Origin of the sequence: Psychrobacter piscatorii (genome assembly GCF_001444505.1) — a bacterium.
Taxonomy (GTDB): Bacteria; Pseudomonadota; Gammaproteobacteria; order Pseudomonadales; family Moraxellaceae; genus Psychrobacter; species Psychrobacter piscatorii_B.
On sequence record NZ_LNDJ01000063.1, the window covers coordinates 1 to 87,006 of the forward strand.

An 87,006-nucleotide genomic window follows, 5' to 3' on the forward strand; every position below is an offset into this window, starting at 1 on the left:
CAACTTATGGGGTATTTTTATGCGTTACAATCTAGACTTTAAGATCAAAGTCATCGCATACTATCGTCAAGGACATACCGGAATCGCAACAGCAAAGAAGTTTGGACTTGATAAAATGTAAGATACGTCTGACTGCTAAACTTGATTATTACGCCATTCTAGTAGGTCAGTGACATCTTGATGAATACCCGCTTTCAAGGCGTCCAAACCATCGTAGCGACGCTCACCATGCAAAAAGTGCAAGAAGCGCACTTCTAGATTCAATCCGTACAAATCTGCTTTTAGTTTGGGAAAGTGTACTTCCAATCGCCAGTCATCACCTTTATCAACAGAGGGTCTTTTGCCAATGTTAGCGGTACCGAACAAACTATGTGGACGCAAACCTGCAACGCCTATATTGTTATCAGTAGCCAGCTTTATTAAACCATCAGGTATGACCTCTCCATTCTCATCTAAACTGACGACATCAACGGCAAAAATACCGTGCAAAGCGGGTTTTATTCGCTGCAAATCAATATTGGCAGTAGGAAAGTCCATAGTGCGACCAATTTGATCGCCACGGACGACCGACCCCGTAATGGCGTAGTCGCGGTCCAGCAGTATATTGGCAGCATGAATATCACCTGCCAATAGCAAGTCACGGATGCGAGTAGAGCTAATACGTGCAGCCTCATTATTGACATCATTCAAGTGGTCGTTGTCAATATTGCTATCAGTGATGGTATGTAGGTTAGTCACATCCAAACCATAATCGCGCAAAAACTGACTATCGCCAGTACGATCATGACCGAAGCGGAAGTCGTCACCTAGTACCAGCGCTTTTACATTTAAGCGCTTGGCTAATATATCGGCAAAGGCTTGTGCTGATAATGAGCGAAAGTCCTCATCAAAACCTGCCACCACTAAGGTTTTAACCCCATGTTGTGCTAGGAGTGCCTGCTTTTCTGCTAGATTGGTCAAACGCGCAGGGGCTTTAGCTGGCTCAAAAAACTCACGTGGTTGTGGCTCAAATATCATGACCGCAGCGTCCAAGTTTTGGGTATGCGCAATATCACGAACTTGTGCCAGCATTGCCTGATGACCAAGGTGTACGCCATCAAAATTGCCAATAGTGAGCACACAAGGCGCTAACTCTACTGGGTCATTAGTAGTAGACGCGGCATTTGATGATGTAATCAGTTGCTCAAGAAAATAGGTTTTCATAAGTTTTCAGCTATGATGAGACCAGATAAAAAACGAAAAAACACATCTATGGTCAAAATTGATGTGTCGAAAATTAGCCATTATAAAGTAAAATAGCCACACTAACATCCTATAGTCTACGGATAATGCAAGTATGAATGACGCTCTATGAATTTCATGGTTTGTACATACGTCTATTATCAGTATGACGATTTTTTACTATCATCATGAATACCAATAATAATGCCAATCAATATGGAGACTCTATGTCCGATGTTGCCTTAAATGTCATAGCAACTGCCCCGTTGACACATCAACTGACCCAGCAGTTTATGGTACAACGTGCCAGTAAAGAAGACTTGGCAGAAGTCTTGGCGATTTATAACCAAAGTATTCCTGGCAAACAAGCAACGGCAAATTTGGCATTAGTAACGCTCGAAGAACGTACAGCTTGGTTCGATGAGCATTTAGATAGTCCAACGAGGCCTATTTATGTAGTCAAAGCATTACTAGAAGGTGATGCCGATAGACAGAGTACAAAACTACCAATTGTTGCATGGGGCAGTTTCAGTGATTTATATGCGCGTACCGCTTATCATATCAGCACTGAAATCAGCATCTATCTGAACCAAGATTATCAGAGTAAAGGGTTGGGCAGTCTGTTGACACGCTGGATGTTGACGCAAGCGCCCAGTTTAGGAATCAGAAATATCGTTGCCCTTATCTTTGCCCACAATCAGCCAAGTTTGGGACTGTTCCGTAAACTTGGCTTTGAGCAGTGGGGATATATGCCAGAAGTTTGCGATATGGACGGGTTTATCGCTGATGTTGTGATGCTTGGTAAAGCCGTGGCATCGGACAACATTGCAGATAATTAGAGCAAAGTACCTTAACCCAAAATTTTCCACTGACCATCTATTTTCTGTAATTGATAGGTCAATGGTGCAGGGTCGCTTTGTCCTTTGAGCATCAACTCGCCTGTAATAGTAGCGCGCGTTTTGTCATCATTGTACGTTGTGTCAGTAATCGTCACGCCATCGACCGTTTGTTGAAACGCCGATTGAGTGTTGGCAAGCTCTTGCTCAAAGTTTGCCATATCTACTTGATAGTAGCCTGCCGCATCCTTCACATCACCATAATACAAACTATTTAGTGCTTTTTTGACCGTGTCCTCTGGTGTACCCGCTTGGGTCGGATTGGTCACTAGGCTTTTTTGGTTGGTCGGAGCAGTGACTGGATTGATATTGTCATTATCAATGGTCGTTGTATTCTCAGTATCATCTGTGACTTGAGTCGTTTCGCTTGTGCTATCTGCTGTGTCTTTTTGCTCAGCTGTGTCTTCTTCTGAAGTATCAACGACAGCTGCAACCTCTTCATTGTTGGTAGCAGTTTCAGTGTCTGCAGACTCATTGTTGCTGCAACCGCTCAGCAGTAGTCCAGTACCGAGTACACCTGTTGCAAGGAGAAGCGGTAAGCGCTGGAAGAGTGGCTGTTTCGTTGTCATATCAAACCTCAAATGTCAGTTATTCATTAATAGGTCATTATGACAACGATTGGTGGCAAGCATTGTCAATTCTGATGATAGGCTTGTTTTGGTTTCGTAAGCCAAGCTCATGCCTATATCTACGTTGGCTTATCCGTGTTTGAGCTGGCGAGGACGGAAACCTGTCGCTAGCAATACCACGCCATAGACGAGCGCTCCGGCGACACACATAATCACGAGTGCGATGATGCGTTGCCACTGGGCTTCATTAGTAGGGAAGTAGGGTAACATGAGGTAAAGTACGCCAATCATGGAGCCAGTCGAAATGGCAAACTGTGTGAATAGTTTGTTCCAATGGGGGCCAAAACGGAAAATATCGCGCTTGTGTAAGAAGTAATAGAGCAAGCCTGCGTTTACGAACGCTGCGCCCGTCGTTGCCAAGGCTAGGCCACCATGTAATGGCATTTCTAAGAAATAGAATATCCCAATAAAGATGACACTAAATACCATGTTGGCAATAACAGAAATGATGCCGATCTTGACAGGTGTTCTGGTGTCTTGACGCGCAAAAAATGCAGGGGCAAAGATCTTGATCAGCATGAATCCTAAGATACCACCTGCCATACTACGTAATGCCAGTGCACTCATCTGGGCATCGCGTAAGGTAAACTCACCACGTAAGAACAGGGCTTGCATCAGCACATCTGCGAGTACAAAGAGCGCAGCCGAGGCAGGCACACCGACCAAAATGATAAGGCGCGCGGCCCAGTCGATGGTCTTTTTGAAACTAACATCGTCTTTTTGCGCTTCACTTTTTGACAGACTTGGTAATATGACCGTACCAATCGCTACACCAATCAGCCCTAGTGGTAGCTCGCTCATACGCTCAGCCGCGTAGAGCCAAGACACCGAACCACCAATCATCAAGGAGGCAAAAACGGTGTTCAGCAATAAGTTAATCTGAGTGACAGACACACCAAAGATAGCAGGCAGCATTAATTTTAGAATGCGGCGAACGCCCTCGTGCTGAAAGTCAATCTTGGGCGCGACCAGTAGTTTTTGTTGCCATAGCTGAGGCAGTTGTATTAAGAATTGCAATAGTCCTGCGATCGCCACGGAATAGCCAAGCGCCATAATAGGCGTATCAAACATCGGCGCAAAAATCAGCGCACCACCAATCATACATAAATTCAATAGGACTGGGGCAAAGGCGGGCGCAGCAAAACGGCCATAACTTTGCAAAATACCACTGGCAAAAGCCGTCATAGAAATAAACAGCAAATAAGGGAAGGTAAGGCGGAGTAATTCAGCGGTAATGGCAAATTTGTCAGGTTGATCGGCAAAACCGGGGGCAAACAACGTCACTACCCAAGGCGCGATTAAGATAACAACAACTGTCAGCATCGACAACACCAGCAAGAGAGCGCCCGAGGTGCGACTGACTAAAATCTGTACTTGCTGTAAGCTGTACTTTTCCTTGTACTCGGATAGCACAGGAACGAATGCTTGGCTAAACGCCCCTTCAGCAAACAGTCGTCGCAAAAAGTTTGGGATTTTGAAGGCGACCAAAAAGGCGTCCATCAAACCGCCAGCCCCAAAAACCCCTAGTAATACGACATCGCGTACCAAACCTAAAATACGCGATAACATGGTCATACTGCTGACCACCATGGTTGAACGAAATAACCGACTTTTTGCCATGAGAACCTATCTTGCTAAGTTGTGTACAGGGTTGTGTAAGAGGTAGTGTGCTGATTTGCTGTTGCAAAAAAACTGACGAATTATAGCACTTTCACAATCGAGATAAATGGATTGGATGTGGAAATCATTTTTGCAGTGATAAAGAGTTATTTCGTAATAACCCTGCAACTAGCTCCCGCAACCTTGCCCATTCAAAATAATCACCAGGATCCGTCTTACGCCCTGGCGCAATATCACTATGCCCTGTCAAATGTCGCTGCGTTTTCGGGTACGCTTCATAAATAGCCGCAATTACCGCTGCGAGCTTCTCATATTGAGCAGAAGTGAAGGACACAAAATCTGACCCTTCAAGCTCAATGCCAATGCTATAATCATTACATTCAGGTCGGCCTAAGTAGCTAGACCGTCCAGCGTGCCAAGCGCGTTCGTTAAAATTGACAAACTGAGTGATAGCCCCGTCACGCTCAATAAACAGGTGCGCTGACACTTCTGCGCCTTTGATTGTCTGAAAATAAGGGTGCGCATCCCAATCTAATTGATTAGTGAATAATGCTTTTACATAATGCGTGCCGCTAGAGTCGCACGCACCAAACTCATTGGGTGGTAGGCTAATATTATGAATAATGATGGCATCAATACTTAGACCTTTTGGCCTGATATTGTAGTTTGGTGAGGCCAGCCAAGTAGCGGCTGACAGCAAACCATCTGTGATTGTCATTGGCAATGTAGATAATGATGAATCGGGCATAAAGCTCTCTTTTTATAATAGTATTGGTGATGTTGTGATAGAAAGTTTATCAAAGTAGTTAGATGGTCGCAGCTTGCTTATATCATTTGAGTCTCTAGCAGAATGAACCTTCACAGCGCGAATAGCGTATAAATAATAACGTGTGAGAGCCTGCCTCATGTCTATAAAACCGATGTCTACGTCTGGAACTTATACTCTAATAACCATTGGTCAGCGAGCGCGACTGCCATTGGCGATAGCGGCGCTATTGTTTTCTGCAAACACGCAGGCATTTTTACCGACGCCTTTATTAGTCACCGAAGGAGCGCTCTCATCTGAATTATCAGATAGCATACCACCTAGTGACGCTGAAGATGCTGTTCGCATTGAGACATCTAGTCTCAGTAATACCGGAAACAATACTCAAAATAATACTGCGTCTGGGTCAGATATGGCGACAGAGCAGTTACTGGCAACATGGCGTCGACAGGCAAAAACTGACAATCTAGCACAGCATACAACATGGCGACGCTTATTGTATTTTTACGATGATCAAAGCAGTATGTTTTCTAAAAAGAAAACGGAGAGTCTGGTCGACGACCCAAGCTTTTTTTTGAGTGATAACGGTCAGCAGGATTCAGCCGCAGAATTAGACGCGACACTAGTCGCACTGGCAAAAGAATTCACATCGCAGACAACTGGTAATAACCAAGCAAACATTCATATAAAAACTCAAGCCAATAATAATTCCGTTCTGTGCCGTTTCCCAGCACGAGTGGCATGGCTAAAAGAAAAGTTAGCTATCGATGATGCGAGTCTGACAAATGAGTGTCCAGAGCTGGATGACTGGATGTCGACATTGGCGCCTGAGCAACTGTCTATTGTGTTTGCTGAGGAGTATTTGGACAACCCACTCTCTGCCTTTGGTCATACGTTATTGCGCATTGATTCAAAATCGAGCGTAGCAGATCCCAATCAAATCAGTCAGGCGTATGCGCTCAATTATACGGTGGACGGTGATCCAAACGATAGCTTTCCAATCTATGCGACCAAATCCATGATTGGCAGTTATGACAGCGCCATCGAGATTGATCCTTATCCCCAAAAGCTCGCAAAATATCTACAAGACGATGAGCGTGATACGTGGACGTATCAGTTGAATCTGACATCTAGTGAAGTACAGCAGGTTATGCGCCATGTTTGGGAGACCAAGTCGCTAAAAATGCCATATTACTTCACCACGGATAATTGTGCTTCTGAGATTCTGCGCCTGATCGACGTTATTCGTCCTCAGCAGAATTTATTGAAGCAACTGGCTTATGTGGTCGTGCCCTCTGATGTTATTCAGTTATTAAACAGTCAAAATCTTTTGGCAAATGCCACTTATACACCGGCCGACAATACGTTGCGTCAAGCTCAGCTTAATGACGTTAAGCAACAACGCGCGCAGTTGGGTTATCATAACAGCGCCAAACAAACCTTAAATGAGATAAAATCGGCACAGATCAATCCTGTATCAAGCCTATCAGATGATGGACAACGGTTACGCAAACGTCAAATCGAGGTATCGGATAATAACCCAATAGATAGGCATCCACTACAGTTGGGAGTGATAGCTATCGGTCAGCGCGGTGACAATGACTATATCGATATTGGGTTTAGAGCAGGGTTTCATGATACGCTTGACCACGCGTCAGGGTATTCACAGTTTTTTAATTTAGAAGGGTTGGCTGCGACCTTACGTCTATATGACACAGATGATGATAAGCCCAATCAACCGGACAGCGTGGTCTTACAAAATGCGACTTTGATTCAGGGGCGCTCTTTTAATCCTATCAATGCTGGCAAAAAAGGCAAAACGTGGGGTGCAAGCATTGAGGCGACGCGAGTGAATGATGGCTCACAAGAGGGCGGGCGTGATCATTTGGTGGGTAGTGTGGGTTATGAGACGGGCTGGTCGTGGGCATTTGGTACGCCAAGCAGTGGTACGGGTGAGATGCCACCGCAGCTATGCTATACGTTTTTGGCCGGGACCGCGCAAGCAGGGCGCGGTATTAATAAAGGCTTTCGCGTAGGTGCAGGTGTTAATGCCGGCTGTCGTTATCAGATTAACAATCAGTTACGTGCGCAAGCTGAATTGCAATTGCCATATTGGTATCATGGCAGCAGCGATGAGTCCAACGTTCGTGGTCATTATTGGCAACCCATCTCAAGCCTCGGTTTACAATACGATATTGATAAAAAACAAGCACTACGTATCAATGCCAGCTATGACTGGCAAAAGCGCGTCGATGCGAATGAGGATATACAGCTGTCATACAGACGGTATTTTTAAGTATAGTCGAACCACTATTAAAGTGTTACAGCGTTAGACTCGTTTAGCCTACTATTGTAGTACTTGCACTCGTCTGCCTTGTACCACTTTTAATATTGATTGACTATAGGATTATCTCTTAGCGCTGCATAAGTTGTATAAAAGGAAAGATGCTTTATGAATGCGCCAAATGTACTCATTATCGGTCAAGGTGATATTGGTTCGCCAGTCACCAATAAGCTGGCACAAGACGGCTTTTCGGTGACAGGGCTGGCTCGTAGTGAGCGTCATCATTATGCTTTAGTGAATAACGCCAATTTTTTGCAGGCTGATGCGCTGACTCTGACGACCGAGCAGCTGCAAACATTTACGCATATTGCGATTATCGTCACACCTGATGAGTATTCGACCAGCGGTTATCATGACAGCTACTTGGCGATTACAGAGCATTTGGCAACGCTTGCTCCGAATCTGGCGAATTTGCAGCGCGTCGTGTTTATTTCTTCTACTGGTGTTTATGGTCAAGATAATGGCGAATGGATCGATGAGCATACTGAACCTATGACGCCTGAGCGTGATGCATCAAAGGTCATATTGCAAGCCGAACAGGTGCTGCAACAAAGCTTTGGTGACAAAGCCATTATAATCCGTCCTAGCGGCATTTATGGACGTGAGCGCCTTATGCGCCTGCGAAAAGCTCGCGAGCCACAAAAAGAGCCAGTAGCCGCCGAGCATTGGAGCAATCGTATTATGGATCGCGATTTGGTCACTATCATCGCTAATGTATTGACGACAGAAGCACCAAAGCCACTCTACCTTGCGACAGACTACAGGCCTGTGACTACCTTTGAGCTTGGCGTTTGGTTGAGTGAACAAATCGGTGAAGCCGCGCCTACTATCGATGAAAAGAAGCCGTCAGTGACAGGAAAGCGCTTGCATAGCAATATTCCGTTAGCTTGGCTTGAGTACGCTGATTGGCAAACAGGATACCGTGATATTTTGGCCCATCAAGGGTAAGCTTTTCAGCGTAAGTATTTAAGTATAAACTCTTGAGCTTAAGATCGTCTTTTAGTTCGATCGTTTTTGTTGGTTTTATATTTTATTTTGTATGGAGATTTCATGACCCAGCCTTCTACTTCTGATGACCGTTTGTCTCATGCTAATCTGGCAGCAGAAGGCAGTAAGCTTACAGAAGGCAATGCTGGGCAGTCCTCTATGCTAGCTGATTCACAGCAACCTGCAATCGTACACCCTAATTTTGATCCCAAACGATCACCCATTGATCCTGCCAGACCATTAAGTGATATTCCTGAGCCTGCCCGTCGCTTAAACGGCCAGTTGCGCCGGCTTTATGGTAATTCGACGCGGTTTTATCAGCCTAATACAGATAGCTTGTCAAAATGGTCGCTGATTGCTTCAGAAGCCTTGGCAGAGCATTTATCATTACTCAAGGCGGCGCAGCTTGTCGAGTTGCCTGATAGCTTTTATCAGAACCACAGTGATCAGCCCTTATTATCGCCATTATCAGAGATGACATTATTAGACATGTCAGATATCCAGCAGGCGATTCGTACCTCTCCAAAACTCAACCGATATGGGTTTGGCTCTGCTGATAGCGACGAGATGGCTGAGCCAAATAACAATGACAAAGTTAACGAGTCTTTAGCCTCTCTGCGCGCATTGATCAAACGCTATAATCCTGATGAGCTACTGAGTAGCCTGTATGCCGATGATTGGCAAGTGATTTTGCAACCGCAGCAATTTGAGACAGGTGAGGGCAGTTTGGCAACAGACATTATGGCATGTAGCGCTGCTGTCCATGCGCTAAAGCAATGTAGTACTCGTAAAAGTATCAATCATAGCTATAGTGCCGCGCAAATTTGCCAGCACGTACGTAGTTATTTGCTCAGTCAGATTGTCTGTGAGCCTACGCAGCGCCACGCATATCGTCAGATCCGAGTTTTTGCCGGTCACATCATTGTTGCTGCGTATCATTTAGGCTGGGAGATACAAGTGCGGGCAAATGGACAGAGTTATTTTAATATCTCGTCGCGTAGTGGTTTGTTGACTCGCTATGCCAATATGCAGGATTACGAGATCAACGGTTGGTCAAGCTGATCAATAATGCGTACAATAATGCAAATTTTTTCGCCCCTCTTTTTGCCCATAGGAATGTCATCATGTCTCACGTATCGCGCCCGCAAGACCCAACGTTTTCATCTCATCAATTTATTCAACTGGCTTTAGATAACCAAGTACTTAAATTCGGCGAGTTTGTCCTCAAGTCTGGTCGTATCAGTCCATATTTTTTTAATGCAGGTCTGCTTGCAACGGGTGAGATGTTATCACTGCTAGCACGTGGTTATGCAGATGCATTAGCTGAACAGATAATTGCGGCAAATAATGACGGTAATGAGCAAGAGCTAGTCATCTTTGGTGCGGCTTATAAAGGTATTCCTTTTGTCGCAGCGACCGCACAAGCGTTATGGCTACATCATGGCATCAATGCAAATTGGGGTTACAATCGTAAAGAAGCCAAAACCCACGGTGAAGGGGGCAATTTGGTCGGTGCTGACGTAAGTGGAAAGGCTGTTTGGGTGCTTGACGATGTCATCACAGCAGGCACAGCGATGCGTGAAGTGGTCGAGATTTTAGAGCAAGCAGGAGCAAGCGTTGCGGGTATTATCGTCGCGCTTGATCGCAAAGAAAAAGGCCAAGCTGAGCACTCTGCTATTCAAGAGCTTGCTGCCACATTAGCAGTGCCAGTGCGTGCATTGGTTGATATTGACGATTTAATCAGTTATCTGGCAGATGACCATGGTGCACAAAACGGCCAACATAAAGACGCGACCCAGTTAGCCAAAATGCAACATTACCGTGAGCAGTACGGCGTATAGTTAGGCACTGAGCCTGTTTTATACTAATAATATAACGTAAGTGAGCCCTACCATGAGTCAAACAATGAGCCAACAAAACCAAGAAAAATCGCTAAAAATACTCGTCATTATGGATCCTATCGAGCGGGTCAATTATAAAAAAGACACCAGTCTCGCTATGATGTGGGCCGCTCAAGACCGTGGTCATCAGCTTGGTTACTGTCAGATTCATGACTTGTGGTTGGACCGTGGACAATTAATGGTCGATACTCAGCCGCTTACGGTGAAGCGTGATCCTGCAGATTTTTATACACTGGGTGATAAAACGACAGGCTCAATTGCTGACTATGACGTGATTTTGATGCGCAAAGACCCACCGTTTGATATGCGCTTTATTTATGCCACTTATATGCTTGATCATGCCAAAGCAGCAGGCGTGCTCGTGGTCAATGATCCGCAAGCCATTCGTGATTGTAATGAGAAATTATTTGCGACGTGGTTTAGTGAGTATATGAGCCCAACGATTGTGACCAGCAAACAGGCTCACATTCGCAAGTTTATCGCTGAGCATCAAGATGTCATCGTTAAGCCGCTAGATGGTATGGGCGGTACGGGTATCTTCCGTCTGACTGCTGATAGTCCAAATATTGGCGTGACGATTGAGGTGCTGACTGAGCTTGAGACTTTGCCAATCATGGCGCAGCGTTATTTGCCAGAGATTAAAGCAGGTGATAAACGCGTACTTATTGTAGATGGCGTTGTGGTCGACTATAGCTTGGCGCGTATCCCAAGCAAAGGCGAGACCCGTGGCAATCTTGCCGCAGGTGGTAGCGGTGTGGCGATGCCATTAACCGATATTGAGCGTCAAGTGGCAGAAGTTGTGGCGCCGATTGTCAAAGAAAAAGGTCTGATGTTCGTGGGTTTGGACTTGATCGGTGGACGTATTACTGAGATTAATGTCACCAGCCCAACGTGCGTACGTGAGATTGATGATCAGTGCGGTACCGATATCGCGACCGACTTTATCATGGCAATCGAAAATAAATTTACGGTATAGTTTTAGACAGTCTAAGACAGATGTCCATTAAAGAAAGTACGTCTTAATACCTCGTTTATCATTGCCTTGTATGGTCGTGTGTCAGTAGTACATGACGCCAAGTCATGCCAGCTCATGGCTTGGTTTTTTTGTTATTTCTACTGCATAAAGTACTGTATATAAGACAATGATTTCCTCTATACTATGCGGGCTTTTACCGTGTCATTTTTTTAGTAAATGGCATCATAGTAGTAGGACAAATCCTTCATATAAGTAAAGTAAAGATAGGCAGATCTCCATGAAAACACCGCATATATTGATGATGGCAGCTGGGACGGGCGGACATGTTTTTCCCGCGCTTGCAGTGAGCGATGAGCTGACCGGTCGCGGTGCGGTTATTCATTGGCTTGGAACGCCAAATGGTATGGAAAATGGTTTGGTTGAACCGACGGGTTATCCTTTTCATGCCATCAATATGCAGGGGCTGCGCGGTAAGGGCGTGGGTCGTTTAGTTAAGCTGCCAGTAACGTTATTGTCAGCGACGATGGCTGCGGTGAAAGTGATTCGCAGTAACCAGATCGATGTGGTCGTTGGGTTCGGTGGCTACGTGAGTGCGCCTGGTGGACTTGCTGCACGTCTGACCAATACACCGCTGATTATCCATGAACAAAATGCCATCGCTGGTATGAGTAATCGTTATCTGTCTAAGCTGTCTACCAAAGTATTACAAGCATTCGAGAACACTTTTGCCAATAGTGAACAAGATGCCAAGCTTGAAACAGTTGGCAATCCTGTGCGTAACGCCATCACTGGTGTCGCAGAGCCAAAGGTGCGTTATGATATCAATGATAGCTCACCGCTTAAACTGCTGGTCGTGGGTGGCTCGCTTGGTGCTCAGGTATTGAATGAGACCGTGCCAAAAGCACTGGCTTTGCTAGACCAACCGTTTGAAGTCCTCCATCAATGCGGACGCAATAACGAAGCAGCCACTCAGGCGGCTTATAGTGAGCAAGATTTAAGCAAGCATCAGTTCACAGTGCAACCCTTTATCGATGATATGGCGGCGGCCTACAACTGGGCAGATATTATCGTTTGCCGCGCCGGTGCATTGACAGTGACTGAAATCCAAAATGTCGGTATTGCTGCTATTTTTGTACCGCTACCACATGCGGTTGATGATCATCAAACCGCCAATGCGCGCACATTGACCTCGCATGCTGCTGCGGTTTTATTGCCACAGTCAGAGCTAACGGCCAAACGTTTAAGTGATGAGCTTAGCGTACTCAATCGAGAGAAGTGCCTTGAGATGGCCCAAAAAGGTCATGCGCTTGCCAATCGTAGTGCGAGTAAGCAAGTCGCTGATATTATTTGGCAAGCCTTATAGTCTAAATTTTTGCTACTTGTCGTTTTTTATTAATCATATTTACTGTCCTTTAATTTTTATTATCCCTTAATAAAGAGAAAATTTTATGTCTACCTCTGCCAAAGCCCTTCCTAAGCGTTTGATTGAAATACCAGAAATGCGCCGTATTCAGCATTTGCATTTTATTGGTATTGGTGGCTCAGGCATGTGCGGCATCGCTGAGGTAATGAACAATCAAGGCTATCAAGTCAGTGGTTCGGACATTGCAGAAAGCTTGGTGACGAAGCGTCTACAGCAGATTGGCATCAAAATATCGATTGGTCATGATTCCAAGAATATTGCCAACGCTGACGTGATCGTCGTGTCATCAGCGATTGATCGTAGCAATCCTGAAGTAAAAGCTGCGCTTGAAGCTCGCCTGCCAGTCGTACGCCGCGCCGATATGCTCGGCGAGTTGATGCGCTATCGTCATGGTATTGCCGTTGCTGGTGCGCATGGTAAAACGACGACGACCAGTTTGCTCACCACCATGATGGCAGAAGGACAGCTAGATCCTACCTATGTGATTGGTGGTAAGCTAAATGCCTCAGGTAAAAATGCAGCACTAGGCAACAGCCGTTTCTTGGTAGCAGAAGCGGATGAGTCCGATGCGTCTTTTTTATCACTGCGCCCAATGGCAGCAATTGTGACCAATATCGATCAAGATCATATGGAAACCTATGGCAACAGCTTTGATAAATTAAAAGCCGCATACATTCAGTTTCTACACAATATGCCGTTTTACGGCTTGGCCGTGGTATGCGGTGATGACCCTGAGCTGTATGCAATGATTGATGATATTGGTCGACCAGTATTGACCTTTGGCCTTGAGCCATTTAATGACGTACAAGCTGTCGATCTGGTGGCAGAAGGTACCAAGACTCACTTTACTGTATTGCGCCGTGACCGTGAGCCATTGCGTCTGACATTAAACATTCCTGGTACACATAATGTCTATAATGCACTGGCTGCTATCACCATGGCAACGGATGAAGGTGTCGATGATACCGCGATTGAGCGTGCCTTGCAGAAATTTGAAGGGGTAGGCCGCCGTTTTGAGCAGCATGCCTCAGTCGATATCGATGATGGCAATGTCCTACTGATTGATGATTACGGTCATCATCCAAAAGAAGTTGACGCAACCATCAAAGCCGCTCGCCAAAGCTTTCCTGATCGCCGTTTAGTGATGTTATTTCAACCGCATCGTTATAGCCGTACCCGTGATTGCTATGACGATTTTGTCGAAGTGCTATCAAGTGTTGATGAGCTGCTACTATTGGATGTATATTCAGCAGGTGAAAGCCCGATTATAGGCGCTGATACCAAGTCATTAGCGCGTAGTATCCGTCTGCGCGGTGAAGTTGAACCGACGATTATTGACAAAGACAATCTTGCCCCTGTGATGCAGCGTTTATTAAAAGCCAATGACATGCTTATCACGCAAGGCGCGGGTAATGTGGGGCATATCGCTATTGATTTGGCTGCCAATAATCTTTACATCAAGTAAGCTAAAATTTAGGAACTATCTTCATGACGACTAATAATAAAGAAAACATGAGTACTCAGAACCTCGCTATCGATGATACCGAAGATAGGTCAGCTATCACCAATCCAGAACCAGCATTGGCGGCGGCTGCACAAGCAGGACAAAGCGACGCGAGCATTTCGCCAAATGAGGAAGAGAATAAAAAATCTATCAGTACGATGACTGGTCATGTAAAAGATGCCGCTCAGTTTGGTAAAGTCGCTGTGATCTATGGTGGTAGCAGCAATGAGCGCAGCGTGTCTTTGGATAGTGGGGCGGCTGTATTGCAGGCATTGCAAAACCAAGGTGTCGACGCCACTCATTTTGATCCTAAGCATCAAGACATCACAGAATTACGTGATTACGATCGCGTGTTTAATGTCTTGCACGGTCGTGGCGGCGAAGACGGTCTATTGCAAGGTGTATTACAGTGGTTTGATATACCGCAAACGGGATCTGGCATTTTGGCATCAGCATTAGGTATGGACAAAGTGCGTACCAAACAACTTTGGCAAGGTTGCGGCTTATCCACAGCACCGTTTTCATTATTGACGGCAGACACTGACTGGCAGCAAGTGGTCAATATGCTAGGACTGCCGCTTATCATCAAGCCCGTTCATGAAGGCTCAAGTATTGGTATGACCAAGGTCAATCATCTCGATGAGTTACCTGCTGCCTATGCCACAGCAGTACAGTGTGGTGATGCCGTGATGGCTGAGCGCTGGATCACAGGTCGTGAGTTTACGATTGTGATTATCGATGACGAAGCTTATCCTGTCATTCGACTTGAGCCTGCTGATATCACCAATTTCTATGACTTTGAGGCCAAGTATAATCGTAACGATACCAGCTACTATATTCCTTGCGGATTGAGCGCTGCTGATGAGAAGCATCTGCAAGAGTTAAGTCTGGCGGCATTCCGTGCTGTAGATGCAAAAGGTTGGGGACGTATTGACGCCATGCAGGATGAAGCAGGGAATTTTTGGTTGCTTGAGATCAATACCGTGCCCGGTATGACCAGTCATAGTTTGGTACCAATGGCAGCCAAAGCTAGAGGCATGGATTTTGACACATTGTGCTGGCACATATTATCGCAGACAGTCTAATTTTTTGATGTGGCGCTCATCATATTTATCACGATTTTTTAGCAATGAGTCTGATGACAACCATATTGAGTAAATGAGCTATGTTAAAGCATGGGCAATGATAAATTATATAGAGGTTTATAATTTCTCAGCTTTATCACTTTTGTAGCATGGCGATTTTAGTCAAAAAAGCCGTCAATGTATCACTAGAGCTGCTATAACATAGCTTCATGTAAACTTGTGTAAATTCAAGGCTACTAGCGAGCGTTACGCTATTGTTTGCCTATAAAATACGTTAATATTGTAAGAATAGCTTTGTTTTAGTAATATTTACGTTTTTTGCAGGGATAACCTATAAGTTATTCATAACCTAAGAAAAATGTTACGTTTAAATAAGAATAATCGCTGACTATCAGTCTTTTTATTGACAGTCTTTGATAATATATTGCTTTAATAAGCTTCTGCAAAAACTTGCAGATTTACATCAATAATTAGCATGATCAGTTTTATGCAAATATAGGGACAAAGGTCGTTATGGCTCAAACTGTCAACGAGGTAACTGACTTGATGAGTGATAAAGCCGGTCGCCCAGCATCCAAACTCCAATTACCAACCTCGGCCCGATATCTTTTTATGATATTGGTATTAGGATTATTGGTACTAATATTGATAATGGGTGGTAAAGCGTTACGTGATGCACCGCCTGCTGAGATTCATGTCAGCAATCAAGGGCTCTCTACCGCTCAATACAACTCATTGCAGACAGTGATGGATCAGCAAAAGGTCAGCAGTTTTTTTACTTCTGATTTGCAAGCATTAAGAGATATTACGACAAGCCTTGCATGGGTTGATCAAGTGAGTATCTCTCGAGACTGGCAACGCGGCATTGTAGTTACTGCACTACCTAAGCAAGCAGTCGCTAATTTTGGGACAGAGCGTTTGGTTGATGCAAAAGGATCTGTGTTCGTTCCTGCTGATAGTAGCGACTTGACGCAAGAGCGCTTTGCTACTCTGCAAGGTGAAATCGCTCAAGCGCCAGTCATTATGCAGCAAATGCAGCAAGTCAATGATTGGTATGCGCCACTTGATATGCAGGTTGAAGACATTATTTTGTCACCAAGAATGACTTGGCTCATTCGTTTTGATAATGGCTTGCGCGTCATCGTCGATAATGAGAACACCGCACAAAAATTACTGAATCTAAGCCAGTTACTTGGTAATCAGTTAAGCGGACGCCGAGATGAGATGCAATCTGTAGACTTACGCTACAAGAATGGTTTTACGATTGCCTGGGATATGTCAGCGCCGCCAGTTGATGAGCCCAAATAATTGAAGTAATACTGATGAGTGGTTACTTGAGTCGAAACTGTTTGCTCAAAATGAATAATATATGTACAACATCATAGCGTATTAACAGCGCTTTTTTTAATGATTCAATAGGATGGCGTTATTTGCGCTCCTATTTAGTAATAATTTGTCTGCTACCATGAAATATAACGAAAATTTGGTTGTTGTCCATCTAAGTGCCACGGCAGTGTATGTCGTAATTGGCAATGTTGTCTCTGCAAAAGACATTCGTATCTTAGGCGTAGGGCAAGTTAAAAATAGCGATTTTTATCAAGGCCAAATTAAGCATCGTGAACGCCTACAAGGTGCTATCAAGCAAGCCATCCAAGAAGCAGAGGATACTGCCAATTGCCGCGTGCATAGCGTGTGGTTGACGCTCGCAACACCTGAGCTATCTAGTAAAAACAGTGCTGGAGAGGTGAGGGTTGAGGACGAGTTCGTACGTGCCAAAGATATGGTACAGGCCTTGTCTAATGCCAAGTCGCGCGATCTGCCATCCGATTACTATCTCATGCATTGCTGCCAGCAAGGTATCTATGTTGATGATCAAGACTTCATGGTCGACGATGTGATTGAGATGATGGCACATAATATCACTGTGATGTATCACATGATGATGATGCCTGTCGCTAGCCGCCAAAATATTCAAAAACTACTACAAAGCTGCGATGTCGGTATTGACCATATCGTATTTGATGCAGTGACCAGTGCTGAATATAGTTTAATGACCGAAGAGCGTCAGCAAGGGGTTTGCTTGGTAGATATCGGTGCCAGTACGACCAGTATTTGTGTTTACAAAGAAAATAAATTGATTTTTACGCATTGTATTGCTACTGGCAGCCATGAAGTGACAATGGATATTTCAGCTGATTTTGGTATATCGATGATTGAAGCTGAGAAACTGAAAAAGTCTCATGGTACGGCTGATGCCAATAGTGTTGACCCAAGCTCATTCTTTTTGTTTAAACCGCAAGGATCGAGCGATGAAATCAACATCGGTATCTATAATTTAGCACGTATCATTGAAGCGCGTTATGTGCAGATATTCACTGAAGTCGCTCGTCAACTGCATGAAGCAGGTTTAATAGGCTATATTGACAAAGGCATCGTGCTGACAGGCGGCGGTAGTACGATTAAAGGAATGATACCGTTTGCTAAACGGCTGCTAAAAATGCCAGTGGTATTGACCAATACACACCCTGCTATTAGTGCTTACAATCATTTTGATAACGATGAGTCATTTAAACAGCTTAATAGTCAGGTCAATGACCGGGCTTACCAAACAGCTTTTGGCACACTATTATATAGTCAAAGTGAGCAGTTTCGCCGCAGTGAAAAAAGCGAACCTGATACGATTCAAAAAAATCGAGTCACAGGGGTCTTTCAAAGCGCAGGCAAACGTTTTGCTGATGTGTTGAAAAAAATACTATAGACATACTTACCAAACATGTAGAGCATAAACGATTTTGTAGGATGCTCTTAAATAAAGTATGTAAAAATTGAAGTCATATTGAAAGTAATGCGCTAAGCAGTAACAGTAGTAATACCTTAAGCGATGATGACCTATTATGGTCCGCGCTGAACTATTTGATCCATAGCCCTGTTTTATTTAAATACATTTATATATAGTATGTCGATAGCGCGCCATATGAGTGCGTTACTACGTATCGACCTACACGCTATCTGCAACTGGAGAATCTTTTTTATGTCAAAATACACCATGCCAGATGATAACCAGCTTCAAAATAACGGCCAAGCGAGCTTCACTGTATTCGGTGTTGGCGGCGGCGGCGGTAATGCGGTTGAACATATGGTACAACAAGGGATTAGAGGTGTAACGTTTGTCTGTGCTAATACAGATAAGCAAGCGCTAGATCGTCTGACTGCACCGCACAAACTACAACTTGGTGCAAAAACGAACCGTGGTCTAGGTGCAGGTGCAAATCCAGAAGTTGGTCGTGAAGCAGCAGAAAGCGAAGAAGAAGCTATCCGTGCATTGCTTGAACACTCAGATATGGTATTTATTACTGCTGGTATGGGTGGTGGTACAGGTACAGGCGCAGCACCCGTGGTTGCACGTATTGCCAAAGAAATGGAGGTATTGACGGTTGCGGTTGTGACCACACCATTTAAATTTGAAGGTGGCAAACGTATTAAAGCTGCGAAAGCAGGTATCGAGCAGTTGACCAATTTCGTGGACTCGATTATCACGATTCCAAACGACAAGCTTATGAGCGTATACGGCAACATCTCTATGCAAGACGCTTTCAAAAAAGCGGACGATGTTTTGCTACATGCGGTTCAAGGTATTGCAGAGACTATCGCTAGCGAAGGTATGATCAATATTGACTTTAACGATATCCGTACGGCAATGACGGCTAAAGGTCATGCAATGATGGGTATTGGCCGTGCAAGTGGCGATGATCGTGCGCGTCAAGCCACCGAAAAAGCCATCAGATCACCACTACTTGATGATTTACGTCTAGAAAATGCGAAAGGTCTATTGGTCAACGTGATTTCTTCTGAGTCATTATCACTGGACGAGATGAGCAAAATCAGCATTATCGTTGAAGAAATTACTGATATCGACGATGCTCATATTTTCTACGGCTCTGTAATCGATGAAAAAATGGGTGATGACTTGCATGTAACGGTTATTGCAACAGGTCTGACCTTAGATGAAAACGCGGGGCAAGAGCCAGAAGTGGTTGAGCAACCTGTTCCTTCTGTCAATAGTACACAACCTGTTGATCCTAATGTACATACTAGTGCATTAAATAGTCAGAAGAAATCACAAGCTCAACTGCATCAAGATAACGTTAATACTGCACGTCCAAGCGCGCCTCAAGAGCAGACAAAAACTAAAACCAATAGCATCCAAGACTATCTGAAGCGTCAACAGAACAAATAGTTTTTTAGTATTAAATTAAAAAAAAAGCCAGCGCTCAAACGCTGGCTTTTTTGGGTCTACATACAAAAGACTGGCCTATAAAAGGAGAGTAACAAAATCAGGAGTATCGCAAAATGTTTCTGATCGAAAAAATATATCCAGAATCTAGTGTGTCGAAGCGTTCAATAGGGCATAAAACTGTGAAAATATATGATGAGATAATGACGATAAGTGTTATCAATCAAAGAGATAAGGAAATTAACCCTTTTTATTTGTAGCGGATATGGGGGAGGTAGTGGTACACTATGTCAATTGTAACAAAATATGTGAGAAGACAGCCATGAACCAAAGAACCATAAAGACAGCGATAGCCGTTACAGGTACTGGTCTCCATAGTGGTCAGCCTGTTGACTTGGAGTTTCATCCACAGCCGGTTGATACTGGTATTGTTTTCGAGCGCTCTGATATTGTAGGCAGCGAGCCTATTCCAGCAAGTGCTTTTTTGGTGCAAGACACCATGATGTCATCAAACTTAGTATTTGGTGGTACGCGTGTAGGTACGGTTGAGCATTTGCTAAGTGCGATCGCTGGGCTTGGGGTAGATAATCTATTGATTCGTGTTTCTGCTTCAGAAATACCGATTATGGATGGTAGTGCCGCTCCTTTTGTTGCTTTGCTACTTGATGCAGGATTCTGTGAACAAGATGCTTTAAAGAAATTCATTAAGATTGTACGACCAGTACGCGTCAAAGTAGGTGATAAATGGGCAGAGCTACGCCCTTACGATGGATTTGAATTGAATTTTGAGATTGACTTTGATCACCCTGCCATCGACAGAAATTTTCAACATGCTCAACTGCAATTCTCTACCCAAAACTTTATTGAGCAGCTAAGCGAAGCACGTACTTTTGGCTTTTTGCGTGACATAGAACAATTACGTCAGAATAATCTGGCCTTGGGTGGCAGTATGGAAAATGCCATCGTCATCGATGATGCCAATATTCTTAACGAAGAAGGCCTACGCTTTAATGATGAATTTGTTCGCCATAAAATTTTAGATGCGCTTGGAGATTTATATCTGATTGGTTATCCTATCGTCGGTCGTTTTAATGCCTACAAATCTGGTCATGCATTAAATAATTTGTTAGTGCGTGAAATACTCTCTGATAAAAATAACTTTGAAATTGTAACTTTTGATGACAATGTAACATGTCCGATCGAATATTCACCGCTAAATGGTTTAGCAGTTGAAGGATAAATACAGGAATATACACGAAGTATCGAAACATTTACGCAATATTACATAGCAACGCTATAATTACATTTATATAATATGCAATATTTTAAATATAAAGTTTATAGGTTTTTGTGAATTTTATTCTAAGGCAGAGTGCGTAAAAGCTGCAGGTGATTTCCAAATCATCTATTGGTGCTATTCATAAATTGAATGGCACCAATAGATGATTTTTTTTGTTTAAGACATTACAAAAAAGCAGCGTTACCAATCTCACTTCATGGTTTTATTTACATAACTTTACATTGTAATATCTGTATTTTTAATGATTTGCTAGGCGTAGGAGGGCTTTTTTTAGATTTTCATCAGTGGTGACATGCTCTGCAGCCTGTGATATAGTCCGTTTTGTGTTTTGGCTAAGAGCCTGATTTTCATTGGCTTTACTAGGTTTGGGCAAGGTTGCTAATGACGCTGATGATTGTCTAGATGAATAATTATCAGCAAATGTTTTAGCTACTACAACGCGAATTTGCTTGAGTTGTTTAAATGTAATTGACTGCTCTGTTAATACTTGCAAATACGCATTCTGTAAATAGCGAATATGATTAGCAGCTGTCATCGAACCCACACTGAGTATTAACTGCTCAGAGGTTAAACCTACGACCCAACAAGTATTGAGGATTTCCTCAGGTAGACAGTCTACCAGCAGCTCTTTTACCTCATTGGTCGCTTCTATATATAGCCGCATGTTATTAGCAAGAGTTTGAGGTAGCGCGCTACCAGCAAAGGCTTGATGATCTATAAGCTGGGCAAGCCGATTAGGCTGTTTTTTTGACATCGTGATGACTCATCTATTAGGTGACAAACTCGATATGTAGAATAGACATGCTAAAAGCGATATATAGCAAAATTTTATGAGGTAGTTGACTAAACGGGTGATGATACTGGTGTTAGTCACTATAAAAGAACGAGCTGTTGTGATAAGGATTTTATCATGTTTTTTAATGATTATATCCTCTAAATTAATTGATGTTTCGTCACGGATGACGAGCAGACTTGTATTAACAATAGGTAGTAAATTTATGAAACAAGCTTTATTAATTTTGTCAGTATTGGGAATGGGTATCGCACAGACGAGTGGTGCTGCCGAAACAACCTTTCAACCAAATAATACCTTGAGTCATACCATCACAAATATCTCTACTTCTGCGAACTATGGTTCTAGTCGCAACATCTACAGCACTAACAGTGGTGCTCATGTATATAGCAACGATGAGATCAGTCAAGCAATTGACAATCTAAGCGCTCATGCTAAGCAAAAAGAATATCAGCTTGCGTCACTCACTAGCCGTTTGTCATATGAGCAGCGTCAACAGCAAGCAAGTCGTGTTCCTGATCGCAATTCTGCTCCTGCTATCGCAGCGGCAAATGCCTCACGAGTTGCACTATCTAGAAGTTCTGGCTACTGTGCTCGCTATGTACGTAAAGCGCTACAGTCAGCAGGTTACAAATTTACGCCTAATCCTTCAGCTTATCAATATGCCTCTCGTGGCACACTAGCCCAAGCAGGCTTTACCAAAATTAGTAACGATATGGAACCTCAAGTTGGTGACGTCGTTGTCTATAACCGCACATCAAGCCGTCCACATGGTCATATTCAGATTTTTGATGGCAATGACTGGGTATCTGATTTCCGTCAAAACAGCATCAGCCCATATAGCGGTACTTACAGCTATACCACATGGCGTGACTCGCAGTATGTTGATGATGCATCAGACCGTGGTATCTACCTTGCGATGGCTGACAAATAAGTATCAGTTAAACGAATTAAAAGTTTTCTCCAAACTCAGTAATGCTCTTTATGACATTGCTGGGTTTTTTTTGTGTTTTAAATAATGATATCTAATAATAACTGTATCTAAGTGAGTGCAGATCATAGAAGTAAATCAAAGTGCAAATTTTGGCCAATAGTTGCGATTATGGAAATCAGGCGGGGAGGCGTGGTTTGAGGCAAAATATAAAGCGGTCTTACCGAGCTGTAAAATAACACAAGGATGTATCTGCTCAATAATCGTATTTGCAATGGCGTATTTTTGATTAGAAAGTTCGACTAGAGGAACGTTAAAGCCTCGCTCGTAGCGATGAATGGGATACGCTGCTGGTGATTTGTCAAACAACGATTTCTGTATTATGTCCTGTGTATTTACATTATCCGTCCACTCAATAGAGGCACGTGTGTGTCCATCAGCTTCGTATAAAGGTGTTGGTGGTAATGTGGCAGGATGGCGATAGCTTTTAAACTCATAGAGTGCATAGCGGCCATCAGGGTTGGCATTAATCTCAATGTAAGGTTCAGCGTCTTGAATCTCAGTAGCAGCCTCATCACTTAGAGTGTCACCCGTGATAAAGCATTCAAGGCAAGTCTCTTCCCACAGATAATCAGCAAATCCTACTCGGGCTTGCTGCCAAGTTGGCCAAACCAATTGATTGGCTAATATTTGACTGGGTAAAGTAATTTGATAGGTTAACTGTAATTGTAATGCTGGCTGTCGAACGATCTTAGCGTTCACCTTGACACAAATACGCTGTAACGCTTCTACCGTCACGTCCAGTTGCTGTGCGTCGTTTTCTAGCGTCTCGGCGGCTATAACAAGATTAAAAAATTGGTTCATTATTTATCAAACTCTATAATACTTTTAAAAATTAATGGTAAAAGATTAAACCGAATAACTAGACTAATACGACACATTAAGTAAATCCAAAACCAGCAGACAAGACAAAAGCCGCGAGCAAGATGCATCGCGGCTTTTATAGTTATCGTCATTATTTAAGCCGATGCGGCCTACTGTCATTCAAGCAAAGCTTGTCATGACATATTACTGCGCGTGACGTGCTAGGTTAGACAGTTTAGGGTTGGCATTTGGGTTTTGACGTAGCAATAATGCCATACGTCCAATAGAATGGACCAAAGACGCATTAGCTGCTTTAGCAAGTTCAGCGCCAACGATGTCGCGCTCTTCTTTGGTGCCAGCAGGCAGTTTTACTTTGATAAGCTCATGATCTGTTAGCGCGCGATCAATCTCTTCGGTAATGGTTGGGGTAATACCCTTGTTGCCGATCATAACGATAGGCTTTAGCTCGTGACCGATGCCTTTTAGACGTTTGATGGTAGCGTTATCGAGTTGCATAGAATTCCTAGGTGTTGGTAAAAATAAAAATGGTACTGTCAAAAACAGTTATGGATCATTATAGATAATCTGTGACCATCTTGCATGAGATCAGCAGGATTTTGCACGATTTTACGTGACGAAAATGTTAAACTGAATGTTTGGTACATTATAAACGCTACTGCCTTATAAAACAGTCATTTAACCAATAGAATTTGGTCAGTTTGCGACCAACCATGAATAAAAAATCTGATTAACACCGTATTTAGAATAATCCGCAACGGATTAGTATCAGTTTGTAAGTGATAGCGCAATTAAAGCAGCTAGATTTAGTAAAGCAATAGGAGCAGGTATTTTGGCCACGCGTATCGAAAACAAAAAACTATCAAAGAGCAGCAGTGCTTGGATGAAAGAGCACATTGACGATCATTATGTACAAAAGGCTCAAAAAGATGGCTACCGTGCCCGTGCCGCTTATAAATTATTAGAGATTAACGAAAAAACCAACCTGATTAAAAAAGGCATGACGGTGGTAGATTTGGGTAGTGCGCCTGGCAGTTGGTCTCAAGTAGCGGGACAGTTGGTTGGTGACGACGGTATCTTGATTGCCTCTGATATTCTGGCGATGGATGCTTTGCCTAATGTTACCTTTATTCAAGGTGATTTTCGTGAAGCTGAAGTGTTTGACGCCATTATGGCAGAAGTAGGCGATAGGCAAGTCGACGTGGTATTGTCTGATATGGCACCCAATACGGCGGGGAATAGCGCTATCGATCAGCCGCGTATGATGTACTTATGCGAGCTGGCAGTGGACTTTGCTTTATCAACCTTACCAAAAGGTGGCGCACTTATTATGAAAGTGTTTCAGGGCGAAGGCACACAAGAATTACGCAAGCAGATGCAGCAGGATTTTAGTAAGATTCGTAGTATAAAACCAGGTGCGTCACGTCCGCGCTCAAAAGAGATGTTTTGGGTGGCGATTAAATAGTTTTAACATCAATGAGTTGCTACTATTGTAAGCGAGTTAATCAGTCACCATAAACTATCATTATGGTCGTATAAAAAGCGCTACATTCATTAACTGAATAATCGTGAAACCTGCTTGAATTATGCGGGTTAGCACCATATATCATGGTATATTACCTTTGTTTTTAGCATACGTTTTAGACAAAGTCGTCTGATAATAAGCGTCTTATGGGCTCATCTGCGATAGATTAGTGTTCATCTTATATTGAGTATCTATGAGAACCGTATTTAAGCTGTTCTTTAAGTACCAAAATTTAAGTCAAGGTTTTTGGTATCAGGAATTTTATCAAAAATGAGCAATACGTTTATAGACGTCACGTGTTTAGTAAACACACCAATAAGTAAGGGATGGGAATAACTAGTGAGCGACATGGTAAAAAATACCTTATTGTGGCTGGTGGTAATCGGCGTTTTAGTGCTGGTGTTTAGCGGCTTTGATCAATCATCTGAGCCAGATAACCTTAACTACTCTGAGTTTGTGACCGCTGTGTCAGAAAACCAAGTAGCCAGTGTCGAAATTGACGGCGAACAGATCACCGGCGAAAAGAAAAATGGCTCATCTTTTGAGACCATTAGACCGGCTGTGTCAGATGACCAGTTGATGCCAATGCTACGTGAGAACCAAGTCGAAGTCCAAGGGACCGCACCAAAGCGCCAAAGCGTATTGATGCAACTACTGATAGCCAGTTTCCCAATTTTACTGATTATTGGTCTGTTTTTATTCTTTATGCGTAATATGCAGGGCGGTGCAGGCGGTAAAGGCGGCGGCCCAATGAGCTTTGGTAAGTCAAAAGCCAAAATGCTGACGGAAGACCAAATCAAGGTGAACTTCGAAGATGTGGCTGGTTGTGAAGAAGCCAAAGAAGAAGTCGTTGAAGTGGTTGACTTTTTACGTGATCCGGATAAATTTACCAAACTTGGTGCAACGATTCCTCGTGGTATCTTGATGGTAGGTCCACCGGGTACAGGTAAGACATTGCTAGCAAGAGCTATTGCTGGTGAAGCTAAAGTGCCGTTCTTCTCAATTTCAGGTTCTGATTTTGTTGAGATGTTTGTTGGTGTTGGTGCATCACGTGTACGCGACATGTTTGAGCAGGCGAAAAAGAGCGCCCCTTGCATTATCTTTATTGATGAGATCGATGCAGTCGGTCGTCATCGTGGCTCTGGTATGGGCGGCGGTAACGACGAGCGTGAGCAGACATTGAACCAATTATTGGTTGAGATGGATGGTTTTGAAGGCAATGAAGGCGTTATCGTTATTGCTGCAACCAACCGTGCTGACGTGCTTGATAAAGCATTATTGCGTCCAGGTCGTTTTGACCGTCAGGTTCAAGTGGGCTTGCCAGATATCAAAGGTCGTGAGCAAATCTTAAAAGTACACTTAAGAAAGTTGCCGAACACCATCAGTGTCGATGCAGGTTCTCTTGCTCGTGGTACGCCAGGGTTCAGTGGTGCACAGCTTGCTAACCTTGTAAACGAAGCAGCCTTGTTTGCCGCGCGTCGTAACAAGACCAGTGTCGACATGAATGATTTTGAAGATGCAAAAGATAAGTTATACATGGGTCCTGAGCGCAAATCCATGGTGATACGCGAAGAAGAGCGCCGTGCGACCGCGTATCACGAAGCGGGTCATGCGCTAGTAGCTGAACTACTGCCAGGTACAGATCCGGTGCATAAGGTCACTATCATGCCTCGTGGTTTTGCGCTTGGTGTTACTTGGCAGCTGCCTGAGCACGATCAAACCAGCATGTATAAATCTAAGATGTTAAGCGACATTGCGATTTTGTTCGGTGGTCGTATTGCTGAAGAAGTCTTTATTAATCAGATGTCAACAGGTGCTTCAAATGATTTTGAACGTGCAACCAAAATGGCACGCGCCATGGTAACCAAGTACGGTATGTCTGATGCACTAGGTATCATGGTGTATGAAGATGATGACAGCTCGCAAGGATACTTTGGCGGTGGTGGTCGTACGATTTCAGAAGCCACGCAGCAAAAGGTTGATGAAGAAGTGCGCCGTATGCTAGAAGAGCAGTACGATATCGCTCGCGAATTGATTGAAGCCAATCAAGATAAAATGCATGCAATGGTTGAAGCGCTCATGAATTGGGAAACCATCGACCGTGACCAACTGCAAGATATTCTAGCAGGTGAAGAACCGCGTCCACCAAGAGTCTATCAGCATAACGAAGTCAACTTGTCAAAAAATGACATTAAGACGACTACTTCTACACCGCCACCATTACCGGCGATGTAAGGCAGTTCTGATTGAAGTTTAATAAAAGGCCCTTTATCATAAAGGGCCTTTTTATTGTCATCATTCTTTTAAGAGCTTAGGACGTCATAAGATTTACTGGTATCATAAGCACAGATAACGAACTCTCGAGCTATTTTATACAATTTATTTATGATGGATCGGTCATGTCATTATTTCAGCCTTTACCCAACTACAAAATATCGAGCCGTAATAAAACCTTGAATTTGTCTGAGCCGCATATCATGGGTATCTTGAATGTAACGCCAGATTCATTCTCGGATGGTGGGCGGTTCAATGCGGTAGAGAATGCCGTTGCTCATTGTCAGCAGATGATGGATAACGGTGCTACTATTATTGATATTGGCGGTGAATCTACTCGCCCCAATGCAGATGCTGTATCGACTACTGAAGAGCTACAACGGGTTGTGCCAGTGGTACAAGCTATACGCCAGCATTGTGGAGATGATATTTGGTTATCTATTGATACCAGCAACCCAGAGGTCATGCAGGCAGCGTTTGATGCTGGTGCTGATATTTGGAACGATGTCAGGGCGTTAAAACGTACTGGCGCTGCAGAACTGGCCGCTAGCCTTGATATTCCTGTCATGCTGATGCATATGCGCGGTGAGCCAACGACGATGAACAATCTGGCACAGTATGATAATGTGATTGATGAAGTGAGCACAGAACTGACCACACGTATCAAAGAGGTAACGCGCCTTGGGGTTAAGCAGGAAAATATTATTATTGATCCAGGTTTTGGTTTTGCCAAAAACTATGAGCATCATTGTGCTTTATTAAGTCAGTTAGACAGCCTACAGGCATTGGGCCTACCCATGATGTTTGGTATTTCACGTAAGCGCTTTTTAGCAGAAGTATTGACCAATAGCGGTGCCAAAACAGTGCAGACCACTCAAGCGACAGAACGAGATGCAGTGGGGACTGCTGCTGGGATATTTGCGCTACAACAAGGTGCTAGTATCATTCGCACGCATAATGTAGGCATGATGCAGCAAGTAGTGGCACTATGGAGTCAATTATCAGCGTACCATCATGAGCATTGTATTATTAATACAAATACTCGATAAAGCTACACCGTGATAAATACAATATCTACAATCTAATTTTCCACTATGATTGAATACCACATCAAAAACTATTGAAATGAAAAAGAGTATCTTTATGACCAGTATCACTCAGCCAGAACCGACCAATGAGCAGCGCCGTATTATTTATCAAGCTCGTCGCGGCTTGAAAGAGTTAGATTTTTATATCGATCCTTATGTCAAAGAGCTGTATCTGACAGCAGATTCTGCTGAGCAAGAGACCTTTGCCCAAATGCTCACCCATGAGGACCCGGATCTATTGGATTATTTTACCAATCAAAATCGTCCAGCAGAGGATGATATATGGGCACTCGTTAATAAAATAAAAACATGGCGACACACCAAAGACTTGGTGTAGAGGCTTTGTATTTGATAGGCACAATACTGATGATTTCTCATGGCGCGCCCATATGACCCTAGCAACGGCGCTGCGCATTGATACAGCTATTCATTCTACCAGTCGGCTACGCCGGCTGCTCTATGTGGGTTTAACTGCGATCATGATTGTCTTAGCGTGGCTTGCGGCTTTGGCATGGTGGCAATATTTGCTGATTTTGACTGTCTCGCTAGCCATTGTTGGCTATTTATTTCTGACACGTTTGACACTACGACATCTGAGTCAGCCGCCACTTGATCAACGTATGGATAAACAGTGGCAGTTGTTGATTCAGACAAGTCGAGGCGATGAGCTGTGGCAAGCACAGCTACTCTCTACACATTACTATCAATGGGCGATAAATCTTGAGTTCAACATAGTAGAGCCTTATCAGCGCCCTCTATCTATCACCATATTTCGTGATCAAGTAAGCCCAGAGGAATGGCGAACGCTTAGTGTTTTAGCCAATATAAATACAGGTTAAATTTGCTAATTAGCCTTCATATCTTTATTCAGTTTTTCTCTCTTTTTTGTGAGCTTACGAATGCCTACATGTCATAACAAAATACCTATCTTGGTCTCCAAAGAGTTTTGTTATATTGAAACTCACGAATAAAGTATATGAACCAACTGCATTGTACTTCCAGTTTATGCCATGAAAAACCAGTATGGACAACGGTAGGCAGTCGGCTTGTATCATAAATAATATGACAAAAAGAGGAAGAGATCATGAGTTTATTAGGGAATTTAGTGAGCCAAGTGGCCCGTAGTGCGATGAATCCAGAAGATGCTCAACGCCATCCAGTGAATCAGCGTATCAATCCACGTCGTACAGGTGGCTTAGGGGATATACTAGGCAGTGTGTTAGGCGGCAGCAACCAGACAGGTGGATACAATCCTCAGCAGTATGATCGCAAACCTGACAATGGTTTTGGTTTGGATGATATCATTGGTGGTCTGGCTGGTGGTAATCAGCGTGGTAGCGTCAGCTCAGGTGCTGGTGGACTGGGCGATATTTTAGGCAGTGTATTAGGGGGTCAGCGTAGCAATAGTGGTTTTGGCGGTAAGGGGATGCTTATCGCTGTCCTTATGCCAATGGTATTGAGCTGGATTAAGCGTAATGGCGGTATCGGTGGTGCGCTATCAAAAATCACTGGCATGGGCCATGGCGACCAAGCACGCTCCTGGATGAGTACCAATGAAATCAATGACAATCTAGACCCAAGTGAGATAAATCAGCTGTTTGATGAGCGTGAGATTCAGCAAGTAGCAGCCAGTACAGGTGCGAATGAAACAGAAGTGCGTCAAGGCTTGGCTGAATTACTGCCCGAGGTGATGAACCAGCTAACGCCCAATGGTAATTTAGATAATGAAGCGGAAGCTAATGAAGAGATTGATCAAATTATCGGCCAGTTATCCAACCGTCTAGGCACTTTACGATAATGGCCCCATGTTTGTGTTATAGCTACCTTTAACTGTGTAGTCTGCCGCTACTTCTTACGCAGGCAGCAGATAGCGGCCAAAAGAGCACGTTTGTATAGCGTGCTCTTTTTTATTGTGAGGACTTCAATAATACATACTACATAGATATGTTAAAAATGGTGAACAAATGCGCAACGGTGCTGGTAATCTTATAAGATGAGGGTATCAGCCACTGCATAGGATACTGACGCATGCCCTTTAAGCCGATCCAAGCCGCTATTGCCATCGTCGTAGGTCTTATCATCTGGTTTGTCATTCCTGTACCGACGGGCGTCACCGCTGACGCATGGCACATGCTGGCTTTATTTATCGCCACCATCGTTGCCATTATTGGTAAAGTACTACCCATCGGGGCGATAGCGGTCATCGCCGTGACGCTCGTGGCTTTGACGGGTGTGACCAGTGACAGCCCAAAACAAGCCATCAATGATGCGCTCTCTAGCTATTCAAGCCCGCTGATATGGTTGATTGGTATCGCAGTGATGATATCGCGCGGCCTTATCAAAACCGGTCTTGGTCGCCGCATTGCTTATTATTTTATTTCTATCTTTGGCAAAAAAACCATCGGAGTCGCATACTCATTGACGGCGGCTGAGCTGATGATAGCGCCTATCACGCCGTCGAATACCGCGCGTGGTGGCGGTATTATTCATCCTATTATGAAATCTATCGCCCAAAGCTTTCATTCAACGCCAGAGGAAGGCACGCAAAATAAAATTGGTCGCTATCTGGCAATGGTCAATTACCACGCCAATCCGATTACCTCAGGGATGTTTATCACCGCGACTGCGCCCAACCCTTTAGTGGTAGACCTGGTAAATAAAGCCACAGACGGCAACATTCAGCTGTCGTGGACAACGTGGGCAGTGGCGATGTTCGTGCCGGGCATTCTGTGCTTGGTGGTGATGCCCTTGGTGATTTATCTGATCTATCCACCTGATGTCAAAGTCACGCCCGACGCTAAAGGTTTTGCAAAAGACAACTTGGCAGACATGGGTAGCATCAGCCGCCAAGAAAAAATCATGCTCGGTGTGTTTGGCCTGATGCTACTACTCTGGGCCAATATCCCAGCGCTGCTATTGGGTGAGCAATACAGCGTCGATGCCACTACGACAGCTTTTATCGGTCTGACGACTTTGATATTGACTGGGGTGCTAACGTGGGAGGATATTCTCAAAGAAAAATCTGCTTGGGATACCATCATCTGGTTTGGTGCCTTGATTATGATGGCCGCTTATCTGAATGAGCTTGGCTTGATTCGCTGGTTTTCTGACAATATCGAAGCGATGATTGGTACGACGGGTCTGGGCTGGGTAGGTGCCGTGGCGATTTTGACGCTGGTGTATTTGTACATTCATTACTTCTTTGCAAGTACGACTGCGCATATCACCGCTTTATTTGCCGCCTTTTATGTCGTCGGGCTGAGCTTAGGAGCGCCGCCCATGCTATATGCGCTGATTTTGGCAGCAGCGGGCAACATCATGATGACCCTCACTCATTATGCGACCGGCACCGCCCCCGTCATCTTTAACTCAGGGTATGTGACCTTAAAAGAGTGGTGGGGCATCGGCGCTATCATGAGTGTGGTCAATCTGGTGATTTGGATAGGGGCAGGTATGATATGGTGGAAAGTGCTTGGCTATTATTAATAGGTATCTGAGTGTTAGAATTAGATGAGTCACGGTTAAAAGCGCTCATCTAACGTTTCCACGGTGTAGTTGAGCGCAGCGAAACAGATGTCCGTTTTAAAGCCGCGATACTGCAAAAATCGCAGCTGCTTAGCTTTTTCTTTTTGCTCCACTGGTATAGTGTCACCATACTTCTTAGTGCGAGCCTCTACCGCTAGTTTGAGCCAATCAACCCCTTCAACCAAGCTGTCATTAGGATCAACGAACTCGCGAAACTCTTCAGACTCACTATTTGCCATATCAATCAATTCATCGATGTTACTTGGCATCGCGATTTTTTTGCGATAGAACTCTTGCTTGATACGCCCGCGTCCCCGACCTTTACGGATATTCTCACGTATCAGCATAATGGTGGTGCGGTAGTCACTTTGATAGCCTTTTTCCTCAAACTCATCAAGTAGGGCATCGATTTTTTCTGGGTCTTGTTCTTTATCGATTAGCTTTTGCTTGAGCTCAGCCTTGCCGTATTCGCGCCGTGACAAGTAATAGAAGGCAAGCCAACGTAGTCGGCTTTCAGCTTTAATGGCATCGATTTCTGCTTGTTTTTGTTCAGGGGTGCGCAAATAAGCTTTAAGAGCAGCTGGTATATTATCGTTTTGGTTTTCTACTGCACTATCATCAAATGATGGACGTTCACTTCCGCATTCTGATTGCTCAAACGAGGGGGCATAGTTGTCGTTTTCAGCTATGTCATTCTCTGCATCACCACTATGTACGCTGTTCTTGACCTCGGCCAGCATCTCTTTGATGGTTTGTGCTTCAGGTGGCTGATAAGCAGGTGTATCGCTTGGCTCAGCGGTGAAGTTAGCAGCTGGATGAAAGTGTTTTTTACGTTTTTTGGATTTAGAGTTTTTTTTTATCTTAGCAGAAGATTCTTCAAAATATGATGTGTCAACAGTAGGCTCACTAGTGCTTGAATGATCTTGATCTGGGTCTTTAGAAAGCTTGCTAGATTTACCTGATTTGTTAGATGTGTTTTGATAGGAGTGTTTAGTAGGTTTTTTTCGTTTGCTATCAACAGAACTAGCTGAGCCGGTTTCCGACTCAGCTAGGATGTCAGCCAATGTTTTAATTTTCATAATAAGTCATGATTATTTATAGCGGTCACTGATGATGGTTACTAGTGAACCATTATTGTACAGAGTCAGGTGCCAGTTCTACATCGTCAGTTTCAGGCGCTTTGCTATCTTTTTTCTTACCAAGCTTTTCATCACGAATTTTATCTTCGATCTCTTTGGCAATAGCAGGGTTTTCTTTTAAGAACAGGACAGAATTGGCTTTACCTTGACCGATTTTTTCATCGCCATAGCTGTACCATGAACCTGCCTTACCAACCGCGCCAATCTCGACGCCCAAGTCAATCACTTCAGCCAAATGGTTGGTACCTTCGCCATAAGTAATCTCAAACTCAGCTTGGCGGAAAGGTGGTGCCATTTTGTTTTTGATAACTTTGACACGAGTTTGGTTACCGATGATTTCATCGCCATTTTTGACCGCACCAATGCGGCGAATGTCCATACGTACAGAGGCGTAGAATTTGAGGGCATTACCACCAGTTGTAGTCTCTGGGCTACCAAACATAACACCGATTTTCATACGAATCTGGTTAATAAACACAACCATACAATTAGAGCGTTTAGCATTACCAGTAATCTTACGTAGCGCTTGGCTCATCAGACGCGCTTGCAGACCCATGTGTGAGTCACCCATCTCGCCTTCAATTTCTGCACGCGGAGTCAAGGCAGCAACCGAGTCGATAACGATCATATCAATCGCGCCTGAACGCACGAGCATGTCAGTAATTTCAAGCGCTTGCTCACCGTTATCAGGCTGTGACAGTAATAAGTCATCGGTATTGACGCCTAGCTTGCGTGCATACACAGGGTCAAGCGCATGCTCAGCATCGATAAATGCACAGGTGCCGCCTTGTTTTTGACACTCCGCGATTGCTTGCAAGGTCATTGTGGTTTTACCTGAGCTCTCAGGGCCGTAGATCTCGATGATACGACCCTTCGGCAATCCACCAATACCAAGTGCGATATCTAGACCAAGAGAACCTGTTGAGACCACATCGGCATCAAGAATGGCTGAATCATCACCCAGATGCATGATGGTATTTTTACCAAACTGCTTTTCAATTTGACCTAATGCCGCTTTGAGGGCTTTGGCTTTATTGTCGTCCATACTGGATTCCTTTTTTGATAATTGATTTGGTGCTATAGATAAAAGATTTATACGTCTAAGAGTGATAACTGGTGCATACTGAGCAGCGCTAATAAGATAAATCATATAGCTATTAGCGCTCTGACAACTGGCTTAAATACACAGGTTGTCATATGACTGCTATCAGTAGTAATATCGAGATATCGCTCTACTATACAGTAAAATTAAATAACGAGAGAAGTAAAAATAAGTTCATAATCAATCACAGTTACAATAGCTTTTGAGCCAGATATTAACGACTAATAGCTATCTGAATCTCTGTAGTGCTATTGATTCGATAGAGTAATTATAACAAAATCCAAGCGCTATATTGAGTCTTGGACGATGCTAAACGACACTGAATGTCGTACGATATAAGAGTGAGGATTCGCGAAGATAGCCATCTGTTCAAATGTGTTTTTGAACCTGATAACAGCTATGTTTGTCAATAGACTTATGAGTTGTCCACAGCAAATAATGTACTCATTTTTATTGGTTGTGAAACATTATAAACGGCTAAATTATTTTTGAAAATATTTAAAATAATTTTTTATGGCTTTATATTTAATATAAGTTATTGTTTTTAAATGATTTTTAAATTGTACAAAAAATGAACGATTTTACCTTATCCTTTAAGTTTCCTAGGTATATAGTTGTCAAGTAGTGACTTATACACAGGGTTATCCACAGCTTATGGGGAGAACTCTCGAAGCCCTTATGGTATCTATGCTTGCGTGTATAGGTTATATATTGCAAGCTTCCAATATTGTGCGTTAAAGATGATTTCTCGTCGACAAGCTATGCTCTAAGCGCTATGTTTCACATAATTACAATTTGTGATTCTTCCACGTATTACCATACTATAGGGCTTTGAAGTCAAGAGTATGACGAGATAAAAGCAACAAACGACCCGCCAAGCATATTTATTGCTGTGATAGCAAGCTTATAAACGGGCATAAAAAAGCGGCTAAATAGAATAGCCGCTTTGTCAAAATTATCGATAGCAAGATTGTGTTTGTTAGTCTTTGATATAGATCAAGTCCCAGACCCCGTGACCACGCTCAAGACCGCGGCGCTCAAACTTGGTCATTGGACGAAAGTCAGGACGGTCGGTAAAGTTACCTGCGCCTGCTTTGTTGGTCAATCCAGCAAAACCATCCAATACCTCAACCATCCAAAATGCATAATGCTCCCAGTCAGTGGCTGTATGAAACCAGCCGCCTTGCTTTAGACTGCGCGTCACGATAGCCATACGCTCAGGACTGACGAAACGGCGTTTATAATGACGCTTCTTTTGCCATGGATCAGGGAAGTATAACTGAATACGATCAATGTGATTTTCTGGTAGTTGCTTCAGCAATTGAATAGCATCGCCATTGATGATTTTGACATTGCTCAAGTCTTGCGTTCCTGCCATATAAGCGCATTTACCAATACCTGGCTCGTGCACTTCGACACCGACGAAATTGCGCGCGGGCTCTGCGGCTGCCATCTCGATAAATGAGTCACCCAAACCAAAACCAATCTCTAAGGTCAGCGGTGCGTCAGAACCATTCGGGCTATCAGCGAACAGCGCTCGCAGGTTATCAATACCTGAAAGGTCGCCATCGCCGAAACTGTTATTGACCAGATACTCAGAAAACTCTGGAGCAGTGAGTGCTAGCTCGGCGTTTTTGTTCATGTGCGTGCGCCGCTTCATGAACGTATTAACGATGCGGATATGTTTGTCAGAGCTAGGTTCTATCTCTTGGCTAGCGCGTGTATCCGTATCGATAAGCGCACTAGTATTATTAGAGGTTTGCTCATCAGTAGTATCAAGGCTGTTGATGGTGTCATTGATATCAGAATGTTGACTCATAGGATTTGTAAGGCTTAATTAAGTGGGTGATGTTGGCTCATTATAAGTTAAATCCATACAACTGTGAACGTACAATCTTATTTTAGCGCGTTTGCTGCTCAGTTCTGTCCTTTCTCTATCCTAGATATGGGTTTTAGCGTTATCATAGTGTCATCGTTAAGAGATATTTTTTCTAAGAGTCAGTAGAGCGTATTGCCATGTTATTTATTGAGACGGATTCACCGCCACCGTTTTATCAAGAGTCATTAACACCTGCTAAGCGCAAGCAACTGGATCAATGGTTTATCGGTGATCGTACCCAGCGCTATTATCTCAAGCGCTTTGAGCAGTTTGATCAGCAAGGCTATCTGTCGCCAAAATGGCATTGGGCCGCATTTTTTATTACTTTTCCTTGGCTGTTATACCGTAAACGCTATATGGATGCCATCGTGTATAGCGTGGCAGGGTGGTCATTTATTCAGCTTAATGTCGCCATTGTGCTTGTTGCCTTTGAGTTTGTCGCGATGTCTTATGTGCCAGACGTTTATCAGATGGCCACGCGTATCGGTATTGCTGCGATTATTTGGTTGTTTTGGTCTGCTATGGTGGCACGCTGGACAGATGCATATTATTACCGGATGGCGCGACGTGAGATTGCGGATGCGATTAACGATTATCCGCGAGATGAGGCGGCACAAAAAGCGCATTTGAAAAAAGAAGGTGGCGTCAGTTTATTTGGCTTAGCATTGGGGTTTGGTTTTTTCGCCTTTGCATTATTGGTCATTAAGGTGCAGTTTTTACCTATTATCGCCAAACCAAAAGAAAATGAAGTGCTATTTGATGCTTATGATATTGCCAAAAATGCCCAAAACCGCGTGGCGTTGATTTATCAGCAGACAGGGCGGTGTCCTGTAGATTTGCCACTCAGTACCGAGCAGCAGCAGGTACGTATGCATGTCGATAGTCAAGCGGCTGGTGTGCTAGAGACGGATTGCGCGGTGATTGCTACGATCCAGAACGTGACATTTCCAATCCGCTATCTGAACGAGCAGACATTGGTGTTTTATCATATACCAGACAGTGATAACTGGGATTGCACAAGCTCACTAAATAAAAAACAAGCCCCTAAAAACTGTCTATCTGACTAGGGGCTATACCTATCTAGTTTTTGCTAGTGTTTAGAGTCTGTTGTGGTATCGTGTGGTTCGTCAACTGGCGTCGCTTGGCTCTTCAAGGCTTCGTAGAAATCGGTCAAATCCATCTTGCGCGCTTTGCCGATATCTTCATCGAATAGGCTTTCAAGCTCTGCCATCGCTGACTGTGCAGACTCAATCATGCTGGCTTCATCATCGTAAATGGCTTGCTGACGCTCAATTAAGTCATCATCATAATCACGGAATGTTTTTACTGTCTCTCGAGCTTTTTCCGGAGAGATACCGAGTAGCTGTAGTGACTCACGCGACATGTCTAAAGAGGACAAGTAAGTCTCACGCCAAATGTGACGCACACCAACTTCGCGCAAACGGTAGTAATGCTGACGATCGCGTGCTCTGGCTAGCACAATCAGCTCAGGATAGTTTTTGCGCAGATATTGTGCAGTGGTAATTGAGCGCTCTAAGTCATCAATGGCCAAAATAAAGACACGCGCCTTTTGAATACCTGCAGCGCGTAAAATTTCAGGGTTTTTTGGGTCGCCATAATAGACTTGGTTACCAAATTTACGCACGAAATCTACTCGGTTGGCAGAACGTTCAATGGCGGTGAATTCAATGTTATGCATACGAAGCACACGACCGATGATCTGACCGACTCGACCAAACCCTGCGATGATCACTTGATGCTCATGATCAGGAATGGTGTCGTATTCTCGACTTGGTTTGCGTTTGGCAAATAGCGGCTCGCCTATTTTTTCTAATAACAAAAAGGCGAGCGGTGTCAGCGCCATCGATATGGTCACCACAAGGTTTAAGGTGTTGGCAAGATCAGGACGTAAGACACTTTGGGCGGTGGCGACACTGAACAGAACAAAGGCAAATTCACCGCCTTGTGCCAAGGTCACACCCAATCTGATACTGGTTGGCCAGCGGTTGCCAGATACTTTGGCAATGGCTGCAATCACTGCAAATTTGATGAACATTAAGGCGAGGGCACAGCCAATGATAAATATCGGCTTGGCCAAAATGAGTTTGACGTCAGTGAGCATACCGACCGACATGAAAAATAGACCCAATAGCAATCCTTTAAACGGTTCGATACTGGCCTCTAACTCGTGTCGATACTCAGAGTCAGCTAACAATACGCCTGTCAAAAATGCACCTAGTGCCATTGATAGACCAATTTGACCCATCAAAATAGACACGCCCATAACAATAAATAACGCGACCGCCGTTAGTAGTTCTGAAGCACCGCTTGAGGCCACAAACTTAAAGAATGGTCGAACCACATAACGACTGGCAAAAATGAGACCAGCAAACACGGCAAATACTTTCCCAAAGTACAGTAAATCGTAGCTTTGCTCACGAACCCCCGATAGGAACGGAATGACTGCTAATAAAGGAATAACCGCGATATCTTGGAATAGTAAGATAGTAAAAGCTTCGCGGCCATGTGTGCTCGAAAGCTGCTGTTTTTCGGTCAATATCTGTAGTACAAAAGCGGTCGAGGAGAGTGCTAAACCAAAGCCGACGATAAAAGCAGTATCTAGCTGTAAGGCGAAAAAATGGTGCAATAGCCCCATCAATAGTGTACCAGTCAGCCCAACCTGTAGACCGCCAAGAACGAATATAGAGCGGCGCAGCGCCCAAAGCCGCGATGGCTGCAGCTCAAGCCCGATGATAAATAGCAGCATGACCACGCCAAACTCTGAAAAGTGCAGTAGACTTTCAGCATCACCCGCCACATCCAAACCGCTTGGACCCAATATAAGCCCTGTGATGAGGTAGCCTAGGACCGTTGCAATACCGAAGCGTTTACCAAGGGGAACAAAGAGCAGCGCTGCTCCCAAAAAGATAGTGGCTTGTAACATTAAATTTGGTGAGCCGGCGGCGGCAGCGAACATCTGGAATCCTCAGAAATTAGGACAAAATAAGCAATTTAAAACGGGTATAACTAAAATTAGTATCGCGAAAAAATATAGCATCAACATACATTATTTTTTGCGATAAATCTTCCAAACACCATTATCTGCAAGCGGATTGTTATAAGCGTCGTTGCGGCGCTTGCGCGGTGTTTGCCTGCTGTCGACAATCTTAAAATCAGGCAAAGCATGGACAATAAGACCAGTACGATAAAAACGTACCCGTTCAGGCTCTAGCATCTCACCCTTGCTATCGCGGCAAAAAACATAAGCGCGCAGATCAATAAACTCACGATGAGCGACCAAACGCGCGTCGTCATCATTATCCAGTACCGCTGTCATCCGAGCGACTTCATCATCAGTATAGTCACCACATTTATCAGTCAGTGCCCCAACTGAGCCAAAGCTTTTAGATTCCTTGGCTCGCGTTTTGGTTAAATGTAGGCGCTGAACATGGTAGATAAACTGCGGTATCTCAAGACTGGCTGGAAGCGGCAGATAATCAGGTGGCATATTGGCCGCTGGATAAAAATCCTTGGCGCGCTCAAGTAGATTTTGCCAACGTTGCTGATAAGCCTGTACCTCTGCTAAGTTGCCTTCATAGATAGGCATATCGCGAATCTGGCGCAAAATATCAGGCGGAAATTGCTCATGACGAAAGTTTGCAATGTCCTCTTGCAGCGTCGATAGCAAAACTTTGGCGTGTTTTTTGCCGTCTTTTGACGTAGGATCATCGATATAGTCTGGGGCGACAAAGGGTGCTGAACGTCTAGACATAATGTTATATCATCAATAGATCGTGAAAAGGGGTAGTCAGTCTTAAGTATACAGAATTTATATCAAAAATATGGTCGAGAGATAGGGTTTTTCATCAGTTTTAACATGCTATTACAATCGTAGAAACAAGTTTTAGGCAAACTTAAGTGAAACCTTCTTCTTTTATTGGCTCATAGGTTTTCATTTTTAATACTATGTAAGACAACAATGATTTATAGCCAATCAGATTATTGAGAATGACCTTTATGAGCAACTACTCATCAGAGCTGACAGCTTGTCCTAAGTGGCGAGCCTCATTGAAAATTATTGGCAAAATAGCCTTTATCGTCATTTGTACCGGTGTCATACTCGCACTTGGGTTTTTGTTGCTGATGATGTCAAACATGGGCTCAGTCTATTTGCCAAATATCTGCAATGGCTGCCTCGATATATGGGTCAGAATGATGTTACTCGTGGTTGGTATCAGCCTTTGGGTGTTGGTGGCTGCTTGGATTATTTGGCACATATTGCTTTATTTATATCATTTGATAAAACATAACCAATAATTGGCCAAGTTTCTAACAATACTGGTATTTGCTCTTAATGATTATGACCAATATGACTGTTGCTAGCAGGTGCTTGTCCCGAAATATCGCAAACAAGAGCCTCACTATGTGAGCTGTTTTGTGGATGTGACAAACTTTCAACTTGAATAGTCGCATGATGAATGCCGAGCGCTGATAGGCTTTGTTCAAGATTGGCAATGAGACTACTCGACTCATGAATACTCATGTCTCCATCGACTACGACATGGCAGGATAGGGCGTGTAGGCCACTGGTAATACTCCAAACGTGTAGGTCATGGACTTTTTGTACTTGAGGGTGTGCGAGTAATTTTTGCTCAACGTTGACTAGCGATATGTTGGCAGGGGTGCCTTCCATTAATATATGCACAGAATCACGTACGACACGGTATCCACTGACTAATATAAGAATGGCGACAATCACGGATGCCACGGCATCTGCCCATACCCAGCCAAACCCCATCATCAATAGGGCGGCGATGATCGCGGCGACAGAGCCCATCAAATCGCTAAGCACATGCAAGTACGCACTTTGCATATTGAGATTGACAGGTTCTTTATTATCGGGTGTTTTTGTTAATGCGGCATCGTTACTACCATGATTGTGCCCGTGAGACTCTCCACCTTGACTGCCTCGGTGCATGAGCCACGCCACCAAGATATTGACCAACATACCGACCGTCGCCACAATCAGCATACCTTGCGTCGCAATCTCAGGCGGGGAATTAAAGCGTTTGATCGCTTCATAAAAAATCATCAAGGCGATAAAAACGAGCGTAGCGCCATTCAGGGTCGCGACCAGTATCTCAAAACGCTTATAGCCAAATGTTTTTTGATGCGTGGCTGCTTTTTCGCCAATTTTGAATGCCGTTAGGGTGGCGCCAAGCGCGATGGCATCGCTTAACATATGCCCTGCATCGGATAGTAATGCCAAGCTACCAGTGAGCCAGCCGCCGATAGCTTCAATAAACATATAACCGGTGATAATAATAAAGCTAAAGAGTAAGGTGCGCTGGTAACCCTTGGTGTCTCGTGATGCTGTCTGCTGTTCTAAATGATTACCATGGTTGTGGCTGCCCTCATGATTATGAGTGTCGTTACGGTCATAATCGTTATTCGAGTGCTCATGGCTATCATTTTGATGACGATGATTGTGCTCTTCAGGGCTTGGATTATTCTGATTCATAACAACACTCAAGTCAGCTAGTATCTAGGTTAAGTAAACAGTATCGATTGCAAGTCGAGTAGATGTGAGATTCTCATCACATACCATTTGATGAAGGTTATAAATTTAACATAGCCAAGTATTAGAAGCTGTAACGACGAAGTAAAAATCATTAGGAGGCACAAATCACAAAAATTACAACACTATATAGAACACCGACGAATGATAAGTGTCGGTTTTACCAACCAACGGGGTCAATGTCTAAGGTAAGCTTGAGGTATTTGGCACTTGGTAAGGCAAGTACGGGCTGCCACCATTGATGCAAAACAAGGTGCAGTTGCTGCCGGTCTTTGGCTAAGAGCAGCAGCTGTGCATGATAGCGACTATTTTTTTTACTCATCGGAGCGTCAATAGGACCAAGAACGGCAAGGTTGTGCCTGCTTGGCAGATGAGCAATGGCATCTTTGAGCGCTTGAGTGGTGGCTGCCAGCGTCTTGCCCTCACAGCGTATCAGTGCGGCATAACTGTGAGGCGGTAAGCCCATCATTTTACGCTCTTGCAATAGCTCGCGGGCAAATGACAAGTAGCCATCTTTGACCAGTTTTAACAGTAACTCATTGTCAGGCTGTAGTGTTTGGATCAACACGCGACCAGCTTTGTCGCCTCGACCAGCACGGCCCGCTACCTGAATCATAAGCTGTGCCGTATGCTCTGGTGAGCGAAAGTCTGCCGATAAAAATCCGCGATCGGCATTGGGTAAGCAGACCAGCGTGACATTAGGAAAGTGATGACCTTTAGCCATCATTTGTGTGCCAACTAATATCGCAGGATTGCCCTGGTTAATTTGCTGATAAATGTTCTCCCAGCTGTCTTTTCGTCTGGTGGTATCACGATCGATTTGGATAATTGGATAAATCACTTTGCTGGTTTGGGGATTGGCAAAGATTGCATGCAGGTTTTCGCTGAGTCTGGTAGTACCCATGCCTTTGGCATCTAGGTTTTGACTGCCACAATCAGGGCATACTGTAGGAATATAAGCCTGCCAATCGCAATGGTGGCATTTTAAATAAGAGCTACCTGAATAGCCGCTGCGCTGCGCCAGACTGTTATAGTGAACGGTCAAATGAGCATCACAGCGGGGACAATCTGCCTGCCAACCGCAAGCCTCACACAATAAAACAGGCGCATAGCCACGACGATTCAAAAATACCAGGACTTGATCGCCGGCTTCTAAAGTTTGCTTAATTGCCCCAATCATTGAGTCTGTCAGCCCCGTGTCATAGCGAGCACCATCATGTTGCGCTTGCTGGTGAGTGCTTTGCAGGCGCGCATCAATTAGTTGCATGGTTGCAGGCTTGGCATTGCCGGGACGAGTCAACAGTTGACACTCTACCAGCTTGCCGTCTTCGACCAGTTTTAGATGCTCAAGAGAAGGCGTTGCCGTACCTAATATGACTGGAATGTTGTGCTGTAGGCCGCGATAGAGTGCGACATCAGCCGCATGATAACGTAGAGTATCCTGCTGTTTGTACGAGCCATCATGCGCCTCATCAACGACTATCAATCCCAATGCTGCAAATGGATAGAGCACTGCTGAGCGCGTACCGATGATAATTTGTGCATGACCAGTGCGGCAGTCTTGCCAGCCTTGCAAACGATGGGTATCAGTCAAGCCGGAATGCAGCAAAACAATATGAGCGGCAAATCGACTAGCAAAGCGTGCACGTGTCTGCGGTGTGAGACCAATTTCTGGCACCAAGATCAGCACTTGCTTGCCTGCTTCTAGTACCGCCTGCATCGCTTGTAAGTAGACTTCAGTTTTGCCGCTACCAGTAATACCATTTAATAAAAAGCCAGTATAGATTTCAGATTTATGCGCAGCAACGATGGCATCAACGGCAAGTTTCTGCTCATCATTGAGATCAAGCGGCATTTTTGCCAATTTCACGGGAGAAGGGGATTGCTTGGTTTGGATATAGCGCTCGATTAGACCTTTGTCTTCGAGCGTTTTTAAAAATGCTCGCTGCATCCCTTCTAATAGCAAAACATCTTCACTAGCACCGCGCTCACCATGCAGTTTTAGCATATCAAACTGCTGCTTTTGCTTTTTTGCATTGGCACGAAAATCATCATCAGTGATATGCGGCAATATTCGCCAATGAGTAATTAGTAGGTCTAGTGGTTTGCCTTGGCGGACAAGGCTTGGCAGGATGACGGCTAAGACATCACCGAGTGGATAATGATAGTAACGCGCCAGCCAATAAGCCAGCTTGAGCATGTTGGGATCCAAAATAGGGTCAGCATCCAAACATTTATTAATCGGTTTGATTTTATTGACGGGTACACAGCTTTCATCTTCAGAAACATGAGCAATCACGATACCAATTAAGGTTTGGCGACCAAATGAAACCTCAACGCGACTTCCAATTGACGGCATCAGACGGTCTGGCGAAGCAAGCATATCCGCCGGTAAGCTATAGTCAAACACCCGATAAAGGGGTACGGGCAGCGCAACTTGTACCAACATAAACGGCTTCGCAGTCTTATCAGATTAATATTGATGTGAAATGAAGAAAAAGAGGCAGAGACCAATAAGCTTAGCATGATGCTAAGCTTATGATAGATTGACTGTTATAGGAGTATCTAAAAAAATTACTATCAGTTTTAGTCAATATATAAGATAGATTCGATTTCGACCACGCCACCTTTAGGTAGGGCTGCGACTTGTACGGCAGCACGAGCAGGATATGGCTCGCTTAGGTTCGCCACAAATACTTCGTTTAAAACCGCAAAGTCACTTAAATCAGTCAAAGATACATTAAATTTAACCACGTCGTTGATACTACCACCAGCCGCTTCACAGATCGCTTTAATGTTTTCGAACACTTGCTCAGCCTGTGCTTTAAAACCTTCTCTTAATTCCATGGTTTCAGGGTCAAAACCAAGCTGACCTGAAATATAAACGGTGTTGCCAACTTTTACGGCTTGTGAGTAAGTGCCTACAGCTGCGGGAGCTTTATCTGTTTGGATCGTTTGACGAGTCATATTATGTCCTTTTCGTATTTTATTGGTTGGTCTGTTGCTCACTGACAAGCAACAGTGCCTATTATTGTTTTAGAGGTTGTCAAAACCTCAGCGCGATGCGTTCAAATCTGACTAGACAAAGAGTTTGCTAGACAGGCAGGGTTATTATAATTGATATAGCCGTATGATGTTAGGGAAGCCGAGTAATGAACGCAGCTCACGAATGCCTTGAGCCAAGTGATTGCGACTGCGTACGATGATATGGATGATAGTATCACTATTACGCACGTCAACGGTCTCAACCCCCATATGCAGCTGGCGCAGATGATAAATCACTTTACTGATTTGCTCATCGCTAAGCGCAATAGACAGCTTTAAGTAAGCAGGAAAACGTATTTTGCCGCTATTTTTTATATCATGCTCGTCTGTTTCACCTTGTTTTACAGCGTTATCACTACGCCAACGCAGTTGAATCACCTGATAGGGATTGTCTTTACGAATGTCGTCAAGCGAAAAGCATTTGTGTCGATGAACGACCAAGCCGTGCCGAGATAAGTGCCCAACGATAGGGTCTCCATAGATTGGATGACAGCAGTTAGCAAAATCGAGCTCAACCCCAGAGGCATTGGCGATCAGCTGCTGTGGCTGTGTCATGTCTTCGTTGTGCGCTTTGGCTTGTACGTCACTGACTTCATCGTTAAACAAACGAGTGACTACAAGCTGTGGCAGTAGTGTACCGGAGCTTATTTGTTCGAATAGGGCGTTTTTTTCAGTCACACCGCGCCATTCAGTCAGATCTTTCCAATCATCCTCTGTTAGGTCATCGAGCGTTTTTTGATAGGTTTTGAGGGCACGATCTAACGCTTGACGACCATGATGCTGCTTGTCAGCGGTAGATAAGTCTTTGAACCAACGTAATATCTCTTCACGCGCTTTGTTGGTCACCACAAATCCTAACCATTCTGCTTTTGGCTCTGAGTGACTGTTTATCTCAATTTCAACGGACTGTCCGTTTTTTACCACGGTACCGAGTTTTGCTGCTTTATCATCGATATTGGCACCGACAGCGACGTTACCAACCATAGGCCCGACTGCGTAAGCAAAGTCTAATGCCGTTGCCCCTTGTGGTAGCTCATAGGCACGACCTTGCGGGCTATAACAAATAATCTTACTCGAATGCAAATAATCCATCAGCTCATTAATAGTCGAGACCGCTGCCGAAAAGTTAGGACTATTCTCATTTAAGTTGTCTTCATCGACCAAGTCTTTCATGTTACGCAGTGACGCTTGGATAACGGATTGACTCACGTCAGAAGCATGCTCTGCACCGATAACGCCGAGCCTTGCAGCACTTTGCATTTGCTTGGTCAAAATAGTCACTTTTACGACATCGTTGTCGCGCTCATAAATGAGCGTGAGTGATTGATTGCCACCTGGTAACGGCCTGCGAATATTATCAGCAATGTGCGTATCATCAATTTGATACTTTTTAATAAGGTAATACGCCAACTTGTCGCAAGCTTCGATATTGTCGAGGACAATCTCAAATGCATAGTGTCGTAGCAGCGTGTTGATTTCTCCGCGATTGCGAAAAAACTGGCGGTAAATAACCACGCGATTGTCTAATACTTTGACCAGTCCGTTGAGCCCCAAATTATTAAGCACGATACTCAGATAACGATGAATGGCTTCTCTTTGGAAATTACGCCCAAGTCCATGCTGTAGCAGCTTGTCAGATATCTTGTTGTACATATCAGAATCAAGGTTACGATAACACAGCACCTCAATATAATCGGCGATATCATTAAGACCCATCAAGCGTGCAAATGGCACATAAAAATCTAACGTTTCTTGTGCTGTCGTACGTTGTTTTTCAGGGCGCACGGCATCAAGCGTGGACATATTATGCAGGCGGTCCGCAAGCTTAATGATAAGTACCCGTGGATCTGCGAGTGTGGCTGTTAAAATTTTGTGAAAGGTCGCTGCTTTGTTTTGCTGCTTATTGTGAGAGGAGGATTTTAGTTTTGTCACACCATCGACCAGCCTAGCCACTATCTTGCCGTAACGCTGCTCGAGCTGCTCGTCACTCACGTCGGTGTCTTCGACCGTATCATGCAAAATCGCTGCAATAATTGTATCTCGATCTAAGCGAAAGCCCGCCAGTATCTCAGCCACTGCGATAGGGTGAGTGATATAAGGTTCCCCTGATTTACGCTTGTCTTTAATGTGCGCAATATCACCGAACTCACAGGCATCAACAATGTCACGGCGCTCAGCAGCAGTGAGATAACCGACTGAACGCAGCAAGTTATATTGAGCGTCATCGACGAGATGATGACTGAGTTTGGGTAGGGTTTGACTCATAAATGACGATCCTATTTTCCATGACTGACTGACTTGATTATGGATTGAAGTAAGCAGTGAATGGTGACTGAATATTGACCAACCATACGAAACTTAAGTAGGGATAGGCCATTCTCTAATTAATCGCAAATCGCATTCAATGTCAACTGATAAGCGAGTAGGCGATGAAAAAAATTGACTCAGTGGGCTATTTTGATAGATAAATGGCTATCAAAACAGCAAGTACAATACAGTTACAACCAAAAAACCACAGCCTATGCTGTGGTTTTTGTTATCAATAAAGTTATGTTTATCTTATAAAAAGCCATTATCAGCTTCAAAGACTTGGCAAAACAAACCTTATCAAAAATAGCTTTTTAGAAGCTATGATCGCCTGACAATGCTAAATCTAATGAGCTCGTTGCAAAGTTATGCTCTGGTTGATTTAGAATGTCGCGGGTGATTTTTCCAGCGGCAATTTCACGTAACGCCAATACTGTAGGCTTGTCATTATCGACATCAACCAACGGCTCGGCAATACCTTTGGCCAATTGACGGGCGCGTTTGCTTGCGACCAAAATTAGCTCAAAGCGATTATCAACATTATCCAAACAATCTTCAATCGTTACTCGTGCCATAAATAGCTACCTCGGTTGTTTTTATTAGCCACGGACCTTGCCCGCCACTCAATAAAAATAATATCAAATACATAAAAGGGGATAGCTAAATATTATAGCATTTTTTGCCAAGTCGCGTAGTTGCTTTTTATATCTACTTGTTAGATAAGCAACTGACGAGCATTGTAGCCTAGTTTACTCTTCTACTTGCTTATTTAGCAAGTTGCTAATCGTGCGATGATAACGCTGCTGCTGACGGCTAAGGGTTTGTCTATCCGCCACAATAATCGCTTTTAGCTCAGCTAAGGCTACATCAAAATTATCATTGATCACGACATAGTCAGCATTTACGTATTGTGCCATTTCGGTGACCGCGCCAGCTAGACGGCGCTCTATCACTTCTACAGAATCCTGGGCACGGGTTGAAAGACGTTGGCGCAATGTAGCAATGCTGGGTGGTAGAATAAAAATCATAATGGCATCGGCAAAGATTTCTCTGATTTGCGTCGCCCCTTGCCAGTCAATCTCCAAGATAACGTCAATCCCCGCTGCTAGTTGGGTGCGTACGCTTTTCTCTGACGTGCCATAGTAGTTACCAAATACTTCTGCATGCTCTAAAAATAGACCCGCATTGATACCATTGGTAAAACTCTCGGTATCTGTGAAATGATAGTGCTGACCATCAATCTCGCCTGGGCGCGGGGTGCGAGTCGTATGTGAGATACTGACCGTTAAGTCGTTGGTCGTAGCAAGTAATTGCTTAACCAGTGAGGTCTTGCCCGTACCTGAGGCGGCAGTAACAATAAATAATGAACCTGTCATACAATTTATCCTAATGGAATATGTGCTAGTAAAATGCGTCTTAGTAACAGATTAAAAGACGATTCAGTCAGTGGTAGAGACTGGAAAAAAGAAAAAACGCCATTATGTATGGCGATAGAAATCATCGTAGTTGCGTCATTATAAACTGCTTTTATGTGAGATAAAGTGGGTTTTGCAATATGTAGCTAGCATGTTGATGTTTGCACCTGACATATTGCAATGAGTGCGCTGCTATTTTTGAGGGCAATAAAATCAAATTATGCTAAAGTAGAGCATTGATTTTGCCCCAACTTTTGAATCAAAGCTTTTATACATAAGCTTTAGATATAAATTATCCGACGATAGGCCTTTTTATGCAAATTTATCTTGCCAATCCCCGTGGATTTTGTGCTGGTGTGGACCGTGCGATTGCGATTGTTAATGAAGCACTAATACGTTTTGAGCCACCCATCTATGTCCGTCATGAAGTTGTACATAATAAATTTGTGGTGTCGGATTTGGCCAATCGGGGCGCGGTATTCGTCGAAGAGCTTCACGAAGTACCGGATGGGTCTGTGGTGATTTTCTCTGCTCACGGCGTCTCTAAAGCAGTCGAAGATGAAGCTGGTCGCCGTGATATTACCGTATTTGATGCCACTTGCCCTTTGGTCACTAAAGTACACATTGAAGTGGCAAAATTTGCACAAGACGGTATGGATGCCGTGTTGATAGGGCATGCCGGACATCCAGAAGTAGAAGGCACGATGGGTCGATTCAATGCAAAAAACGGTGGGCAAATCCATTTAGTGGAAGACGAAGCTGATGTTGCTGCTCTCACTGTGGAAAATGCCGAACGCTTGGCTTTTGTGACTCAAACAACCCTATCGATGGATGATACGGCTCGTGTTATCGATGCACTGCGTGAAAAGTTCCCTAGTATTCAAGGTCCCCGTAAAGACGACATCTGTTATGCCACCCAAAACCGCCAAGATGCGGTAAAAGATTTGGCCAGTCGCTGCGAAGTCGTTTTAGTCGTCGGCTCGCCAAACTCTTCAAACTCTAATCGTCTGCGCGAGCTAGCAGAGCGTATGAATTGCCGTGCATATTTAATTGATAACGCTAGTGAGATGGATAAGCGTTGGTTGGATGGTGTGCAGAGTATCGGCGTGACCGCTGGCGCATCCGCGCCTGAAGTGCTGATCCAAGAAGTGTTACAACAGTTGCAGGACTGGGGGGGCGATCTGCCTAGTGAGCTATCTGGTATTGAAGAAAACGTAACGTTTAGTCTGCCGAAAGCCTTGCGGATTCCTGTCACCCAAGTTGGTAAGTAATCAAGTTGGTAAGTAATTAGGACACGCCCTCGTATTTGTATGAATCATCATTTATATGGATAAGCTCGCATGAAAGAACCAAAAGCCAGATTTGTATTGGCAGAAGCCACGCTCGCTGAAGTGAATAAGCAACTGAAACTCAATATGCTTGTCATGGTGGCAGTGGTCTTTGTACTGTTTATGAATATCATGAAGTTTATGGCAGAAAAAAGCGTTCTTTACGCTGTACTCGCAGTCATAATGATTTGCTTACTGTTCTTCATACAAAAAGCTCGCGGTATTCTCATACTAAGAAAACAAGAGCTTACCCATAAATAGAAAATACAAGCATAAATAAAAAATACAGGTGAAAGTGCCAAATATAGGAAATAGAGAATAGTTATGACTGCTTATTACAAATTTATTAAACGCGAACAGCCAGAAGACGGAGTTAGTCTGGCGCATTACCAGCCAACCAAGCATGCACAAGGCGCTTGGAATGAGCACGAGCAGCATATGGCACCAGCGACAGGTCTTCTGACAGCTGAGATTAATAACTTTGCGCCACAAGCCAATACCCGTATTGCTCGTGTCAGTCTTGATATTTTAGGCCTGATACCGCTCGATGACTTTACCATTACTACTCGCTGCATCCGACCAGGTAAAACCATTGAATTGATTGAAGCGGTTATGAGTAGCCGTGGCCGTGATGCCATTATTGCAAGAGCATGGCGACTCATTACGCAAGATACCAGTGAGATTGCCGGACTTGAAGATCAACCAGCAAAATACAAACCTGAAGAGTTGCCCGTTTGGGAAGACATGAAAGGCTGGCCGGGCGGGTTTATTGAAAGTGTGCGTTTGGTGGCGACAGAGGATCGTCGTCCTGGTCGCGGTATGGTATGGATTACCAATGATGTTGATATGGTGGAAGGCGCGCCAACGGATGATTTAGTGCATCTATTAGGTATGGTCGATACGGCCAATGGCGTGGTACCAAGATTGGGTCTTGGGTTGTCTAAGTTAGAGTGGATGTTTCCCAATACCGATTTGCAAATCCATATGCATCGCGCCCCCAAAGGTCGTTGGTTGGGTATTGAAGCCGTACAACAATATGGCGATGATGGTATTGGGTTGACCAGTGCAGTATTGCACGATATATACGGGCCGTTCGGTCGTAGCGAACAGATTCTCACCATTCGCCCGATGCCACGTTAAAAGAGAAAGAATCAACTATCTAGTAATTTTGGAAAACGAAACGATATGTTGTAATCAATTAATTATACAAATATTGGAGAAATGGTTTTAATAGTAGCTAATAAGACGATATTGCCAACAAGGCGATATCAATCGACATAGAGGTTACGATGAAAGCACATACCCAATTTTCAAAAAAACTGACGACTATTTGGGAGTTATTAATAGAGGTTTATTCAGAATAGTGGTTAGCTTTTGTTCTTGCGCTAAAAAATGACTGATACCAGAACACCGCCTTGGTAAACAAGCGCGGTGTTTTTTATTGAATAAGACTTTTGAGCTTGAATTTTTTCTCAATGCCCCTATTAGTATAGACAGTTTAACGGTATCACATACGGCAGGGTCTCTAACATTATGAGAGCGGCCTTAGTGAGTATATCGTTATCTGATAATAGGTCTTTCATAGAATTTAAAGGAGTTTTTATGAGTGAAGCAACTCAAGCTGAAGGTCTGAATCCAGAATTAAAAAAACATACGTTTGAAGCGGAAGTGGCGCAGTTGCTGCATTTGGTCACGCATTCACTATATTCTAACGCTGATATTTTCGTTCGTGAGCTCGTCTCTAACGCGTCGGATGCTTGCGATAAGCTGCGCTTTGAAGCCACCAATGATGATAGCCTTTATGAAGACGATGGCGAATTAAAAATCCGTATCGCCGTCGATGAAGACGCCAAAACTATTACCTTTACCGACAACGGTATTGGGATGAATGAAGCCGATGCCATCGAAAACTTAGGTACCATCGCCAAATCAGGCACCAAAGCCTTTTTGGATAAATTGTCTGAATCACAAAAACAAGATGGTCAACTGATTGGTCAATTCGGTGTTGGTTTTTACTCAGGTTTTATCGTGGCTGACACCATCAGTGTTGAATCACGTAAAGCGGGTGAGCCTGCTGATAAAGGCGTGCGCTGGGTATCAGATGGTACTGGTAGCTTTACCGTTGAGCCTATTACCAAAGACACGCGCGGTACCGCGATCACTTTGCACCTAAAAGAAGAATATAGCGAGGGCGAAGATAACTACCTAGACCGCAGCAAGATCAAGCGCTTGGTCAATAAATACTCTGACCATATCAGTCTGCCCATTCAGATGCGTAAAGAGATCTGGCAAGAAGATGTCGTCGATGACGAAAATGATGACACGCCTACTGGTGGCGAGATGGTACTGACGGATGAGTGGGAAACCATCAATAAAGCCAGTGCGCTATGGACACGCTCAAGCTCTGAAATCGAAGATGATGAGTATGTCGATTTTTATAAAAACATCACTTATGACATGGACGCGCCGCTTACGTGGACGCACAACCGTGTCGAGGGCCGCGTACAGTATACCCAGCTACTATATATCCCTAAAAAAGCGCCAGTCGATCTATACACTCGTGAGCAACAGCATGGTCTAAAGCTATATGTGAAGCGCGTCTTTATCATGGACGAAGCTGAGCAATTGCTACCGATGTATTTGCGTTTCGTGAAAGGTGTGATCGATTCAGCAGACTTGCCATTGAACGTGAGCCGTGAGCTCCTACAAGAGTCACGTGATGTAAAATCTATTCGTGATGGTAACGCCCGCCGTATCTTGACTTTGCTGGCCAGTCTTGCCAATAGCGAAGACAGTGACAAGCAAGAAAAATTTGCCCAGTTCTATGCAGAGTTTGGTGATGTCATCAAAGAGGGCTTGGGTGAGGACGCGGGTAATAAAGAACGTATTGCTAAGCTATTGCGTTATGCCACCAGCACGCAAGATGGCCTTGAGACCAGCTTTGAAGATTATAAAGGTCGTATGAAAGATGGCCAAAAAGCCATCTACTACCTCACCGCTGATAACCTAGCCGCTGCGAAAAACAGCCCGCAACTTGAGCTATTCAAGAAAAAAGGCATCGAGGTTATCTTGATGACCAGCCGTGTCGATGAATGGGCGATGAACTTCTTAACCTCATTTGACGAGACACCGCTACAGAACATCGCCAAAGGTGCCGTAGATCTAGGCGATTTGCAAGATGAAGCAGAAAAAGCCGAAGCAGAGAAAGCCGAAGAAACCTTAAAGCCTGTTGTTGATAAACTCAAAACTGCATTGGGCGAACGTGCTAAAGATGTCAAAGTCTCAACGCGTTTGGTTGATAGCCCTGCTTGCTTAGTCGTTGGTGAAGGTGAGCTATCACCGCAAATGATTCAGATGCTACAGCAAATGGGTCAGGATGTGCCAGCAAGTAAGCCAACACTAGAGGTCAATCCTGATCATCCACTCATTAAGAAGCTTGAGAGCAGCGAGCAGTTTGATGATTTGGCGCAAGTCATTTTTGATCAAGCATTGTTAGCAGATGGCGGGCAGTTAGAGGATCCAGCCGCTTATCTAAAGCGCGTTAATGAGCTATTGATGAGATAATGTCTGGTAATTGATGTAAAAGGAGGTCTTGTCTGCAAGGCCTCCTTTTTTATTGAGGTTTATGGTCATATATGGATGAATTTTACAAATCATCCTTATCCTCTTGACCGACAATCCGTTACAATCGCGATAGATTAGCGAGCTAAACTATTAGTTAATGCTAGTCATCTTCGATAAACATTCCATCGTGAATTCAATATAAATAGATGTCTGGAGCCGTGAAAAAATCGTAAGTCGATTACATCAAGCGGCGACGACATCATGATAGTTATCATTGGGTCATTTTATTTTTCTCGACTGGCTAGAGGTCTAAGTCTTTGTCACTTACGTCGTTAAAAACCGTATCGCTCCAGCGTTTTTCGCTTAATTTCGCTGCCAATATTATCGCAACTTTGTGGATGTTGGTTGGTTCAACTCGGGCGTTTTCTTGGGTAAAGCCCACCTTTATACAGTTTGCTGTATTTGCCTTATTGGCACTTGGTAGTAACGTCCTATTTTCGTGGTTGGCGGCTGAAAGTGGTAGTATGTTCAATGAGCAAGGCTTGGTCAGTTATTTGATCTGGCCGATGATTATTTTATTAAGCGGTATTATCTTGGCACGGCGAGCCAGCAATCAGACACTGGTTTTTGTGCCCGTCGTTCTTTGGTTGGTTGCTGATACTTTATCCGCATTATTGCAGAGCTTGGTACAGTTTTTTGGTAGCTATGGCTGGTTACCTGAGTGGAGTTACTCGTTTTTACCCATACTATTTTTGGTATTGTTTTTATGGCAGACGCTTGCTTTGCTATGGATTTTTTCTCGTCGCCTGCGCATACCATGGTGGGAGCGAATTATTATCCTAGTTGGTGCTGTGGCTTTATTGACGATCTGGCAGCGTAATGTCGCTGATCAGCCTATTTTTAAGCAAATTCCAGTAGAGCCTGTGTTGGAAGAGGCGGCACTATATGAGCAGCCCCGTTTATTACAGCAAGCATTAAATAGTATAGACCCAAGTATTGATGGCAAAACCGACTGGTACTTTATGGGTGTGGCAGGGTTCTCTGGTCAAAACGTCTTTCGTTCTGAGATCAATAAAGTACGTGAGCTGTTTGATGTGCGTTTTGGGACCAGCGGGCACTCGTTGTCTTTGATTAACAATACGTATAGCTGGATGGACGAGCCAATTGCGACCAAAACCAGCATCCTACGCGGCTTGAAAAAAATCGGTCAGCAGATGAATGCTGACGAAGATGTGTTGTTTTTGACGTTGTCTTCACATGGTAACGAGGATATCGTTCAGTTAGCGAATCCGCCAATCACGATGGACAATCTAGATGCTGCATGGCTTCGTGAAGCACTGGATGCCTCGGGTATTCGCTGGCGCGTGATTGTGCTCTCGGCTTGTTACTCAGGCTCATTTATCGATGAGCTGGCTTCTCCAACCACGGTAGTGATTACGGCATCGGCTGCTGACAAGCCCTCATTTGGCTGCACCAATACCGCTGAGATGACGTATTTTGGTCAAGCATTTTTTGCTGAAAGCTTGAGAGGAAATACCAGTTTTGAGTCGGCTTTTAAGGATGCTCGTATACGTGTCAATGAGCGTGAGAGCGCAATGGGATTTGAGCCATCAGAGCCGCAGATGGTAATCGGCAGTTTGATGGAAACCGCCTTACCTGCATTTGAGCAAGTGCTGTTTGATAAAGCGCGACCTTCAGTTGCGAGTATTACGAATGATACTGCTTCTACGACCGTCAATGTTTTACCTGAAACTACTGCTAATCTATCGGTAGGTGAAGTAGATGCAGCTGCCGAATAAATATGAGAAATGATCTAGTAACTGGCAAATGCTAGTATCAAATAACGAGCACTTATTAAACGCCATCGTTGGTTTTTTGAATAAAAAGGATATCACTCATGCAGAATTCTTATAGTCATAGTTTGTCTAACCATAAACAGCTTACCCAAAAAAGTGTAAATCGCTGTTTTAATGGTGAGCAGCATTATTATAGTCACGAATCGACGTCTACCAAAACCTCTATGACGTTTAGTATTTATCTACCTGATGAGGCCTTGGCTGGACGACGTTGTCCTGCGATATTATATCTATCGGGTCTGACCTGTAACGCGGACAATGTGACGCATAAAGGTCATTTTCAACAAAAATGTAGCGAGCTTGGTATGATACTTATCGCACCTGATACTTCGCCTAGAAGTAGTGAAGACAGCGATGTACCAAATGATGAGCGCTATTTTGTTGGTCAAGGTGCAAGTTATTACGTAGATGCGACTCAAGCACCGTGGTCAGACAACTTCAATATGCAAAGTTACATCGTTGATGAGCTATATGACTTATTACGCTCAGAGTTTCCTATCGATAGCATTGGTATTACAGGGCACTCGATGGGTGGCCATGGCGCGTTATTGCTAGGATTCAAGTTCCCAAGTAAGTTTGTCAGCGTATCGGCGTTGTCGCCAGTATGTGCTGCCAGTGAGTCTGCATGGGGACAAGCCGCCTATACAGAGTACTTCGGTAATGATAAGTCTCTATGGGTACAAGCGGACGCCTCACAGATGATAGAGAAAGTTGGTCAGCAGTATTCGAGCATTTTGGTTGATCAAGGCGCGGCTGATAATTTCTTAGCAGAAGGGCAACTACAAACCGCTAAACTACAAGACGCTTGTGCAAAAGCCGAACAGCCCTTAACATTACGCTATCAAGCGGGGCATGACCACAGCTATTATTTTATCCAAACGGTGATTAATGATCATATCGAACATCATTGGCACATGGCTCAGATGAGCTAAGAGGTCATTCAGATGACCGTGATACATTTTTTACTATTGCATTCATGTTTAAAAGGTAGTTTTTATGGCAAGTTATCAAGTTTTGACAGCTTCCAATTCGAAGAATAAGTCAGCAGATACAAGCGCTACAAAAGCAACGATGCAAGCTGATATGGATGCTGCTCTACAAAATAAACAACGTAGCAATAATTATAGTGATGAAGTGTCTCAAGCTAAGTCAGACGAGCTGATTGCAAAAACCGTCAACGATGCAGGTGAGAGAGTACTTGATGAGACGCAAATATCTCGCGTGATAGAGATGGCATGGGAAGACAGAACGCCATTCGGTGCGATAGAGCATAGCTATGGTCTCGATGAGACTGGAGTTATCAAACTTATGCGCCAAGAGCTAAAGCCATCATCTTTTCGTTTATGGCGCAAGCGAGTGAGTAATCGTGCTACCAAGCATGAGACAAAGCGCTCTTTCGAAGTTGGTCGTGCTTATTGTAAGACCCAATACAAGCAGCGCTAAACAACTAAGTATTTAGTATCAATATGTCAAAGGCTCGCAGCATATGTGAGCCGATTAGAATTTTCTTTTAATCTATCCATATCTTATATAAACATGAATTAGGTAGCCCAATTATGAACAGTCCTGCTAGACCTTATCTTATTGCCCCATCGATACTCTCAGCTGACTTTGCGCGGTTGGGCGAAGAAGTTGAGAAGGTATTAGAGTCGGGTGCCGATGTGATTCATTTTGATGTCATGGACAATCATTATGTTCCCAATTTGACATTTGGTAGCATGATTTGTAAGGCGCTGCGTGACTATGGGGTGGAGGCGCCAATCGATGTGCATCTGATGGTTTCCCCTGTTGATGGTATGATTGAGCAGTTTTTGGAAGCGGGGGCGAGTATCATCACCTTTCATCCAGAAGCCAGTCATCACGTTGATCGCTCTCTTCAGCTTATCAAAGATGGTGGGGCAGAGTGCGGTTTGGTACTCAATCCTGCCACATCATTACACCATCTAGATTGTGTGATGGATAAAGTGGATCAAATTTTATTGATGAGTGTTAACCCTGGTTTTGGTGGTCAGTCGTTTATCGATAACACATTAGACAAAATACGTCAGGTACGTCAGCGTATCATCACCAGTGGTCGAGATATCAGATTAGAAGTAGATGGCGGTGTCAAAGCCAGCAACATTCGTGCGATTGCTGAAGCAGGGGCTGACATGTTCGTCGCGGGTTCTGCGATATTCAACCAAAAAGACTATAAAGCGGCTATTGATGAGATGCGCGCAGAGTTGTTATTAGCAAACAATAGCTAGCAAGTGTTGGATGGTTAATAAACGCTATTAGCCATCCAACAATACTATTAAAATGTGCTGTATAACTTATGACTATATAACGGTCAGTCACGTAAAGGTGAAATATGGACACAAAAAATTCTACCAGTTCGGCAGAGCCTTCTGAGCAAGCAAACTCTCATGAAGTGTTGAATCAGCAGGCTAGGCAGTCAAGAAGTGAAACACCGCAACGTAGTTTGGTGCCCAAAGGCATTACCATTGGTATGGCTATGTTTGCACTGGTACTGAGCTTGGCAGGTTATGGCTTTCGCTTGATGGTGGGTGATGATGTCGGAACAGTGCTGCGCCATGCTGCGGTCATTGTGCCTGCGTTCATGTTAGGTATTCCGCTGTTTTTTTGGGTGGGTTCTCGCATACTCAATAAAGTCAAAGGCCTGCATATCGAGAGTTGGAATGCCATTAGTTTGGGCTATTTGACCTCTTGTATATCGATGCTATGGCTGATGGGCACTTATAGTTAAAGGGTTTTGCCATAAGTATAGTGCTTTTTCATGCTTACATTGTGATGTGCTATTTTATACTTTTTAATCATTAAGCCATGTTCTATGTGCATGGCTGGAATTTTATATGCGAATTGTACCGGCCAGTATTGCCAAAATTATCTATCCAAAAGATTTACCAAATGGCTTATTTACCAGCTTAATCATAGCTTGTCTTTTGATGGGGCTCGCTTCACTGCGCAACGGGACGGATTTACAGGGTTGGCTCAATGTAATTGAGAACTGGCTGCTGATGTTATTGATACTTCCGACTGCAACGGCGACTGTTGCCCTGCCTTTTAAATACCGCGATCCCACCCTTGAGCTAAAGCTGGTCTATTACCTTGGGATGTTCGTTGCTTTCTTATTTACGTTAGCGAAACTGCGCTATTGGCGCTAATGTGTCCTTATTGCAAGGCATCCAAGTTTTTTACAGTGAAGACTTATGTGATAGCCCTTGAATTCTAGTGTTAAAGCGTCCATTGTATGAGTAAGACAGATTTACCCGCGTTACTGTAAGATGATAGATTTGCCGAATGCGTTTGTTTTCAATAAATAACGGCTTTGCAATCACTAGTTTCTCTACCAGTACTAAACGGGATAATAAGGAACATATTAATGCCATATGATATCGATAATGATATAGAAGTAGACAACGAAAGTAGCGATCAGTTTGCAGGGTTTGCCAAAGAAACCACCTTAGAGTTAGTGGAAGCAGATGATGGTAGATTGTTGTTGCGTGATGCCGAGCAAGATGAGGTGCCACTGATGACGATTGATTTCTCTGACAAGCTCAAAGAGTTACTTGGCAGTGATACTCAAGTGATTGGTCAGCATATGATTCATGCAGCCATACAAGTCATTATGCAAAAGCAAATGAGTAAGTGGCATGCGCATGTATATGATAAAGAACCAACGCACTACAGTTGATCTAGTTTACTAGTGAGCTGAAGATAGCTAAATATACAAGCATAAAAAAAGGGTTTATCAATGGATAAACCCTTTTTTTGTTCAAATAATACCATTTATAAAATGAAGATTATTTGATTTTAGCTTCTTTAAAGATCACGTGCTGGCGTACTTTTGGATCAAACTTTTTGATTTCCATTTTGCCAGGCATAGTGCGCTTGTTTTTAGTAGTGGTGTAGTAATACCCAGTACCAGCTGTTGATACTAATTTAATTTTATCTCTCATGATAGCTTTCCTGTAAATGAGGGGTCTTCAAACGATAGGTACGTGTCTCAAAGAGCAAGTTGCCACAGCTAATGTAGCAGAACAGCAGCTAAATAATGAGAGTCATCACTCAGCTGCTATTTTTAACTTAAACTTTTTGACCTTGTGCGCGTAGATCCGCTAACACTTTATCGATACCAAGTTTGTCAATGATGCGCATACCTTTGGTAGACACACGTAGACGTACAAAGCGGTTTTCAGACTCTACCCAAAAACGATGGTTGTGAAGGTTTGGTAGAAAGCGACGACGGGTTTTGTTGTTTGCATGCGAAACATTATTACCCACCATAGGGCGCTTTCCAGTCACTTGGCAAACTCGAGACATGGCGAACTCCTAATCTATGAGGTATGAGTTTTTCTCACACCAGTCTGGGCAAATTGCACGTTTATGCGGCATGGACACAGCAAGCGGCAGCTTTGCACCAAACAAAACTATATGAAGGTTGAGCTGGTTTTGCTGTTATCTAAAGGCAAATAACAGGCTGACCAATTCAGAAAATTTTAAAGCCGACATTTATACCATAAAACAGACGAATACTCAAATATTTTTATGATAGTTGTTGGTTTAAAGGAGGGATATTATACCTTAAATGAGCGTGCTATGTTGTTGATTGTTTAATAGTAAAGATTAATTTTTGGTTGTAAGTTATAACAAAAGTCAGTAAAGTTGCTGTTATATATTTAATACAAACTATTAATACATTAGTATCACTGTAAACTTAGAAGGCATTACCAGTATTTCATAATAATTTGTAATAGTTTTCCACCTATTTGCTTCATAAATCACTGCTCATGCGGAGTCAAAAACATGTCATATCCCTCGCTACCTACCTCTAAATTGTTTCAACTGACAGCGCTAACCTTATCATTGGCCTTGGCGGGTTGTGGTGGTGGTGGCACAGATACGGTTGCGCCAGAGCCTGAATTGGGTACGCAACAGCCGGGTACGGGTGGCAATAATGGTGGTGGAGAGCAAGAAATAGGTGAGCTTAATATCACACCTATAATTCTAACGGATACTAACGGTAATATTACTCGCACTGTAACTTCCACGGGAGCCAATGCGAAAGTTACAGTAACTGACAGTAACGGTAAGCCAGTTAGCAATGCTTTGGTCACTTTCGAAGGTGAAAATGTGGTATTTGGCACGAGTAATGCTGCTATATTGACTAACGAGAGCGGTGAGGCAAATATATCTGTTAAACCTTTAGACAATACGACCACAGGTAGCTACCAGCTTAGAGCGACTGTCAGTTATGACAATCTAACCGCAGCTACGCCAAGTTATAATTTCTCTTTACAAACATTAGAGGTAGTATTAACCGATGTTGCTTTATCTACGAATAGTTTAGAGTCAGGTGGCAATACGAATATTACGTTGAAGACGAAAGATGCTATTAGTAATATCAATCAAAATAATATCTCAGTTACGTTCGATACAAGTTGCGGTACTTTTGATAATGCCAGCATGGTTTCAAGTAACCAAGGTGATGTCTCTGTGACCTATCAGGCCATAGATGATAATGGCAAGCTATGTGAAGGTGAGCAAACCATTACAGTCGCACCTGTCAGTAACCCTGCTAACAGCCAAACGGTAACCGTTAATATTGAAGGTGTGGAAGCCAGCTCAATAGTATATACCACTACAGATGATGTGCAGCTAGGTGCTAATAATAGCGGTTCGTCACGCTCAGGAAGTATAGAATTCACTGTGTATTCAAATGGTAGACCTGCCGCTAATCAAAGAGTTCAGATAAGTAAGGTGTTCGCTCCTACTGACTTTAGTTTCGTGAGTCTGGGCAATCGAGCCCCTGAGACAGTTACGAGTGATTCTCAAGGTAGGGTCGTAGTCAATTTATATCCTGGAGCCTTACCTGGTCCAGTAGAGATAAAGGCCGCTTTATTATCGAATAGTAGTGTCTTTGCTTTATCTAAAAATGTTTCTGTAGCGACGGGACGTGCTACACAAAATGGCTTTAGTATTTCACTAAGTAAAAACGTATTAGCTGCTGGCGTTGATGGTGATATTGCTACTGTGACAGCAAGACTAGTGGATAGAGTAGGTAACCCTGTACCTGATGGTACAGTCGTAAGTTTTATTAGCGAAGGTGGCAGAATTATTCCAAGTTGTGCAACTAATAATGGTCAATGTAGTGTTGAGTTTAGTACGCAAAATCCCCGCCCTGTAGATGATCGTATCTCTGTTATCGCGTATGTAGAAGGAGACAAAAGCTACATAGATAGAGATGGGGATAACCAGTTCAGTGCTGGAGATATACTAACCCGTAATATTGGTGATTTCTTCCGTGATGATAACGAAAATAACCAATATGATGATGATCTAGGTGAATTTATCTATCGCCGGAATGCTTCTAATCTAGCATGTGGTAGCTCATCATTCAGTTATCCTAACATTGACGGAACATGTGATGATAAATTAGATGCTATTTTACGTTCTCAAGTTGTACTAGGTTTGGCTTCAAATGTTCCTTTATTCCCAAGATTGGGAAGAACATTGCCAGCAAACCCATTAGATGATGTAGACTCACCTATTGAAGTGGACTTCAAAATGTATGGTAATGGTGCTCAAACAGTTAGCATGCCATCAGGGACAAGTATTAGTATCGCAGCTGAAGATAAAACTAGCTATTCTCCTACAGCAGTCTTAGCGGGTGGTAGAATTCAAGTATCAAATGCTGAGCCAAACACAGTTGCTATTGTTACATCAGGCTCTTCTTCATTCAATGTACCTATTGGTACAAACGGTGTAGGTTCAACCTCTAGTGGCAATTTACCAGAGGATGCTTCATTGACTGTAGCAGACACAAGCTCAACGTGCGAAGCTGAACTTGTTTCTGGAAGTCTGACTGTACCTGATATTGTTGATTTAGGTGCTGGTGTGCCAATAGGAAATGGTAACTTTGGTAAAGTGAGAGATAACGCAGTCAGCTATACATTTACCTATAGTGGTTGTCGTCCTAACGATCAGTTGAAACTAACTGTGACAACTCCTTCCCCATCTGCTAATACCTTTATAAAGCCTATTAGATTTGTATAGAGGTAACTAAATTAAAAAATAAAAAACCCCCAATCTTACATTGGGGGTTCTTGCGTTATATCTCCCTGAATATATAAATCATCCTAAATAACCAAAAAAAACTAACTCGCTCAGCAAAGCATCGCAAAAAAGATTAAAATAACCGGTTTACTCCGCTGCCAGCAATTTTTCAGCGATAAGTCATCATTTTTTATATTGGGCGTATTATGTCAGACAATACCAAAACGGCTTCATCATCAAACACAGCCTCACAAAACAAACAGATTCCTAGCTTTACTGATACAGCGACATTGCTCATCAAATGTAAAGATCAGGCGGGTATCGTACAGGCAGTCTCTGAATTTATTCATCGCTATGGCGCGAACATCATCACCTTGGATCAGTACTCCACCGCGCATGAGGGCGGGCAGTACTTTATGCGTTTAGAGTTTGCTTTGGCAGGCTTGAGCGAAATTATGGATAACTTTGAAGCCAGTTTTGCACATACGGTGGCTAAACGCCATAACATGGACTGGCGTCTACATAATAATGCCACGAAGACCAAAGTGGGTATTTTGGTGTCAAAGTTTGATCACGCGTTGTTAGATTTATTATGGCGTCACCAGCGTGGCTTGCTGGATTGCGAGATTACTTGCGTGGTGAGTAACCATCCTGATTTACAACAAGCGGTCGAAAACTTCGGCATTACCTTTCACCATGTGCCCGTGACCAAAGAGAATAAGGTAGAAGCGGAGGAGCAAATCCATAAGCTGATGGCAGGTAATGACTTACTAGTGTTGGCGCGTTATATGCAGATATTGTCAGCTGATTTCGTGAAGCGTTGGCCGATGCAAGTGATTAATATCCATCATTCGTTCTTGCCTGCGTTTGTGGGTGCAGATCCTTATCGTCAGGCTTATGATAAAGGCGTCAAGCTGATTGGCGCAACAGCGCACTATGTGACTGCTGAGCTGGATCAAGGGCCTATTATTGAGCAAGACGTACACCGTGTGACCCATCGCCAAGGGGTAACAGAGTTGCGGGCGATTGGGCGCGATATCGAGCGTAATGTATTGGCACGTGCTGTGAATTGGCATGTGCAAAATCGTGTGATTGTGGCAGGCAATAAGACCGTGGTTTTTAACTAAAAAATCAGTAGAAAACGAGATAAAAAAGGCGGTCAGTAGCAACAGTTACTGACCGCCTTTTTTATAATGTGATATTTTATATCAGCATTTCCAAAACAAACTTACTACCCACAAAGCCAATCGCTAACAGAATAAAGGCATAAATAGTGATATTCGCCGCACGTTTGCCTCGCCATCCTGCGCGCCAATTGCCAAGCAGCAACGTACCAAATAATAACCACGAGAGCAGACTAAATACTGTTTTGTGCACGATATGCTGTGCCATCAAATCTTCGACATAGATAAACCCAATCCCCAGTGCGATACTGAGTAATACAAAGCCTACCAAGAGCATATCGAATAATAGACTCTCCATACTTTGCAATGAGGGTAATTTATTGACCCAAAATCGGTGAATGGTATGATGCTTGAGCTCGCGAATTTGTAGACGCAAAAATAGCGCTTGTACTGCCGCCATCAACAGCACACAATAGGCCGCTAATGATAATAGGATATGAGCTTCAAGACCGACACTGACGTCAGTAAGCGGTTGATAGGGTGCGCGGCCAATATAGCCGACGGTCATACCTATTAGTGCAGTAGGCGCAGCCAAAATACCAAGGCTCAGAATAGGGCGGTACAAACAAAACAGCAGGTAAAAGAATAAGAAGAATAAACTGGTCAGGCTAATGATATTGAACAAATTGAAATTCAGACCATAAAGCGTCACAACATATGGATAAAGTAAGGTCGCATGTGCGGCCATCCCTACCAATAAAAGCCCCAAACTGATGCCTTTATGAATAGGTTTGTCCTGAATCAGCGCCCAACCAATGTGGAGGCTGACTAAGACATAAGCCATGCTAGCAAGTAAGAATGCAAGGTGCACAGATAAAAAGCCTCATCTTATACTGAGCATAAACTGCCGCTCAATGTGTCGCTAAAGTGGTATTATCAGAATGATTAGAATAATCGTCCAATTTATCATAAAATGGGTGCCAGTTGAGCATCATCTTACTTATTGCTTATAAATATGATTGACAAAGCAGCCATCCGCAAAATATATCGTAAGTCACTTATAAATATCAGAGCCAAGTTTTGCCAAACGACTATAAGTTTTGAGCCGTGTTGATGCTATAGTATTGATAATATGATTTTTTATAAGAGAATGTCCCAGTATTTGATAGTCCATCCTAATAGTATTGATGAATCGTTTGATTCGCCACCATTTTATTGAAAGTTATTTTAATTGCGTATTATTTAATTGAAAACCATTTTAATTGAGAGTTATTTATGTTTGATACCTTAACAGAACGCTTATCGTCCAGCCTACGTAATATCGTAGGATCTGGACAACTGACTGAAGACAATATCAAAGACACCCTGCGTGAAGTACGTATGGCATTGTTAGAAGCTGACGTAGCACTGCCTGTCACTCGTGATTTCGTCAAACGCGTCAAAGAGCAAGCGCTTGGTGCTGAAGTGCTAAAAGAGCTAGCGCCAGGTCAAGCCTTTGTCAAGATCGTACACGACGAGTTGACTGAAATGATGGGCAGTGCCAATCAGCAGTTAGAGATGACAGGCAAACCGCCCGTGGTCTATTTGCTAGCGGGTTTGCAAGGTGCGGGTAAAACGACCACAGCTGGTAAATTGGCCAAATATCTACAAGAGCGTCAAAAGAAAAAAGTCATGCTGGTATCGGCCGACGTCTACCGTCCAGCGGCGATCAAACAGCTTGAGCAAGTCGCCGGTCAGGTAAATGCTAAGTTTGTGAACTCAAGCACGGATGAAAATCCAATCGATATCGCAAAGCGTGCGATTGAAGAGGCCAAAATCCAATATCAAGATATTCTGATTATTGATACCGCGGGTCGTCTACATATCGACGATACCATGATGGATGAGATCAAAGCGTTAACGGCGGCGGTGAACCCTTCTGAGACATTGTTTGTCGTCGATGCGATGACAGGTCAAGATGCCGCCAATACCGCAAAAGCTTTTAATGATGCGTTGCCATTGACGGGTGTTATCTTAACTAAGACTGACGGCGATGCACGAGGCGGTGCGGCGCTGTCTGTACGTGCTATCACCGGCAAGCCCATTAAGTTCTTGGGTCGCGGTGAGAAACTCGACGAGTTAGAGCTGTTCCACCCTGAGCGTATCGCCCAGCGTATCCTTGGTATGGGCGACGTACTGAGTTTGGTCGAAGAGGTTGAGCAAAAAATCGACCGTGATAAAGCCGAAAAAATGGCGAAAAAGATGCAAAAAGGCGGTGATTTCGACCTTGAAGATCTATTAACCCAGTTCCAGCAGATGAAGAGCATGGGCGGTATGGCAGGTTTCTTAGATAAGATGCCAGGTATGAGCGGCTCAGACATGCAAAAAGCCGTCGAAGATGCCAAGCCAGAAGAAAAAGTACGTGAGATGGAGGCGTTGATTAATTCAATGACGCCGTTTGAGCGCAAAAACCCTGATAAGATTAATCCAAGTCGTAAGCGCCGTATCGCTGCAGGCTCAGGGCGTGAGATTCAAGATGTTAACCGTTTGCTCAAGCAGCACAAGCAAATGGCAAAAATGATGAAAATGATCTCAAAGCCTGAAGGCATCAGTAAAATGATGAAGTCTATGCAAGGCCTCATGGGTGGTGGCAGCGCAGGCGGTGGCGGCGGCCCATTGTTTGGCGGCGGTCAACCAGGCACTAAAGACGTGAATCCAGAACAAATGGCCAAGCAAATGGGACTGGATCCGAACAATATGCCGAGCACCGAAGAGATGCAAAAGCAGATGCAAGAAATGCAAAACCAAGCGCCAAAGAAGTTTAAAACACGCTTCTAAGCCATCGTGATGCATACTGAAAGTATTTTATACAGGCCCTAAAGCTAGCTAAGCTTTAGGGTTTTTTATGGTTAGCTATGAATAAGTACAGATGAATAAAGTGTGGAAAAGCGTAGAAATTGATAAAATTCATTTAGCCTAAATGCTATGATAGGCGCTGTTTCATTCTGTCTAAATTTTGATAGTACATAAATGATGAATAGCTATTAAAAATTATTAAAATCTGACAAACCCATTTAGAACGCCAAAAGTAAAAGCCGAGGTTGTGATGTTTTTAGCAATGGATACCGTGTTCGATCAGTGCTCGATCGCGATTTTAGATTCGAGCGGACAGGTACTGTCGAACCATACCGAAACAGGTAAACGCCAGCAAACTCAGCAGATCTTACCGATGATTGATGCTGCACTATCTGAGGCGCAGCTACGTCTTGCTGATATACAGGCTTTAATATTTAATCGCGGGCCGGGTGCGTTTAGCGGTATTCGTATCAACACGGCAGTGGTGCAAGCGTTGTCTGTCGCGCATGACTTGCCTTGCGTTGGCGTTTCTAGCCTACAAGCGATTGCACAATCTGCGTATCAGCAGTACGGGCTGACACACCTATACAGCGCCCTTGATGCTCGTATGCAGCAAGTCTATTTTGGACAGTATGAGTTGATAGTTGACGAGCAGTTAGGTTATAGCATCATGCAGCCAGTATGGGCTTATGGCAGTGATAGCACTGAGCAGCTATTAGATTATGATAGCCAAACAGCACTGAATATCCCTATCGCGGGGAATGGCGCGATGCTATTAGCGTTACAGGATCAGCAAGTGTGCCATGAAGACGTCTGGCCAGACGCTGTTATCATCGGGCAGCTTGGTGTTGCCCAATTTGCAAACGATGGTGGTACGGAGGCGGCGCAAGCGCTACCAAAATATCTACGTAACCAAGCTTGGAAAACACTTAAAGAGCAAGGCAAAGCGTAGCTTTTGAGTATTTTTTAAGCATTAATCAATATAAAACCAACGTCAACACAGGACAGCCAATCGGCCTGTTTTTAGGAAAGTCATTGTGGATATACTGTTATTTGTTCAAGCTGTCATCATGGGTATCGTTGAAGGTATCACTGAGTTTTTACCCATCTCTAGTACGGGATATTTGATTTTATCAGCAGATGTGATGGGTTTCTGGACTAAAGAAAAAGTTGATTTATTTGTCGTAGTGGTACAGCTTGGCGCTATTTTGGCAGTGATTTATGACTATTGGGGTAGGTTGTGGCAAGCGTTGATGGGTTTGCTGACTGGTAAAGCAGAGGGCATGACCAATCCTAGACAGTTGGGACTGAGTCTGATTGTCTCTACTATCCCTGTGATGATTGTTGGTTTTACCTTTGCCGATGAAATCAAGGCTTATCTGTTTAATCCTATCGTCGTTGCCATTATGCTCATCATCGGCGGTCTGCTGATATTTTACGTGGAAAAGCGTCCTAAAACGGTCATTGCAGAAGAGGCGGAAGATGTCAGCATAAAAACTGCGTTGATGATTGGTTTGTTCCAATGTTTAGCTCTTATACCAGGGACGTCACGCTCAGGTGCCACTATTATTGGTGCGCTGTGGTTAGGTGTCTCACGTAAGGCTTCTGCTGAATTTTCTTTCTTTTTGGGTATTCCTGTCATTGTAGGGGCAGCACTGTTGGACTTAGTCAAACATGGTGACGTACTGACCAACAGTGAAGACTGGCTGGTGCTAGGTATCGGAACCATCGTATCATTTATAGTAGCGCTACTTTGTATTCGCTTACTTGTAGCATGGGTAAGTCGCCGTGACTTTACTATTTTTGCTTGGTTGCGCATTATCACGGGTGTTATCGTGTTGATCGCTTCTTGGGGCTTTGGTTATCAAATGGCTGGCTAGATTTGCGTTATGATTTAACACGCCAGTAATTTATAGTGAAAATAAGCAGCAAATAGGATGATGGTTATGACCGATGTGCCCCAAACGTATGACGAGACAGGTGCTGTTGTACATTGTAAGTTATTCTGCGTCAATGACAGCCAGCAAGCACAGGTTGAGCGTTTACAGTCATTGATAGCTGAGCATACATTACCAATTATCTTAGATATAGAGGTCGCTACAGAGAGACTAACTCAAAAGCGCCGTCAGCAGTTGAGCCAAGCATCTACTCAGCCCATTCTATTATTAGATGATAAAGATAAGCTATCATGGCTAAGTGATGGACTTAGTGTGGCACCTGAGTGGGACAAGTTGCAGCGCCGTGTAGTGAGTGCTGGTCGTAAGTCTGAGCTGCTATTACAAGCGGTCAAAATCACATCAGATAGTCACGTTATTGATGCAACTGCTGGCTTTGGGCATGATAGTTTGATATTGGCCAGTACTGGTGCCCAAGTTACTATGCTTGAGCAACAGCCGCTGATGGCATTGCTACTACTTGTAGAGCAGCAGCGTATGAGTGCGCTACCCAATTGGCAAAAGCTCATGAGCCGTCTACAGATTATCAATGCAGATGCACTCAGTTATTTTGCGAGCCTAAAAGCTGACGATATATCGAATGATGGCAATGCAGTCGATGTGGTGTATTTAGATCCCATGTTTCCAGAGGATAGCTATCAAGACAATAAGACAGGCAAAGGCGCAAAAGTCGGCAAGCATATGCAGGCCTTACATCAATTGGCTCACCCACCAACGCTAGATGAAGAGCGCCAACTGCTAAATAGTGCTAAGGCAATTGTGAGTCGAAGCGCGCAAGGACAAGGTCGCGTGATCGTCAAGCGGCCACAATTTGCGCCATTACTTGCCGATGAGCCGGCTAGTGAAAGCTGGCATAATGAAGCCGTGCGCTTTGATGGGTATTTTGCCTGACATCGGTTTTTCGAGGATTATTTCATAGCCACTGTCTGTGATAAATAAGTGTATCAGCATAAACATACGTCATTCATTAGCTTGAGTATTTAGAATACATGTATTCAGGAGCAGGAAATGTCAACGCTAATCATTTGGGTCATGGGTGCAGGCTTATTGTTGGTCAATATCATGCTGCGCACTCAGATTCTTCGGCTTGAAGCACGTTTAAAGGAATTGAGCAGTCCACAAGAGCAATTGGCGTTTTTGCGGCAACAAGCAGCACACAAAGATAAAATCCCTGCGATTAAAGCGTTACGTAAACAGTATCCTGAATTGTCTCTAATTGAGGCGAATAACTTATGGAAACAAATCTAACGATTAGGGCGTGTCCCTAATTCAAATGTTTATCACCATTTTTAAAATAGGGACACGCCCTAGCAAAAAAGCATATAAAACTCTTTATTGACGATAATAAGAAGCCATGACATTCAAAGACAAACTACAAGCCTATATCCAGCTCACGCGTTTTGATAAACCAGTGGGTATTGAGCTGCTACTATGGCCGACATTATGGGGCGTACTGTTAGCTGCCATGGGCCAAGCCCAGCAGCAAGGAGTTACAGCAGGTCTGCCAACGCTCAAGATATTTGCGATATTTGCCCTCGGTGCGATATTTATGCGCGCCGCTGGTTGTGCGATTAATGATTTTGCGGATCGTAAAGTAGATGGTTATGTGACTCGCACCAAAGGTCGTCCATTAGCAGATGGACGTCTATCTGGCAAAGAAGCCATTGCTGCATTTTTGGTACTGGTATTACTCAGTGCCAGTTTGCTGTTTTTCTTACCCGTTGCCGTTTTTTATTGGTCGCTGGGTGCTGTTGTATTGGCCTTTATTTATCCCTTTATGAAACGCTATACCCATCTGCCACAAGTATTTTTGGCAGCGGCGTTTGGCTGGGCCATACCGATGTCTTATGTGGCGGTGCAGGGCGCTCCCGATATTTGGTGCTGGCTATTATTCTTTGCTTACATGTGCTGGACGGTGGCCTATGACACGCAGTACGCAATGGCTGACCGCGAGGATGATCTCAAGATTGGGGTCAAATCAACGGCGATATTATTTGGGCGCTATGATGTGATTATTATCTCAATCCTACAAATGCTATTTTTGCTGATGATGGGCGCGGCGATGTGGCATTACTTTGCCCCAACAACGCTAGGCGTGACACCCGTATTCGGATTGGCATTGGTGGCGATGATGTTTGCCAAACAAAACAGCGCTTGTGCCAGTCGCAATGCGCAGGCTTGCTTTCAGGCATTCTTAGCCAATATCTGGGTAGGACGCTATGTTTTTGCCCTCGTTGCAATTGCTTGTATATGGACGACTCTAAATGGATAAATTTAAGAAGTTGCCGAGATTTAAAGCAAAGAAATCCTCTGATACAAATGGCTCAGTCGTCGATTATCAGGCAAAACTTGCTGAGCAGGGACTGACACGCGAGCAAGTCATTGCCACTGAGCGTAAACTGGCAAAGTTTGCTAATACAATGGATTCTCTTGTCCGCGTGCCTTTTACCAAGCAAGGCATGGGTGCCGATACGGTGCTCTCTACCATTCCTCTCGCAGGGGATGTCGCAGGACTGATACTAACCAGCTATGCTTTTATATTGGGTCGTCAGCTGGGTGTTCCTGCCGATAAAATGACACCTGCGGTCAGACTGGCGCTGATTGATATGGTGGTCGGTATTGTGCCGGGCATTGGAACATTGCTAGATATTTTTATTCGTCCTAGCCGCAAGACATTGGGTATCGTACACGAGCATTTGCATCAGGAGTATGGCATCACTGAAACCATGCATATGGATCGGCCTTTTTTACATCAATCACTAGAAGACAAGCAGCAAAGCCGCTTTGGTGCTTTTTGGCGAAATCCAATAGTGGCTTGGCTATACTTGCATATCCCTGACATGTTGGGACTCATCGTGATTGTATTTGTTGGTTGGGGGATATGGACGGCCATAAGTTGGTTGGTCGGACTTTTTGGTCAATCAACTGGGTTTGGATAAATAAAATCATCTACCAGAAAGTTAAGTAAATACGAGTGAGTAGAGACCAGTAAATAGAGATAAAAAAGCGGCAACGATAGTAACGTTTGCCGCTTCTTGATTATTTAAGATAAGACTTTCAAAAAGGATACAATTAGCACTTATTCAGTGACGACTTCTGCTTCAGCACTGACTGCATCAAAGCTAGTGACGGTATTGTTTTGGATAAGATCAATGGTGCCGCCACCTGCATGACTCACCAGTTGGACGTTACCGTCAGATGAGCGATAAGTGGGATTGTTACCTTGTCCTTCTGGTGCGCTGAGTGTCATTTTTGGCTGGTTGGGGCGAGTGACGATGGCATTGAGCAACCCTGCAGCTGACGTTTCAAAAACGACCGATAAGGTGTCGCCTGCTTCACTTTTGTAAAGGACATCAGTGATTTGTGCGCCTTTAATGGCCTGTTCTGGATTGGGCGATGTAGCAGTATTACTTGGTGCAGCGACAGTGCCTCCAAGATCTTGCTCTAACTCAGTCAAGCTCGCATCGCGCTCTGAATCAGTAGCAGTCTGCGCTGAGTTCGGTACCTCCTCTATACTGTCATCCGCCGCTTCATTGACATTGATATTTGTGGTGACAGGCGTTGTCTGTGTTGACGTTTCAGATGGTGTTTCGGTAGGTGCTTCAGGTTCTGGCGTTTCTTGACAGGCAGTCAGCAGAAATAAACTCAAAAAAAGAGCAGAAGCTTTGAGACAGTGAACCTTAGCGTTTGTTGAGCTTGGTAATTTTAAGACAAAAGTGGTCATAATCAGGTTTATCCGTTAATAGCGCGTTATATCAATGTGGCAATTTGCAAGGGTCAACCTGCCAGTTAATGACCCTATATTATTACGTATTGACCGTAATAACCAGCTTGCGTTGTCCGCTATATCCAGTCACGTCTCTATGCTCACATAAGTAAACCCCTTGCCACATACCTAGACCCAAGACACCATCTATCAGAGGAATGGTCAAACTGATACCTATCATCATGCTTTTGAGATGCGCTGGTAGATCATCGGAGCCTTCTAAGGTATGGCGGTACTCTGGCTGATCGGCTGGGGCGATTTTATTGAGCCAATCCTCTGTGTCCAATCTTACATCTGGGTCAGCATTTTCATTAATGGCGAGACTGGCTGACGTGTGTTGCAAAAACAAATGAACCAGCCCCGCTTTGGCGCTGGACGGTATGAGCGGAGCAATGGCTTCCTCGATGATAGGCGTGATGACATGAATACCACGGGCATAAGTAGGTAGGGTAATGGTGGTTTGATGATAGCTCATGATGCTTATCTCATTGTCGGAATGAACATTAAATAAAGATATCACAAGATAATATGAATCGTCGAAAGCGTTGTTTTGATGTACATGAATATCATCCTAAATGATATTAAGTGAGCGGTGTTTGCAAACGGGTACGATTGGGCGATAGACGTGCGAGCATTGCATTAGATAGTGGCGCAAATGACCCTAGCATCGTACCCGCTAACGCTTCAGCACAGATGGGTGCCAACGCATAACCTTTTGCACCCATTGCACTCATCGTCCAAATTCGCTGACTGTTGGTTAGTTGCCCAACGATTGGATGATAATCAGGTGTCTGAGTGCGAATGCCAGCGCGCCCTTGCCACAGGCTAGTATCGGCTGGCATGATAGATTCCATCTCAGGAATGGCAGCAACGAGCTTGTCCCGGCTAATCTGATGTTCTTCATCTCGAATGTCAGTACCTATATCATTGCGGATAAAACTTGCCCCTAGTAATAGATATGGCTTGCCAGCGGTGACAGTGTTTAGGTTATCATCTCCTGCTTGTGCGTTAAAGGGCGCACAGTAACCACTATATTTAAGCGGGATTCTTGGCAAATTCATCAGTTGCTCTAGGCTAGGACGAAACCAAGACAGTTGACCACGAATTTTACGGCAATTAAAAATACGCTTATCTAATTGATGACTCTCAAAGGCGGCGCAAATAACGACATGATCAGCAAGAATAGAGAAAGTCTCCTGATTTTGATCACTGCCTTCAATACACACTTGCTGTTCAGTTTCGTTAATCTCACTCACTTCTAATTGCTGAAAGCGAATGAGCGGATGTGTCAATATAATAGTTTTCAATGCTTGTGGATTGACCAAACCAGACTGTGGTAAGTATAAGTTCTCTGATAAGTCTTGCTCTTTTATTCCACTAATATTCTGTACTTGCTCATGGGGTAGGGTGGTTGCCATCTCATCAGGATAATCTTCGATTTGCTCGGTGCCAATATTGGCTTTCACCAGTAAATCAAGCGCACCAGTCGGCTCCAGTACTGGCGCTGTATTGAGCTGTGTGGCTTTCTGATTAAGGTCTCGATATAGCCTGCTGCTATAAAGATAACCGATGGTATGCAGATGCTCGTCGACATGATGGATGGGCGTCATTTTGGGCGCGAGTAGGGCGCGCGGATTGCCTGACGCCCCTGCCAACGGTGCCGTTTTATCCAGCAAGGTCACCTGGACACCGCGATTGGCCAGCGTCCACGCCATCATCAGCCCTGAGATACCAGCACCAATGACGATACTATGGCCATTATCTATAGCTTGGTGGTCAGCCGCTCGATTATCAGTGTGGCCAGATGTCTCATCGCTTACTGGCGCTGGCATGATGGCAGTGAGCATCTCACGCTTGCGGCCAAAGCCTTTTACCTTTTTGATGTCAAAGCCATGTTCCTTGAGCCCGCGCTTGACGATGCCTGCGCAGCTATAAGTAGCGGCGGTGGTATGCGGACGCGATAGGCGCTGCATCTGTGTAAAGATACTGTCAGCCCACAATGTACTGTTGCAAGAAGGGGCAAAGCCATCCAAAAACCACGCATCGATATGAGGCTGAGGCGCAGACTGTTGAGAGCGCTCTATTGCCAGTTTGCTAAGGCTCTGGGCTGCATCACCAAGCCATATATCGACCGTCAGATTATCATAAGAAAAATCCAAACGATGACAGCCTGCGATAAGAGGCGGATACGCAGCCAAAAGTGGCTCAATCAACGCTACAAGCTCAGGAGCACGTTGACCCCATAGGGCAAGTATGTGCGTCAGATCTGCAAGCGGTATCGGGAATTTTTCAGTGGTAATGAAATGTAGGCGGGCATCTGCCAGTTGTGGGTAGGTATTGCGCAGCTGTCGCCATAACTGCCAAGTGGCCAATAAGTTAAGCCCAGTACCAAAACCCAATTCAGCAATCGTAAAACATTGCTGTGGTACAAGGCCTGCCAAGCGATCAGGCAGCTGATTGTGCTCTAAAAATACATGACGTGTCTCTGCCAGACCATCCGCATGCGAAAAATACACATCGCCGAACTCACCAGACACTGGCACCATATTTCCAGTATCATCCATTTGCCACTCAACCTTGGCAGGTGTGATAGTGTTTAATGGTTCAGCGTTTGTGTGATGAGCGATAGACATGGAAACTTCTTAGTAGGATGATTTACTATAATAAAAATGTTCTTGATGACAGAATCAAGTTCATAAAAATACAATGAGACGTCGCAGAATAGAGCAGGTCAAAGGCTAAATCTATAAAGAGCGCATCGCTTACCAGCGATCACGGCGAACGAACACCAGCCACGAGATAAAAATACCCACCAACAAACTGATCAAAACGGTAAATGCACCATACAAAAACAGCTGACCTTTGCTCTCATAGACTAAAACGTTTGCTTGGGTCTGCAAGTCGTTCACTTGGCGTTGCAATTGTGCATTACGGCTGAGTAGTTCTTGATTGGCCTCGGACAGTGCCTTGGTCGATGGTTGCAACTGTGCTGCCAGAGTATCATTGATATTTAATGCTGAGTTGTCTGCTGAGGTGTTATCGGTAGCCGTTTGGCTTGCCATTGGTGCCACTGCTTGATCAGTTGCATTGGGCATCTGTGGCGCCGCGTGTACTGAAGCTGCGACCATAAGTAGCAAACTGACCACTGTGTTTTTAGAGAACTGAGTATTCAACGTAAAGACCTTTTGACTCACGACGCGGCTACTTTATCAGTGGGCGCAGGCAATGCTTGAATAAATGGCTTGATATCCACGTGACTATAGACGCCATCACGTAAATAAGGCTCATCGTTTGCCCACGTTTGTGCCGCCTCGATAGAGTCAAATTCAGCAATGATTAAGCTGCCTGACATATCGCTCTTGCCATGTTCGATCGGCGTTGGGCCTGCAATCACCAGACGATCTTCACGACTTAGCGCCTGCAACCGCTCAATATGTTCAGTGCGAGTAATCAGACGCTGTGCGCTGCTATTAGCCACATCATGACCAATAATGACAAATAAAGACATGGAACTTCCTTAGTTGATAATAAAACGTAATGATTGATTTGAAATACATCGTATAACGCTAACGGCTGATTACTTTGAGCTCTAAAAGCAGTTTTATCAATCATAAGACAGTAGCTGCAATCAGCGCATAACCGTTATTTAGTGGTTTTGTCCGTCAGCGCAGGGTTGAGGTGCTTTTTGAGTACAGCAAACTGAGCCACGACAAACACCAACATAATCGGAATCCAGCCGTAAGTTTTAAAGTTAATCCAAGCCTCATCTGACATGGTGAATGCTGTGATATAATGAAGTACGGCCATAAGGGTAAAAAACAATCCCCAAGCAACGGTCAGTTTTTTCCAACCACTTAGTGTTAAAGTAAATACTTCTTTCATCGCAAGCTGCATCAGTGGCTTATTGATAGCGGCGCTGACCAATAAAGTTAACGCAAAAATACCATTGATAATGGGCGACTTCCAGCGCAGGTAGATGTCATCACGCAGCAGCAATGTGCCACCGCAAAACAAAATGGTTAATAGTAAGACGACCCATTGTTGCTTATCAAACTTGCCTTTTTGGCGAATAAAGTGAATGGCATAAACAACGATAGTAGCGACGAGCAAAGCCCCTGCCGCTGCCAAAATACCGTTATAACGTGCCGCGATAAAAAAGGCAATCAAAGGAATAAAGTCTAATAATGCTTTCATAGCAAAGGGGATGTCCAACAAAAACGTATGGGTAGTTTACACGTCTACTGCCGCAAAAAAAAGCAATCAACACGATAATCCTGCGATATACGTCACCTACAGAGTAATACGGTCTTATTGTGGCTAATGACCATAGCGCTGACCAAATACAACCATCAAATACAACCATCAAATACAGCAGCAATAGTCGCTAAATCCAGAGAGTTGGCTCAGACATTATCATTAATAATAGCAATCAATAGCAACCAATATGAATAGTGACTATCTACTACTAAATTGTTTATACGCTTATTTTTTAAAATATTAAGGTTTATCTTATGAAATATGATCTACATTGTCACAGTACCTGTTCGGATGGTACTTACGCACCAACTGAAGTAGTAAAGCGCGCGCACGCAGCGGGCATCAATGTACTGGCATTGACTGATCACGACACGCTGGCAGGCATTGATGAGGCAAGAGAAGCCGCTAATGCTTATGATATACAGCTGATCAATGGGGTGGAAATCAGCTGTGAGCATACGTTGAGCGGTGGCTATGGCAAAAACAAATCTACCAATAAGATCATCCATGTGCTGGGACTGGACTTTACTGATCGCGAAAAGATGCATGCCACTCTGCAGCAACTACAAGACAGTCGGGCCACACGTGGTCAGCGCATCACCGAAAAGCTCAGTGAGCTGCTGGATATAGATTTCGATGAGTTGTGGCAAGCCGTACTCGATAAGGCAGGTGGCAACCCACAAGCGGTTGGACGCGCACATATTGGGCAGGTATTATTTGAGCGGGGCGAGGTCAAAACCGTTCAAAAAGCCTTTGATAAATATTTGGCAGATAATAAGCCTGCTTATGTGGCGATCGAGGCGTTGACGATGCAGCATGGTATCGAGCTGATTCATGCTTGTGGTGGTCGAGCGGTGCTCGCACATCCCACGCGTTATCAGCTATCGGCCACACGAGTGCGCAAGCTGATTGGGGAGTTTGCTCAGCTTGGCGGTGACGCTTGTGAGCTACCAGCCACAAGTGAACCGATCAGCACACGCAGAATGGTTGATCGTAGTATTGCCGAGCACAATCTTGTCACCTCGATTGGCAGTGACTTTCATGGTAGCAATATGCCGTGGCGCCGCTTAGGGGATGTGCCTATCTTAAATGAAGACCAACAAGGGGTTTGGGAGTTGTTTAACACGCCTGCTTAGTCTGATGGTTTTATCATGTTTTATGGATATTTTAGCGGTTAGTCACTTTTGTGTTTCGTCGCCAAGATGGCTGAGTCTTTTATGTGAATATCATGACGCTCAAAACTGTATATTCAAAAACTGCTGATTGATAAATAAATGTACAAAACAGATTGATAATGTAGACAGAACTTGTAACACTTAAAGGGATATTTAGAAAAGTTTATAAAAGGTATAACGGCCTTTTAACTCGATCACAATGCCTGTAAAGTCAGTGCATTTATATTTTCTGCGGTAGCCCATCTATGGCTGTGTCGGTCTCTCATCTTGGATACAAAAAGCTCTCTCAAATGATTTTTGAGTGGCAAGCGGCTGACAGGACGTCATTGATGGCGTTATTTATTGTCATGGAAATATCCTTGCATTGGCTGTGGTGTCTGTTCGTTTGGTGGCGACAAGATGCGATCCATGCCTATGTCAATATGCACTATCTGTACCCACTATGGCTGGGAATCAGCGTAATGGGTTTATTTTTCTTATGTATGGTCAAATATTTGCCGCACTCTGGAAGTAGGCGGGATATTTTAGACAGATGGCAAATCGCATTAGTGCTGACTTATACGTTCTATATTGCTACCATCATCGTGGTGATAGGTTATAGCAGCTTGTTTGCTGGAGTATCGCTAGTTGGCGGTGCGATGCTTGGCATGATGCTCATCAAACGCCGCTATGCTTGGCGCATGTTTTGGCTACAAATCATACTTATGTTATTGGCCATTACCTCGCCTTATTTTGGTATCACTTTACCCAATCTGCGTCAGTTGACCGTTATCCACCCGTTACTAGAAACTCATAATTATTTGACTTACAACGAGATTATGGCGGTTGAAAATGCCGTTGCTGCTTCAGCGTTTGAAAACAATGTATTAAGTTGGGATAGTATCACTGAGATACAGCGTTCATCAGCTTTTTTTTGGCGCTCAACCCACTTGTATTTAGCATTCCCGAAAGCGATTTTTATCGTTTATATATTTCGTGCTTTGCTATTGGTTTTGGATGATAGTCGGCAAGAAACCTTACGACATGCCAATCAAGATGAGCTTACTCAATTAAAAAACCGTCGCTACGGTCTAAAAAAAATGAAGTATGCGTTGTCAACGGTACAAGACAATCAGGATTTGAGCGTGATGCTCTTTGATTTGGATTGGTTTAAACGCATCAACGATAACTATGGCCACGATGTGGGGGATCAAGTGTTGATCGAAATATCGCAGACGCTATTGCAGTCGTTATCAGATGAAACCATCATTAGCCGTTACGGTGGTGAGGAGTTTCTGGTTGTGCTACCAGATACGTCGCACGATAGTGCAATGGTGATTGCTGAACAATTACGGCTTAGTATTGCTGAGCATATCATCAATATCGGTGATGTGTTTGATTTTAGCGTGACAGCGAGTTTTGGGCTGTATACCTTGACCCATCAAGAAAGAGCTTGCATTGCCAAAAACTATAAATCTATTTTGGCAAAAAAAGCCCAGTCTCAATCAAGTGCATCACCTCTTATCAAGCCGATTGCCACTCAGCGCGCTGAGAGCCAAATGGCATTCATGCAAAAACTGCCTGGCGACATCTGCCAACGTTTGATTAGCACAGCAGATAAGGCTCTTTATGAAGCCAAGCACCGTGGACGCAATCAAGTCGTCAGTGCCAACCATATGTTTGCTGAAAAAAATGGTAGTATCCATTCACTCTACAAAAACCGCTAGCTGCCCCTCTGCGCTATCAATAACTCAATCATGAATCCATCTGCTGAACCAAACTTGCGAGCACGCTTGTGGCAAAGCTACCAGTGGTCAACGTAAAGCTCAATACCAATATCTGCTCATCCGACCACTCCCAGCTTAATTGCTCAATAGGCAGTCTTAACGGGCGTCTTTGCGCTTTGATATCACGCTGTTCCAATCCCGTTGCTAGCTGCATGAGTAATGGGCTGTGTTGTACAACTTCGTTTTCTAACGCGGCTGCACTGCCACTGACTTTATCGTTACCTGTACCCCACAATACGGCAGTTGGATGGATATCGCCGCTACTCATACGAGCGCGTAACGTATCGTCTATCTCCTCACTAGTAAATATCGACCCCGAACCATCTAAATTAAACACTTCGCCTGCTAGGCCAGTGTTCCAGCTACCATCGCGTACCCGTGCTGCCAATATCTCATTAAATATCAAGCTACGTGCAGCAGACAATTCCATCGTATTTTGCTCGCGCGGGGCACGTTTGCGTTTGCTCTTTTTGGGTTGCGGCTTTGGCTCGCGCGCTGGACGGGCAAATAGCGACAACGCTTCTCTGACATTATTACCCTGACGACCAAAACGCTGTGGGCCAAAGTAGTTAGGCACACCCGTTCTACCGATATGCGCTAGATGCTCCTCGACGCGTTGCTTAGCCGTCTGCTGAGTAGATAACGATTGCTCAGTTGATTCAGTGTTTTCATCATCATTCGTAAACTCAATATCACGCAAGGTAATGATAAATTGATTGGCACGGTGGGTACCGCGATTGAGCTTTTTATTATGCCAGTGCTGCGCCAGAATAACGACAGATTCATGCTCGCCAATATCTATCGGCGCAAACTCCGTAGGCGGCAACTGCTTTTTGGGTATACGCAGGCTAAACCACTGGGTCGTCACCGCATGACGATCCTTCAGTCCTGAGTAACCGACATCACGCAGCGGTATGTCTGCCCACTCTGACAACAGTTTTGCCAGATACGCGGTGTTCATGCCTAGTTTTTTAATATGCAGCCATAGATGCTCACCTTCGTCGGTGAACTCTAGCGGTAATATTTCATTGACCACAAAGTCTGTGGCATTTGCTTTATAAGTAGCTTGCTTTATCGGTGGACGACTCGGCTGCGGTAAGTTTGTAGGGTCAGTGACAGCGGCAATATCAATATCACTGAGATCAAAACTGTCGGCAGCCTGATTATTTGTATCGCTATCTGAGTCACTATCTGAGTCGCTATCTAAGACGGACTGAGGAGCAGAGTTGTTTTCAATATCGTTAGAGGTGTCTTGAGGAGTCATAAAATAGTCTTTTATTGTGTTTATTTATAATAAATGGAGATAGCAAAGACGCTGATAAAAACGGCGCAATTACGTTTTGCAACGCAGCAAGCATACAAAAAAACATCGTGTGTCAAATGGTCTTGCTACTATCAATCTATAGAACGCTAAAAATAATAAGGTAAGTTGAATTTGTCTGGTTTGTTATGGTCATTTTCAACTCGCTGTCATCAGGAAGTCATTATAACTGTTAAGGAAGCATTATGACCAAGGCGATGATCAACACAGTCACGATAACAAAATCGGATATTCCAAATGGCGGAATGAAATCGTACAAGCAAGACGACGATAGTATCATTTTAATCACTCGTGATGACGATGAGTTCCGTGCATTCGATGGTAAATGCCCACATGCGGGTGCAGATTTGGGTGATGGGTTACGCTGCGGTCATCGAGTGGTTTGTCCTTGGCATCATGCAAGTTTTGATAGCCGCGATGGGTCGCTTCTAGAACCGATAGCGACAGAGGGTCTGACGCAGTATGAGCTTATCAATGACGGTGACAATGTGACGGTTGATACCTCAGCTAAGATAAACAAGCCGATAGAAAACGACAAATTGACGGACACTCACACCATTATCGTAGGTGGCGGCGGTGCTGGGTTTATGACCGCGCATCAGTTGCGCCAAGGTGGCTATGGCGGCAAAATCACCATGATTAGCAAAGATGACAAAGCTCCTTATAACCGCCCATTATTATCGAAAGCATTTTTGGCAGGGAACATTGATGAAGATAAGCTATTATTGGGCGGATCAGATTGGGCGAGTAGCAACGATATTGATCTGCACCTGAATCAAACGGTCAGCGAAGTATTGCCCAATGAGGCGACCATTGTCATAGAAAATGAAAACGGCGACAGCACGCGGCAGACAGCGGACTTCTTAGTGGTGGCAACAGGGGCGTCGCCGATCACTCCGCCTATCAAAGGAGCAGATATAGACGGCGTCTATACCTTGCGTAGTATGGCAGATGCCAAATTGATCAAAGCGGCCAGTCATGACCAGCGCATGGTGATTATCGGTACAGGTTTTATCGGTATGGAGACCGCTTCGGCATTGGCACAAGCAGGCACGACTGCTTCTATTACCGTGATTGGACAAGGCAGCCGTGTGATGAGCAATATCGTCTCAGAAACGGTGAGTAATGCCTTAATTAAGCTACATGAAGAGAAGGGCATTAACTTTGTGTTTGACGCGACTGTCAATGAAATCACTAAGATTGAGCGTCAAGTGGACAAGGATGGAGATAGCAATAATCAGGCTTTCTCAAATGTAGGCGGTGTGACGTTGGCGAATGGCGAGCATATTGATGCTGATATTGTGGTCTTAGGTACAGGTGTGTCACCACGTACAGAGATATTGCATGAGATCAATGATCCAGATGGTGTGCAAGTTGACGCTCATCTACAGCTGCGCGATGGTATCTATGCGCTCGGTGATATTGCCAAACCTACCAACCAAATGGGTCGTATGCGTATTGAGCACTGGCGCGTTGCATTACAACACGGTATGGTCACAGCCGCTGCGATATTGAACGATGACAATGTCGATTCTCTAGAAGCGCGCATTCCCTTCTTTTGGACCATGCAATATGGCAAAAGCCTACGCTATAGCGGTCATGCGGCAACGCCCGATCACAATATCCTATTTGGTACGCCAGATACGCTCGACTATATCGAATATTATTTCGATGACGAAGGCGAGAACACACGTGCGAGTGCTGCAAGTACGCTTGGACGCGATAAAGAGTTGGTTGCTTTCTCCGAGCTGCTGCGCCGTGGTCATGCACCAACGCGCGCACAGCTTAACGCAGGGTTTGATATGATTGACCAGGCGCATGCATTATCGCGCTAGTACTATAGACAGATAAGTATTAGTATTTAAGCTGGCTTAGGAAACTAGGCCAGTTTTTTTATAAATAAAAAAGGAACACTATAATATGAATAAAAGTAATTTGAGCAAAGATGCCGTATTTTTACGTCAGGCTGACGCGAGTGATATTGGTGCACTTGAGCAATTATTAAACTGCTGCTATCGAGAGACAGCGGGCTGGACCAATGAGGCTGACTTAGTCGGCGGTATCCGTATCACGCCAGAGGAGCTGGCGAGTACGATTAATAATCCCACACACTATCTGTTTGTCTATCCAAAAACCACGACAGGTGAGCGTGATGCAAAAGAGACAGGTGAAATACTTGGTTGTATCGCTGTCGATATAAAAACTGATGCCAACTCAAACAAAAAAGCCTATATCGGTATGTTTGCGGTGCATCCTGAACTGCAAGGGCAGGGCGTTGGCAATGTCATACTACAGGCTGCCGAGACCTTTGCCACACGACATCTGTTATCAACTGAAAATGGCACTGATAAACAGCCTGCACGCTTAACCATGTCAATCTTGAGCCATCGACCTGAGCTTTTGGCTTACTATCAGCGCCGTGGCTATCAGTTAAATGGTAATAAAATACCGTTCCCAAATGATGGTAATAATGGTGAGCCAAAACGTGAAGATTTAGAGTTATTAGAACTAGAAAAAAGGGTCAGTGCATAGCCCCTATCTTGATGGCCCCCAAAAATGCCCAAAGGTCATAAATAGACCAATACTCAACAAGATAAATGCCACAATGATTAAGCGCTTAAACCAATTAAAGGCGGGCAAGCGCGTGGCAGGGTCGTCAGACATAAGATAAGCAAACAAAAACAATAAACTCGCTGCCAACGTCATGATGCCAATACCAATCAGTAATATAAACAAATACACCTGCCACACAGTCATCTCTCAATAGTCATTATTACCTGCATCATAGCAGCATCAGGATTGTGCTGTCTGCATTGAGTGTCCAAAACTACCACTTGATATATCCCAAAGCGTTATCAAAACACGACGTGCCTATAAGCGTAGATAGACAAATATCGATAAATACAGTTGGGCGTTAAGTAATAATCATGTATCATTCAAGTAACATTTAAACAACATTGAGGTTACTGTGCCACATTTAATAAAATTGATGATGATTAGTCTTTTGACTCCATTATTTGTCGGCTGCTCTAATGCACCTTCTGACGATACGGTGGAGCAGTTAGTCATCGCGCAATACGAACAGGCCAATAGCATTATGAATGATGCAATGGCCAATGCAGGCAATGATGAAATGGCAAAAGCCATGAGCGGTATGATGGAGGGCATGATGCCCAAGCTTGAAAGCGTCGAGGACATCAATTGTGATGAGGCTGGCGGTGAAAATACCTATATGTGTACCGCTGATATCACCCAGACTATCGCAGGCAATAGCCGTACCAATAGAACCAGCTTTAAAGTCTATCAAGTCAATGATGAGTGGGTTTTAGGTAACTAATCAAGCCATACCAATGACTAAACCAATGACTAAAATTGACCACCATCTATACGATAGGGCGACGTCGATAAAACAATAGCCCAGGAATGGACAAGCCCAGTACCAATCCTGAGGTCACAAACAAGGCTTCGAATAAATACACCATCATTTGGCTAAATAACTCATCTGAATAGCCAAAATAGCCAATCTGCACCATGCTCACCATCGCTTTATAAGCGGCGATACCCGGCATCATACAAATGACACTGGGTGAAATTAAAGCTTTGGGTGGTAAGGTATATTTTTTAGAAAAATACACGCCCAAAAAGCTGGCGAGCATTGCCCCAAAAAAGCTCGCGATCACCAGATGAACATGCTGATAGACCAGCGCCGTTTTTAACCCAAAGCCCAACGCCGTCATCAGCAGACACGGCAAAATATAGCGTTTGGGCACGCTGAACATCAGCGTCCAGCCAAGGGTAATGATGCAAGACAGCACAACGGTCTCAATAAACCACATCTAAAACCCCCAGTGCTGTATGCGTAGTAACACCAGCGCCATCACGATGCCCACACAGGCGGACAAAGTGTGCATATAAGTAAAAACCGCACGTCCAATACCGATATTGACATAGCCCTTTAAGATGTCGGATAAGGAGTTGATCAGCGGAAAGCTTGGAATCAGCAGCAACACGCTAGAGGCCACCGCAATATCGGCATTATTGCCAATATCAAAATAATAAGTCGTCGCGCCAATTAAGGATGCAATAAAAGCCGTCACAATAACGGTGATAAAAGGGTTAAAGTGGTGCTTGGACAAATAGATACGAGTAAACATCGCTACCATACCCGCGATGAAGGTCACCGCCGTAATCGACCAGCTGCCACCATTCAAATAAGCAAACGCCGCACATGACGCACCAACAAATATACTGACTAGCCATGTCGGATATACCGTTTTATCCAACTCATCAAACGCAAGCGTTGTGCGGTCAATCAACTCATTGCGATCGACAGTGGCTTCGGTTTTATTGACGATTTGCTGGATTTGTACGAGTAAATTGACATTGATGCTCTGATTGATCGTATCTCGGGTGGTGGTGATACAGCGCTCATTACAGATAGTCGTCAGGGTAATGGCATTGAAGTTCAGCGAACATTCGACGCTACTCATTCCCAATGCAAATCCCAAACGCTTCGATAAGTCCACTACCACGGCAGACTCAGCGCCATACTGCATAAGGAGTAAGCCGCAGCGCACGCAGAGTCGAGTGATGCGCTGCTGCTTGACGTAGCTGATAGAAGTCATTGGAGGAATATGCATATTGGCTGCGATATCGATATGGATAGAGGTAAAGATAGCATAACTTGCGCTATTGATTTGCTACTATTATAAAGCGTAAACCACTGTCACAAGGAGAATAAAATGCATATCGTCATTCTAACTTTGACCTTTTCGTTACCTGGCTGTAGCTCATTAAAAGAAAAACGCCAACGTATGGGCGGCCTGCACGCACGTTTTGGCAATACGCCAAGCGTCGCGGTATGTGAGAGCGGCGCGCGCGATCGGCATGACGCCAGTGAGTGGACGTTTGTGATTGTCGGTCTATCCAAACGTGAGGTCGAGTCGCAATGTAGCCAGATTGAGGAAAAACTAGAACGTACGGTGGATGCACGGTTGATGAATGTTGAGAGGGAGTTTGTTTAGGTTAGGGCGTCTTTGTAGATATCCAACTCTGCCTTTCGCCTATACTTTGGTTAGTTCAGGAATAGAAAATAAGACCAAAGTAGAGTTGTCCAGACATGCAAACTACTCAATATAGACAAAGAAACAAACAATTGTTAAATTTAACTTGGATTTTAGGTCATCTCTATGTATATTAACAAAATATAATAAAAGATATTAACAAGGATGCAATATGCCATCTGTACAAATCGTCATTTTGGCCAAGTCAGTTAAACATGGAGAGCATTGTGTAGCTGGGAAATGTATAAGCACTAGACGTTGGTACCGTCCAGTGTCTAATCTAGCTGGAGCTGAGCTAAATCATAATCAGGTAATGTATAGAAACATACATGGGACTTATAGTGTTAGACCTCTTCAAAAGATACAAATGAGTTTTCTTCAACATGCCCCTTTGATACATCAGCCTGATAACTACCTAATTGATGGTATTATGTGGCAGCAGAAATATAAAATAAATTTAGATGAGCTTGATTGAACCGCCCCGGGATTGTCGGAGACTCAACATTCTGAGAGAATACGACAATGAAAACACGAAACTACACTCCTGAGATTAAAGAACGCGCCGTTCGCATGCTGATTGAAGCAGCAAATGACTATCCCTCTACCTGGTCAGCGATTCAAGCCATTGCCCCTAAGATTGGCTGCACGCCTGAAACTCTGCGGTCGTGGCATAAAAAACACATCGATCAAACTATTCCTGCATCGGTGCAAGCGCAAAGTGATAAAGAGCGCATCAAGGAGCTTGAACGCGAAAACAGAGAGCTCAAGCAAGCCAATGAGATTATACGTAAGGCTGCCGCTTTTTTCGCCCAGGCGGAGCTCGACCGCTGACTAAAATCATGATTCACTTCATCGACGATCATAAGAATAATTATGGGGTCGAGCTGATCTGTAGAGTATTACCGATTGCCCCGTCAACTTATTATCGTGCTCAAGACTTAAGCGACAACCCACACAAGCGTTCACTGCGCAGTCAGCATGACGACTATTATCTCAGCGAGATTAAACGTATTTGGCAGGACAGCAAATGCCGTTACGGTGCGCGTAAAGTATGGCAGCAGATGAAAGCTGACGGGTTAAAGGTTGCTCGGTGTACCGTAGAGCGATTAATGAAGCAGTATGGCCTACAAGGCGTCTGGCGTGGCAAAGGCAAGATTACCACCAACAGCCGTGACGACCAAAAGCGCGCTGATGACTTAGTCAATCGTAACTTTAGCGCTTATCGTCCTAACCAGCTGTGGGTGGCAGACTTTACCTATATCAAGACGATAAGCGGCTGGGTTTACACCGCTTTTATTATTGATGTGTTTGCTCGCGCTATTGTTGGCTGGAAAGTTTCTAATCGCATGAATACCGATATGGTAATGGCAGCGCTTAATCAAGCCATTGCAGACAGGAACAACCCCAAAGATGTGATTCATCACAGTGATCGCGGGGTTCAGTACTTATCCATTCGTTATACTGATAAGATGAAGGACTCTAGCATCATTGCCTCGGTCGGCACGACTGGTGATTCATACGATAACGCACTGGCTGAAACGGTTAACGGGCTTTATAAGTCTGAGGTGATT

The 87,006-nt window shown here is 44.1% G+C and carries 81 protein-coding genes, 1 pseudogene and 1 other annotated feature; of the genes and pseudogenes, 51 read left to right on the top strand and 31 right to left on the bottom strand.

Translation table 11 applies throughout. The annotated features are described in order from the left end of the window. Nucleotides 1–135 precede the first annotated feature (135 nt). Nucleotides 136–1,203: a riboflavin biosynthesis protein RibF gene (ribF, locus tag AS194_RS06010; protein ID WP_058024565.1), complete on the bottom strand. Its 1,068-nt coding sequence runs from the start codon at nucleotides 1,201–1,203 to the stop codon at nucleotides 136–138. Between the two features lie 245 nt (nucleotides 1,204–1,448). Between ribF and AS194_RS06015 the strand changes: the two genes are divergently transcribed. Further along, a complete protein-coding gene (locus AS194_RS06015) occupies nucleotides 1,449–2,060 on the top strand; it encodes a GNAT family N-acetyltransferase (protein ID WP_058024566.1) in 612 nt (203 codons plus the stop codon). An 11-nt stretch (nucleotides 2,061–2,071) separates the two neighbouring features. Here AS194_RS06015 and AS194_RS06020 read toward each other — a convergent pair whose 3' ends face one another. From AS194_RS06020 to ampD, 3 genes are all read right to left on the bottom strand, one after another. After that, nucleotides 2,072–2,686, bottom strand: a complete 615-nt coding sequence (locus tag AS194_RS06020; protein WP_058024567.1) for a hypothetical protein — start codon at nucleotides 2,684–2,686, stop codon at nucleotides 2,072–2,074. A gap of 129 nt (nucleotides 2,687–2,815) precedes the next feature. Beyond that, nucleotides 2,816–4,366 carry a murein biosynthesis integral membrane protein MurJ gene (murJ, locus tag AS194_RS06025; protein WP_058024568.1) on the bottom strand — a complete coding sequence of 517 codons (1,551 nt, stop codon included), beginning with the start codon at nucleotides 4,364–4,366 and terminating at the stop codon, nucleotides 2,816–2,818. Between the two features lie 124 nt (nucleotides 4,367–4,490). Continuing rightward, complete coding sequence (gene ampD / locus AS194_RS06030; protein WP_058024569.1) at nucleotides 4,491–5,114, bottom strand: 1,6-anhydro-N-acetylmuramyl-L-alanine amidase AmpD; 624 nt, start codon at nucleotides 5,112–5,114, stop codon at nucleotides 4,491–4,493. A gap of 157 nt (nucleotides 5,115–5,271) precedes the next feature. Between ampD and AS194_RS06035 the strand changes: the two genes are divergently transcribed. The 12 genes from AS194_RS06035 to lpxC all read left to right on the top strand — a co-directional run bounded on the left by AS194_RS06035 (nucleotide 5,272) and on the right by lpxC (nucleotide 20,826). Beyond that, nucleotides 5,272–7,428 carry a DUF4105 domain-containing protein gene (locus tag AS194_RS06035; RefSeq protein ID WP_152978609.1) on the top strand — a complete coding sequence of 719 codons (2,157 nt, stop codon included), beginning with the start codon at nucleotides 5,272–5,274 and terminating at the stop codon, nucleotides 7,426–7,428. 156 nt (nucleotides 7,429–7,584) lie between these two features. After that, nucleotides 7,585–8,424: an SDR family oxidoreductase gene (locus AS194_RS06040; protein WP_058024570.1), complete on the top strand. Its 840-nt coding sequence runs from the start codon at nucleotides 7,585–7,587 to the stop codon at nucleotides 8,422–8,424. Nucleotides 8,425–8,526: 102 nt separating this feature from the next. Continuing rightward, the gene (locus AS194_RS06045) at nucleotides 8,527–9,525 is read left to right on the top strand and encodes a hypothetical protein (RefSeq protein ID WP_058024571.1); all 999 of its coding nucleotides are present in this window, start codon (nucleotides 8,527–8,529) and stop codon (nucleotides 9,523–9,525) included. Nucleotides 9,526–9,587: 62 nt separating this feature from the next. Beyond that, the gene (gene pyrE, locus AS194_RS06050; protein WP_058024572.1) at nucleotides 9,588–10,304 is read left to right on the top strand and encodes an orotate phosphoribosyltransferase; all 717 of its coding nucleotides are present in this window, start codon (nucleotides 9,588–9,590) and stop codon (nucleotides 10,302–10,304) included. Nucleotides 10,305–10,368: 64 nt separating this feature from the next. Then, entirely contained in the window at nucleotides 10,369–11,340 is a 972-nt protein-coding gene (gshB, locus tag AS194_RS06055) for a glutathione synthase (protein WP_058024651.1), read from the top strand. A gap of 277 nt (nucleotides 11,341–11,617) precedes the next feature. Then, nucleotides 11,618–12,703: an undecaprenyldiphospho-muramoylpentapeptide beta-N-acetylglucosaminyltransferase gene (gene murG / locus AS194_RS06060; protein ID WP_058024573.1), complete on the top strand. Its 1,086-nt coding sequence runs from the start codon at nucleotides 11,618–11,620 to the stop codon at nucleotides 12,701–12,703. Nucleotides 12,704–12,788: 85 nt separating this feature from the next. After that, nucleotides 12,789–14,228 carry a UDP-N-acetylmuramate--L-alanine ligase gene (gene murC, locus AS194_RS06065; RefSeq protein WP_058024574.1) on the top strand — a complete coding sequence of 480 codons (1,440 nt, stop codon included), beginning with the start codon at nucleotides 12,789–12,791 and terminating at the stop codon, nucleotides 14,226–14,228. 23 nt (nucleotides 14,229–14,251) lie between these two features. Then, the gene (locus tag AS194_RS06070) at nucleotides 14,252–15,352 is read left to right on the top strand and encodes a D-alanine--D-alanine ligase (RefSeq protein WP_397467076.1); all 1,101 of its coding nucleotides are present in this window, start codon (nucleotides 14,252–14,254) and stop codon (nucleotides 15,350–15,352) included. 513 nt (nucleotides 15,353–15,865) lie between these two features. After that, entirely contained in the window at nucleotides 15,866–16,660 is a 795-nt protein-coding gene (locus AS194_RS06075; RefSeq protein WP_058024575.1) for a cell division protein FtsQ/DivIB, read from the top strand. Between the two features lie 112 nt (nucleotides 16,661–16,772). Further along, a complete protein-coding gene (ftsA, locus tag AS194_RS06080; protein WP_058024576.1) occupies nucleotides 16,773–18,110 on the top strand; it encodes a cell division protein FtsA in 1,338 nt (445 codons plus the stop codon). 273 nt (nucleotides 18,111–18,383) lie between these two features. After that, nucleotides 18,384–19,589, top strand: coding sequence for a cell division protein FtsZ (ftsZ, locus tag AS194_RS06085; protein WP_058024577.1), 1,206 nt, complete (start codon nucleotides 18,384–18,386; stop codon nucleotides 19,587–19,589). 319 nt (nucleotides 19,590–19,908) lie between these two features. After that, entirely contained in the window at nucleotides 19,909–20,826 is a 918-nt protein-coding gene (lpxC, locus tag AS194_RS06090) for a UDP-3-O-acyl-N-acetylglucosamine deacetylase (protein WP_058024578.1), read from the top strand. 298 nt (nucleotides 20,827–21,124) lie between these two features. Here the strand turns inward: lpxC and AS194_RS06095 are convergent, their stop codons facing one another. Continuing rightward, nucleotides 21,125–21,640, bottom strand: a complete 516-nt coding sequence (locus AS194_RS06095) for a hypothetical protein (RefSeq protein WP_058024579.1) — start codon at nucleotides 21,638–21,640, stop codon at nucleotides 21,125–21,127. A 244-nt stretch (nucleotides 21,641–21,884) separates the two neighbouring features. Here AS194_RS06095 and AS194_RS06100 point away from each other — a divergent pair, with 244 nt between their 5' ends. Beyond that, entirely contained in the window at nucleotides 21,885–22,613 is a 729-nt protein-coding gene (locus AS194_RS06100) for a CHAP domain-containing protein (protein WP_058024580.1), read from the top strand. Nucleotides 22,614–22,748: 135 nt separating this feature from the next. On the opposite strand, the gene AS194_RS06105 is transcribed toward AS194_RS06100, so the two are convergent. Both AS194_RS06105 and AS194_RS06110 read right to left on the bottom strand, forming a co-directional pair. Continuing rightward, on the bottom strand, nucleotides 22,749–23,474 hold the full coding sequence (locus AS194_RS06105; RefSeq protein WP_058024581.1) for a hypothetical protein: 726 nt from the start codon (nucleotides 23,472–23,474) through the stop codon (nucleotides 22,749–22,751). A gap of 204 nt (nucleotides 23,475–23,678) precedes the next feature. Continuing rightward, nucleotides 23,679–23,990, bottom strand: coding sequence for a YhbY family RNA-binding protein (locus AS194_RS06110; RefSeq protein ID WP_058024582.1), 312 nt, complete (start codon nucleotides 23,988–23,990; stop codon nucleotides 23,679–23,681). 334 nt (nucleotides 23,991–24,324) lie between these two features. On the opposite strand from AS194_RS06110, the gene AS194_RS06115 reads away from it, so the two are divergent. From AS194_RS06115 to AS194_RS06145, 7 genes are all read left to right on the top strand, one after another. After that, nucleotides 24,325–24,957, top strand: a complete 633-nt coding sequence (locus AS194_RS06115) for an RlmE family RNA methyltransferase (protein WP_058024583.1) — start codon at nucleotides 24,325–24,327, stop codon at nucleotides 24,955–24,957. Between the two features lie 399 nt (nucleotides 24,958–25,356). Continuing rightward, nucleotides 25,357–27,252, top strand: a complete 1,896-nt coding sequence (gene ftsH, locus AS194_RS06120) for an ATP-dependent zinc metalloprotease FtsH (protein ID WP_058024584.1) — start codon at nucleotides 25,357–25,359, stop codon at nucleotides 27,250–27,252. 164 nt (nucleotides 27,253–27,416) lie between these two features. Beyond that, on the top strand, nucleotides 27,417–28,340 hold the full coding sequence (folP, locus tag AS194_RS06125; protein WP_058024585.1) for a dihydropteroate synthase: 924 nt from the start codon (nucleotides 27,417–27,419) through the stop codon (nucleotides 28,338–28,340). A gap of 94 nt (nucleotides 28,341–28,434) precedes the next feature. Next, the gene (locus AS194_RS06130) at nucleotides 28,435–28,716 is read left to right on the top strand and encodes a succinate dehydrogenase assembly factor 2 (protein WP_058024586.1); all 282 of its coding nucleotides are present in this window, start codon (nucleotides 28,435–28,437) and stop codon (nucleotides 28,714–28,716) included. A gap of 52 nt (nucleotides 28,717–28,768) precedes the next feature. Beyond that, a complete protein-coding gene (locus AS194_RS06135) occupies nucleotides 28,769–29,218 on the top strand; it encodes a hypothetical protein (RefSeq protein ID WP_058024587.1) in 450 nt (149 codons plus the stop codon). Between the two features lie 245 nt (nucleotides 29,219–29,463). Next, nucleotides 29,464–30,177, top strand: a complete 714-nt coding sequence (locus AS194_RS06140) for a YidB family protein (protein WP_058024588.1) — start codon at nucleotides 29,464–29,466, stop codon at nucleotides 30,175–30,177. A gap of 230 nt (nucleotides 30,178–30,407) precedes the next feature. Next, nucleotides 30,408–31,865, top strand: coding sequence for an anion permease (locus AS194_RS06145; protein ID WP_058024589.1), 1,458 nt, complete (start codon nucleotides 30,408–30,410; stop codon nucleotides 31,863–31,865). Nucleotides 31,866–31,900: 35 nt separating this feature from the next. Here AS194_RS06145 and AS194_RS06150 read toward each other — a convergent pair whose 3' ends face one another. The 3 genes from AS194_RS06150 to trmB all read right to left on the bottom strand — a co-directional run bounded on the left by AS194_RS06150 (nucleotide 31,901) and on the right by trmB (nucleotide 35,964). Continuing rightward, the gene (locus AS194_RS06150) at nucleotides 31,901–32,983 is read right to left on the bottom strand and encodes a regulatory protein RecX (protein ID WP_058024590.1); all 1,083 of its coding nucleotides are present in this window, start codon (nucleotides 32,981–32,983) and stop codon (nucleotides 31,901–31,903) included. Between the two features lie 52 nt (nucleotides 32,984–33,035). Further along, on the bottom strand, nucleotides 33,036–34,088 hold the full coding sequence (gene recA / locus AS194_RS06155) for a recombinase RecA (RefSeq protein ID WP_058024591.1): 1,053 nt from the start codon (nucleotides 34,086–34,088) through the stop codon (nucleotides 33,036–33,038). A gap of 1,036 nt (nucleotides 34,089–35,124) precedes the next feature. Continuing rightward, complete coding sequence (trmB, locus tag AS194_RS06160; RefSeq protein WP_058024592.1) at nucleotides 35,125–35,964, bottom strand: tRNA (guanosine(46)-N7)-methyltransferase TrmB; 840 nt, start codon at nucleotides 35,962–35,964, stop codon at nucleotides 35,125–35,127. A 197-nt stretch (nucleotides 35,965–36,161) separates the two neighbouring features. Between trmB and AS194_RS06165 the strand changes: the two genes are divergently transcribed. Beyond that, nucleotides 36,162–37,091, top strand: coding sequence for a DUF2628 domain-containing protein (locus tag AS194_RS06165; RefSeq protein ID WP_058024593.1), 930 nt, complete (start codon nucleotides 36,162–36,164; stop codon nucleotides 37,089–37,091). A 23-nt stretch (nucleotides 37,092–37,114) separates the two neighbouring features. Here the strand turns inward: AS194_RS06165 and AS194_RS06170 are convergent, their stop codons facing one another. Together AS194_RS06170 and AS194_RS06175 are read right to left on the bottom strand one after the other, a co-directional pair. Further along, the gene (locus AS194_RS06170; protein ID WP_058024594.1) at nucleotides 37,115–39,001 is read right to left on the bottom strand and encodes a monovalent cation:proton antiporter-2 (CPA2) family protein; all 1,887 of its coding nucleotides are present in this window, start codon (nucleotides 38,999–39,001) and stop codon (nucleotides 37,115–37,117) included. A gap of 90 nt (nucleotides 39,002–39,091) precedes the next feature. Continuing rightward, nucleotides 39,092–39,796, bottom strand: a complete 705-nt coding sequence (locus AS194_RS06175; protein WP_058024595.1) for a hypothetical protein — start codon at nucleotides 39,794–39,796, stop codon at nucleotides 39,092–39,094. Between the two features lie 245 nt (nucleotides 39,797–40,041). On the opposite strand from AS194_RS06175, the gene AS194_RS06180 reads away from it, so the two are divergent. Next, nucleotides 40,042–40,341 (top strand): hypothetical protein, encoded by a 300-nt coding sequence (locus AS194_RS06180; RefSeq protein WP_058024596.1) that lies wholly within the window; start codon nucleotides 40,042–40,044, stop codon nucleotides 40,339–40,341. A 34-nt stretch (nucleotides 40,342–40,375) separates the two neighbouring features. Here AS194_RS06180 and AS194_RS06185 read toward each other — a convergent pair whose 3' ends face one another. The 6 genes from AS194_RS06185 to gmk all read right to left on the bottom strand — a co-directional run bounded on the left by AS194_RS06185 (nucleotide 40,376) and on the right by gmk (nucleotide 48,330). Further along, nucleotides 40,376–41,545, bottom strand: coding sequence for a cation diffusion facilitator family transporter (locus AS194_RS06185; protein WP_058024597.1), 1,170 nt, complete (start codon nucleotides 41,543–41,545; stop codon nucleotides 40,376–40,378). A 217-nt stretch (nucleotides 41,546–41,762) separates the two neighbouring features. Beyond that, on the bottom strand, nucleotides 41,763–44,051 hold the full coding sequence (locus AS194_RS06190) for a primosomal protein N' (RefSeq protein WP_058024598.1): 2,289 nt from the start codon (nucleotides 44,049–44,051) through the stop codon (nucleotides 41,763–41,765). A gap of 137 nt (nucleotides 44,052–44,188) precedes the next feature. Beyond that, a complete protein-coding gene (locus AS194_RS06195) occupies nucleotides 44,189–44,569 on the bottom strand; it encodes a RidA family protein (protein WP_058024599.1) in 381 nt (126 codons plus the stop codon). Nucleotides 44,570–44,713: 144 nt separating this feature from the next. Further along, a complete protein-coding gene (locus AS194_RS06200) occupies nucleotides 44,714–46,912 on the bottom strand; it encodes a RelA/SpoT family protein (protein ID WP_058024600.1) in 2,199 nt (732 codons plus the stop codon). Between the two features lie 356 nt (nucleotides 46,913–47,268). Further along, entirely contained in the window at nucleotides 47,269–47,529 is a 261-nt protein-coding gene (gene rpoZ, locus AS194_RS06205; protein ID WP_057761396.1) for a DNA-directed RNA polymerase subunit omega, read from the bottom strand. Between the two features lie 174 nt (nucleotides 47,530–47,703). Then, complete coding sequence (gmk, locus tag AS194_RS06210; RefSeq protein WP_058024601.1) at nucleotides 47,704–48,330, bottom strand: guanylate kinase; 627 nt, start codon at nucleotides 48,328–48,330, stop codon at nucleotides 47,704–47,706. A gap of 353 nt (nucleotides 48,331–48,683) precedes the next feature. Between gmk and ispH the strand changes: the two genes are divergently transcribed. The 11 genes from ispH (at nucleotide 48,684) to AS194_RS06265 (ending at nucleotide 58,811) form a co-directional block, all read left to right on the top strand. Beyond that, nucleotides 48,684–49,640 carry a 4-hydroxy-3-methylbut-2-enyl diphosphate reductase gene (ispH, locus tag AS194_RS06215; RefSeq protein WP_058024602.1) on the top strand — a complete coding sequence of 319 codons (957 nt, stop codon included), beginning with the start codon at nucleotides 48,684–48,686 and terminating at the stop codon, nucleotides 49,638–49,640. Between the two features lie 69 nt (nucleotides 49,641–49,709). Next, entirely contained in the window at nucleotides 49,710–49,958 is a 249-nt protein-coding gene (locus tag AS194_RS06220) for a hypothetical protein (RefSeq protein WP_058024603.1), read from the top strand. A gap of 63 nt (nucleotides 49,959–50,021) precedes the next feature. After that, nucleotides 50,022–50,837, top strand: a complete 816-nt coding sequence (locus AS194_RS06225) for a thioesterase family protein (protein ID WP_058024604.1) — start codon at nucleotides 50,022–50,024, stop codon at nucleotides 50,835–50,837. Nucleotides 50,838–51,299: 462 nt separating this feature from the next. After that, complete coding sequence (htpG, locus tag AS194_RS06230) at nucleotides 51,300–53,261, top strand: molecular chaperone HtpG (RefSeq protein WP_058024605.1); 1,962 nt, start codon at nucleotides 51,300–51,302, stop codon at nucleotides 53,259–53,261. Nucleotides 53,262–53,578: 317 nt separating this feature from the next. Further along, a complete protein-coding gene (locus tag AS194_RS06235; RefSeq protein ID WP_058024606.1) occupies nucleotides 53,579–55,060 on the top strand; it encodes a C13 family peptidase in 1,482 nt (493 codons plus the stop codon). 98 nt (nucleotides 55,061–55,158) lie between these two features. Beyond that, entirely contained in the window at nucleotides 55,159–56,049 is an 891-nt protein-coding gene (gene fghA / locus AS194_RS06240) for an S-formylglutathione hydrolase (RefSeq protein ID WP_058024607.1), read from the top strand. Between the two features lie 229 nt (nucleotides 56,050–56,278). Further along, entirely contained in the window at nucleotides 56,279–56,560 is a 282-nt protein-coding gene (locus tag AS194_RS14040; RefSeq protein ID WP_413771708.1) for a TIGR03643 family protein, read from the top strand. Nucleotides 56,561–56,673: 113 nt separating this feature from the next. Beyond that, a complete protein-coding gene (rpe, locus tag AS194_RS06250) occupies nucleotides 56,674–57,363 on the top strand; it encodes a ribulose-phosphate 3-epimerase (RefSeq protein ID WP_058024608.1) in 690 nt (229 codons plus the stop codon). A 104-nt stretch (nucleotides 57,364–57,467) separates the two neighbouring features. Then, the gene (locus AS194_RS06255; protein WP_227511588.1) at nucleotides 57,468–57,863 is read left to right on the top strand and encodes a hypothetical protein; all 396 of its coding nucleotides are present in this window, start codon (nucleotides 57,468–57,470) and stop codon (nucleotides 57,861–57,863) included. 106 nt (nucleotides 57,864–57,969) lie between these two features. Then, nucleotides 57,970–58,281, top strand: a complete 312-nt coding sequence (locus AS194_RS06260; protein WP_058024609.1) for a hypothetical protein — start codon at nucleotides 57,970–57,972, stop codon at nucleotides 58,279–58,281. 218 nt (nucleotides 58,282–58,499) lie between these two features. Beyond that, a complete protein-coding gene (locus tag AS194_RS06265; RefSeq protein WP_058024610.1) occupies nucleotides 58,500–58,811 on the top strand; it encodes a hypothetical protein in 312 nt (103 codons plus the stop codon). A gap of 109 nt (nucleotides 58,812–58,920) precedes the next feature. Here AS194_RS06265 and rpmG read toward each other — a convergent pair whose 3' ends face one another. Together rpmG and rpmB are read right to left on the bottom strand one after the other, a co-directional pair. Next, a complete protein-coding gene (gene rpmG / locus AS194_RS06270) occupies nucleotides 58,921–59,076 on the bottom strand; it encodes a 50S ribosomal protein L33 (RefSeq protein WP_010201403.1) in 156 nt (51 codons plus the stop codon). 127 nt (nucleotides 59,077–59,203) lie between these two features. Continuing rightward, nucleotides 59,204–59,440 (bottom strand): 50S ribosomal protein L28, encoded by a 237-nt coding sequence (gene rpmB, locus AS194_RS06275; protein ID WP_057761372.1) that lies wholly within the window; start codon nucleotides 59,438–59,440, stop codon nucleotides 59,204–59,206. Between the two features lie 483 nt (nucleotides 59,441–59,923). Here rpmB and AS194_RS06280 point away from each other — a divergent pair, with 483 nt between their 5' ends. Together AS194_RS06280 and purU are read left to right on the top strand one after the other, a co-directional pair. Then, on the top strand, nucleotides 59,924–62,173 hold the full coding sequence (locus AS194_RS06280) for an Ig-like domain-containing protein (protein WP_058024611.1): 2,250 nt from the start codon (nucleotides 59,924–59,926) through the stop codon (nucleotides 62,171–62,173). A 206-nt stretch (nucleotides 62,174–62,379) separates the two neighbouring features. After that, nucleotides 62,380–63,300 (top strand): formyltetrahydrofolate deformylase, encoded by a 921-nt coding sequence (gene purU, locus AS194_RS06285; RefSeq protein WP_227511589.1) that lies wholly within the window; start codon nucleotides 62,380–62,382, stop codon nucleotides 63,298–63,300. Nucleotides 63,301–63,376: 76 nt separating this feature from the next. Here the strand turns inward: purU and AS194_RS06290 are convergent, their stop codons facing one another. After that, entirely contained in the window at nucleotides 63,377–64,168 is a 792-nt protein-coding gene (locus tag AS194_RS06290; RefSeq protein WP_200960332.1) for an inner membrane protein YpjD, read from the bottom strand. Between the two features lie 404 nt (nucleotides 64,169–64,572). Between AS194_RS06290 and ffh the strand changes: the two genes are divergently transcribed. The 7 genes from ffh to AS194_RS06325 all read left to right on the top strand — a co-directional run bounded on the left by ffh (nucleotide 64,573) and on the right by AS194_RS06325 (nucleotide 71,026). Beyond that, the gene (ffh, locus tag AS194_RS06295; protein WP_058024612.1) at nucleotides 64,573–66,114 is read left to right on the top strand and encodes a signal recognition particle protein; all 1,542 of its coding nucleotides are present in this window, start codon (nucleotides 64,573–64,575) and stop codon (nucleotides 66,112–66,114) included. Between the two features lie 268 nt (nucleotides 66,115–66,382). Next, nucleotides 66,383–67,084 carry a tRNA (adenosine(37)-N6)-threonylcarbamoyltransferase complex dimerization subunit type 1 TsaB gene (tsaB, locus tag AS194_RS06300; protein WP_058024613.1) on the top strand — a complete coding sequence of 234 codons (702 nt, stop codon included), beginning with the start codon at nucleotides 66,383–66,385 and terminating at the stop codon, nucleotides 67,082–67,084. Between the two features lie 85 nt (nucleotides 67,085–67,169). Next, entirely contained in the window at nucleotides 67,170–68,012 is an 843-nt protein-coding gene (locus AS194_RS06305) for an undecaprenyl-diphosphate phosphatase (RefSeq protein WP_058024614.1), read from the top strand. A gap of 66 nt (nucleotides 68,013–68,078) precedes the next feature. Beyond that, nucleotides 68,079–68,978 carry a class I SAM-dependent methyltransferase gene (locus AS194_RS06310; protein WP_058024615.1) on the top strand — a complete coding sequence of 300 codons (900 nt, stop codon included), beginning with the start codon at nucleotides 68,079–68,081 and terminating at the stop codon, nucleotides 68,976–68,978. A gap of 117 nt (nucleotides 68,979–69,095) precedes the next feature. Then, nucleotides 69,096–69,335, top strand: coding sequence for a hypothetical protein (locus AS194_RS06315; RefSeq protein WP_058024616.1), 240 nt, complete (start codon nucleotides 69,096–69,098; stop codon nucleotides 69,333–69,335). Nucleotides 69,336–69,441: 106 nt separating this feature from the next. Then, nucleotides 69,442–70,359, top strand: coding sequence for a 4-hydroxybenzoate octaprenyltransferase (ubiA, locus tag AS194_RS06320; RefSeq protein WP_058024617.1), 918 nt, complete (start codon nucleotides 69,442–69,444; stop codon nucleotides 70,357–70,359). Then, nucleotides 70,352–71,026: a DUF4112 domain-containing protein gene (locus AS194_RS06325; protein ID WP_058024618.1), complete on the top strand. Its 675-nt coding sequence runs from the start codon at nucleotides 70,352–70,354 to the stop codon at nucleotides 71,024–71,026. The genes ubiA and AS194_RS06325 overlap by 8 nt, the downstream gene beginning before the upstream one ends. Nucleotides 71,027–71,166: 140 nt before the next feature. On the opposite strand, the gene AS194_RS06330 is transcribed toward AS194_RS06325, so the two are convergent. From AS194_RS06330 to ispZ, 6 genes are all read right to left on the bottom strand, one after another. Next, on the bottom strand, nucleotides 71,167–71,736 hold the full coding sequence (locus AS194_RS06330; protein ID WP_200960333.1) for a hypothetical protein: 570 nt from the start codon (nucleotides 71,734–71,736) through the stop codon (nucleotides 71,167–71,169). 157 nt (nucleotides 71,737–71,893) lie between these two features. Further along, nucleotides 71,894–72,328, bottom strand: coding sequence for a secondary thiamine-phosphate synthase enzyme YjbQ (locus AS194_RS06335; RefSeq protein WP_058024620.1), 435 nt, complete (start codon nucleotides 72,326–72,328; stop codon nucleotides 71,894–71,896). Between the two features lie 106 nt (nucleotides 72,329–72,434). Then, nucleotides 72,435–74,486, bottom strand: coding sequence for an FAD-dependent 5-carboxymethylaminomethyl-2-thiouridine(34) oxidoreductase MnmC (mnmC, locus tag AS194_RS06340; protein ID WP_058024621.1), 2,052 nt, complete (start codon nucleotides 74,484–74,486; stop codon nucleotides 72,435–72,437). Between the two features lie 129 nt (nucleotides 74,487–74,615). After that, nucleotides 74,616–75,026, bottom strand: coding sequence for a hypothetical protein (locus AS194_RS06345; RefSeq protein ID WP_227511590.1), 411 nt, complete (start codon nucleotides 75,024–75,026; stop codon nucleotides 74,616–74,618). A gap of 17 nt (nucleotides 75,027–75,043) precedes the next feature. After that, on the bottom strand, nucleotides 75,044–75,361 hold the full coding sequence (locus AS194_RS06350; RefSeq protein WP_058024626.1) for a YciI family protein: 318 nt from the start codon (nucleotides 75,359–75,361) through the stop codon (nucleotides 75,044–75,046). A gap of 134 nt (nucleotides 75,362–75,495) precedes the next feature. Continuing rightward, nucleotides 75,496–76,047: a septation protein IspZ gene (gene ispZ, locus AS194_RS06355; RefSeq protein WP_058024627.1), complete on the bottom strand. Its 552-nt coding sequence runs from the start codon at nucleotides 76,045–76,047 to the stop codon at nucleotides 75,496–75,498. 317 nt (nucleotides 76,048–76,364) lie between these two features. Between ispZ and AS194_RS06360 the strand changes: the two genes are divergently transcribed. Together AS194_RS06360 and AS194_RS06365 are read left to right on the top strand one after the other, a co-directional pair. Continuing rightward, complete coding sequence (locus tag AS194_RS06360) at nucleotides 76,365–77,246, top strand: PHP domain-containing protein (protein WP_058024628.1); 882 nt, start codon at nucleotides 76,365–76,367, stop codon at nucleotides 77,244–77,246. Between the two features lie 368 nt (nucleotides 77,247–77,614). After that, the gene (locus AS194_RS06365) at nucleotides 77,615–78,991 is read left to right on the top strand and encodes a sensor domain-containing diguanylate cyclase (protein WP_227511591.1); all 1,377 of its coding nucleotides are present in this window, start codon (nucleotides 77,615–77,617) and stop codon (nucleotides 78,989–78,991) included. 28 nt (nucleotides 78,992–79,019) lie between these two features. On the opposite strand, the gene truD is transcribed toward AS194_RS06365, so the two are convergent. Beyond that, complete coding sequence (gene truD / locus AS194_RS06370; protein ID WP_083499622.1) at nucleotides 79,020–80,315, bottom strand: tRNA pseudouridine(13) synthase TruD; 1,296 nt, start codon at nucleotides 80,313–80,315, stop codon at nucleotides 79,020–79,022. A 242-nt stretch (nucleotides 80,316–80,557) separates the two neighbouring features. On the opposite strand from truD, the gene AS194_RS06375 reads away from it, so the two are divergent. Next, entirely contained in the window at nucleotides 80,558–82,207 is a 1,650-nt protein-coding gene (locus AS194_RS06375) for an FAD-dependent oxidoreductase (protein WP_058024632.1), read from the top strand. Between the two features lie 85 nt (nucleotides 82,208–82,292). Continuing rightward, nucleotides 82,293–82,904, top strand: a complete 612-nt coding sequence (locus AS194_RS06380; RefSeq protein ID WP_058024634.1) for a GNAT family N-acetyltransferase — start codon at nucleotides 82,293–82,295, stop codon at nucleotides 82,902–82,904. A gap of 3 nt (nucleotides 82,905–82,907) precedes the next feature. On the opposite strand, the gene AS194_RS06385 is transcribed toward AS194_RS06380, so the two are convergent. Beyond that, a complete protein-coding gene (locus AS194_RS06385) occupies nucleotides 82,908–83,129 on the bottom strand; it encodes a hypothetical protein (RefSeq protein WP_058024636.1) in 222 nt (73 codons plus the stop codon). A gap of 247 nt (nucleotides 83,130–83,376) precedes the next feature. On the opposite strand from AS194_RS06385, the gene AS194_RS06390 reads away from it, so the two are divergent. Then, on the top strand, nucleotides 83,377–83,709 hold the full coding sequence (locus tag AS194_RS06390; RefSeq protein WP_227511592.1) for a hypothetical protein: 333 nt from the start codon (nucleotides 83,377–83,379) through the stop codon (nucleotides 83,707–83,709). 46 nt (nucleotides 83,710–83,755) lie between these two features. Here AS194_RS06390 and AS194_RS06395 read toward each other — a convergent pair whose 3' ends face one another. Further along, nucleotides 83,756–84,208, bottom strand: coding sequence for a threonine/serine exporter family protein (locus AS194_RS06395; RefSeq protein ID WP_058024638.1), 453 nt, complete (start codon nucleotides 84,206–84,208; stop codon nucleotides 83,756–83,758). Continuing rightward, nucleotides 84,209–84,997 (bottom strand): threonine/serine ThrE exporter family protein, encoded by a 789-nt coding sequence (locus AS194_RS06400; RefSeq protein ID WP_058024640.1) that lies wholly within the window; start codon nucleotides 84,995–84,997, stop codon nucleotides 84,209–84,211. Between the two features lie 117 nt (nucleotides 84,998–85,114). Between AS194_RS06400 and AS194_RS06405 the strand changes: the two genes are divergently transcribed. From AS194_RS06405 to AS194_RS06420, 3 genes and pseudogenes are all read left to right on the top strand, one after another. Further along, entirely contained in the window at nucleotides 85,115–85,396 is a 282-nt protein-coding gene (locus AS194_RS06405) for a DUF503 domain-containing protein (protein WP_058024643.1), read from the top strand. A gap of 211 nt (nucleotides 85,397–85,607) precedes the next feature. Then, entirely contained in the window at nucleotides 85,608–85,910 is a 303-nt protein-coding gene (locus tag AS194_RS06410; protein WP_058024644.1) for a dual OB domain-containing protein, read from the top strand. A gap of 47 nt (nucleotides 85,911–85,957) precedes the next feature. Next, nucleotides 85,958–87,006 (top strand): annotated as a pseudogene (locus tag AS194_RS06420) (IS3 family transposase); the annotation flags it as partial. Beyond that, nucleotides 86,233–86,349: a sequence feature (AL1L pseudoknot), on the top strand. It overlaps the preceding pseudogene by 117 nt.

Coding starts and splice junctions, on each gene's coding strand:
- ubiA (WP_058024617.1), top strand. CDS start 69,442: ATGACATTCAAAGACAAACTACAAGCCTATATCCAGCTCACGCGTTTT.
- AS194_RS06130 (WP_058024586.1), top strand. CDS start 28,435: ATGACCAGTATCACTCAGCCAGAACCGACCAATGAGCAGCGCCGTATT.
- AS194_RS06045 (WP_058024571.1), top strand. CDS start 8,527: ATGACCCAGCCTTCTACTTCTGATGACCGTTTGTCTCATGCTAATCTG.
- AS194_RS06360 (WP_058024628.1), top strand. CDS start 76,365: ATGAAATATGATCTACATTGTCACAGTACCTGTTCGGATGGTACTTAC.
- rpmG (WP_010201403.1), bottom strand. CDS start 59,076: ATGAGAGATAAAATTAAATTAGTATCAACAGCTGGTACTGGGTATTAC.
- AS194_RS06380 (WP_058024634.1), top strand. CDS start 82,293: ATGAATAAAAGTAATTTGAGCAAAGATGCCGTATTTTTACGTCAGGCT.
- ribF (WP_058024565.1), bottom strand. CDS start 1,203: ATGAAAACCTATTTTCTTGAGCAACTGATTACATCATCAAATGCCGCG.
- AS194_RS06310 (WP_058024615.1), top strand. CDS start 68,079: ATGACCGATGTGCCCCAAACGTATGACGAGACAGGTGCTGTTGTACAT.
- AS194_RS06315 (WP_058024616.1), top strand. CDS start 69,096: ATGTCAACGCTAATCATTTGGGTCATGGGTGCAGGCTTATTGTTGGTC.
- gmk (WP_058024601.1), bottom strand. CDS start 48,330: ATGACAGGTTCATTATTTATTGTTACTGCCGCCTCAGGTACGGGCAAG.
- AS194_RS06375 (WP_058024632.1), top strand. CDS start 80,558: ATGACCAAGGCGATGATCAACACAGTCACGATAACAAAATCGGATATT.
- AS194_RS06150 (WP_058024590.1), bottom strand. CDS start 32,983: ATGAAAATTAAAACATTGGCTGACATCCTAGCTGAGTCGGAAACCGGC.
- murG (WP_058024573.1), top strand. CDS start 11,618: ATGAAAACACCGCATATATTGATGATGGCAGCTGGGACGGGCGGACAT.
- AS194_RS06100 (WP_058024580.1), top strand. CDS start 21,885: ATGAAACAAGCTTTATTAATTTTGTCAGTATTGGGAATGGGTATCGCA.
- truD (WP_083499622.1), bottom strand. CDS start 80,315: ATGACTCCTCAAGACACCTCTAACGATATTGAAAACAACTCTGCTCCT.
- ftsZ (WP_058024577.1), top strand. CDS start 18,384: ATGTCAAAATACACCATGCCAGATGATAACCAGCTTCAAAATAACGGC.
- AS194_RS06400 (WP_058024640.1), bottom strand. CDS start 84,997: ATGACTTCTATCAGCTACGTCAAGCAGCAGCGCATCACTCGACTCTGC.
- AS194_RS06145 (WP_058024589.1), top strand. CDS start 30,408: ATGCCCTTTAAGCCGATCCAAGCCGCTATTGCCATCGTCGTAGGTCTT.
- purU (WP_227511589.1), top strand. CDS start 62,380: ATGTCAGACAATACCAAAACGGCTTCATCATCAAACACAGCCTCACAA.
- murJ (WP_058024568.1), bottom strand. CDS start 4,366: ATGGCAAAAAGTCGGTTATTTCGTTCAACCATGGTGGTCAGCAGTATG.
- recA (WP_058024591.1), bottom strand. CDS start 34,088: ATGGACGACAATAAAGCCAAAGCCCTCAAAGCGGCATTAGGTCAAATT.
- AS194_RS06165 (WP_058024593.1), top strand. CDS start 36,162: ATGTTATTTATTGAGACGGATTCACCGCCACCGTTTTATCAAGAGTCA.
- AS194_RS06105 (WP_058024581.1), bottom strand. CDS start 23,474: ATGAACCAATTTTTTAATCTTGTTATAGCCGCCGAGACGCTAGAAAAC.
- AS194_RS06395 (WP_058024638.1), bottom strand. CDS start 84,208: ATGTGGTTTATTGAGACCGTTGTGCTGTCTTGCATCATTACCCTTGGC.
- AS194_RS06385 (WP_058024636.1), bottom strand. CDS start 83,129: ATGACTGTGTGGCAGGTGTATTTGTTTATATTACTGATTGGTATTGGC.
- folP (WP_058024585.1), top strand. CDS start 27,417: ATGTCATTATTTCAGCCTTTACCCAACTACAAAATATCGAGCCGTAAT.
- AS194_RS06255 (WP_227511588.1), top strand. CDS start 57,468: ATGGACACAAAAAATTCTACCAGTTCGGCAGAGCCTTCTGAGCAAGCA.
- ispZ (WP_058024627.1), bottom strand. CDS start 76,047: ATGAAAGCATTATTAGACTTTATTCCTTTGATTGCCTTTTTTATCGCG.
- AS194_RS06070 (WP_397467076.1), top strand. CDS start 14,252: ATGACGACTAATAATAAAGAAAACATGAGTACTCAGAACCTCGCTATC.
- AS194_RS06190 (WP_058024598.1), bottom strand. CDS start 44,051: ATGTTGGTACAAGTTGCGCTGCCCGTACCCCTTTATCGGGTGTTTGAC.
- AS194_RS06365 (WP_227511591.1), top strand. CDS start 77,615: ATGGCGTTATTTATTGTCATGGAAATATCCTTGCATTGGCTGTGGTGT.
- trmB (WP_058024592.1), bottom strand. CDS start 35,964: ATGAGTCAACATTCTGATATCAATGACACCATCAACAGCCTTGATACT.
- AS194_RS06180 (WP_058024596.1), top strand. CDS start 40,042: ATGAGCAACTACTCATCAGAGCTGACAGCTTGTCCTAAGTGGCGAGCC.
- htpG (WP_058024605.1), top strand. CDS start 51,300: ATGAGTGAAGCAACTCAAGCTGAAGGTCTGAATCCAGAATTAAAAAAA.
- pyrE (WP_058024572.1), top strand. CDS start 9,588: ATGTCTCACGTATCGCGCCCGCAAGACCCAACGTTTTCATCTCATCAA.
- AS194_RS06075 (WP_058024575.1), top strand. CDS start 15,866: ATGGCTCAAACTGTCAACGAGGTAACTGACTTGATGAGTGATAAAGCC.
- AS194_RS06350 (WP_058024626.1), bottom strand. CDS start 75,361: ATGTCTTTATTTGTCATTATTGGTCATGATGTGGCTAATAGCAGCGCA.
- ampD (WP_058024569.1), bottom strand. CDS start 5,114: ATGCCCGATTCATCATTATCTACATTGCCAATGACAATCACAGATGGT.
- lpxC (WP_058024578.1), top strand. CDS start 19,909: ATGAACCAAAGAACCATAAAGACAGCGATAGCCGTTACAGGTACTGGT.
- AS194_RS06325 (WP_058024618.1), top strand. CDS start 70,352: ATGGATAAATTTAAGAAGTTGCCGAGATTTAAAGCAAAGAAATCCTCT.
- AS194_RS06035 (WP_152978609.1), top strand. CDS start 5,272: ATGTCTATAAAACCGATGTCTACGTCTGGAACTTATACTCTAATAACC.
- rpoZ (WP_057761396.1), bottom strand. CDS start 47,529: ATGGCACGAGTAACGATTGAAGATTGTTTGGATAATGTTGATAATCGC.
- AS194_RS06335 (WP_058024620.1), bottom strand. CDS start 72,328: ATGAGCTATCATCAAACCACCATTACCCTACCTACTTATGCCCGTGGT.
- AS194_RS06140 (WP_058024588.1), top strand. CDS start 29,464: ATGAGTTTATTAGGGAATTTAGTGAGCCAAGTGGCCCGTAGTGCGATG.
- rpmB (WP_057761372.1), bottom strand. CDS start 59,440: ATGTCTCGAGTTTGCCAAGTGACTGGAAAGCGCCCTATGGTGGGTAAT.
- AS194_RS06020 (WP_058024567.1), bottom strand. CDS start 2,686: ATGACAACGAAACAGCCACTCTTCCAGCGCTTACCGCTTCTCCTTGCA.
- AS194_RS06260 (WP_058024609.1), top strand. CDS start 57,970: ATGCGAATTGTACCGGCCAGTATTGCCAAAATTATCTATCCAAAAGAT.
- AS194_RS06095 (WP_058024579.1), bottom strand. CDS start 21,640: ATGTCAAAAAAACAGCCTAATCGGCTTGCCCAGCTTATAGATCATCAA.
- AS194_RS06280 (WP_058024611.1), top strand. CDS start 59,924: ATGTCATATCCCTCGCTACCTACCTCTAAATTGTTTCAACTGACAGCG.
- AS194_RS06185 (WP_058024597.1), bottom strand. CDS start 41,545: ATGAATCAGAATAATCCAAGCCCTGAAGAGCACAATCATCGTCATCAA.
- AS194_RS06135 (WP_058024587.1), top strand. CDS start 28,769: ATGACCCTAGCAACGGCGCTGCGCATTGATACAGCTATTCATTCTACC.
- ffh (WP_058024612.1), top strand. CDS start 64,573: ATGTTTGATACCTTAACAGAACGCTTATCGTCCAGCCTACGTAATATC.
- tsaB (WP_058024613.1), top strand. CDS start 66,383: ATGTTTTTAGCAATGGATACCGTGTTCGATCAGTGCTCGATCGCGATT.
- murC (WP_058024574.1), top strand. CDS start 12,789: ATGTCTACCTCTGCCAAAGCCCTTCCTAAGCGTTTGATTGAAATACCA.
- gshB (WP_058024651.1), top strand. CDS start 10,369: ATGAGCCAACAAAACCAAGAAAAATCGCTAAAAATACTCGTCATTATG.
- AS194_RS06410 (WP_058024644.1), top strand. CDS start 85,608: ATGCCATCTGTACAAATCGTCATTTTGGCCAAGTCAGTTAAACATGGA.
- ispH (WP_058024602.1), top strand. CDS start 48,684: ATGCAAATTTATCTTGCCAATCCCCGTGGATTTTGTGCTGGTGTGGAC.
- AS194_RS06110 (WP_058024582.1), bottom strand. CDS start 23,990: ATGCAACTCGATAACGCTACCATCAAACGTCTAAAAGGCATCGGTCAC.
- AS194_RS06015 (WP_058024566.1), top strand. CDS start 1,449: ATGTCCGATGTTGCCTTAAATGTCATAGCAACTGCCCCGTTGACACAT.
- AS194_RS06170 (WP_058024594.1), bottom strand. CDS start 39,001: ATGTTCGCTGCCGCCGCCGGCTCACCAAATTTAATGTTACAAGCCACT.
- mnmC (WP_058024621.1), bottom strand. CDS start 74,486: ATGTCTATCGCTCATCACACAAACGCTGAACCATTAAACACTATCACA.
- AS194_RS06200 (WP_058024600.1), bottom strand. CDS start 46,912: ATGAGTCAAACCCTACCCAAACTCAGTCATCATCTCGTCGATGACGCT.
- AS194_RS06265 (WP_058024610.1), top strand. CDS start 58,500: ATGCCATATGATATCGATAATGATATAGAAGTAGACAACGAAAGTAGC.
- AS194_RS06225 (WP_058024604.1), top strand. CDS start 50,022: ATGACTGCTTATTACAAATTTATTAAACGCGAACAGCCAGAAGACGGA.
- ftsA (WP_058024576.1), top strand. CDS start 16,773: ATGGCGTTATTTGCGCTCCTATTTAGTAATAATTTGTCTGCTACCATG.
- AS194_RS06040 (WP_058024570.1), top strand. CDS start 7,585: ATGAATGCGCCAAATGTACTCATTATCGGTCAAGGTGATATTGGTTCG.
- rpe (WP_058024608.1), top strand. CDS start 56,674: ATGAACAGTCCTGCTAGACCTTATCTTATTGCCCCATCGATACTCTCA.
- AS194_RS06175 (WP_058024595.1), bottom strand. CDS start 39,796: ATGTCTAGACGTTCAGCACCCTTTGTCGCCCCAGACTATATCGATGAT.
- AS194_RS06220 (WP_058024603.1), top strand. CDS start 49,710: ATGAAAGAACCAAAAGCCAGATTTGTATTGGCAGAAGCCACGCTCGCT.
- fghA (WP_058024607.1), top strand. CDS start 55,159: ATGCAGAATTCTTATAGTCATAGTTTGTCTAACCATAAACAGCTTACC.
- AS194_RS06195 (WP_058024599.1), bottom strand. CDS start 44,569: ATGACTCGTCAAACGATCCAAACAGATAAAGCTCCCGCAGCTGTAGGC.
- AS194_RS06405 (WP_058024643.1), top strand. CDS start 85,115: ATGCATATCGTCATTCTAACTTTGACCTTTTCGTTACCTGGCTGTAGC.